Origin of the sequence: Methylosinus sp. H3A (assembly GCF_015709455.1) — a bacterium.
GTDB lineage: Bacteria > Pseudomonadota > Alphaproteobacteria > Rhizobiales > Beijerinckiaceae > Methylosinus.
In genome coordinates this window covers 55,971-145,529 of record NZ_JADNQW010000004.1, presented here as the reverse complement: position 1 = coordinate 145,529, position 89,559 = coordinate 55,971, and the positions used below count along the sequence as shown (strand labels likewise).

Below are 89,559 nucleotides of genomic sequence, written 5' to 3'. Positions count from 1 at the left end.
TCCCCGACATAGAGCACGGCATCGCGCTCCGCTTCAATGTCGACGCCGTAGCTCGTAGCTAGGACGCGACGTGTCATGGCGAGCTTGTCATAGCCGCCGAGCCACCCCAGCACCCACAGATTATTGTCCGTCACATCGGCTCCGGCGGCGCGTATCGCGGAAGAGATTGCGGCGCGCGCATCAGCGTCTTCTGGCCGCGCGAAGGCGATGCTCGTCAACCGGAAGGGCTGATCCTCGGCGAAAGTGGCGCCGGGAATGGCGGCAAGAACATATTGCGCGATCTCTGCGAGGCGGTCCGACACGGCGGGCCGTTCATCCGCACCGTGCCAGAAGGTGCGCACGACACCGCGGTCTTCAGCCCGCTCGAAAAAGAATCCGCCGTTCTCGCCGATGACGCCATCCACCGGCCACATGCGGGCCATCTGATCGCACCACCCGGCGGGCGCCGCGGTAACAGGGATCACCTTCACGCCCGCTCTCTGAAGGCGTTCGAGCGCATCATACGTGCGTGCGCCGAGTCGGCCCCGAAAGGTGAGGGTCTCATCCATGTCGGTCAGGACAAAGCGGACGCTGCGAAATGCCGAGATGTCGGCTTCGGCTAAAGGCCTCATAGCTTTCTCCAGTCTGGCCCAACAAAAAGGCCGGTTTCGCAGGCTCTTCGAGAGCCCCGCGGCTAAGACCTTCAGCTTCGGCACGGGAGCAATGATCTCAGAGCCGCCTCGGTCCCGTGAACCAATTCTACGCTCTAGCAGCATAAGTATCGAGAGCCCAGCTGTCGCGCGTCTCGTCCTCTCGCGAGATTTGCGACAGAACGCACAATTTCATATCGTTCGGCAGCAGGGCTATCATCACGTATTGCGTATAACCAAAGGAGTTCGAATGTCGAACGATAAGGAAATGGTGGGCGCGCTCGCGGAGCGAAAAACGTCGCTGCTCGAGGAACTGCACATCGTGCAGGAGGTCATCAGTAGGATCAAAGCCCGCTCCGACGCAGACGCAGCATGGGTTGCTAAGCTCGAAGAATGGCATGCAGATCTGCTCGCATTAATCGAGAGCATCCCGAAACCGGAATAGAGTCCTATTCATGACGGCGCTGTTCAAAGGCTGGCGAGCGTAGCATAGGTCGCTGAAATGACGTAGGATTCGGTTGTTAATGCCAACCCTTTCCGCTTCCACCGGCCAGCCGCGCTCGCCATGACGGACGATACGTTTTCCGTCTTCTCCTTTCCAGCCGTCACAGGGCAAGAAAGTCACAGCTGCTTTCAATGGCGGACGCATCTCCTCGGAGGGCGGCGTCACGCTGCTCGCTATCGTCGAGCGCCGGATCGGCATCGCCGAACGGCTGGCGCGCTGCTTTCCCGATCGCCGTCATCCCGCACGCAGCACCCACACGCTCGCCGATAGGATCCGCGCCCGCATCTTCGCGATCAGCTGCGCCTATGGGGACGCCAACGATCGACTTTCTGCGCTCCACCCCGGCGTTCAAGCTTGCCTGCGGACGCGCGCCATAGCCCGCGATCTTTGCTGGCAACCGACGCTGCCGGGGCTCGAGAACGCGCCCGCTCTGCGCAACGTGATCCGCGATGCAACGCCTTCGTGCGGATCACTCTATCGAAGAGCTGGAAGCAGGTTGGATCCTGGAAGATAATCTCGCCATGCGTAAGCCGATAGAAATGTTCGGTGGTAAGATGTACAAGACCCATCGCGTTTACGAAATGCGCCTTAATCTGCGGCGGAAAGCGGTGGCGCTTCTAGCTGATCGGGGGCTCGCTCATCCAATCCGTATCGCCCAGAATTGCCTACACAGAAGTTAACCTGACATCGCCCTCGCCACGTCTCCAGCGGCGTGGTCCCACTCTAAATATTATTCTCCGTTCAATGATGCTCGTGATGGTCTTGGCCGGAAGGCCTCGCCGCAGGAGTTTTCGTGCTCTTCATTCCTTCATGCCGCGACGCATCTGCCGGTCGACCGTCGACGTCGTGAGCCACGGTTCCTTCCGGAAACTTGTACGGACCCGGATCCTTATAGTCGTTGCGCGCCAGTCCCTCTCGGATTTTCATGAGCGTGAACATGCCGCCCATTTCGATAGGCCCGAATTGGCCCGTTCCGGTCATCATGGGAAGCGCATTATCCGGCCCAGGCATGTGCATCGACGCCATGTCGCCCATCCCTGACGAGCCCATGGGCATGTAATCCGGAACCAGTTTGGTAATCGCTTTGACAACTCTGGGGCTCTGTTTCGCTCCGATGAAAGTTCTCAAATCATGGCCCATCGCATTCATCGTGTGATGCGACTTGTGGCAATGCAGAGCCCAGTCGCCCGGGTTGTCTGCGACGAGTTCGAAGGCGCGAGTCGTTCCGACAGGGACGTCGACAGTCGCTTCGGGCCTTTGAGCAGACGGAGGAATCCAGCCCCCATCCGTGCCGGTGATGTAAAAATGGTGGCCATGCAGGTGAATCGGATGATTAGTCATGCTGAGATTGCCCATCCGCACGCGCACCCGATCGTTCAAGCGCACGACGAGCGGATCGATGCCGGGAAAGACCCGGTTGTTGAATGTCCACATATTGAAGTTCGTCATCTCCACGACCTTGGGCACATAGGTCCCCGGATCGACGTCATAGGCGCCGAGCATGAACACGAAATCGCGATCGACCCTATGCCGCTCGGGATCGCGCGGATGCACGACGATCATTCCCATCAAGCCCATCGCCATCTGCACCATTTCGTCCGAATGCGTGTGGTACATGAAGGTCCCGCTTGTCTTCAGCTCGAATTCATAGACGAAGGTCTTGCCCGGCGGAATGTGAGGCTGCGTGACGCCGGCCACGCCGTCCATGCCGTTCGGCAACAAGATTCCATGCCAATGGACCGAGGTCGGTTCCGGCAGCTTGTTCGTCACGAAAATGCGGATTTTATCGCCTTCGACAGCCTCTATGGTCGGACCCGGCGATTGGCCGTTATAGCCCCAAAGATGCACGTTCATCCCGGGCGCGAACTCGCGCACGACCGCTTCCGCGACGAGATGGAACTCTTTGACGTCCTCCTTCATGCGCCATGGCAAGCTCCACCCGTTCAATGTCACGACGGGTTGATATTGGGGGCCATTCGAAGGGTAGAGCGGAGGCTGTGTCTCCGCGCTCGTCGCATAATGGGCCTCCGGAATGCTCGCCGCCTGCGCGCGGCCGCTCAGGGCGGCGACGCTCACAAATCCAGCCGCGGCGCCGATGAAGTTCCTTCGAGACATCATTGTTTGTCTCCCCCTCATGCGTCACTGGCCGAACGCGTCCATCCGCGATACGGACGCCTCTTCGACTCGTGTTTCGACGCCGCCGATGACCGCGGCCCGAAGATCGGCATTGGCGAGCCAGAAATCGCGTTTGGCTTCGATCGCCGCGATATTCGCCATTATCCTCTGGCGCACCTCGGCGAGCAGCGGGAAGACGTCGATCAGCATCGCATTGTAGCGCCGCAGGCTCTCATCCGTGATGATTTTGCGCAGCGGCAAAATCTCGCGCTGATAATGATTCGCTACGTCCCATGCGGAGCGATAGGTTTGATACGCCAAGCGCGCTTCCGACCGAACGTCGACGGCCTTCGCCGCGAGGCGGTTGAACGCCTGCATAAAGTTCTGCTCCGCCTCGCGCGTGCGCGCCTCGCCAAAGTCGAAAATCGGAATTTCGATCGTGGCGCCGGGGCCAAAAACCCTGAATCGAACACGCTCGGTGTCGATCGTCCCGTCGCTCGAAACTCTGGTGACGATTTCCCGAGTATTCTTGTAGATGCCGGACAATTGGAAGACATTGACGAAGCGGGTCGCTTCGACGAGCCCGTACGACTTTGCGAGTGCGTCGAGGTCTACGCCTGCCATGAAGAGATCGGGGCGACGCGCCACCGCTTCCTGCTCGATCATGGGCACACTGTTTGGACGAGAGGGCGGTACCGGCAAGGAGCCGGGAAGTTTGAAATCGAGATCGGCGCCCCACAGGCCCAGCGACCGGATCAGCTGCTCGCGCTCCACGATCGCGCGCTGGCGAGCCTTTGCGAGTTGAGCAGTAAGATCGGCGTAGAATACTTGCTCGCGCGCCTGATCGAGCTTGTTCATCGCGCCGGTTTCGCCCATGGCTCTGGCGAGCTGCGCGGCCGATTCGGCCGTCGAATTCGCTCTGGCGAGAAAAGCGACGAGCTCCTGCGCCGCGACGGCGCGATAATAGTCTTTGCGCGCTCGGGTCGCGAGCCGGAGCGTTTCCTCGGCGGCGCGCAGCTGCGCCTGATGAAATCGATCTGCAGCGATCTCCGCCCGCGCCGGCAAAGTCGCCAATGCGAGAATATCGGCGGCGATAATCGCCTCGAGCTCCAATTTCAGCGGTCCGGCGATCCGCGAAATGGAAAAGCTCGGGTTTGGCGGAAGGATCGCTTTCACCATCGCCGCTTCCGCAGAACCCAATGCATTATACGCCGCTTGGAGGCCGCGATTCTCGAGCAGGGCGATCTGCACCGCCGAGTCGGCGGTCAGCGCTCGCGAGAGCAGAAGCTCGACACGAGCCCGAGCTGACGCGGCGTCGTCCGGCGTGCGGATCGCGAGCACATCTTTTTCGAGCGCGCTGCCAGCGACGCTCGCGACAATGCTCATGCCGCCGTCATCCGAAAAACCGACGCAAGCAGAGAGCGTTTACCCCGGCGCGCAGCCTCTGGCAGCTCCGCCACCGTCGTAGCGTCCGGGGAAAGCACGGGAGTTGCTTCAATGCTCATGCTCCGAACCGCCATGACGCGCTTGCTCCGATGATCGGGCCAGTTGCGCATTCTGCTCTTTCCAGGAGCCCGGCTGGACCGGTCGTTGGCTGACGTACGAACCGATGGTGGATCGATAATGTGTTGCGGGCGCAGGCGCTCCGACGTCGAACGGTTCAGGGGTAACAAACGGCGGCAGAATGGGCGAGCAGCCATGAACTGTTCCAACGATCAACGAAACAGCGCCGAGCTTCTCGAGGACGCAGATAAGGAATAAATTTCGTGGCCACGGCTTAGCGGCGGAAGTCTGTGCGCGCCACGACATTGAGAGGCCTCGGTCGCAAGGGATTCTTACGCTGGCCACCGAATCACTTCGAAAAACGTTAACTCGCTCATGCGGGGAAAAGCTATTAGTTGCTTCACGCTCCCTCGGACGGCGCGTCGGCAGGCGCGCTCTGAAGAACCGTGTCATGCAGGGTATAGCGATTGGCTCGTTCGTCGTGACCTTCTTTTTTGATACGCCGTTTCCTCGCATCGCTATCACGCCGGTGGCTCCGGATATTTCGTCCGCGGGTGGCAAGCATTCGTCAGTGGCGACGAGCATAGTCTGAAAAGCGCCCACCATGGCCCGAACGTGCCCGGCGATGCCATGATGGGTTGAAATGCCGAAGCTTCTGATCGGCGCCGGAATCGTTTCGATCGTGGTGGGGCTCGTGTGGCTCGTCGAGCAGTTCGGCCTCAGCCGCCTGCCCGGCGAGTCGAACACGGCGACTTCCGCCTCTATATTCCCATTACGACCTCGCTGATCGTCAGCCTCGCGCTGAGCGTCGCATTCTGGTTTGTCAATCGATCTGGTTTGTCAATCGATGGCCTGCCGTTCCGAATGCGGCGATCTCCGCCCCATTGTCTCTGAAGGGTTCTCCGATGGCCCATGAGCACGCACACCACCACTGGGATGAGGAGCGCGCGCCTGCGCCTGCGGGGGTTGCGGTGCAATTATTGCCGATAGCTACGCGATGGGTCCGGCAGTTCGTTAGGATCAAGCAGCGAGCACCGCACTCCAGATTTCGGGCGCAGTCGTCCCGGCGGCTCTAAATCTGCTCAGCGCGAATTGACCCTTCCTGATGCGATGCATGAGTTCGACGCCGGCGATCGTGATCGCCGCATGGCGGAATCGCTTGAACCCGAGCATCGGCCCCAAACGAAGCTTGATGGATCGGTGATCCTGTTCAATGAGGTTATTCAGGTATTTCGATGATCGAATTCGAGTCCGTACGCCGCCTCGATGCTGTGCGAGAAGTTCACGCGCCGCCCGATGTGACGCCTGATATCCGTCGAGAGTGATTTTGCGCGGCGGCCGTCCGTGGCGCGCGAACGCACGACGGAAAAACGCTTTGGCGGCGCCGACATCTCGCTTCGCGCGCAGCAAAAAATCCACTGTCTTTCCCGCCTTATCGACGGCGCGGTAGAGATAGACCTAGTGGCCCTTGATTTTGACGTAGGTCTCATCGACGCGCCACGATCCGCCGACTTGGCGCGCGAAACGATTCCATCGCTTTTCAAATTCCGGAACGTAGCGCTGAACCCAGCGCATGATGGTCGTATGGGCAACCGACAAGCCGCGCTCCGCCATCATTTCCACGAGGTCTCGGAAGCTGAGCTTGTATCGCAGATACCAGCGCACACAGAGAACGATGATTTCGCGGTCGAAATGGCGTCCTTTGAAAAGATCGTTCCACGCTCAGCATGCCCATAACCCCAGAGTCCGGTTCCGCCCTCCGACGGATTATGTCCCGCTCACGCCGTTCGCACCAGAACCATCAGGCCAACGACGGACCCCGCCACTGCACGAAATCACCCGGGCGGGATCATTCCGTTACAGGGGGGCGAGATCATCTCGTAATCGGGGGGCGCCATCATTCCGTTATGGGGGGCGCCTTCATCTCGTTTTAGGGGGGCGCCTTCAGTCGGAATCACCAATCAAGACCATCGCGGGGCAGGAGCAGACCAAATTCAGAGGCCGCGAGCGGGTCGGCTGGGCATTCACCTTCGCGGCCGCCGCCCACAATCTGGTGCGGCTGCGAAAACTGATGGCGGCGCCGACATGAGCACGCCCACCGGCTGCAAGCTCATCGATTGCTGGCGGATCTCCGACGAACGGCTGCGCAGGCAGCGCGCGCCGGCAGAGCAGACCGGATCGCCGCCGGCGAAATCGGATTGATCGACAGTGGTACTCGATCCAGCGTGCAACAAGACGTGATCCGTTTAAATTGACAAAATGCATCGACTTGATGTCAATGCTCCGAGCGTCGATCTCTCTTCGTTGATCGGCGGGTTCGGGGTCTTCGCGGCCCAAGACACGGCAGTGCGACGCAAAACGTGCTGCAACCGCGGCCGAGTACGCATCTTGTGGTTGAAACATCGAAGTGAGACATCTCGTGGCGACGCCCCGACAACTGCATATCAACGTCAATGTTCTTCGTTGCAGCAGTCATCAAGGATCCTGGCGCGCGCTCGACGTGCGACCGACCAGATATATCACCGAGGTAAGCAAGGGGCCGTTGCGAGCGCCCCGCTCGCCACATGGCGGACCGCTTCTTGTCCAGGCCGGTGGCACCGAAAGCGGGCACAATCTCGCAGCGCGCTATGCGGACGCTGTTTTCTCCGTCGCACAGGCGACGCGGCCACCCCGGACCAACTCGCAGGCTGGCTGCGGGTCGGCCCAGCCGACCTTGATCTCGACAAGCCGGCTCCGGAACACGTTCTCACCAAGGTTACGCAGTGGCACATGTCGGTCGGCTTCGCACAGGCCATGATTTCCCTATTCCTTGATTTCCCGATTGAAGGATCGATACGTCTCCGATCGCGACACACTGTGCAACTAGGCGTCGGACATCGTCACGTTGTCGGCATGCCCGAGCAGTTCGCAGATGCGATCGACCTTCGGTCCACAAAGGGCGCGGCGGACGGATCCAATATCATCTACGATGTTTATGCGTCGAGGTTTCAAAGCTTCGTCAATCACGTAATCCCAATACTGGAACAACGTAGAGTGTTCGGCAAAGAATACGGGGACAAGACCCTGCGAAGGCGCTGTGGCTTGATACGACGCCCCAGCATCCACGAGCAGAAGCAGAAACGCCGCTCGATCGCATGACACATTTTCACGCATTTTCCCGAACATCGTCGGTGGCGGCCGCCGAAGCTTCATCCTCACGAATAGACGACTATCGCGACATGTCCACTCCCTCTATATGGCAGTCCTTAAAAAGACTCGGGCCGTTTTTCTGGCCCTATCGACGTCGATGGGGCTTCGCGCTCGCGTCGCTCGTTTCCGCGCATGTCGTTGAAGCGAGCTTTCCTCTCTTGCTGAAAGAGGGCGTGAACAGAATCTCGAACGAGCGATTCGATCTGACAATCCCGCTGATCGGCATTCTCGGGGTAGCAACCCTGCGCTACGCGGCCATTAGCTTTGGGAGAAGACGGAACGCTCTCGTGAGCGTCGATCTTGCCCGCGATCTGCGTTCGGAAGCTTTTGGCCATCTGCAAAGGCAAGGAGCGGAATTTTTCGCGACCTTCTCTCTCGGCGATCTGATGGCGCGCGCCACCAACGACATCGAATCGATCCGGCTTTTTTTTCGCGTCGCTCTTCAGCAACTTCTCGCCGTGGTCGCCGTCGTGACGATCGCGCCATTGTTCATGTTCGTTCAATCTCCGTTGCTGACGTGCTTAGTCCTGGCGGCAATGTCGGTCGTCGGCGCGCTATCCTGGGCTCTCGCCATATCCATTCGCAAGACGACGTCGGCTGTTTCGGCCCAGTTCGGCTCCCTGACAGATGAAGCGAGTCGAAGCTTTTCCGGGATCCGAACCATTCAGGCGCACGCGCTCGAGGACTCGCAGATCGCCCACTTCTCCATAGGAGCGACCTCTTATGCGATCGCCAACGTCGAAACGATGCGTTTGCGGGCGCAATTCGATTCCCTCATGACGGCAAGCGCCGGCGTGACAACTTTGCTCGTCGTCGGCGTGGGCGGCTCGCAAGTTCAAAGCGGAGAATTAACGCTTGGAGCCCTGACGGCATTTCTTCTCTACTCAGGCCTCATGCTCGGAGTTCTAAAGAGCAGCGGCAATGCGTTTTTTGCGCTGATGAAAGCATCGGCGGCCTGCGTTAGACTGTTTGAAATTCTGGATCGACTGCCGGAAATTGTCGATTCCGGCGAGACCGACGAGAATTTCGAGATCAAAGGCGGCATCGTCCTCGAGAATTTGACATACCGCTATCCCAATGGTCACCTTGCGCTTCGAGATATTTCGGCGACGATCGCGCCGGGAGAGTTCATCGTGATCGTTGGCCGGGTTGGCGACGGTAAGACCACCCTTTTGCGTCTCCTCGCGCGTCAGCTCGAACCGACGGGGGGCTCGATCTCCCTCGACGGATTCGATCTTCGACAAATTTCGTTGAAGCGTCTGCGCCAGGAGCTGACGTTTGTCAGACAGGATCCGTTTTTGTTTTCGACTTCATTCGCAGAGAATATTTCCTACGACATCCCAAACCGCGCGGAGGAGTCCGTATGGACGGCGGCGCGCGCAGCCGCGCTTGAAGAGACGATACGTCGCGGAGCCAAGGGGCTACAAACATCCGTCGGCGAAAAGGGCCTGACCCTATCCGGGGGGCAGAAGCAGCGAACCAGCCTGGCGCGCGGCATCATTCGTGGAACATCAGTCTTGTTCCTTGACGACTGCTTCTCGGCGCTCGACACGCAAACCGAAACACGCATTCTATCTCGGATAAGAGCCCTCAGACAGGGTGCGACAACGATCATTGTCACGCATCGCATTTCGACCGCTCGTCTCGCGGATCGCATCTTTGTCTTGGAGCGCGGTCGCCTGGCGGAAGCCGGCACCCACGACGAACTAAGGTCCAGTGGCTGTCTTTACGCGGAACAGCTGCGGCAACAAGAAGCCCGACCCGCGCCGGCCAACGGAGACGTCGAATGAACCCCTCCGTCAATATCCTCGCCGACACGCGCTCGCGCGCCAACCACGCGTCCGGAGCCCGCAAGCGACAGTCGACCGTCGCGCGGCTATGGCCCTGGATAAGACCTTTCAAACCTATCCTTATGAAAGGAGCGGTTTGCGCGTTGGTTAGCGCTTCCGCGGCCATTCTCGCGCCGGTCGTTGTTGGGCAGGTCATCGTTGATCGCATTTTGCTGGCGCAGCGTGCCACCCAGTCACCCGATTTCGGCCAGCAGGCGGCGACCGATTGGCTCGCCGCGGCATCGAACGCTCCGCCATTGTTTGCCGCCTGCGCGCTCGCAACTTTCTGGACTATCCTTGCTGTCGTATGCGGAAACATTTCCCAGCGTCTATTCGCGGAAGCGACCTATATGAGTCTTGGCCGCCTGCGGATCGCGTTGTTCGAGCGTGTCGAGCAGTTCCCGGCGTCCTATTTCGATCGCACGTCGATCGGACATGTGCTGACCAGGGTGATGGGCGACGTCGAGAGTCTGAGCGATCTTCTGACGGGTCTCGCCACGCTTGCCGGCGTTTTCGCGCCGCTCGTTATCGCAACGACTGTCATGCTTGGAGTCGATGCTCGCATGACCGCGCAACTCACGCCCATTGTCCTTTTGGCGGGACTCGCGAACTTTACCTTCAGACGCTTGACTGGCCGCCTCTATCACGACATGCGCGATATGTTGTCCCAACTCAACGCATATTTGCACGAAAACATTTCTGGAATCGAGATTGTTCAGTCGTCCGGCCGAGAGGAAATCAACTACGGTCACTTCGTCGCCCTCGCGGACAAGTCGAACATTTTCGAAGGCAGGGCGGCTCGGATCGAAACGAGCTATTATCCCTTCGTAGACAGCCTCTCCTATCTCTCGATGGGTCTAATTTTGTGGATCGGCGCGGAGCATGTCGCGACGGGTTCGTCGACATTAGGGTCGATTATTCTGTTCGTTCAATTCGGAGACATGCTGTTTCGTCCAATCGTGGCTTTCGCGGATCAGGCGAATAATTTGTTCCGAGCGCGGGCGGCATGTGAAAGGATATTCCAGCTGCTGGACCACGATGAGTCGTTGCGGTGTCCAGAAGTGTTCTCGCCCTTGCCGAGTTCTGTTCGTGGAAAGATCGAATTCAGGAATCTCTCTTTCCGATACCCGAGTGGCGCGGAAGTTCTCTCGCAAATCGACCTCACTGTGAATCCAGGTGAGAACATCGCCATCGTCGGTCCGACGGGCTCGGGAAAAACGACTCTATCGCGGCTCGTCTGCCGTTTCTATGATGTGCCGGACGGCTCGCTGTTCATCGACGACGTCGACATCATGCTGGTTGCTCCGTCCGACATTCGCCGACGCGTCGGGATCGTCTTTCAGGACTTTCACATTTTTGCGGGGACTGTTTACGAGAACATAGCTCTCGGCGACGAAAGTATCACTCTAGAGAAAGCGATGGCCGCCGCAAAGGCGGCCTGCGCCTTGCCGTTCGTGCGGGCGCTACCCCTAGGTTTCGACACCGTTCTCGGCGATCGCGGACATGATCTCTCGCAGGGTCAGCGGCAACTTCTCGCGCTCGCGCGAGTGATCGCGCGCGATCCGGAGATCTTGATTCTCGACGAGGCCACGGCGAACATCGATTTGGAGACGGAGGCGATTGTGCAGCGGGCCCTAGCAAAACTCAAGGAGGATCGGACGACGATCGTTATCGCGCATCGCTTGAGAACGATCCGTGAAGCGGACCGTATCGTCGTCCTGGACCGCGGCCGCATCATCGAGACGGGAACGCACGAGCGACTGGTCGCTGCGGATGGTCTGTATAAGAAGCTCTATGATCTGCAGAGGTGAATGGATGCCGGCTCCTTGCGCCGGCCTCCCTCCAAATCAAGAGGCTCAACCTGATTTCGCCAGCGCCACGTCATATCTGCCCTGGGGCCGGGCGAGGCCATAGTGCCCGCGAAGCGTTTTGCTTGTGTACTCCGTGCGGAACAGCCCCCGCCGCTGCAGCACAGGCACGACGTGGTCGACAAAAGCGGAAAGACCGGTTGGATAGACGTCGCAGAAGATATTGAAACCATCAGCGGCGCCCTCGTTGAACCACTCCTCCAGCGAATCCGCGATCTGTTCGGGAGATCCGACGATGCGGCGGTGTCCGGCGCCCTTATCGAGCACCTGCCTCAGCGTCAGCGATCTATCTCTCAGCAGCGACAACGCAGCGTCGGCGAACCCGCGCGATTGATGTTGCGGGTTCTCGAGATTACCGATACGCTCAATAGGAACTGGGCTGTCGAGATCGAGGTCGTCGGGATCAATGCCGAATCGCTTTGCGAATTGCTGGAGCGCTCTGGAACTGTCTAAGCCGGCGATTTCGTCGAGCTCGTTCTTTCGCTGGATCGCCTCCGTCTCCGTTCCGCCGATGATCAACGAGACCCCGGGAAGGATCGCGATTGTGTCCGGATCGCGGCCAAATCGCCGCGCCCGCTCCTTGATGTCGGCGTAAAAGGCACGCCCCTCTCCAAGCACCTGCAAGGCGGCGAAAATAGCTTCCGCATAGCGCGCAGCGAAGTCGCGGCCTTGCTCTGAGCCTCCCGCCTGCACCAGCAACGGACGGCCCTGCGGCGAGCGAGGGATCTGAAGCGGTCCCGCGACGGAAAAATCCTTGCCGACATGATTGATCTTGTGAATGCGTGACGCGTCGGCGAAGACACCTTTCTTGCGATCGCCGATCAGCGCCCCGTCCTCCCAGCTGTCCCACAGGGCAGTCGCGACATCCACGAATTCAGCGGCGCGCCGATATCTGTCATCGTGGACTGGCAGCTTGTCCAGGCCAAAATTCTGCGCGGCGTTCTCGGCCATGGTCGTCACGAGATTGAGGCCGATGCGTCCACGGGTGACATGGTCAAGCGACGCGAATGTGCGGGCGACATTGTAGGGATGGCTGAAAGACGTCGACACCGTCGCGATAAATCCGATGTGTTCGGTGACGGCCGCCATGGACGCCACTGTCACCACGGGGTCGATGACGCCGAACCCCGGCCCCTCCCCGATATTCGGGCCGATCGACACCTGATCGGCCAGGAAGACCGCGTCGAGAAGGCCGCGCTCGGCGATCCGAGCGACTTCGTGATAATGCGCGACGTCTAGATGGCCGAAGGGGCGCCCCTCTGGCGATCGCCAGGCGCCAGGATGCGAACCTGGATTGATCACATTCGCAACGTTGATATGCAGTAGCCGCCGACCCATCACGCCTCTCCCCTTTAATTCAAGAAACCGGCCACGTCTCGGCGCGACCGCTTGCTCGCGTTATCCCTCTCACGCCTATATATTGAATATGATTTAGTTAGCCGAGACTGCAACAAAAGCTGCGATTTATGGCTTATATAATACTATAAGTGCTATAGCACCGATAGAAATTAGGTCAATGTTTTTGTTGCTCGACGCCTTGATTGCGCCAAACGGATTTCACGGATTCATCGATCGCGCCAAACCACGCGAACACGCCCAAATGCCGATAGAAGACGGTGTTTGCGAAGGGCGCTCTCCTGTCGTTTGGCACAGCCTTACGCGCTCTTCGCAAAACCTGGGCGTTTTTCAGTCTCGGCGGCTCCGACGAGACACACGCGGATTGCGCCCGCCAAACTTGGCTTGGATGCCGAAGTCAAATCCTCCGCCCAAATCACGGTTCACGATATTATGCGCGTCTCAGGTGGTGGAAAATCACTGAAGCTCGCACTCTTCCATGGCTTTGTTGCCAACACGATAGACGCGCGCTGCGCGCCCCTCCAACTCAGATGCCGTCGGTTCGTCAAGGGCCGCCCGCGCTGGCGCGTCATGCGTCGCGACGAGGGCCGGAATGGCATCGAGCAATGCGCGCGTATAGTCATGCCGAGGATGCCGGAATACACTGACCACGTCGCCAGATTCGACAACCCGCCCATCCTTCATCACCAAGACGTGGTCGCTCATGCGCTGGATGATACCGAGGTCGTGGGAAATAAACAGGTACGCGATGCCCAACCTGGCTTTCAAATCGGTGAGCAGATCGAGGATCTGCGCTTGCACGGACACATCGAGCGCGGACACGGGTTCATCGCAGATGATCACCTCCGGGTTTGGCGCAAGAGCGCGGGCTATCGCGACGCGCTGGCGCTGTCCGCCGGAGAGTTCGATGGGGCGCCGGGTTAGAAGACAGGCGTCCAGCCGCACCAGTTCGAGCAATTCCACCGCTCGGCTACGGCGCTCCTTGCCCGCGCTATAGCCGGCGACTGCCAAGGCCTCGCTTATCACCTTTTCGACGGTGTAACGGGGATCGAAGGAACTCAGCGGATCTTGAAACACGACCTGAACTCGTCGCCTCTCCGTCTGCTTTTCCCTGGTGGTGAAGTTACGCCAGTCTCGACCGCGCAGCAGCACTTCGCCGGCATCCTGCTGGTCCAGCCCTAAAATGATCCGTGTGAGGGTCGTTTTCCCCGATCCAGACTCGCCGACTACGCCCAGAGTTTCTCCAGACAGCAGGGAAAAAGACACGTCCGACACGACAGTGCGCTGCTTGTGATCCACCCCCACGAAGCTTTTCGTCAAGCCTCGCGCTTCAATCACAGGCTTTTCTCCGCCTGCCGACGCCGGTCGACTCGCCACGGGAGCCCTTGCATGCACGGATGACGAGGCGGCAAGCAGCTTCTTCGTGTAGGGATGACGGGGGTCGCCCAAAACCGCCTCGCTTGGGCCTTGCTCAACGATTTCGCCATTCCACATGACGGCGATCCGATCCGCCAGGCGAGCCGCGACAGCCAAATCGTGGCTAACGATCAACAGCCCTGTCTTTGGCGTGCGAAAGGCCTGTAATAGATCCAGTACCTGAGCCTGCACCAAGGCGTCGAGCGCCGTCGTCGGCTCGTCAGCGAGCAGCAATTCCGGGCCGCAGGCGATGGCGGAAGCGATCAGCGCGCGCTGACGCAGGCCGCCGGACAATTGGTGCGGGTATTGGCGCGCCCGCAGTTCCGGTTCGGGAACGCCGACGGATTGCAACAATTCGATGACCCGTTCATGTCGTCCCGCGCGAGACAGATCGCGGTGCAGCCGCAACGCTTCGTCGATTTCGCGCCCTACCGGACGCAGCGGATCGAGCGAACCAAGGGCGTCCTGCAGAATGAACCCGATCCGCCCTCCGCGAACCCGACGCCAGGTCGCGCCGCTAAAGGCGCGGATATCCTCGCCGCCAAATCGGAGCCGCTCCGCTGCGGATTCGGCGCCCGCCCCAACGAGTCCGACCAAGCTGCGGAGGGTGACGCTCTTGCCGGAGCCCGATTCCCCGATAAGCGCCAGGCTTTCTCCGCGATCGAGCGTGAAGGACACGTTCGTCACAGCCGGCTTCGAATGCCGGGCGAACCGAACCGTCAATTTCTCGACATCGACAAGATGGGTCATGCGCCCCGCCCCTCGGAGCGGCGGATCAGCGAGCGCCCCAAAATGGTGACGGAAAGAACCGTCAATGTGATGGTGACGGCCGGCGTGGCGGTCAGCCACCATGCCGTCATGATGTATTCACGGCCAACGGCCAGCATGGCTCCCCAATCTGGCGCAGGTGGCGGCGCCCCCAGACCCAGATAACTAAGAGCCGCCGCGGCGGATATCTTCCAGCCGACCTCTATGGGCAGGATCACAAGCACCGGGCCGATGGAATTGGGGAGCACATGGCGCAAGGACACCAACCAGGACGGAATGCCGAGTGTGCGGGCGGCCTCGACAAATGGGGCATTACGGATCACCAGCACTTGCGCGCGCACCTGTCTCGCTCCTCGAGGCACACCCGCGACGCCTAAAGCTAGTAGCAGATTGAGCACGCTGTTGCCCCAAAAGCTCACGATCAGCAGCACCAGCAAAATTTCGGGAAAGGATTGAAGGATATCGACGAATCGCATCACCGCATTGTCGATCACGCGATGACTGAGGCCCGCGAGCAGACCTAGGACGATGCCCAGTGACACGGTGAGGATAGCGGCGCTCAGCCCGAGAAACAGGGACGAGCGGGCGCCGTAGACAATGCGTGTCGCCACGTCGCGGCCGTTCTCGTCCGTTCCGAACAGATGCTCCGCGCCGGGTGGGGAGAATGCGTGACGTGGATTTGTCGCGAAAGGATCGCCTGTTGCCAGCCATTCAGGGAAGCCGGCAGCGACGACCAGAAAGAGAATGAACAGAACGGCGAGCGCCAAGGCGGGATCCGGGAGAGGGCGCTTCATTAACGTTCGACTCGCGGATCGATCAAGACATAGATGAAGTCGACGATGATATTGATGACGACATTGATCAGCGTCACCAGCAGTGCAAGGCCGAGGACAAGCGGGATATCCTTGTTGCTGGTTGCATCTACCATAAGACGGCCCAGCCCCTGACGGTTGAAAACCGTTTCCACCACGACGGCGCCGGAAAACAACCCGGCGAAGACCATGCTTGTCAGCGTAACCGTCGGGATCAATGCGTGACGCAGCGCATGCCCGGCGCGCACGCCGGTATCGGACAGTCCGCGAGCCAACGCGCTCAGGATAAACGGTTGCTCCAACGTGTGATCGAGCTCCCGTCGCAAGACCTGGCTGACGACCCCGAAAATGGGCAAGGCCAAGGTCACTGTGGGCAGCACCATCGCATTCCAGCCGTGAGCACTCGATACGGAAAACAAATGAAAGTGGAATGAAAACCCAAGCAACAGAAGTAGCCCGATGACGAATGACGGGATCAGAGAGAAGGCGAACTCTGGAAACGATGCCGCCAGCGTCAGCCAGTCGCCGCGCTTGGCCGTAGTCAACGAAACGATCAAGGACAGCGTCACCCCGACAATGGTTGCCAAAAGGGCGAGAGTCGCTGTCGCGCCTATCTGCTGGCCAATCAGCAATGTGACCGGAACGTGCAACCGGAACGATTCACCTAGGTCGCCGCGAACCAATCTCGAGATGTAGAGGTAGTATTGCTGGTATAAAGGCTTATCCAGCCCATACTCCGTTCGGACCTGCTGCAAGACAGCCGGTGTCGGCAGCGCATCGGGACCGCCTAGGATCATCGTAGCGGCGTCGCCAGGAGTGACGTTGATCGCGATAAAGATCAGAGTCGCCGTTCCCCACAGCACCACGAGGCCGGCAAGTAGTCTCGACGTCAGTCTCTTCAAGACTCTCATGGGGCGGGTTGCCGAAGCCAGATGGTTTCAAAGATCGGGGTCTCATGCGACGTATCAAAGATGACGCCTTGCACGCGTCGATGATACCCTACCATCGAGTAGAAGTCATAGACCGGCACGCCTGGCGCTAGATCGATCAACCTAGCCTGCGCCTGACTATAAAGCGATTTGAGGTTTTCGGGATCGCTGGCGTGCCTAGCGCTGGAGAGCAAATCGTCCAGCGCCGGATCGTCCAGACGCGCGGTATTCTGTCCGCCGCGGTTCTGGTTCGGAATTTGACTGCTGTGGTAATTTATATAAAGCGCGTCGGGCGTGTTGGTATGCCAAACGCCTGCCGTGATGGCCTGATAATTGCCGGTGGCGCGACGCTGCGTCATGACTGCCGCCGGAACTTGGACAAGCCTCAGGTTGAAGCCCACCTTTTTCAAGTCCGCCTGAATTTCAGTGACGAGCGGTGAGGAAGACGTACCCAAAGTTTGCGAGACAACGAGATCCGCTTGGAGCCGTTGTCCGTTTCGAGTGCGATAGCCCTCCGCGTCGCGTCCAGTCCAACCCGCTTCATCGAATAAGCGATTTGCCTCACCGGGATCATAGCGCAAGCCCTTCTCGAAGGACGGGTCGAAATATGGCGTGTTCTCCGCGAGGAAATTAGCGATCGGCTTGTATTCGCCGAAACCTGCGATGTGGACGATGCCTTCTCGGTCGATCGCGTGCGCTGTGGCCTTGCGAAGCCTGACATCGTCGAAGGGAAACTGCTTGGTGTTAAAAGCTATGGCCCTGGATGGGCACCCCATGCGCACGCGATTTTCCAATACTAGATTAGGGGCAGCGCGAACGGCGGTCGCGCTTTGAGGTGGAAGATCGATGGAGAAATCATACTCGCCAGAAGCCAGCGAATAATAGCGGATCGCCGCGTCCGACACGAATTCGATCTCGATCCGGTCCAGATAGGCGGGACCCTGATGTCCCATCAGCGGAGGAGACCATTGGTAATCGGGTCGCTTGACCAGCACCATGCCCCGCTGCTTCGCATAGCTTTCCAGCACGAACGGGCCCGACCCAACGGGCGCCTCCCCCAAGGTCTTTGGACGTTCCTTGATTGCCTTGGGCGATTCCATCGCCAGCCATGATTGCGCCAGGACGCTCAGAAACGGAGTGTAAGGCTCTCGCAGCTTTGCCTCGAAGACATACTCGCTCACGATGCGCCCGGTGTCATAGGGCGCGATATAGCCGCCAGCGAGCGGAGATTTCGTCGCCGGGTCGCGCATATGGTCAAGGTTAATCGCCACGGCTTCGGCGTTGAATTTCGCGCCGTCGCTGAAGGTGACATCGTCGCGCAGGTAAAAAGTATAGGTCTTGCCGTCGGGCGAAATAGTCCAAGACTTAGCTAGCCATGGCGTCGGCTGGCCCGTTTCGTTCAAGTAAACGAGATTGTCGTAAAGAATGCGGCCGAGCCATTGCGCATTGGCGGCCGAGATCGCATGAAGATCGAGGCTTCCTGTATCCGATGCCACGGAGATCCTCAGCGTTCCGCCGGATATTCCGACTTGCGACTCTCGATAGTCCGCGGAGGGGTAGGTCAGCGCCCGGCTGTTCGCGTCCGCAGCTTCTACCCTTGCGACGCCCCCTAGCACCAAAATGACTGCGGAAACGATCCTAGTTCCACGATCACAAATTGTCATTTGAGTTCCGCGAGGTTTAACTTGCCCCAACGACTATCGCAAAGCGCAAGCGCCTCCTGTCTAAAGGTCGGGCTGCCATGCCCAAAACCTCTCAGACAGGAGGTCAATCACGCGACGTCGCCGCTATCGCCGCGATAGCGGCTTCGTTCAATCATCGGTGTCGTCGTGGCTTCGACAGCGACGTGTTTCAGTGGCGCGTTCAGAAGGTAACTGCGAGAGCGACGCCTCCCATGATGGGATCGCCGACCGTGCCGCCGATAAGGCCGCCGCTGAGGAGATTGCCCTGAAGATTGGTGAAATAGCGCTTGTCCAGCGCGTTATGCACCCATCCGGTGAGCTTCCACTTTTCATCGTCGGTCTTCACGCCCAAGTTGAAGTTGAGCAGGCCATATGGATTGATTTGAGCATAAACGGAGTCCGTCGCATCGGAATAGTACCGGCTCTGCCAGTTGAAATCGACGCCAACGAATCCGATCGACGCGCGTTCGAGGTAGGGAATATCGAAGCCGAGCGGATGGCTGTATAGAGCGCCCGAGGACATCGTCCATCGGGACGTGATCGGAAGGCGCTTTCCGTTGAAATTGCAATTTCGCAGACCCGCGCTCGCCAGATTGGTCAATTCGAGAGGGCATGGAGAATTCTCGAATGACTGGAAGAATGCGTCGGTGAAGACAGCAGAGCCATAGACTTCGAGACCATCGATCGGCTTTGCGCGCACATCGACTTCGACGCCTCTCGAAATGACACGTTTCGCATTTGCGAGATAACTCACGGAAGCGCCGCCAGCGTTGATCTGCGTCACGTTGGTTATGTAGTTGAAGTTGATCTGATCGAAAACGGCCGCGTTTACGAGCAGCCGATTATCGAGGAACGTGCTCTTGAGTCCGACTTCGAAATTGTGGCTCTCTTCAGGCTTGATCGTCGTCGACGCTCCAGAGGGGAGATACGACGTCGAAACATTCGGACCGCCGGGCCGCGCTCCGTGGGAATAGGTTGCGTAGACGCCTATGTCCGGCGTGACCTTGTAGGTCGCGGAAAGGAAGCCAGACCAGAGTCCTTGATCGGTGTTCGCGGTGTAATAGTAATATGCGGGTCCGAGCAGGTTAGATCTTAGCGTCGCGGCTGTCGCCTGTTGTGCCACTGTCAGTCCACTGTAGGACGGTCCATAGGTTTGTCCGAGAGCTACGCCTGTTTTACCCGTATAGGAGAAGCGCACGCCGGCGTTGATGTCGATCTCGGGCGCCGCGTGCCACGTCCCTTGAACATAAGGAGCGATCTGCGTCGAGGTGACATGAACATATGTATCACGCCCAGCGCCGCTCAACGCCGCATTCGCCACAGCGAGTGGCTGCGTCGGCTGGAACCAAGCCCCAGCCTTCGTTCCATAGGAGGAAAGGCCCCAGCTCAGAAAGTCCTCCCAATAGAAGAACAATCCTCCGGCAACTTCGACCGGTTCGCCCGCCTGCGACGAGATTTTCGTGTCGTGCTGAACCGCCTTCACGGATGGGTGGCCGTGCGAAGCCGTGTTCGTGTCGACATTGATCGTCTGGTTGTTCAGCCAATAAGGGTGATAGTCGAATCCTCGCAACGACGTCAGCGACGATATGTTGAAGTCGTCACCGCTGTAATCCACCTGAGAGCTTATGCCGTAGCTCTCAGTGCGTTCCGTGGGCGTCGCCGTGACGAGATCTACATTATAGTTGTTGAATTGCTGTAACACGCCTAGGGTCTGAAGGGGCGAATAGCCTACCGCCGCCGCGCGCGTCAGGAAGTTCGGCGCGAACGCTGCGCCATTTGCATAATTTGTAAAAAGCCCGTTGCCGAGTTTCACGCAGCACTTCGTATCGATGTGCGACCAGTCGCCAATGAAACGAACAGACAGATCGTTGGTAGGCTGCAGCAGCAATTGCGCTCTCGCCCCTTTGGTATGAATATCCTGATAATCGACGCCTCCACTCGAGCCGCTGCTGGTGCCCTGGATATAACCGTCGCGATCTTTGCCGAACACGGCGATTCGAAAGGCCGCCCAATCGCTGTCGAAGAGCGGCCCCGTGGCGCTGGCCTTCAGCTGCACAGCGTTATAGGTTCCGTAGGAAATTTCGACCTTTTGTTGCGGCGTGAAGGACGGAGCCGCAGTCCGAATGTAGAGGCGTCCGGCAACATCATCATATCCGCCGAGCGTCGCAGAAGGGCCTTTGTACACCTGAACGCTATCGAGATCGGGAATGTCTGTCGTCCATGAGCCCGGGCGAGGGAGATATACCCCGTCCACATAAATTCCTACGCCATTAAAAACGGGCACTAATTGACTAGAAGAAGAATTGCCGAGCCCTCTTATATTGTAACTCAAATTCTGAACATTGTTCCATCTCAGCGACAGGCTCGGCACGAGCTTCCGAATGCCCTCGACATTGGTGATCTGCGCGTTCTCTATCTGACTGGAGGTGATGACGGCCGCCGAGCGCGGGGCTTCTTGGAGCGCAGTCGCTTGCTTCTCTGATTTCTCCGAGAGCGTCGGATTTTCCGAACCGACTCTGACGTCCTCGACTGTTGCGGAGGCGCGCGGGACTTCAGAGGTTTGACCGAACGCAGGACTCACGCTCAGCGCGACCAGCATTGCTTCCAACGACACCCAACCGCTTCGGAACTTCATTTCCACTGCTCCCGACAGATATTGCGTACATAGTCTATCAGGTATATATGCTTTCACAACGAAATTGTTACGATATTGCCGTCATTTGGCCGTTTAAATCGACATCCTGAATAGGCATTGACCGTTTTGGTGGCATGATCGAACGCCCTTTCGCGCACGACGACGAAGGTTGCGAATTTGCAACTTCGCAAAGGACGAGGAGGAGGATCTGACCGACAGCTCGACGAGTTCTCGAGGAATTCGTGATTTCTCGCTATTGCGGCAATCGCTGCCTCGATTGCCTATCTTCAACTCGCCGCTGCTTCGATGCGCTGGGAATAGCCTTCGAACGCGCTTTTCGGTCGAGCGGCGCCGAAGTGCTCCCGGAGAGTGCGGCCTTCATATTCATTCCGATAGAGACCGCGTCGCTGAAGAATCGGAACGACGTGATCGACGAACGCCGAAAGGCCGGTGGGCGCGATGTCGACCATAATATTGAAGCCGTCGGCCGCGCCAGAGACGAACCACTCCTCGAAATCGGCTGCAATTTGCTCAGGCGATCCGATGAGCGTGCGATGCCCGAGGCCTCCGCCCTGCTCCAATATCTGCCGAACGGTTCGCGTTCGATCGAGCGCGACGGAGCGAAGGGCATCGGCAAAGCCGACCGATTGGTGCGATCCACGAAATGAATAGTCGATCAGATCGACTGGCAGGGGTTTGTCGAGATCGAGATCACCGACTGAGACTCCAAGTCTCGCGGCCAGCCTCTCGAGCCCTCGATCACCATCGAGTTCATCGAGTTCCCTTTTACGTCTCCTCGCCTCTTCTTCCGTTCCTCCTATAAAGAGAACGACCCCGGGAAGGATGATCAGCGAATCGAGATCGCGCCCATATCCGGAAGCTCGGATCTTCAAGTCGCGGTAATAGGCTTGCGCCTCGCTCAGGTACTGAGTTGCGCTGAACACCGCTTCTGCGTATCTGGCCGCGAGATCCCGCCCCTGTTCCGATCCACCCGCCTGCACGAGCAGGGGCCGGCCTTGGGGTGACCTCGGAACCTGGAGTGGTCCAGACACCGAAAAATACTGTCCCGAATGATTGATTGCGTGGATACGGTTCTTGTCTGCGAACACGCCCGTCTCAACGTCGCCAATGAGAGCGTCATCCTCCCAACTATCCCAGAGCGCGATCAGAACTTCCGCGAATTCGGCTGCGCGGGCGTAACGTTCGCTCGGAGACGGCAGTGTCTTTTCGCCGAAGTTGCGCGCGGCGGCGTCAGCCATTGTCGTGACGAGATTGAGTCCGATGCGTCCTCGGGTCACATGATCGAGCGTAGCGAATGTCCGCGCGATATTGTAGGGATGCGTGTAGGAAGTGGTTTGGGTTGCGATGAATCCGATGTGCTCGGTCACGGCAGACAGATGCGCGACTGTCACGACCGGGTCCAGCAGCCCCCAACCTGGCCCGCTCGATGGATCCTGCGAAAGAGAGACCTGATCGGGAAGAAACACCGCATTCAACAGCCCGCGCTCCGCGACGAGCGCCACTTGCTTGAAATGCTCGATATCGAACGACCCAAAGCGATTGGCATCGGGAGACCGCCATGCTGCCGGATGCGATCCTGGGGTCGACGCATTGACGTTAACGTGAAGGTATCGTCGGCTCATGATCGTCTCCGATTTGATACGCGTGTACTGTCCGACGACTTTACGCGGGTGCGTATGGATTGAACCGGTCGGTATAAATGTCTTCCGCCTTAAATCGCCGCGGATTGGCAATGCCGATATTTTCCGCCATTTCGATCCAGAGGTTTACATCATCACGATCTTGCAATCCGTGATCAGGCCAGCGCAGCGCGCTATAGTCACCGCTCCCATTTGACGAGTATAGGTATGGTGCAAGTGCCGAATTCACCTTTCCATTCTTGATCGCATAGCGGACTATCTCATCCTGGCTGCGGTTTGCCCATTCGATCGTATTGCCAATTGCGGTCACATAGCGTCGAACGACATCTGGATTGCTTTTCATGAACTCTTCTTTGACAATCGTCGAACCGAGCGAAATCCGCCGCCCGACCAGATCAGACGTTGCGAAGAGCCTGCGAAACTCGCCCTTTTTCAGCAATGTAGCTTCGACCGCGCCGATCGTATAAACTGCGTCGACGTCACCGTTCGTTAGAACCTGTTGATGGTGAGGGCCGGGAATCGCCGTGAGATTCAGATCCTCTCTCTTAAGTCCAGCTCGCGCCGCGTAGGCCAAGGTAAACCAGGCGGACGCAAATTGCAGCACGGTGACGCCGATCGTCTTTCCGCGCAGATCGGAGGCCTCACGAATTCGACTGTCTTCACGGACGAAAAGCCCCCCGCTCGGAAGACGAGCATCGAGGTAAGGGGTCGTCGAGACCACCTGGCGCGCTTTCATCCCCTTGTCTCTAATATTGAGAAAATAGATATAATAGGCGTTGGGGATGAAATCGGTAATGCCGCCTTCTAGAGCGATCGTCAGCCTCTCCGGAGGAAGGATGATCAAATCGAGGCGTAAGCCCTCCTTGCGGAAAAATCCGAATTCCTCCGCGAGAACCACTATCTCCGACGCGCTCCATCCATTGCCGCTGCCCATGATTCGAAGAGGGATCAGATTGTCAGTTCGAGCGACTCCAGGAGCGAACACGCCTGCGGATGCAGCGGTCGAACCCAGGAGCTGATTGAACCGCCTGCGCGTCAATTCGATCGGTCTATCGGGGGTATTGAACTTCATCGCACTATCTCCGTCCGAGCTCGTCGCGATGTTCGGCGACGCCTCAAGTGGCGGCCAATTCGAGAGCGGCGGCCTGGTTGATTTCGTCTCGCAGCAGGCTCCACACCTCATGGCGCAGGCGAGCGAATTCCGGCGAACCACGAATGTCGTCGACTTGAGTGCGTCCAGCGAGAGGATTGATCAGGATCTGTTTTATCCTGCCGGGTCGCGAGGTCATGATCGCGATCTTCTGACCGAGATAGATCGCTTCATCGATTCCATGAGTGATAAAGACGATCGTCTTTCGGGATTGCTCCCAGATGCGAAGCAATTCGGCCTGCAACAACTCCCGAGTTTGAGCGTCCAATGCGGCGAAGGGCTCGTCCATCAGAAGAATGCTGGGATCGTGCGCGAGACTGCGGGCGAGCGCGACACGTTGCTTCATGCCGCCCGACAATTGATGAGGATAACGTTCTCCGAACTCCTGCAATCCCACTAGTGCGAGGTGTTTCCGCGCGACGTCGCGTCTTTCGTCCTTCGAGCTTATTTTTCCTTGGAGCGAGAAGGCGACATTTTCCAAGGCCGTCAGCCAAGGGAAAAGCGCATACTGCTGGAACACGACGCCGCGATCGAGCGACGTGCCTCTGATTGGTTCCCCGTCTAACAGTATTGCCCCCGCTGTCGGCGCGGACAGCCCGCCGAGCAAGTCGAGGAGCGTCGACTTCCCGCAGCCACTGGGCCCGACGACCGCGACAAACTCTCCTTCGGCGATGTCGAGACTCACGCCGTCGATCGCCGTGAAAGCACCTGTCACCCGTCCTTTCGCGTCCCGGGCAGGAAAGTCCTTTCGTAGGTCACGCACTCTGATTTTCGGCGCTCGGTTGGCAGTCATCGGGAACACCCTCTTCAAACGGGCCGGCCGCTGCTCTCAGATTTCCAGCGCGTCAACCGGCGCTCGAGCAAGACCAGAGATTGATTGGCTAGGAACCCGAACGCGACGAGCGTTAGCACCGCCACATAGAGCATGTGAATGCCGAGAATATATTGCGCATTCTCGACGAGATATCCGAGCCCACTGCTCGCTCCCACTTGCTCGGAGGCCACCAGGACGAGAAAAGAATATGTTGCCGCGAGACGCATGCCTGCGATGATCGACGGTATCGCCGACGGCGCTACGATCCTGACGAAGATCTGCCAATCGGAGAGAGCGAGCGAGCGCCCGTATTTTACGAGGATCGGATCTACGTATTTTACGCCGCTCGCCGTGCTGAGAAGAATCGGCCACGCCGCGACCCAGAAAATAATGACGACCTTGGTCAGATAACCCACGCCGAAGAAAAGGATAAACACGGGCAGAAGCGAGATGGAGTTGAACTGCCGGAGAAATTGGAGCAGGGGATTAACATACCGCTCGAAGCCGGAGTACCAGCCCAGCAGCACCCCGAGCGGAACCGCTATCACGACCCCCAGCGCGAAACCTCCTACTGCACGTCCGAGACTGACGGTGATGTGCGGGAGCAGCTTGCCGTCGGCGGCGAAGAGATAGCCTTGCCAGAGGACTTCCGAAAGCGGCGGAAGGAAGTCGCGATTGATGACGCCGAGCCGCGGCGCCAACTCCCAGATCGAGAGAAACAAGACGATGGCCAGCGACCTTTGAAAAAACTCCTTCACGAAAGCCCAGAGCGACGCGTTCGACGAATACGCTTCGCTGCGCGCCGCCAGCCCGGCTTTCCGAACAGCTGTGAGTGAAAAAACCATGCCCGCCGCACCCTCTCGGTTTATGGGCCACGCGGCCTCGAAGCAGCGTGGCCCCGTCGATCAACGAGTGAACAACGGCTGTGTGCCGCCCTGAGTGTATTTCCAGGTGACGCCGAATTTAACCTGGTTCTCGTCCCAATGGTGGCTCTGCTGATACAAGGGAGCCTTCGCGGGGCCATCGTAATATCGCCCGAAGTCGGCGAAGCGATATTCGCCGCGCACCGACCAATTATTGTTGAGCGCATATTCGACGCCGCCGCCGACCGTCCAGCTCTCTCTCGTTCGCGAGAAGCTGTCGCCGATCGGCAGCTCACGATAGCTGGTTAGAATGCCCGTCCATATGCCGCCGCCGGTCGCGTAGAGGAGAAGGTGATCGAACGCATAGCCGATGCGACCGCGGATCGAGCCTTGCACGGGCGAACGCGATGTCGACGAGAAATAGGTCGTGCCGGGTCGCGAGGCGACGGTCCCCTCTAGGCCAGTCGCATCCACGTCTCCTTCGAGGCCGAGGACCCAATTGCCGACCTGCCAGTTGTAACCCAGATGGAGCCCTCCGATTACCCCGGTGGCGTCGAAGCTGGAGGATGCGATACTCGGGTTTCCGTATAGGATATTAGCGCTCTCATCATGAGCCCAAGCGACGCCGGCGTGCGCCCCGATGTAGAAGCCTTTCCATGTGAAGACCGCCCTCGGCTCTTCCGGCAACGCCTTCGTAGAAGGCAAATCCGCGGCTCTGGCGGCATTTGCCGCGACAACGCTGACGACAGTTAGAACAAAGCGACGCATTCCATTCCTCCGACCCGTGTAAGCCAACACTATACATTGTGGATAGGGTTGCAATAGTGTGCATCCCGAAACGGTGCCGTTTCGGCAATTTTTCTTCGGCTCGATGACCAGTCGCGCTCGCCGGAAATCGGCACACGTCGATGCACGTTACCCGTTCTCGTCGAACGACGAGATGTTGCGCCGGTAGAGAGATGCATAGAGACCGCCCGTTCGAAGCAGCTCTCTATGCGGTCCTTGCTCCACGATCCTCCCGTCACGAAGCACGATGATCCTATGGGCGTCCCGAACCGTAGCTAGCCGATGAGCGATAATGATGCTCGTGCGGCCTGCGAGCAGAACTCGCAAAGCCCGTTGGATCTCCGCCTCGACGAGACTATCGATGCTGGCGGTCGCTTCGTCGAGGATCAGAATCTTCGGATCCGCGCAAAGTGCGCGCGCGAAGCTCAGGAGCTGTCGCTGACCGACCGAAAGATTTTGTCCCCGCTGTTCGAGTTGCGTGTCGTATCCATTCGGTAAAGCCTCGATAAATTCGTCTGCACGAACGGCCTTCGCCGCGGCGATTACCTCGTCGCGAGTGGCCCATGTGCTCGAATACCGAATGTTGTCGAGAATTGTCCCCGTGAATAGAAAAGGTTCCTGCAGGACAATCGCGATGCTCTCACCAAGAGACTGCTGTGTAAGCTCACGGACATCTACGCCACCGACCAGAACCCGTCCGTCCCACACGTCATAGAAGCGATGAACGAGTGAGGCGATGCTCGTCTTTCCAGATCCGGTGGGCCCGACGAGCGCCACGGTCTCATTCGCGTTCACGGCGAAGTCGATCCCGTGAAGCACTTCCTTCCCAGGGTGGTAACCGAAGCTGACATTCTCGAATACGATCGGCAGTCTATCACCGCGGAGCGGCTGGGCGTCAGGCCTATCGATCATCGAGACTGGTGCGTCGAGAACTTCGAAGATTCGCTGCCCGGCGGCAGTGGCGCGCTGCATCATCGTGTATTGCATTGAAACGGTTCGAATTGGATCGAAAAACCGCTGAACATAGAAGATGAAGGCAACCATCACACCGATGTCGATCCGGCCTGCGCCAATGAAATTGCCGCCAACGATAATGACAGTGGCGGTGGCTACGCCCATCAATATATCGACGGTCGGCACCATCATTTGGGACGCGATCGACGACTGCGCGTGCGCCTCGAAATTATGTTCCGCCTTAAGCACAAAGTCTGCGAGATTTATCTCTTCGCGACGGCAGCCCTGCACGACCCTCACACCCGAAATATTTTCGGCAAGCGCGCCATTGACGATCGACGATGTGTCACGTGCTCGGCTGAACACTGCCTTGGCGTAAGGCAACCATACCGCGCGAATGCAGGCTAGCGCCGGAATGACAGCGAATGTCATGAGGGCCAGCCGCCATTCCATCGCGAGCAACACACCGACGATTCCAAAAAGCAGGACGAGGTCACCCGTCGCGGCAATTGAAGTTTCGAAGAACTCTTGCAACGCATTCACGTCGCCCTGCAGTCTCGACATGATGCGTCCGACGTGTGTTCGATCCATAAAGGAGAGCGATACCCGCTGTAGATGGACGAACATCGCGCGACGCATGTCGAAGATCGCACGTTGGGCAAGTCGAGCAGCTGTGACCTCCTGCAAGAAGCTCGTGAATCCATTTGCCGCGATCAGGAGCGTGAATCCGAACAAGACGAGTTCGAGGCGCGAACTCCCTGGGGTCCCGATTATGCTTTCGACCGAGAGGCGGATGGCATAGGGGATGCAGACCTGGGTGCCAACGAAAGCGATGACAGCCAGAACCGCAGCCAAGAGATCGAGTCGGTAAGGTTCGACGAAAGTCCATATCCGACGAAATGTTCTCGGATCGACCGTGACGAATATCTCTTCGCCGACTTCGGCTTGTGTTCCCGGCGCGCCGTGAAAATTTCCGCCGCCGGCGGCGCGCCCTCCGAGATCCGCGAAGCTCATGCGTGGATCCACTCGTCGCTGTTCGTCGCTACTTCTTCGCGTGCTCCCCATTGCGCGAGAAATAGCGTCGAATACAAGCCTCCGGCTCGACTGAGCTCCTCATGTCGGCCGCGCTCGACGATATGGCCCCTGTCGAGGACGATTATCTCGTCGGCGTGCATCAGCGACGCGAGGCGATGTGAGATGATGATTGTCGTTGTCGAATGCCCGGCCTCCCGCAGCGTCCGACGAAGGTGGTGCTCCGTCGCAGCATCCACGGCTGAGCTAGCGTCGTCATAGATTACGATCGATGGTTCTTCGATAATCCCTCGTGCGATCGAGAGCCTCTGTCGCTGGCCTCCAGACAGCCCGACACCGCGCTCGCCGATCCGCGTCCGATATCCGCCCGCAAGTTCTGTGACATAATCATGAATCTGCGCGGTTGCCGCGGCGCGGACGAGATCATCCGCTCCTGCGTCGGGGTCCGGATAGGCGACATTGCTCGCGACGCTATCATCGAAGAGAAAGACGTCCTGCTGAACGACGCTTACGGCGCGACGGAGAGATTCCAGCGTCACATCACGAATGTCGTGGCCATCGATCGTGATTCTGCCCCCCGATACATCATAGAACCGAGGTATGAGATGAGCGATCGTCGACTTCCCTCCCCCCGAAGGTCCGACGATACCGAGCGTTTGGCCTCGCTTAACCTCGAAGGATATGCCCTCCAAGGAGTTCGGCGCGGCGACATCGTATGAAAAACTGACGTTCTCGAATCGTAGTTGTCCAACGGTCACGATGAGATCATGCGTTCCTTTCCGAGCCTCGAACGGCAGCTCCATGTCGAGGATTTCGTACAAGCGTTTGCCAGACGAAATGGCTCGCGCGGACGAGTTCATGATCATTCCTACCTGACGCACAGGCATTTGCAGAATCGTCATGAAGGTGAGGAACTCCGTCAACTCGCCGATTGAGATATAGCCGGCCGCCACACGCTGTGAGCCGAACCAAAGAACGGCCACCATCGCGAAGTAATATCCGGCATTTATCGTCGACATGCCGATAGCACGAGTGACGATTCGTTCGTTGGCCACCGCCAACGCGTCATTTCCAGCAGTATCGAACTTGGCGATTTCGAAGCGCTGCGAGGAAAAAGCGCGCACGACGCGTACGCCTTCGAGATTTTCTTCCATGACGCGCGTCAGGATGGCAAGACGCTCTTGAAGGCGCGTCCAGGCGCCACGAAGTGTCAGGCCCATTCTACCCGCGCGCCATCCGAGCAGCGGCACGAAGCTCAGCGTCACGAGCGCCATAGGGGTGTCACGACTGAACAGGAGCAGCGCGCCGATACTCGCGAGCAAAACAAGCGCGATAAAGCGCTGCATCGCGTTTTCGACGAACCCGCGCACGCCTTCCAGATCGAGCATTCCGCGGGTGATTAGGTCGCCCGAGTGAATGCGGTCGTGAAAGTCGAATCCCATCCTTTGCAACTTGTCGAAATAGGCGATACGCAGATCGCGACCGTAAGCATGCGCGATGAATTCGCTCAGGTATCCCGAAATCATCTGAAAGAGGCCTCGCAGAGTCGCGGCGGCGAGGAGGAGGCCGGCGAGGGCTGCTAGGAACTGGACGGTTTCTTCCGATTCGACGCTATTTCCGGTCGTCAGTGCGTGTGCGGCGTCGACGGACCGGCCTAGGAGACGCGGTATCGCTACGTTGAAGACCGAGGCCAGCAGACTCGTGATCGTCGCCAAGGCGAAGCGCCACCTGTAACGTAGGACATGTCGGATGATTCGGGAGATGACCGCCCAGCCGTTGTCGAATTCGTTCCGATGTGCAACTCGAGCAGATACGGGGTGAGGCAGTTCGCCGGCCGGTGTGGACGTGAGTTCCGTCATTACAGATTAGTCTTTGCGTTGTCTCGAACGACAGTGAGCGTTTGGTTCTCGGCGACCCGCCGCTGGTGAAAGGCGGCGTCGGCTGCGAGTTTGCGAATGACGTCCGTTGCGGGAGGATGATTGGGACCGAATTGGACGTCGCGGAAATGTCGCTCTAGTGGAAACTCCTTGCTGAGACCGGCATTTCCTATAGCGCTTACAGCGATCTCGACCGCTTCCTTCGCGTAGGCTCGCACGAAATGCTTCGTCATCGATGCGTCGAGATCCGGGTTCGACCCACTCTCGAAATCGTCGGCGATCGACAGGTTGAGACGCTCCGCTGCGCGGATCAGCAATTCAATGCGCCCGACGCTATCTCGAATATGGGTAGCTCGGCGAGCGGATGGCCCAGGCTGCCTGGCGCGCGTCGACTAACGTAGTCCACGAGGAAATTGCGCGCAGCTTTCGCGATGCCGAGGTAGATCGCGTTCCAGGTAACGACAGACCAGCTTCGTCCAGGGCCACGACGTTCCCCTGGGTCCTTGTCCATGAGACCGACTATATGATCTTTGGGCACGAAGACGTCGTCGAGAATGAGATCGTTACTCGCGGTCGAGCGTAGTCCGAGATGGTCCCAGTTTTCGATGATGGTAAGTCCGGGCGCGTCGGCCTCGATAAACCAATTGCCTCTCACATTCTGTTCCGTGCGCGCGGTGATGGTAAACCATCGCAGGCCGACAGAACCTGTCGCGTAGCGCTTTCGGCCGGATACACGCCAACCACCCGAAACTTCGCGCGCGACAGTCCCCAACACTCCGGTGCCGCGCACGGGCGAGCCGAGCTCGGGTTCGTAGTTCAATGCGTTTATCAGCGAGAGTTGTTCGATGGAGTCTCTCGCAATTCGGGAATAGAGAGCCGTAGGCCAAGATCTCGTGCGGGCCTGAGCGCCGTGGAGATTGAAGTACATGGAGAGGACAAGAGCGGTGGAAGCGTCGCCCTCCGCCACGGCCCCCAGGAACCGAAGGCAGTCTCTCAGACTGCCCCCGAGGCCGCCGAACTCACGCGCTATAGGAAGCGCGAGAAAGCCAAGTCGATGCAGCTGCTCATAATTGTCGAAGGCGAATGCCCCAGTTCGGTCATGTCCCGCAGCTTTCGCAGCAAAAGTCGCGACAATTTGCGGCAGTCCACCCCAGTCGGGCTCGGTTTTGGAGCCAAGTTGAGGGTCCACGCCATTTTTCACGGTAATCTCCAATTTTGGGAAGCCTGATCGAATACGGCGACATGGTCAGGACCGCAGGCCTGAGTCATCGCGCGGGACGCGGCGTCCAATCCTGATCAAACGACTTTGTCCGCCTCTGGCCGATATTCGGATCTTCTTGCCGTAGGTCTCGGCAATCCGTAATGGCTGCGCAAGATCGGCTCTTCATAGTCGCGTCGAAACAGGTCGCGCTTCTGCAGGATCGGCACGACTTCATCGACAAACGTTTCGAGGCCGGATGGGTAGACGTCCGCCATGAGGTTGAAGCCGTCGGCTGCGCCACCCTTGAACCAAGCTTCAATCGTATCGGCGATTTGCTCGGGGGTTCCCACGACACGGCGATGACCCGCGCCGCCTTTCTGGAGGACTTCCCGGACGGTGAGCGACCGATCGCGAAGAACGGCCAAGGCCGCCTCGGCAAATCCGATCGAGCCATTGGTCGTCTTGGCTTTTTCCAAGAGCTCAGGCGGCACTGGACTATCGAGATCGAGGGTCTCGGGCTCCACCCCTAGCCGCCGCGCGAGAAAATCAAGCGCGCGCACCTCACTGGACGCGCCCGAGATGGCGTCGAGCTCCTTTTTGCGAGCGAAGGCCTCTTCCTCGGTGCTTCCGATGATCGTGGTCAATCCAGGCAGAATAGCGATCGAATCGGGATTGCGTCCGGCGTCGCGCACGCGTCCTTTGAGATCGGCGTAATAAGCGCGGGCGTCCTCCAGGGTCTGCGATACGCTGAACACGGCGTCTGCGTAACGGGCCGCTAGGTCTCGACCTTGGGCCGATCCCCCGGCCTGAAAGAGCACAGGACGCCCTTGTGGCGATCGGGGCAATTGTAGCGGACCCTCGACAGAAAAATACGGCCCGTCATGATTAATCGCGTGAATACGGCCTCGATCTGCGAATGTTCCGGTTGTTATGTCGCCGATGAGCGCGCTGTCCTCCCAGCTGTCCCAAAGTGCGATGAGAACGTCGATGAATTCTGCGGCGCGGGCATAACGGATGTCGTGGTTCGGCAATTCGCTCGAACCGAAATTCGACGCGGCGTTCGGCGCCATGGTCGTGACGACATTCAATCCGGCGCGGCCCCGCGTTACATGATCGAGCGAAGAGAACGTTCGTGCGACGTTATAGGGATGGCTGAAGGTGGACGTAACGGTCGCGACGAAGCCGATGTGAGTCGTGACTGCCGCGAGAGCCGAAGCGAGAACCACCGGGTCCAAAACACCCCACCCGGGTCCTGAACTCGGGTCTGGAGAAATTGACACCTGATCGGCGAAAAACACCGCATCCAAGCGACCCCTCTCGGCGATCTGCGCCACTCGGCGATAGTGCTCGATGTCGAGAGACGAGAAGCGAGCCTTTTCGGCAGTTCGCCAAGCGGCTTGGTGTGACCCGGAGCCCAGAAGGTTTACGTTGATGTGTAGCTGACGATCGACCACTTGACGGTCACCCGCATGAAATTTTCAGAAAAGCGCTCACGCGCTGGGCGTGAGCGTTGATACAGTCGACACCGCGCCTCGCCGTTCGATCGCATCGGTCAGCTCACCGGCCAATGCGCCGATACGCTTGATTACATCTTCATCGACGATCTTTCCGTCGCGATAATTCGCGTCGCTGACAAATACGCCGGTCGGCAAGGAATGTGCGGAGAAGAATCCGAACAAAGGCCGCAATTGATGCTCGACTGCCAGAGCATGCCTAAACCCGCCACCCGTGGCGGCCAGCGCCACCGGCTTTCGCTCCAGAGCCGAAGGATCGACGAAGTCGAAAAGATGCTTGAAGAGGCCGGGATACGATGCCTTGTAAATCGGAACGGCTACGACGAGACCATCCGCGTGTTCGATGGCATCGACGATGCGTGCGGCCTCCCACGGCAAGTCATCTCGCCGCAACGAGCCGCCGAGACCCGGGCCAGCATCGACGATATCGTAGATTTCAGTCGAGACAGCGGGGCCGAGTTGCGCGGCTTCGACAATCGCCGCAGCCAGCGCCTGAGATTTGGAGGGTCGATGGGTGTTTCCGGTAACGACAACCAGGCGAAAGGTGGACACGGCGCATCCTCTAATTGACTTTATCGATAGAGCATATGTTTTGTGCGAGGCCAGTCAACCGAAAAGACGTGCCTTTTAAACATATTAATTGACATGCTCGAGCGGATAAATATGCTGTGTTGGCGCAAATTCGGATAGACCCAAGTTGCCTAGCCGTCCTCGACGATGCGACGGCGGCCTACCCGAGAACCAGCGCCTTCCTTTTCGAGCCAGTGAGACGCGCTTTGACGCATGAACGCCAACTCCATCTGAATGTGAATGTTCTTCGCTCGGGCAGTCATCAAGGATCCTGGCGCGCAAGCGACGGCAGGCCGATTGGATATATCGACCCGCAATTTTTCGCCGATGTGGCGCGCGTCGCAGAACGCGGACTACTAGATGCGGTCTTCTTTGCCGACGGATTGGCGATCGGCGCCAATGCAGAAACCGCCCCGGGATATTGTCTCGATCCGATTACGGTCGTGGCGCACATGGCCGCGTCGACGAGCAGGATCGGATTTATCGCGACTTGCTCCACGACATTCACCCATCCTTACACGGTCGCACGAGCCTTCGCGTCGCTCGATCATCTTACGCGAGGGCGGATCGGTCTGAATCTCGTCACCACTATGTATGAAGGGGTCGCTCAGAATTTCGGGTTGAAAGATCTACCGGAGCCGGAGGACCGATACGCGCGCGCTTTCGAATTCGCGGAGGTCGTCACTGCCCTGTGGGACAGCTGGGAAGACGCGGCGCTGATTGCAGACCGCTCCACGGGTCGGTTCGCCGACGCCACAAAAATCCATCCGATCGGCCACAGGGGTCGGTTCTTCGACGTCGTAGGGCCCTTGCAGGTGCCGCGCTCGCCTCAAGGACGGCCGCTTCTGGTTCAGGCGGGTGGGTCAGAGCTGGGGCGTGAACTGGCCGCTCGTCATGCAGACGCCGTCTTCAGCGTCGCTCAGCTCCTCGGCGAAGCGCAGGCATACTACGCCGATCTGAAAGAACGAACGAAGCGCGCCGGGCGTGACCCTGACAGCATAGCAATCCTGCCCGGCCTGTCTCCGATCATCGGCTCGACAGAGAGCGAAGCAAAAGCGAGAAAGCGGGAATTGGACGAACTCGCAGGCATAGAGGACGACGAAGCAGCGCGCGACCAGCTCGCAGCGAGGCTGGGCGTGGAACCTGGTGATCTGCGGCTGGACGAGCCGGTCCCGGAGATCGTTCTGGCCAAAGCAGAAGGTTGGCACAGATCTGTCGGCTTCGCTCAGGCGACGCTCTCCTTGCTCCGAGACCGAAGCCTCACGGTGAGAGATATCGTTCAAATGGGCGGCGGCCACAGACGTGTCGTCGGCACTCCCGAACAGGTGGCCGACGCAATCGAACATTGGTTCGTCGAAGGGGCCGCGGACGGATTCAACATCATGTCCGACGTCTATCCGAGCGGGCTGGAAACATTCGTAGATCATGTCGTGCCCGTCCTCCAGAAGAGGGGGCTATTTCGCCGTGAATATGAGTCGACGACGCTTCGTGGCCATTACGGCCTAAGTAGGCCCGAGAACATATTCGAGCATCGCGGGGTTTTGGACCTGTCTCTTTGATTGTCGTGAACTCGCCGCTGAAGCGCCAGTGGCGCCGCAGTGGTCCGCGCAAATGCGCCGCAATTGATTACCTAGCCGCGATTATGCAGCGCTTGACCGGCTTTCGCGGTGAAGTGGAACATTTTTTGGTTCCAGATGACGCGCGCGCAGCACCAGCGGCTCTGGCGGCGGGCCGGAGTTTCGAAAGGCGAAGGCTTGCGGGTGGACGGAAAAGGGTTCGGATTTCGGGGGCGCTCGCCCCGCCGATCATGTCGCGAGGCGCGGAATGTGCGCGAGCGCGATGCGAAGGAATCGCTGGTCGGGACAGCTCGTCGGCAGATGGATTTTGATGGCGGTCTTCATCTCGACGACACGCGCGGCGATTTTCACGAGACGTAGACGCAGAGTGTCGAACTGAGCCGTCCGCCAAGCCGAGCGCTTGGGTGCCGCCATGCGCAAGCCCCACATGATCCAATAGGCTCCGGCGTGCAGGAACAGGCGAAGCTGATTGGCTGTCGCCTTCATGCATGAGGTTCGGTCGGCGCAAAGATGCGTCTTCCAGGATTTGATATGGTTCTCGGCTTGGCCGCGTCGGCAATAGACATCTTCATAGAGACGGCGGGCATTGCGGGCTTCGAGATTGGTGACGACGAAGCGCGTGTCGACGCCGTCGGGCCTTGCTTCGGTTCGTGCGATGATGCGCTTCGTTTGAGCCCCATGCTCGGGTTCAAACGATTTCGGCGCGCGTCAGTCACGATCGCCGGGATCGAGCTCATGCATCGGATCAGGAAAGGTCAATTCGCACTGAGCAAACCCCGAACGACGGGCAAGATGGCGCCGGAGATCTGGACCTCGGTGCTTGCCGCCTGAACCAACGAGCGCCCGAACCCGACTTCATCGCCGTTCGTGAAATTTGCACCACAGCCCTACCAGGCGGGCGCTACCCCTTTCCTGGGCCGGACTTGCACCGGCTGGAACTCGCCAGCTTGGCCTGGCGCACCCCGTCCAGATTGCCGAGCCATCATCTTCTCACGCACAGGACATAAGCCGGCGGCCGCATTCACTCCCACGCAAACGGCCCGTCGGCCGAGCCGACGGCCCCAATTCTTCGCACGCGTCACGCCGTCAAAAATATCGGTTATGATGACGAGCGCGGCCCCGATAACGCCAGCCGCGGGGACGCGGCGCCGTGACTGCTCCGATTATAGCGCCGCCCGCCGCTCCCACCGCGGCGCCCGCCAAAGTCGGGCCCGCGAGACCTCCCGAGGCGAGCGCGCCGATTCCCGCGCCGCCGAGGCCGCCGATGATCGCGCCGCCCGCAGCGCGTTCGCCGGGCGTGTAGCAACCCGCGAGCGGCAGCGTGCCCGCCAGCGCGACTATGAGAACGAGCCGTTTCATGGAGAATCGCTCCGTTACGAGACCGATCATTCGAACTCCTTTCCGATCCGCGAGAGGCTCAGCGTATCGGGGTCTTCCTCAATTTGGGTGGAAGCTCCAACCTAAGGGACCGAGATGGCAGCCTGGGGCTTGACCGTCGTTCACATCGGTGGGCCGATGCTCCATGAAAGCAAAAACGGACTGGGTTCCGGGCCCGGGCATGCGGGTTGTCGAGACCAAACGGCACGAGGCTGGCTGGATCGTCTCCGGCGTCACGACAGCCGCATCGGGCTGCTGCCCAGGATGCGGCAGTATATCGACATCGTATCATGGCTCGAAGGTTCGGGTGTTACAGGACCTTCCAGTTCAAGGATCGCCGGTCTCACTCACGCTCAGGCAGGCGCAATGGCGATGCCGTAATCCGTGCTGCGCACGGAAAGCCTTCGTCACCCCTCTGCCGGAGAGCGCGCCACGTTTCGCACGGCGGACACGCCGCGTGACTGACCTGACGCTTCTGCTCGTCCACGCCGCCGGCGGGCGGCCGGCGGAGCGGTTGATGAGACGCCTCGGACTGTCGCAGAGCGACGACACCTTGCTGCGGTCGCTGAAGCGCCAGACGGCCAATAACGGCGACCCGACGCCAGTGCGAGTGGTCGGGATCGACGACTGGAGCTGGTTGAAGGGCGCCAGCTACGGCACGATCATGGTGGACCTGGAGCGCAGGGAAGTGCTCGACGTGTTGGCGGACCGCTCGGCAGACGGAACGGCTGCATGGCTCGCCTGTCGTCCAGAGGTCGAGATCATTAGCCGCGACCGATGCGGCCTCTACGCCGAGGGGGCGACGCGCGGCGCGCCGCAGGCGGGCCAGGTCGCCGACAGGTTTCATCTGATCCAGAACTTGCGCCAGTCGATTCAGCAACAGCTCAGCCGCGCTCCGCTTCAGCAAGAGCCGTTCGCGCCAGGGGAGATGGAGCCGGAACCCCAACAGCCTCAGCCGGGCCTCATCCATCGGTATGGTCAACCGGAGGTGACAGAACATCGGCGTCTCGCTAATGCGGGCCGCCGTGCCGCGCGGCGGAGCCGGTTCGATCAGCTCAAAATTTTGCAGGCCACGGGTAAGGGCCTGAGCGAGATCGTGCGGGAGACCGGCCTCAACTGGCGCACGGTTGCGAGATGGACTCGGCTGGATATCCTGCCCGAGCGCGGAATCATGGCGCCCAAGCCGACGACACCGAATCACTTTCGAAAATATCTGGCCCAACGTTGGGCGGAAGGATGCACATTCGGGCGACAGCTACTCGCGGAGATCAGACCGCTCGGCTACACTGGAAGCCTGACGCACTTGCAGCGGCTGCTTAGAACATGGCGCCAGGCGCACTTCGCGGCGATGGCCGCGGCTCCGTTGCCGTCGGTATCTGTGTTGCCGCAAACCATTTCCTGCGTGGTCGCGGCTGCACTGTGTATCAAACCCCGGGGATTGCTGACGGCGCCACAGGCGGAGAAAGTCGACTTGCTGAAGGCGACCTCTCCGGACTTCGCGACGATGCGCCAATTCGCCATGCGGTTCCGCGGTATTTTGCGCGGGCAGGACACGAAAAAGCTCGATGCGTGGCTGGATGACGCACGCGACTCGGGCATCCACTGCCTGCGCCAGTTCGCCATCAAGGCGCGGCAGGATCTCACCGCGGTCCAGAATGCTGTCACCGAGCGCTGGAGTAATGGACAGACCGAGGGCCAGATCAACCGGCTGAAAACCCTGAAGCGAGCCATGTACGGCCGCGCAGGTGTGGACCTGCTCCGGGCCCGAATGGTTCCCCTGAGGACAACTCATATCCACCCAAATTGAGGAAGACCCACCGAGAGTGAAGCAGAGCCCAATAGGATGTATCCCGACAATGGGATCTCAAGGCGGCGCAATGCGTCGAGATCGTCCTGCGTGTCGACATCGAGAAGGACGCCACCGAAAGAGGAATGACGCCCGACGTCGCTTTCGGCGTCGGGCGGCGAGCGTGTCAGACCGAATATTTGACGGAGCAGCCGTAAGGCCGCGTCACGGCGTTCTTCACCGGCCGGCCCTGGCTCACCGCGAGAAGCGCCTCCTTGAACAAGGGCTGGGCTTTCGGAACGTCGGCGACCTGTGTCGAGGGAATGCTGTCGATCCCACCGACGTAGCGCAGCACGCCCTTGGCGTCGATAATATACATGTGCGGCGTCGTTTGCGCGCCATAGGCGTGGCCGATCTTCCCGTCCGGATCGAGGATCACGCCTGTCGGCGCGGCGTCGCGGGCGACCGTCAGCGCATTGGCGGTCGAGGCCTCGACATAGCCCTCCTCCCCCGGCCCAGAGGAGATGATCGAGAGCCAGATCGCGCCGGCCGCCGTCGCTTCCTTCTGTAGCTTCTGCATATTGGCGGAATTATAGTGCTTGGCGACGAAGGGGCACTCCGCATTGGTCCACTCCAGAACGACGACCTTGCCGTTCAGGGACGCGAGACCACGCAGGACGCCCTTGGTGTCGGTCGCGGAGAAGGCGGGCGCGGGCTGGCCGACTTGCGGCGCCGCGAGAGCAGAGCCGCTGCGCAGCAGAGCGCCGCCGGCTGCGAGAATGCCGAGGCCCGCCGTCACGACGCCGACCAGCGCCTCGCGGCGATCGATCGCGGGAGCCTGCGGGCGGCCGTCGTCCGGCGAAATTCGAATTTTCGACATGCAAATCTCCTGTCTTGGTTCGAAGGATCAATTGACGATGGTTCGCCGCAGCTCTTCCACGACCGCCGCTTCCGTCAGGACCGGGGGAAGAAGCACGGCGTCTTTTCCGCCCGGGGGGTAGAAGACGTAGAAGGGCACACCGTCATGGGCGAAGCTGCGGAGAAAGGCCGTGATCTCGGGGTTTTGATTGGTCCAGTCGCCCTTGAGATAGGCGACGCCGCCGGTTTGGAAGGCGTCCTTCACGGCGGCGGTGGAAAGCGTCGTGCGCTCGTTCACGAGACAGGTGATGCACCAAGCCGCCGTCAGATTGATGAAGACGGGCTTGCCCTCCTGCCGAAGCGCGGCGAGGCGCGCGCTGCTGAACGGCTCGGAGCCGGCGGAGGACGCTGTCGCCGCGACGCTCGGCGTCGTGGCCGCGCCGAGCTGCGGAAGGAGGACGACGAGACCGACCGCCGAAGCCGCGGCGAGTCCGCGCGGAAGCAACGCACGCCCGCTTCCCTGCTGCGCGACGCCATAGGTCCAGGCTCCAAAGCCGACGAGGAGCGCGCCCGCGAGCGCGACCAGGACGCCGAGGTCGCCGGCCTGCTGTGCGAGGACCCAGACGAGCCATGCGGCCGACGCATACATAGGAAAGGCCATCCCCTGACGCAGGCGCAGCATCCAGACGCCCGGGCGTGGCAGGAGCCGGGCCAGCCGAGGGAAGAGGCTCAGAAGCGTATAGGGGGCAGCGAGGCCGAGCCCGAGGGCGACGAAAAGCGCGAGGCAGACGAAGGGCGGCGAGGCCAGCGCCGCGCCGACCGCGGCGCCCATGAATGGGGCCGTGCAAGGCGTCGCCGCGACCACAGCCAGCAGGCCGGTAAAGAAGCTGCCCGCGTGTCCCTGTTTCTGGGCGAGGCTCTGGCCGGCGCCGGTCGCCGTGAGCCCGATCTCGAAGACGCCGGATAAATTCAGGCCGATCGCGAGCAGCAGCCAGCTCATCGCGGCGACGAAAATCGGCGATTGGAATTGGAAACCCCAGCCGACCGCAGAGCCGCTGGCGCGCGCGGCGAGCAGAGCGCCGGCGAGCGCCACGAAAGCGACCAGCACGCCGAGCGTGTAGAAGAGCCCCGCCAGACGCACCTCGCGCAGCGCGCCGCCCGACAGTCTGGCGACGGCGGCGGCCTTGATGGCGAGAACGGGAAAGACGCAGGGCATCAGATTGAGGATGAGGCCGCCGAGAAAAGCGAAGAGCGCCGCCTGTCCGAGCGGCAGGCTCTTGGCGTCTTTGGCGGAGACGCCGAGCCTTGCCCCGCCCCCCGTCCCGCCAATGATCGGCGCAGCGTCGACGCTCGGCGCAATCTCGATCCAGTGTGTGCGTCCATCGTCGCCGGAGATCGCCAGCAGGCCGGAAGCGTCGCTCTGCAGAGTGAAAACCGGGCCTTTCTCGATGGCGAGACGAAGCCGGCCATCCTCGACGCTGAGCTGCTGCGCGGCCGCATGGACGATGACGCCCCATTCGGCCGGATAGAAGAAGGCCGATTTGACCGCCTTCGGAGAGATATCGCCGCCTTCGACGGTCAGCGCGAGCGCCGCGCCTTCGTCTGTCAGCTGTGCGGTCCAGCCGCGTCGTTCCGGCCGGCGGGCGTCCGTCGCCGCGAACGCGGCCGCGACATCGCCGCTCGCCGGGATCGAGACGGCGGAAACCGGCAGGTCCAGCCGGAAGCTCCCGGTCTCGGGAATGCATTGCTTCGCGCAGACCAGCCAATCGGCCTCCGCCACGATGGAGAAGGTCTGACCGGGCGCGATCGTCGCGGGCGCGGTCACCGTGACGGGGAGGACGATCTCATTCTCATAGCCGAAATTCCGCACGGGACCGACCGCGATGCTATCAGGACCGGGCCAGGCGATCTCGCTCGCCGTCGCGCCTTCGGGCAGCTTCAAGGACAAGTTCGGAGCGACGCCGGCGTCGCCCGGATTTTTCCAGTAAGTGTGCCAATGCGGCGCGAGCTTCTGGCACAATCCGACGCGGAAGCTCTGGCCGGGCGCGACGCTGTCCGCCTCGCTGATCAAGGTGACAGTGGCGCGTGGACTCGACTGCGCGTCGCTCTCCGCGGCCTTTGCGCCGAACAGAGCGCCCAAGAGCGTTGCAAGCGCCCCGAGAAGAACGAGTGATGATGAGCGACGTCGAGCGTCTTGGCGCATGCTCTGTCCCTTTTGCTTTGCGTGGATCCTCGCCGCGCATCGAGACTTCGGATAGATCCGCGATCGACGGCTTCGGCCCCGCGCCAATTGTCTTCGACCCGGGGCGGTACGGGGATTCCGGAGCATTTCAGCGCTAGAAACATACTAAAACTATCTGAATAACTGACTACGTCAATCCGCCTCGCGCACGTCCGCCAGCGGTCGACGCTCGTAAGACGTCGCCGCCTCGCCGGCCGAAGCCTTCGGTCGACCTCACGAACCGGCGACGAGATTTCCGTTTGGGCGAACAGCAGATTGGCGCGTTGGCGCCAGATGCTTCTCGAAGGGCAGAATTCGGAGCGCTTCCAGGTCCGCCGCCAGATCGAAGAGCGCGCGATACCCCGATGTGAGATAGAGATTGGCCGCCTCCGGCTGACGGCAGCCGGTGGTCAGGAATATGCGCGCATAGCCCTGGCGAAGAGCTTGGGCTTCGAGTTCCTGGACCAAGACGCGCGCCAGCCCTTGTCGGCGCAGGTCGCTCCGCGTCCAGATGCGCTTGAACTCCGCGGTCGTCTCGTCGTAGCGGCGGAAGGCTCCGCCGACGATCGTTTCCTCTCCGCGCAAGAGGAGCAGGAAATTGCCCTCGGGCGGCGCGAAGGCTTCGGGCGGATAGCGATTGACCTCGCCGGTTCCGCCTTCGGGGCCGAAGAAATCGCCGTAGCGCGCGTCATATTCCCGTACCAGATCGTCGAGCAGCGGCGCCGCGCGAGGATCGAGCGGAGAGGTGTAGAGAAAACGATCCGTCATGCGGGCCGCCTTTCAGGAGAGAAAGCTCTCCGCGAGCAGCGCCCAATAGACAGCCGCGGGCGCAAGGCTCTCATCGTTGAAATCATAGCCGGAATTGTGGAGGGAGCAGCTGTCCCCATTGCCGAGGAACAGGAACGAGCCCGGCCTCGCATCGAGAAAGAAGGCGAAATCCTCGCTCGCTGTGCGCGGCGGAAAGCTCTCTTCGACGCGTGTCTCGCCGAATGTCTCGAGCGCGGTGAGCCGCGCCAGCTCCGTCTCGGCGGCGTGATTGACGACCGGCGGAAAGCCGAGCCGATAGCGCACATCCGCGATGGCGCCGAAGCTCTCCGCCTGCGCGCGCACGAGCGCCGGAATGCGCTCCTCGAGCAGCTTGCGCGCCCGCGGACGGAAGGCGCGCGCCGTGAGCTTCAACTCGACGCTCTCGGGAATGACGTTGGATGCGGCGCCGCCGTGGATCGAGCCGACGGTCACGACCGCCATGTCGAGCGGATCGACATTGCGCGAGACGATCGTCTGGAGGGCCGTGACGATATGGGCGGCGACGACGATCGGATCGATGGTGTCCTGCGGCTCGGCCCCATGGCCGCCCTTGCCGCGCACAGTGACATGCGCTTGGTCGACGGACGCCATTGCGGGGCCGGGGACGAAAGCCAGCCGTCCCGCCGCGAGACCGGGCCAATTATGCAGCCCGAAGATCGCGTCGCAGGGAAAGCGCTCCAGCAGGCCGCCCTCCAGCATGCGCCGGGCGCCGGCGCCGATCTCCTCGGCCGGCTGGAAGATGACGTTGAGCGTGCCGCGAAAATCTCCGGCCTCGGCCAGCTGACGGGCGGCGGCGAGCAGGATCGCGGTATGTCCGTCATGTCCGCAGGCGTGCATCACGCCTTCGTGGATGCTGGCGTAGGGTAGTCCTGTCGTCTCGGCGATGGGCAGCGCGTCCATATCCGCGCGCAGGCCGAGGCTGCGCGGCCCCTCGCCGCGGTTCAACGTGCCGACGACGCCGGTTCCGCCGAGGCCACGCGTCACCTCAAAGCCCCAATCGGTGAGACGCTCCGCGACGAGCTCGCTCGTGCGACGCTCCTGGAAGGCGAGCTCGGGATGGCGATGGATGTCCCGGCGCAGCGCGACGAATTCATCGGCGTGGCGGGCGACCACCGCGGCGACGGCCCCGGCGCGCTCGGAAAGGGTTTCGATCGAAGCCGTCATCGGGACACGCTCCTCTGTTCGTCGGTCGCGACGAGAGCGTAGCGGCTCTTCTTGCGCGGCAGGCCGAGATGATCGCGCAGAGTCCGTCCCGGCAGATCGCGGGAGTAGCGTCCTCGCGCCTCCAGCGCCGGAACGACAAGGCGGACGAAATCATCTAGTCCTTCCGCCGTGACCGGGAAACCGAGAATGAAGCCGTCGGCAGCGCCCTCGTCGATCCAGCGCAGCATTTCGTCGGCGATTTTTTCGCCCGTACCGATGAAGGTCGGCTTCGGCGTCGCGACGGAGAAGGCGACCTCGCGCAGCGTCAGCCCCTCCCGCCGCGCCCGCGTCTTGATGGCGTCGGTCGTCGAACGAAAACCTTCCTTGCCGAGGTCTCCGAGATCCGGGAACGGCGCGTCCGGATCATATTGCGCAAAATCGTGATGGTCGAAGAAGCGGCCGAGATAGACGAGCGCCTCCTCTATGCTCAGAAGATCGCGAATGGCCTGGCATTTTGCGTCGGCTTCCGCTTCGCTCTCGCCGATGATCGGCCCGGTGCCGGGGAAAATCAGCACGTCGTCACGACGACGGCCGTGAGCGACGGCGCTCTCCCTCACCTTCTCGGAAAAAGCGCGGGCCTCTTCGAGCGACGCCGCCACAGTGAACACAGCGTCGGCATATTTGCCGGCGAGCGCTATTCCGGCGTCCGACGCGCCGGCCTGGAAAATCACCGGCTGGCCCTGCGCCGAGCGTCCCACATTCAGCGGACCGGCGACTTTGAAAAAGCGTCCCTCATGGTCGAGCCGATGAAGCTTTTGCGGATCGAAGAAGCGTCGCGTCACGCGGTCGCGCGCAAATGCGTCGTCGTCCCAGCTGTCCCAGAGACCTTGCGCGACGGCGAGATATTCGTCGGCGATCTCATAGCGCAGCGCATGTTCCGGATGGGATCTCCCATAATTCTTCGCGCTGCCCTCCAGCGGCGAGGTCACGACGTTCCAGCCGGCGCGCCCGCCGCTGATCAAATCGAGCGAGGCGAATTGTCGGGCGATGGTGAAAGGCTCGGAATAGGTCGTCGAGACGGTGCCGGCGAGGCCGATCTTGGACGTGCGCGCGGCGAGCGCGGAAAGGATCGTCAGCGGCTCGAAGCGGTTGAGGAAATGCGGAAGCGACTGTTCCGTGATGTAGAGGCCGTCCGCCACGAAAACGAAGGCGACCCCATTGTCTTCCGCCTTCTGGACGGTCTCGATGGTGAAATCGAGATCGACGCTGGCGTCCGCGGGCCCGCTCGGGTGACGCCAGGAATTCATATTGGCGCCGGCGCCATGCAGCATCAGGCCGAATCTGATGGACTTCTCGCTCATGCGGTCTCCGGGCTGGTAGAAAACGCGCCGGCGATCAGCTCGATCGAGACGAGGCGCTCGTCGAAATCCGCGATCGGCGTATCCAGGATGAATTCGTTCACGCCGTAGCGATCGGCAAGGGCGTCGAGCTCGCGCCGCACTCTGTCCGGCGCCCCGAAGACAAAGAGCGGGCGAATCTCCTCGGCGCGATAGTCCTGCTCGGAAAGCCCCGCTTGGCGAGCGAATTCGGCGGCGAGGTCGAGCGAGGGCAGATTGACGGATCGTCCATCGGCAAAACGAACCTTGTAGAGACTCTGGGCGCCGATGCGACGCTCCGCCTTTTCCTGCGTCTCGGCCGCGAACGCCTGGATGGCGAGCATGGCCGGCCGGCCGGCGATGCGGCCGTAGGCCTCGAGCGAGCGCGCGAGCGTCTCGGGATCGCCGTTGAAATGGCCGGCGTAGGCGAAGAGCCAGCCGCGCCGCTCGGCGAGCGCGGCGCTCGCGGGGCCGCCGCCGAGCAGGATGCGCTGCGGCGGCTCCGGCGGAACGGGCGTAGCGAGGAGGCCGGCGAGCGCGTGACCCTCCGGCAACGCGCCCTCGAGACATGCCTCCAACTCGATGAGCCTGGTTTCGAAATCGGCGTCGTCCGGGCGCTGCTGCAAGGCTCGGGTGGAATAAGGCAGGCCGCCGGGAGCCTTGCCGACGCCGAGATCGACGCGCCCCGGCGCCAGCGCCGCTAGCGTTTTGAAAACCTCCGCGACCTTATAGGGACTGTAGTGCTGGAGCATCACGCCGCCGCAGCCGACGCGGATGCGTTTGGTGTGGGCGAGGATATGGGCGGCGACGATCTCCGGCGCGGAGCTCGCGAGCATTTCGGCGCCATGATGCTCGGCGAGCCAGAACCGACGATAGCCGAGCTCATCCGCGCGCTTGGCCAGCGCGATCGTGTGGCGAAGCGCCTCCGCCGGCGTCGCCCCCTCGGCGACGGGGCTCTTGTCCAAAATGGAGAGCGAATAGGACATGGCGATGAAGAGCCAAAGCGGGCGGGGCGCGTCCCAATAAATCAATATTATCGACCAGATTAATATATTCAAGGTCCGGCACCGCCGTCGCGTTTCGCGGCGGAGGCGAGCGCCAGAGCCCCGAGATCAGGGGAACGCTTTCGCCGCGGCGGCGTCCAGCGCTCGGGCGAGATCGTCGAAAAGGTCGGAGACGGATTCGATGCCCGTCGAAAGGCGCAGCAGATCGTCGGGAACCGGCGTTCCCGGCCCTTCGACGCTCGCGCGATGCTCGATCAGGCTCTCGACGCCACCGAGCGACGTCGCGCGTTTCCAAATCTTCACCTGCGCGGCCGTCGCGATCGCGGCGGCGCCGCCGCCTTTCACGCGGATGGACAACATGCCGCCGAAGCCCCCCTGCATCTGTCGCCGGGCGACCTCATGACCCGGAAAACTGGGAAGGCCGGGATAAAGGACCTCCGATACGGCCTCGAGCCCCGCGAGCCGCTCGGCGAGCGTGAGCGCCGACTGAGACTGCGCGCGCACGCGCAAGAAAAGGGTGCGCAGGCCGCGTTGCAGAAGCCATGCCTCGAAAGGCCCGAGCACGGCGCCGTTGCGCGCCAGGATCGCGCGAATGCGATCCCAGAAGTCGTCGCGTCGCGCGGCGACGATGGCGCCGGCCACGACGTCGGAATGTCCGTTCAGATATTTCGTAGCGGAATGAACGACGAGATCGGCGCCGAGCGACAATGGCCGCGTGAGCACGGGCGAGGCCGTAGTGGAGTCGACCGCGAGCCGTGCGCCGGCGCGATGGGCGATCTCCGCCGCCGCGGCGATATCGGCGATGGTCCACAGAGGATTGGCGGGCGTTTCCACCCAGACGAGACGCGTCTCGCCGGGGCGGACCGCGGCTTCGAGAGCAGCCGCGTCCGCCTGATCGACGAAGTCGATGCGTAAGCCCCAGCGCGTCGCAAAATCGGCGAGCCAGCCACGCAGAGCCCAATACATGACCTTAGGCGCAATCACATGATCGCCTGGGTCTAGAGCGAGAAAAACAGACGTCGCAGCCGCCATTCCCGATGAGAAGAGAAGCGTTTCCGCCCCTCCTTCCAGCGCTTTCAATGTCTGAGCGGCGACCGCATATGTCGGATTGTCGGGACGCGAGTAAATGCGCCCCTCCGGGAAGCTGTTGTCGCGCCCGCGCTCATAGGTCGTCGACGGATGAATGGGCGGGATGAGCGCGCCGACGGAGGCGTCGACCTTTCCGCCGGCTTGTGCGGCTATGGTTTCAGGCTCGGTCATGCGTGCGGACCTCGATTTGACGGAAGAAGGCTGCGAGCCTTCGAATATGAGAAGCGCGACGTCGAACAGCGAACCGGCGCGCAGGGGCGGTCTTCACGATTTTGCATTCGCGCCCTTTCGCTTGTCGAACCTCGCCGAAGCCTTGTCGCCGACCCATTGCAGCGCGGACACGAGCGCGATGAGCAGGAGGACGACGACGATCATGACATTCGTCTCGAAGCGCTGATATCCGTAACGAATGGCGAGATCGCCGAGCCCGCCCGAGCCGACCGCCCCCGCCATGGCGGAAGCGCCGATCAGCGTCACGAGAGTCACTGTGAAGCCGCTCGTGAGGCCCGGCAGCGCTTCTGGAATCAGCACTTTCGAAACGATCGTCCAACGGCTGCCGCCCATCGCGCGCGCCGCCTCGATCAGGCCCGGATCGACCTCGCGAAAGGACAGCTCGGCGATTCGCGCATAATAGGGGATCGCCGCGAGCGACAAGGGCACGATGGCGGCCGCGACGCCGATCGACGTGCCGACGATCCATCGCGTGAGCGGAATCGCCGCGACGAGGAGAATGATGAACGGAACGGATCGGACCGCGTTCACGATCGCGCCGATCAGCCGGTTGAGCCAAACGCGCTCGACGATTCCGTTTCGATCGGTCATGACGAGCAGCAGTCCGAGCGGCAGCCCCAGCGCGAGCGAAACGAATCCAGCGGCAGCCGTCATGACCAGAGTTTCTAGGAACGCTCGCCACAGCAGCTCAATCATCGCCGGCGACATGGCCGAGAACCTCCGCCTTGCTCGCGCGCTGGCGCAAGAAGTCCAACGCAGCAGAGAATTGCGCCCGATCGCGCCCATCGGCTTCGAGAAACAGCGCGCCGATCTCCTCGCCATTCACACGGTCCACGCCGCCATGGACCAGGGTTGCGCGCAGGCCCGTCGCGAGGGCGAGATCCGCCAGCAGCGGCGCGCGCGCCTGAGCGCCGATGACGACGACTTTCAGCACCGTTCGCTCTCCCGGGCTGGGGACGAGGCGCGCCGCGAGCTCGTCCGGCAATGTCGGCCGATAGGCGCGCAGCAGGCTGCGGGTCGTCGCGGCGCCCGGCGAGGCGAATATTCGCCCGCTCGGTCCTTCTTCGACAATTCTCCCGCCGTCGAGCACCGCCACGCGGTCGGCGATGGCGCGAACGACGCTCATTTCATGCGTCACCAATAGGACGGTGAGATCGAGCTTGCGGTTGATATCCCGCAGCAGTTCCAGGATCGCGTCCGTCGTTTCGGGATCAAGGGCGGATGTCGCTTCATCCGACAGCAGCAGCGCCGGCCGCGCGGCCAGAGCGCGCGCGATGCCGACGCGCTGCTTTTGACCACCGGAGAGCTGCGCCGGATAGGCGCTCGCCTTGTCGGCGAGCCCGATCAGATCGAGCAGCTCGGCGACGCGCGCTTCGCGGGCCGCGCGCGGCTGGCCTTCGATCTCGAGCGGCAAAGCGATATTTCCCGCCACGGTCTTCGCCGACATCAGATTGAAGTGCTGGAAGACGATGCCGATTCTGCGACGGAACGGCTGCAGCTCGCGCTCGCTGAGTCCGATGATCGAACGCCCTTCGATCTCGACATCGCCGCTGTCGGGCCGCTCGAGACCATTGAGGCAGCGGATGAGCGTCGACTTGCCGGCGCCGCTGCGGCCGATAAGGCCGAGAACCTCGCCGCGGCGAATCGAGAGCGAGACCTGGTCCAAGGCTATCGTCTCGCCGAACCGCTTCGTCACCTCGTGCAGCCGCACGACAGGCGGCGGGCCGCTCTCGCTCGACGAGCCGAGCGTCGATGCGTTGAAGGAAAACGTCGGCGCGTTCAAGCGGGACCTTCGGGGCAATCGTCATTGTGGGCGCCGGCCATGAAATTCACCATGCGGGAAGGCCTGTCCCGTGGAAGATTTTCGTCAGCGCGTTCTTCACCACGTCGTTCTGATAGGCGCCGACGAGCGTCCTGACCCAGGGCTCGTTCTCACGGCCGGCTTTTACAGCGATGAAGTTCCGGTAAGGATTGTCGGCGAGAGGCTCCTGCGCAATGCGATCCTCGACTCGCAGCCCGGATTTGAGCGCCCAATCGGTGTTGACCACCGCGGCCGAAAGGTCGTCGATGACGCGACCGACGACGCCGGCGTCGAGCTCCTTGATCACGAGACCTTTCGGATTACCGACTATGTCCGCGGTCGTGGCGAGTATGCCCGCGCCGTCGCGCAGCTCGATCAGCCCGACCCGTTGCAGGAGGATCAAAGCGCGCCCCTCGTTCGATGGATCATTGGGAACGCCGATGATCGCGCCTTTCGGCAAATTGGCCGGGGAATGGACCTTGCGCGAATAGAGGCCGATCGGCCAGACCGCGGTGAAGCCGACAGGCGTGATGTGGTAGCCGCGCGTCCTGATCTGATTATCGAGATAGGGCTTGTGCTGAAACGCATTGGCGTCGACGTCGCCGCGCTCCAAGGCCTCGTTGGGCTGGGTGTAGTCGTTGAAGACGACGGTCTTTATGGTCAATCCATTGGCGGCGGCCTGCGCCGCCACCACTTTCCAAAGGTCTTCATCCTCGCCTCCGATAATGCCGATACGCACTGTGGCCGCGACGGCCGGCGCCGCGGGAAGCGCGAGAGCGGACAGGGCGAACGTCGTAGCCAGCGCGAGCCAGAAGATCGAACGGCGGACGCATTTCTCCATGGCCGCTTCGGTGGAAGCGGGTCCCGCTCTGTTCGGAGCCCTGGTCATTGCGTCGATCCTGTGGCCGCGTGATCTCAGCATAAAAAAGACTATACCAGTAGATAATGTCAATATAGCATCCGCTCAGGAACCGCGCCCAACTGCCGCGCTCGGGCTCAGTTGCCTGCGCCGAGCCCTTACGCCAACGGCATTGGCCGGTCTGGATGATCGCGCGAGGGCGCTAGATGCCGAAGCCCTTGCATTGACCCGTTCATATTTCTACCAATAAGATCGAAAAATCGAGGGGATTTGAGGACGCCGTGCCGCAAGATCTGACGCAGGTTTCAGCGAGCGAGCTGATCGCCGCCTATCGTTCGAAGGCCCTCTCGCCCGTCGAGGTCGCGGCGGCGACGTTGAAACGCATCGCCGAGCTGCAACCGCATTTCAACGCCTATCGCGCCGTCGACGCAGAGGCCGCGCTGGCGCAGGCCAAGGCCTCCGAGGCGCGTTGGGCGAAAGGCGCGCCGCTCGGGCTCCTCGACGGGGTTCCCGTCGGCTTCAAGGATCTGCTCAATGTGAAGGGCTTTCCGACGCGCAAGGGAAGCCTCGCGACGCCGGACACTGTGCAGCAGGCCGATTCCCCGCCTGCAGCGCGCCTCCGCGACTCGGGCGCCGTCATACTGGGCAAGACCCAGACGGCCGAGTTCGGCCTCAAAGGCCTCACGGAGACAAAGCTCGCGGGCGTGACGCCCAATGCCTGGGATCGGCAATATGTGAGCGGCGGCAGCAGCGGCGGCGCCGGCGTCGCGGCCGCTCTCGGCCTCGGGCCGTTGCAGGTGGCGACGGACGGCGGCGGCTCCATCCGCAATCCCGCGGCGATCAATGGCGTGTTCGGCTTCAAGCCGACCTTCGGCCGCGTCGCCGGCTATCCGCACAATGGTTCGCTGTTCCACATCGGCCCCATCACGCGCACGGTGACCGACGCCGCCCTGCTGTTGAATGTCATCGCCCAGCCGGATGCGCGCGATTGGACGAGCCTGCCCAGCGACGGCCGCGATTGGACCGCCGGCCTCGACGGCGGCGTGAAGGGACTGCGGGTCGCCTATAGCCGCACGCTCGGCTATATCCAGGTCGATCCGGGCGTCGCCGCCGTCGTCGACCGCGCGGTGGCGCGCCTCGCCGAGCTCGGCGTTATCGTCGAGGAGGCCGATCCTGGCTTCTCGGACCCGTCCGCGATCATCGACGCGATCAACGCCGAGCGGGCGATCCGCCTGCGCCGCGATATCGGCGACGCCGGACTGGACCTCATCGATCCGGGGATACGCAAGCGCGTCGAGCGGCTGGAGCGCCAAACGCTCGCAGAGGTCGTCGAGGCCAATGAGCGGCGCACCGAGCTCGGCATTCAGTTGCGCCGGTTCCACGAGAAATACGATCTGCTGGTGACGCCCGTGCAGTCCAAGCCGGTTCCGCGCGTCGGGACGGCGCCGGAGACGCCCTTCGCCTTCCCGTTCAACATCACGCAGCAGCCGGCCGCCTCCGCGCCCGCGGGCTTCGACAATAATGGCCTGCCGGTCGGGCTCCATATCGTCGGGCCGCAATTCGGCGACGCGACGGTGTTGCGTCTCGCAAGGGCGTTCGAAAAGCTCCAGCCTTTCCCGACGCCGCATCTCGAGTCGCTGGGCCGTCTCTGAGGCCAGTTGGCCTCAGCGTGCGGAGGAGTCGATGAGATGGATCGACCAGCGGGCGATCTTGCGCACGTCGGGGTCCGGGTCTTCGGCCAGGCGCCCGAGGATCGGCAGGGCGTCGGCGTGGCGGATTTCGCCGAGGGCGGCGGCGACTTCCTTGCGCAGATTGCTCACGGCGTGCGTCGTCAGCGCGCCGAGCGCCGCAATCGCTTCGACCGCCCCCGTGCATCCGAGAGAGCGAGCTGCCTGGAGGGCGACCTGCCAGCTCTCGTCCGACAGCGTATGAATCAGGCCCGCCTCGACTCCCGTCGCTCGCGCCTTTCCGGCGAGAGCGGCGGCGGCCTCTCGCACGCGCCAATGTGCGTCGGCGAGGCCGGCGCGTATCGCCTCGAGAATCGCCGGCGCTGGCGCGAAGGCGAGCGCCGCCAGGGCGGCCCGCCGCACCTCGAAATGATCGTCGCGGACGGCGTGGATCAACGCCGGCGTCGTCGTCTTGTCCTTCAAATAGGCCACCGCGCCGATCGCCTCCCGCCGCACCTGGGCGTCTTCATCCTCGAGCGCGCGTAGAGCGGGCGTCAGCGTCGCCGTGACGCGCAGGCCGCGCAACCCCCTCCAGGCTGCAGCGCGGACATCCGCCCGCTCGTGACCGACGAGCGCGAGAAGGGGCGGCGCCGCTTCCGGCGTACGGAACTGACGAAGGCTGGAATCGGCCGTGGCGGCGACTTCGGCGTCCGCGTCGAGAAGGGCGATCGCCAGAGCGCTCGCCGCCGCCGCCCCGTCGAATTGCTCGAGCCCGCCGGCCGCCGCGCGCCTCACGCCCGGATGCGGATCGCGCAACGCCTGGATGAGCAGCGCTTCGCCCGCCGGCTCGCCGCTCTCGGCGAGATCCATGATCGCGATGCGTCGCTCATCGGCATCCTCGCTTCCGAAGCGCTCGGCGATGTCGGCGAGATCGATTCCTTGTTCTTCGAAAATGCCGTCGCGCGCCATCGCCGTCACCGCAGGAGATAGGGAATCGACACGGTGATCGCCTTCGTCGGGCAATCGAGCTCGCAGGGCAGGCAATACCAGCATTCGTCATATTTCATATGCGCTTTTCCCGTCGCCGGATCGATGCGCAGAACGTCGAGCGGGCAGACGTCGACGCAGATGGTGCAGCCCTTGTCGGCGATGCACTTCTCGAGGTCGACCTTGACGGGAAATTCGGAAGGGTTCTCGGCGAAAGACATGGGACCCTCAGCTTCGCGCTTCTATGCGCAGACGGTCATAGGCGTCGCGCTCCGTCGCCTCCACCGGCACGATATAAGGATCGACGGCACGCTTACGACAAGCGATGGCGCCCTTCACATCCTTATAGAGTTGCACATGGCAGAACCAGTCCTCGTCGTTGCGATCCGGGTAGTCGAGACGATAATGGTACAGGCCCCAGCGGCTTTCCTTGCGATAGAGCGAGGCGGCCGCCGCCATCTCCGCGCAATCGAGGATCGAATGCGCCTCGAGCGCTCGCATGAGCTCATGCGCGTCGCGCGCGACGAGGCGTTGCAAGTCTGCGCGAATTTCGGCGAAGCGCTTCTGCGCGATCTCATATTTGCGCGGGGACTTAGGGGGCTGGAGATAATCGTTGACGAAGCGCCGTATCTTATATTCGACCTGATTGGCCGGCAGGCCCTTCTCATTGCGCAGCGGCGCCCGGGTGCGTGCGCGCTCGGCCTCGATCTGCGCCGGGTCGCAATCGGCGAGATCGACCTCGCGCGCATATGCCGCCGCATGTTCTCCCGCGATCGCGCCATTGACGAAGGCGCCGAGCATATAATTATGCGGCACGCTCGCCATGTCGCCCGCCGCATAAAGTCCCTCGACCGTCGTGCGCGCGAATTCGTCGACCCACACGCCCGAAGCGCTGTGGCCGGAGCAGAAGCCGATCTCCGATATGTGCATCTCGACCATGTCGCGGCGATAATCGGTGCCGCGCCCCGCATGAAATTGCCTGCGTGAGGGACGTTCGACCTCGTGCAGAATCCCTTCGACCTCAGCGATGGTCTCTGGCGCAAGATGGTCGAATTTGAGAAACACGGGGCCGCTCCCGCTCTGGAGCTCGCGATAGAATTCCAGCATCATCTGTCCCGACCAATAGTCGGATTCGATGAAGCGCTCGCCGCGGCTGTTCGCCGTGTAGGCGCCGAACGGCCCTCCGACATAGGCGCAGGCGGGGCCATTATAGTCCTTGATGAGCGGATTGATCTGGAAGCATTCGAGATTGGTCAATTCGGCGCCGGCGTGGAACGCCATCGCATAGCCGTCGCCGGAATTGGCGGGGTTCTCATAGGTTCCCCAGAGATAGCCGGAGGCCGGCAAGCCGAGGCGCCCCGCTGCGCCGGCCGCGAGAATCACCGCCTTGGCGCGTATGACCAGCAGTTCGGCGCTACGGCTGTTGACCGCGATCGCGCCCGCGACGCGACCGTCCTTCGCCGTGAGCAGGCGCGTCACCATGAAGCGGTTGGAGATCAGCACCTGCGCCTTGCGCAATTGCCTGTAGAGAATCTTCTTGACCGAGCCTCCTTCCGGCATCGGCAACACATAGGTCCCCAGATGATGGACCTTCTTCACATCGTAATCGCCATTCTCGTCCTTGAGGAATTTGACGCCCCATCGGTCGAGTTCGCAGATCATGTCGAAGGAGCGCTCGGCATAGGCGAGCAGCGCCTTCTGATAGACGATCCCGTCGTTCGCTATGGTGATCTCGCGGACATATTGCTCGGGGCTGGCGAAGCCCGGGATGACCGCATTGTTGAGTCCGTCCATGCCGATCGCGATGGCGCCGGAACGTTTCACATTGGCCTTCTCGAGCAGAACGACCTTCAGCGCCGGATTTGCCGCCTTCGCCTTATAAGCGGCGAGCGGGCCGGCGGTTCCGCCCCCTATGACGAGCACATCGGCCTCATAGACAGCGTCGGCGTCGTCGATATGGCTCACTCGACCCCCTTCTCGTTTTTTCCGCCCGCCCCGGGCGGTTTGCTTTTTCTCAGCCTTTTAGTCTATATTTTTTATATGCTTCAGACCAGCGGCAATCCGGGCTCGGGCGAAGAGGCCCGACTTTCATCGCCGCAGCCAGGGGCGGGAAGGGGGCGCGTCGAATTAAAAGGCGTCTCGGTTTCTTTTGGAGAGGGCGCCGGTCTCTTTGAGCTGAGCCTCACGATCGAGCCCGGCGAATTCCTCTGCCTCCTCGGCCCTTCGGGCTGCGGCAAATCGACGGCGCTCAATGCGATCGGCGGCTTCGTTGCTCCGTCCGCCGGCAATGTCGCGGTCGACGGCGCGCCCGTGCGCGGGCCAGGACCCGACCGAGGCATCGTGTTTCAGCACTATTCGCTCTTTCCGTGGAAGACGGCGCAAGACAATGTCGCCTTCGGCCTGCGCATGCAGGGCGCGTCACGCGCCGAAGCGCGCCGCGCCGCCCGCGACTATCTGGCCACGGTCGGGCTCGCGCGCTTCGCGCAGGACTATCCGGCGAAGCTCTCCGGCGGCATGCAGCAACGCGTCGCCATCGCCCGTGCGCTCGTCAATCGCCCAGCCGTGCTGCTGATGGACGAGCCCTTCGGCGCCCTCGACGCGCAAACGAGAGCGCTGATGCAGGAACATCTCCTCGAGCAATGGCGCGAGGTCGGCAACACGGTCGTTTTCGTCACGCATGATGTGGACGAGGCCTTATTTCTCGGCGATCGCGTCATCGTCCTGAGCGCGGCGCCGGGACGAGTCCGGCTCGATCTGCGGGTCGAGCTGCCGCGCCCCCGGCCACGGGAGATCTATGCGAGCGCGGACTTCATCGAGGCCAAGGCCCGCTGTCTCGAGTTGATCCGACAGGAAAGCCGCCGCGCCTTCGAGAAATCGGACGCGCTCCCATGACCGATGCGCGCACACTGTCGCACAGCGCGCCGAAGGATGGCGGCGAGGCCGGCGCAGCCGTGTCTTCTCGCGCGTCTCCTCCCTCGCGCCGATGGGCCCTGCGCGTCTTATCGATCGCCGCTCTCGTCCTGCTCTGGCAATTCGCGTCGGCCGCCAAGCTCAGGCTACCCTTCGTTTCCTTCGCGTTCCTCCCGGCGCCCACCGAGGTCGCGGAGGCTTTCCTCGAGCTTATTTTCTCGGGAAAGCTCATGTCACATATCGAGGCGAGCGTCGCCCGTGTGCTCGCCGGCTATCTGCTGGCGGCGGTCGTCGGAGTGGCGCTGGGCGTGGTGATCGCACGCAAACGCTTGCTCGAAGACCTCTTGCTGCCGGCGTTGGAGCTGGCGCGGCCCATTCCCGCCGTCGCCTGGATACCTCTTGCTATTCTGATGTTTCCGTCGTCGGAAGCCTCGATGATCTTCATCACCTTCACCGGCGCGTTGTTCCCGATCCTGCTCAATTCCATAGATGCGATCCGCGAGGTGGATGGCCGGCTGGTCGCTTCGGCGCGCTCGCTCGGCGCGCGCGAAGCGACCATCATCCGCGAGGTCATTCTACCAGGCGCTCTGCCCGGCGTCTTCACCGGGCTCTCGATCGGCATGGGAACATCCTGGTTCTGTCTGGTGACCGCGGAAATGATCTCGGGACAGCTCGGGGTCGGCTACTACACTTGGGAATCGTACACGCTTCAAAACTACCCGGACATCGTCGTCGGGATGCTGATTATCGGCGCTCTCGGTTGGGCGAGCAGCGCCGCCGTGCGAGTCCTCGGCGCGCTAGCCATGCCGTGGCGGCGCGAGCATTGAGAAACGCGAGGCGCGCAGGCGCACAAACGAAGGACGAGACCGACGTGCGGATATTGCGCCTCTGGCTGCTGCCGACTTTCCTCGTGGCGCTTTCGAATCCGTTGGCCGCGGAGACGATCCGCATCGCGATCGGCGTGCAGGATACGACGATCAATTGCGCGGCCGGCGGGCTGCTCATTCGTGAGCTCGGCCTTCTGGATCGCTATCTGCCGCGCGACGGAAAGTACAAGGGCGCGACCTATGACGTTCAGTGGAAGAACTTCACGAGCGGCGCGCCCATCACCAACGAGATGGTCGCGGGCAAGCTCGACTTCGGCGTGATGGCGGATTTCCCCGGAGCGCTCAACGGCGTCGCCTTCAAGAAGGCCGGCAAACGCAGCAAGTTCATCGTCGTCTTGTCGGGAAGCGTGCGCGGCAGCGGCAATGGCGTCGTGGTGCCGACCGGGTCCCACGCACAATCTCTCTCCGATCTGAAGGGAAAGACGATATCGGTTCCCTTCGCCTCGACCGCGCATGGCATGCTGTTGCGCGCGATCACCGATCTCGGCTGGAATCCGGACATGGACGTGAAGATCATCGCGCAGGCGCCCGAAGTGGCGGGCTCGGCGTTGCAGAGCGGGCAGATCGACGCCCACGCCGCTTTCGCGCCATTTGCCGAGCTGTTTCCCTATCGCGGCGTAGCGCGAAAAATCTTCGACGGCGCGCAAGCGGGCGTGCCGACGTTTCACGGCGCGCTCGTCGACGCCGAATACGCCGATCGATATCCCGAAGTCGTGGTCGCCTATCTCCGCGCCGTGATCGAAGCGACGCGGCTGCTCACGGCGGAGCCGGAAAAATACAGCGAATTGATCGCCAAGGTGACAGGCATGGACGCGCCGGTCGTCTATCTTTTCCATGGTCCCTTCGGATTGCAGACACGCGCCCTCGCATGGAAAACCGAATTTCGACAGGATGTCGCGACGTCGATCGACACGCTTCGGCTGCTCAAGCGCGCCGACACGGGGCTCGATCTCGACGCATTCATCGACGACATCTTTATCCAGCGAGCGTCGAAAGACGCGGGTCTCGACTATAAATCTCTGCTCGCGGCGGACGCCCCTCCGCCGGTCTTCACGGACGCGTCCACGGGACAGCAGATCGAAGACGTCTCGCAGTCCGCCGAGCTGTGGCTGAAAGACGAAGGCCGAGTGCGTAGATACGCCTCCCTCGCGAGCGCATTGCGCGCGCTCGCCGAGCTCGAGCGCCAAGGCCGGGCAGCGCGCGCGATCTACGCCTTCGATCGCGTAAGCGGCGTCGAGATATTTGCAGATCGCGCATGGTTCGTCTCGGACAGCAATGGACGTTTGAGCGCCTATCTTTCGAAAGACACAGCCTCTCGCTTCGGCGATGGCGCGAATGGCGGCGTGCTGGATTTCACGGAGGCGAAGTCGAAGGCCGTCGGTGTCCCGAACGCCCGTTGAAGGACGAGCCCGGGTTGTGTCGCAAATTTTGTCTACGGAGGGGACGCGGGCGTGTGAGCGTGAGGCTGCTCACACCGCGAGGGCATAGAACTGCAGCGCTGGACGCAATTTGCCCTCGGTCTGCAACTGGTCCTTTCGGATCATATGCATGAGCTCGATCCCCGAGAGTGTCGCGGCAGCCGATCGAAATGATTTGAAGCCCAACATCGGCCGCGTCACTCGCTTCACCGCTCGATGGTCCTGTTCGACAATATTATTGAGATATTTGATGCGGCGGATTTCGATGTCCCCTTCATGCTCCGCATTGTAGCTTTCGATCGCTGCCGTGTTGGCGCCGCTCTTGTCGATTGTGATCTCCTCCGGCTTGCCATGCTGGCCGATCGCCTTGCGCAAAAAGCGCAGAGCCGCTTTGCAATCCCGCTTTGCGGTCAGCAAGAAATCCACCGTCGCGCCTGCCTTGTCGACAGCCCGATACAGATATTTCCAGCAGCCTTTGACTTTCACGTAGGTCTCATCGAGACGCCAGCTGGATCCGATCGCGCGCTTGCGTACACGGAACTGTTTCTCCAGCAAAGGCGCATACTTGACGACCCAGCGGTTGAGCGTGGAATGGTCGACTTCGACGCCTCGCTCTTCCATCATTTCCTCGAGTTGCCGATAGCTCATCGGATACGCCACATACCACCGGACGCCCCACAGGATCATGTCGCGTTCAAAATGGCTGCCCTTGAAATCGATCATCGGACTATTCCGCCTGCCCCTCGCCCGGCGATCATAGCCATAACCGACCCGCGAGAAAAATTTGCGACAGAGCCCGAGCCCGAGGCAAATTCGGTTCTGAGCCAAACGGCAATTTTTAGAATCAGCCTCTCGCAGCCTTGCCTTGTGGAGCTTCGAGGCGAGCGGCGGCACGCCCGCGTTCCGCGAATTGGCGCGGCCTGGCGACGGAAAGGCGCTCTCGCGCTTTCTATGAAACCGGCTCATGAGAAGATAGATGACCGGCGTCGTATAGAGCCGTCAGGAGCTGGCTGAGCGCCAGCCCTCCGACGATCGTCACTATGAAACGCATGCCGAACACCGTCGCGCTTTGCGTGCCGATGCTGCGGAGCAGGACAAGCGCTTTGATCATTCGCTGCGCTTCCTCGGGCGCCTCCTCTTCGAGAACGGCGTCACGCTGAGTTTCGAGGGCCGAGATCTGCGAGAGAACCAATTCGAGCCGCTCGATGATGCAAACGATCTTCGCTTTGGCATGCTCCGGCAGCGGTTGATCCAGCGCCGTCCTCAACGCTTCCAGCCGCACCCGTCGATCGCGACGCAATGGATTGTAGTCCTCCACTCCCACCGTCGCCAGTATCGCGCCAATCCGATTGGTCAGCATGATGCGCTCGCGGACGAGCTCCTCGCGTTCTCTCGATGGTCGCCGTGCGTCCTCTTCGGCTTCCTCGGGAATCATCACCATCGAGCAAACGCGCGGCTCGCCTCGTAGCCAGGCCATTAGCGTTCGAAGCAGAAGATCGGCGTCGATCTTGTCCGACTTCGCTCGCCGCTTGCGCCGTTCCACGGGAACGCTCGACGGTTGGATGACATGGACCTCGACGCCACGCGCCATCAGCCAGCGCGCCAGCCAGAAGCCGCCATACCCAGCCTCATAAACCACGATCACGCGATCGATCTCTTTTCCGAACGCTGCGGCGCGGCGACGGTAGCCCTCGATCGACGTCGCCAGCGCTGCGGTCGCCGGCTCGATCGTCTGCTTGGCCTTGATATTCCCGAGCCCAGGCACATGCGCAGCCACCACCCAGCTCTTGTTGCTGGTTTCCACAGCCATGATGAGCGTCGCGTCATAATCCACGGCCACCGTCGGCAATGCCGATGAAATTGTCTTTCCCATGAGATGGCGTTCCCTGATGCTTTTGCGGCTATCAGGATACCCTCCCGGCCGCCGCTACGCCCTCATGGGATCTGGATTTGGGCCTGACATCCACACATGAGCGCGAGGCAAAAACCCATATTTCAATGAGCGCCGATTTCGGACGATGCGTGCTTGTTTTTCTAAGCTCTATAACTCCGCTAGACAAACTATGTTTTTACCCTTACAGGTACGATCGCGTATGCGCCGCGCCCGATGACCCGGGAAACGATCCTCAAACGCAGCGGACGAACGCGATGGGCGCGACGCCGGAGGGCAAGAAGGAGCTGGTCGGCTTTCAGACGGGCATTCGGGAGAGCGCGCAGAGCTGGAAGGAACTGCTCGTCGACTTGAAGAGGCGCGGCTTGGCGGTCGCGCCGGAGATCGCCGTTGGCGACGGCGCGCTCGGCTTCTGGAAGGCTCACGACGAGGCTTTCCCGAAGACCCGCCATCAGCGTTGCTGGGTGCACAAGACGTTGAACGTCCTGGACAAGCTGCCGAAGTCCGTTCAACCGAACGCCCACAGGGATCTGCGCGAGATCTGGCAGGCGCCGAGCCGCGCGGCGGCCGAGGCGGCGATGACGACCTTCGCCGAGAAATACGCGCCGAAATATCAGAAGGCGGTCGACTGCCTGCTGAAGGATCGCGACACGCTGCTGACCTTCTTCGACTTTCCCGCCGAGCATTTCGTGCATCTGCGGACGTCGAACCCGATCGAGAGCGTGTTTTCGACGGTGCGTCATCGCACGGTTCGCATGAAGGGCGCGCTTTCGCAGGACACGGCGCGCCTCATGGTTTTCAAGCTCGTGATGGCGGCGTCGAAAAATTGGCGGCGGCTGAAAGGACAAAATCAGTTGCCGAAACTCATCGAAGGCGTCACATTCCGCGACGGAATCGAGATCGCCCGCGAAACCAAAACCGCCGCTTGATCCGCCCCGTCACCTAAAATCCGGCATAGCTCGGCGAAAGCCCTGCGCCCTTCCCGCAGACAGGTGACCGGCTAGCCAGGGGCAGCATAGCATTGATCATGGCGGGTATGGTTCCCCTGAACTGGCGCGGATCGGCTTCGACAACAAAACCCTTCACCAAATCAATGTTTCGAGCCACATTCACCAGCAAGGCGGGTTGGCTTTGGAGCTATCGAAATGTCGCGTTACATGCGGTACACACCTTCCCCTTCGACACAGATCTCGGATCGCCTGTTCCGAGCTATCGACTTTCATCAAAATGGCCTTCTATCTCATGCGGAGAAAATATACCTTTTGATTCTTGCCGAAGATGCGGCGCAAGTCACCGCATTGCATTTGCTCGGCGTCATCATGATCCAGACAGATCGTCTGGAACGCGGCATGGAGCTCTTCGATAAGGCGCTGTCGATCAAGCCCGATGACCCCGACATGCTCTACATCCGCGGCAACGCGCTCCAAATGCTGAAGCGCTTCGAAGAGGCGGTGACATCCTACGACAAGGCCATCGCCATTGCTCCCGACTACGCCGACGCGCACTTCAATCGCGCCAACACGCTCCAGATGCTCAAGCGGCTCGACGAGGCAGTAATGTCTTACGACAGAGCACTGTCGATAAATCCCGACTATGTCGACGCGGTCATCAATCGCGGTAATGCTCTCCAGGAGCTCGGCCGGCTCGACGGGGCATTGGCGGCCTATGACAAAGCGCTGTCGATAAAGCCCAGCTATGCTGTCGCCCTCGTCAATCGCGGCGGCGCGCTCCAAGAGCTGAAACGGTTCGCCGAAGCGTTGGCGTCTTACGACCATGCGCTGTCAATCAAACCCGACTTCACGGAGGCTCATTATAATCGCGGTAACGCGCTCCTAGAGCTCAAGCGGCTCGATGAGGCGTCGGCCTCCTACGACAAGGCGCTGTCGATCCAGCCCGACTATGCCGACGCCCTCTACAATCGCGGATTGCTCGCGCTGCTCCGAGGCGACTTCATCGCAGGATGGTCTGGGTATGAAAGCCGATGGGATCGCAAAAAAGCGCCAAGGAGAGGCCTTTTGATTTCGTGTCCGACATGGGGCGGCGAGGACGTCGTGGGTAAGAGAATAATCGTGTACGATGAGCAAGGCCTAGGAGATGTAATTCAATTTTGTAGATATTTTCTATATCTCGCTGCATCTGGAGCGGACGTAACATTCTTTGTGCGCTATCGCTTGCTGGGTTTGATGCGTCACTCTATCGCGGGCGTCCGGTTCGTGCCCAGTCTTCCTGAAGGCGAGGCCTTCGACTATCAATGTGCTTTGCTGAGCCTTCCGTTCGCCTTTGGAAGCCGTCTAAAGCTTCCGCCTGGGGAAACGCCTTATCTGCGCGCGGAAGTGGAACGCGTACGGAAATGGAAAGCGAGGCTTGGAGGCCAAGGTTTTAAGATCGGGATCGCTTGGCAGGGTAGCAAGGCGGGGAAGATCGACAACGGGCGATCATTTGCGCTCGCGGAGTTTCTGGCGATATCGCGGCTGCCGAACGTGCGGCTGATTTCGTTGCAGAAGAACGAGGGAGTCGAACAGCTACGCGAATTGCTCGAAGGCATGACGGTCGAGACACTCGGTGACGACTATGACGCAGACGATGATGCGTTTGCTGATTCGGTGGCGGTCATGGAAAGCTTAGACCTCGTCATCAGCTGTGACACATCGATCGCGCATCTTGCGGGCGCATTGGCGCGGCCGGTCTGGTTAGCGGTCAAATACGTTCCGGACTGGCGCTGGATGTTGGACCGGACGGATAGTCCCTGGTATCCGACGATGCGTCTTTTCCGCCAACAGACGAGGGACGATTGGCGTAGCGTCTTCTCGGATATTGAAAGCGCATTGCGTGAGCTGATGGACAAAGAGCGTCAGCGAACGAAGAAACGCGAACTCGCCACGCCGCGGGCGCCGGTTTCATGGGGGCGAGTTGATCGACAAAATCACGATTCTCGAAATCAAGAGCGTCGAGATATTTGAGCCCGCGGCGCGCGCCAACGTGCAGAAAGAACTGCTTCTGTTGCAGGAAATCGTAGATATGCATGGAGGTTGCGAGGAGATTTTGAATCTTAAGGACAACCTGAAAACCGTCAACAGCACACTGTGGAAGATAGAAGACGCTCTCCGCGAAAAAGAGGGCCGACGAGAATTCGACGCGGAGTTCATCGAACTCGCTCGATCCGTCTACAAATTCAATGATGAACGCGCGCTTCTCAAACGACGAATCAATGACGTTCTCAAGTCGGAAATCGTCGAGGAGAAAAGATTCGTCGCAAGCATTACAGCGGAGGCACGTTAACATCACCATGCGAAAGGTCGCCGGCTAGCAGAGCCTCGCCGAGCGGTCCTCCGATCAGCCCATTGATCTTGCCGCTTGTCAGGAGCCACGGGCTTGAACGCGGGGTCGAATCCGAATATACCTCGATTAGGATATGCGTATATAAAATATGAGGTATCCTGTGGCCTATAGCATCAAAGACCCGGAGACCGACGAACTCATTCGCAAGCTCGCGAAAGCGAAGGGGAAGCCCATCGTCGACGCCATCCGAGATGGCTTGCGCCAATGAGCTCCAGCGCGAGCGGGAGAAAAAGGGCTCTGTCGCGAATTTTTCTCGCGGGCCGGTTGGGGCTATGATCGCCGGGCTGGGGCAGGCGGAATAGCGTGATGATCGATTTCAAGGGCAGCCATTTTGAACGCGACGTGATCCTGTGGGGCGTCCGCTGGTATGTGGCGTATCCGATGAGCTATCGTCAGCTCGAGGAAATGATGGAAGAGCGCGGCGTCGAGGTCGACCATTCCACGCTCAACCGCTGGGTCGCCAAATACGCGCCTTTGCTGGAAATGGAGTTTCGTGCTCGCAAGCGCGCTGTCGGGTCGAGCTGGCGTCTCGATGAGACCTATGTGAAAGTCAAAGGCTGCTGGAAATATCAGTATCGGGCGGTCGACAAAGCGGGTGCGACGGTCGATTTCCTTCTGACGGCCAAGAGGGATTGCAAAGCCGCGTTGCGTTTCTTGGGCAAGGCGATCGGCCAGCACGGCGAGCCGAAGAAGATCACGATCGACAAGAGCGGAGCCAACACAGCGGCGATCGAAAGCTACAATGAGGAGCGTGAAGCGGACATCGAAATCCGGCGCATCAAATATCTCAATAATATCGTCGAGCAAGACCATCGAGCGGTGAAGCAAGTGACGCGTCCGACGCTGGGTTTCAAATCATTTCGATCGGCTGCCGCGACGCTTTCTGGGATCGAGCTGATGCACATGATCCGAAAGGGGCAGATGCGAACGACGAACGAAATGCGTCCCGCGCAGCAATTCTATTCCCTTGCCGCCTGAGTCACGTCATTCTCGGTCACCCGTCGCGCCTATAGACAAATTTCGCGACAGAACCAAAATTCGCGACAGAGCCATCAGACCCGCCTCGCCATGCCAGCCGGCGTTGTCGAGGACGAGCACAGGATCCTTGCCAAGCCCTTGGACTGGGGCTATGCACACCATCCTACTAGATTTTGGGTTCGGCTCAGCGACCCGCTGGAGAAGCACGAGCGGCGAAAGGCCATACGGCTTCACAGTCTGCCGCCGCGTCTCGGTTTTCGACAATGGATTTTCTTCAAAAAGCGATCACCCGGCCCGTGGCGACGACGCTCCTGACCCTCGGCTGCATGCTGCTGGGTCTGAGCGCATTCTTCTATTTGCCGATCGCACCCTTCCCGCAGGTCGACTATCCGACGATCTATGTCACAGCGACCATGCCGGGCGCAGGGCCGGAGACGATGGCGTCCTCCGTGGCGACGCCGCTCGAACGTCACTTGGGCAGGATCGCCGACGTTCGGGAAATTTCATCGTCCAGCATCTCCGGCATGTCGTCGGTCTTCCTCGAATTCGGGCTCGCCCGCAGCGTGGATGGCGCGGCGCGCGACGTTCAGGCCGCGATCAATTCGGCGCGAGTCGATTTGCCGGCGACGTTGCGCGCCAATCCGACTTACACCAAGGCCAATCCGGGCGAGAATCCGATCTTTATCCTGGCCTTGACCTCGTCCAAGCTGTCCCAGAGCGCGATCTATGACGCCGCGACTGTCGTTCTGCAGCAGAAGCTCGCGCAGGTGGACGGCGTCGGGCGCGTCCTGATCGTCGGCTCCTCTCTTCCCGGCGTTCGCATCGAGCTCAACCCCGGTCTCACTGCGAAATATGGAGTAGCGCTCGAAGATGTCCGAGTGGCGATCGCCGCCACGAATGTCAGCCATCCGAAGGGGGCGTTGGAGTCCAACGAGAGCCGGCTGCAGATCTACGCGAACGACCAGATTTTCAAGGCCGCCGATTACCGAGACATCATCGTCGCGACCCGCAATGGCGGACCGGTTCGTCTCGCGGACATCGCCGACGTCGCCGATTCGGTCGAGGATCTGCGCACCATGGGCCTTTGCAATGGCGCGCCCGCGGTCCAGGTCATTCTCTATCGCCAGCCGGGCGCAAATATGGTCGAGACCGTCGATCGCGTGCGCGCGCTGCTGCCCGCCCTCTCCCATGCCCTGCCCGGCGATCTGCAGATCGACGTCGTTCAAGACAGGACGCTCACGATCCGCAATTCGCTGCGCGAACTCGAGCTCGCTCTGCTGATCGCCATCGTCCTCGTCGTCGTCGTCGTCTTCCTGTTTCTACGCGATGCGAAGGTGACGCTGATCTCCACCATCACGATCCCGGCGACATTGTCGACGACCTTCGCGCTCATGTACGCTTTCGGCTATTCGATCAACAATTTGTCGCTGATGGCGCTCACCATCGCGACAGGCGTGATCGTCGATGACGCGATCGTCGTCGTCGAATGCGCGATGCGCCGCATCGAGGCCGGGGCGCATCCTTTCAACGCCGCGATGGAGAGCGTGCGAGAGGCGGCCTTCACGATCATTGCGATGAGCCTCTCGCTCGTCGCGGTCTTTCTGCCAGTGTCGTTTCTCGACGGCGTCATCGGACGCATGCTGCGTGAATTCGCAATCGTGCTGACGGTTGCGATCGTCGTCTCGATGGTTCTGTCCCTCACGACGACCCCCATGTTATGCGGCCATGTTCTCCGCATGCGCGCGCAGGACGCCAGACCCAGCGAGCGTCTGTGGGGTTGCTTGACGAAGGCCTATTCATATTCGCTTTCCGCGATGATCGCGCGTCCGGTGTCGACAATGGCGGCGTTGAGCAGCGTCATCGTCCTCAATCTCTATCTCTTTGCGGCAATCCCGAAGAGCCTGTTTCCCTTCCAGGACACGGGACGCGTGCGCGGCACGATCATCGCCGATCAGAGCGCCTCCTACACAGTGATGACGCGCAAGCTCGAGCAGACGATCGGAGTCTTGCAGAAAGATCCGGACGTCTTCGCTGCGACTGGAACGATCGGCGGAAATCTCAATGGGCCGACGTCCAACAATCGCGCCGACCTTCTGGTCTGGCTGAAGCCACGCGGGACGCGACGCGTGTCGGCCGATGAGGTGATCGCACGATTGCGCGCTCCCTTGCGGCAAATAAGCGGAGCGACCATCGCGCTTCGATCCGTTCAGGATCTCGCTTTCACCGTCGCGTCGGGAACGGCGAATTACACCTATATTTTGAAGTCCGACGATCTCGGCGCGCTACGCTTTTGGGCGCCACGGCTGACGGAGGCTCTCGCGGCCAGCGGTCGGCTGCTCGATGTCGTCTCCGATCAGCAAGACAAGAGCCTTCAGACGCGGCTCGAGATCGACCGCGTCGCCGCCGCGCGCCTCAATCTCACTGCCGCCGATATCGACAATGAGCTCTACGACGCCTTCGGCCAGCGTCATGTGTCGACACTCTATGCGGCGCACAATCAATATCATGTGGTCATGGAGCTCGCTCCCCAATTCGTCGGTCGGCCGCGATCGCTCGAGAATTTCTTTTTCGTTCCTCCCGGCTCGGGGTCGGGCGTCGAGAGCCGTGGCGCGACGCCGGTGGCCCGAGCGCCCGCCCGCGCGGCCCCGCTCGCGCAACTCGGACGGCTCACACCGGTCCTCGCGCCGATCGCCGTCAATCACTGGGCAGGATCGGCGTCGGTCGGGATCTCATTCAGCCTTCCTCCGACCGAATCTGTCGCCGGCGCGGCGTCCTTCATTCGGGAGACTTTGGCGCGCATCGGGGCTCCGCCATCGATTCATGGCGAGCTGTTCACGCCGACAGGCCCGTTCGAAGGGATATTTGGAAGCTACGGATTTCTGATCTTCGGAGCGATCGCGGTGGTGTACATCATCCTCGGCGTGCTCTACGAGAGCTACGTCCATCCGATAACGATCTTGTCGACGCTTCCGTCCGCGGGCGTCGGCGCCGCGCTCGCGCTCTTGTCGACGAAGACCGAGCTGTCGCTATTCGCCATGATCGGGCTGCTCATGTTGACCGGCGTGGCGATGAAGAACGCGATCATGATGATCGACGTCGCGCTCGCGGCGCAGCGCTCTACCGGCCTCGACGCGGCGCGAGCGATAGAGCTCGCCTGCGTCGAACGGCTTCGGCCGATCATGATGACGACGGCAATCGCCTTTTTCAGCGCTCTGCCCCTGGCGCTCGGCAATGGGGAGGGCGCCGAAATTCGCCAGCCCCTCGGAATATCGATCGCTGGGGGCATTCTTTCGAGCTTGCTGCTCACTTTATACACCACCCCGGTCGTCTATGTGCTCATCGACCGGCTGTCGCGAAGCCGTGCTGGCAAATCCTGAATGTCGCATGTCCACGCATAGGGACGTGGCCGAGTCTTTGCGGCCGTCATGCGCCGAGTCGGAGAACTGTCGCGTTTCGACGAGACCTACTTTGTCGTGCTGATCGTTGCGTTATCGTGTTCTTCGAATACGGTGGACGCACTCATCAAATGAGCTATTTTAGCTCTGTCGCGAATTTTTCGATCGTGTCCCAGAGCGTGGTGTAGCTGGATCGAGGCGGCCACCGGGATTTCCGGCTTTGGCCGGAATGGTCAGGCGGTCACGGCGGACAGCCTGACGATGGGATCATCGCTCAAAGACGCGATGGTTTCCAGCGTCATATAGCGACCGCGCTGCACGGCCCATTCATCGTTCGTCTCGAGCAGGATCGCGCCTGACGTGCCCCCGAAGTTTCATCCAGCGGCGATTTGAGTCCCGGCGGTTGATACGCCCGCGGGCGTGGGGTGAGCAACAGGCGATCGGCGGAGCTGGTCCGGATTGCGCAGCCGATCGCCTGTTGCGGTGAGCGCGGCCGCATAGTCCGCCGGCGTCGCATAGCCGAGGGAAGAGTGCGGGCGCCGGTGGTTATAATCGTGAACCCAAGAGCGGACTTTCTCTCTCGCATGGTCGAGGCCGAAGAACAGCGTCTCGTTGAGCAGCTCGTCCCGCATGCGGCCGTTGAAGCTCTCGCAGAAGCCGTTCTGCATCGGCTTGCCGGGCATGATGAAATGCCACTCCACCTCGTTCTCCTCTGACCAGGACAGGACGGCGTTCGAGGTGAACTCCGTCCCATTGTCGGAAACGATCATGCCGGGCTTGCCGCGCCTTTCGATCAGCGCCGACAGCTCGCGCGCCACCCGCTTTCCGGAGATCGACGTGTCCGGGGTCGCAGCCAGGCATTCTCGCGTCGCGTCGTCGACGATGTTGAGGATGCGGAATCGTCGGCCGCTGGCGAGCTGGTCGTGCACGAAGTCGAGAGACCATCGGGCATTCGGCTTCGCCTCGACGAGAATCGGCGCCCGGCCGCCGCCGCGGGCGTGCCGTCGCGCCGTCCGCGCGTCGCGTCCTGTCGTCCGGCATAGGCGTGCATCGAAAGGCACGATGCACGCTCCGCTACGCTCTCGTATCGGCTGCAACGCGCGGTCAATGGTCGCTGACTCTCACCTTATTTGGCGCGCGGCAGGCCGAGGCCGAACACGACAAAGCCGGCTCCGGGGCACAAGATCTTTCCGTATCTTCTACGCAATCTGAAGATCGAGCGGCCGAATCACGTCTGGGCGAGCGATATCACCTACATTCCGATTGGTCGCGGCTTCCTCTATCTCGTCGCGATCATCGACTGGGCTAGCCGGGCAGTTTTGTCGTGGCGGCTCTCCAATACGATGGACGTTTCGTTTTGCATCGGGGCGCTCGAAGACGCTCTGGCCAAACACGGCCGGCCCGAGATTTTCAACACCGATCAGGGCTCGCAGTTCACCTCGGCCGCCTTCACCGGCGCGCTGACCGCGGCTGAGATCAAGATCTCCATGGATGGCCGAGGCCGCTGGATGGACAATGTTTTCATCGAACGTCTATGGCGCTCGCTCAAACATGAGGACGTCTATCTCAAAGGCTACGCCGACGGCGTCGAGGCGAAAATCGGGCTCGCCTCGTGGATGGAGTTCTACAATGAGCGGCGCCTTCATCAGGCGCTCGGATATCGGACGCCGATGGCGTTTTGGCGCGACGGCATGGCGGATACGACGGCTGTGGACATGATGGACAACGCTGACGCGTTGACCACATTCCCACAGCAACAGCAGCAGACGAAGCCTTTGGCAGCGTGATAAAGGGATCGGAAGCGGTCCGGATTCCCAACTAACAAGCTGGCTCCAGCGGTCCCGCTACGCGGGTCCATTTCAGATCAGTATTCGCCGGACAATCGGCGGTGCCTAGCGTCCCGAAGGGTTTTATCGAAGCCCCTTGTGCGCGTCGGCAGCCTGTTCCTTTGCGCCGCCTGAGAGTAGGGGGTCATTTTCTGGCGATCACGAACGCATAGTCGGGTATTCGCTCACGGGGCAGATGCTCCCGCCAAAACGCCCCGCTTTCAAGGTCTCGTCGAAGAAGGTTCAAACCTGCATCAAGTTCAGCGGGTCGGCAGAGGTTTCTGAATTGGGACATGTTGTCTCGAATTTTTTTCTTGAAATATATCTCTGGAGCATATTTGCCGGAATATATAAACAAATCAACCGGCCCTTCCGCGACGAAATAAATTTGGGTTTCCTCAATCTTGAATCCCGCGTCCAAGAGCCGAGAGTGGATATCGGCTTCTGACAACAATGAACGGGCGATGGAGTCGATCATGTCCGGAAAATAGCGGCCTAACCACCAAGTTCGCACCAGATCGGGCATTGGCGCAAAAATGATCAACCGTCCGGCGGAAAGCGCCCTGTAGGCTTCATGAAATACACGCGAAGCATCAAGAAAATGCAACGCGTTCACAATGATGGCGCCGGAGAGAGCGTTGTCCTGGATCGGAAGCTCCTCCGCCCGCCCCAGCGCCCAACTGACGCTTGACTTGTGTCCCCTGGCCTGTCGGAGCATCGTCTCCGAAATGTCGACCCCGGTCCAGCAGCCTCCCCTTTGCGCTAAAGCCGCAGCATAATTTCCCGAGCCGCAGGCGATATCGAGAAATGTCCCACCTCGATCGACTTCCAGAACAATCGCCAATACGCCGACTATGCCAGGCTCCGCCCGTCGCGTTTCTGAATAGCTCTGTCCGACGACATCATAATGCTCCACGTGGACCGGCAACATAATTCCCTCCTGAAACAAATAGCCAATATTGCAATTCGCGGCAGCATTCGTTTGCGTTCAAGATCGTTTCTGCGTGAACGCGTCGGAGGTTTCATCACGGGATCCCGCCGACAAACCCAAATTAATCTATAGGAAATATATGTCAATGAAGGCAGCGACGTCACAAGGCTCGGCCTGCGCAGCCAGGGCGAGGAAGGTGGGCACGGCGCCCCCGCCGTCTGGCGCAGCGACGTGACATGGGAGTCGCAGGGGCTCTCCAATGCGCCAGTGGGGGTTCTGTCGCAAATTTTTACCCAGGGGGACTGGCCTGGGTTATGAACCGCCGGATATAGAGCCTGACCCATTCGCATCCGCGTGCTTCTCCAGCGCTTTTAGATGCCGTAACACTGACGGGGCGATTGGCGAACGAAGCCGGCACGCTGTAGCGGTTACGTTCCAAATGGATCAGGCATGTCGGCGAGACCCGCTTGGAGTGTTCGACGAAGCCGTCGAATGGCCGCGATGGCTGTATCAGTTGCGGAACCTCCTCGCGCCAAGCCTCGCCGATCCTCGAGTCCTCCGGTTGATCCGGATGTGGCTCGAAGCCGGCATCTTGGAGAGCGGCAAGTGGCATGAGACGGACAGGGGCACGCCGCAAGGAGAGCCGGCCTCCGAAATTCGGACGGTAGCGTGAGTGGATTTTCTGCCTGACAGCGGCGAGGATTCTCGCTGCGAATCAGGAGCATTCGATGACGAAGAAGAGCCGCCGGACGCATTCTCCGGCGTTTAAAGCGAAGGTGGCTTTGGCCGCGATCAAGGGCGAGAAGACCCTGTCCGAGCTGGCGCAGCAGTTCGACGTTCATCCGAACCAGATCACGACCTGGAAGGGCCAGCTTCTCGAAGGCGCGGCGGGCGTTTTCGGTCAGGAGCTCGCGGCGCATGTGCTCGCGCTCATCCGCGAGGGCGAACGGATCTTCGCCGACGAAACGACGCTGCCCACGCTGAGCCCTGGCGCCGGGAAGACCAAGACGTCATGGTTGTGGGCCTATGCGCGGGATGATCGGCCGTTCGGAGGCGCGGGACCGCCGATGGTCGCCTATCGGTTCGAGGGGAGCCGATCCGGCGATTGCGCGGCGCGCCACCTGGGCGACTATCGCGGCATCCTGCAATGCGACGGCTATGCGGGATATCGCAAGCTCGCGGGCGCTCCTCAATCCAACGGGCTGCGTCTGGCCGGATGTTGGGCCCATCTGCGCCGCCGGTTCTTCGAACTCCACGCGAACGGCGAGTCGATCGTCGCGACGGCGATGGTGGAGCAGATGAAGCTGCTGTGGGCCGTCGAGGAGGAGGTGCGTGGTCAGCCGCCGCAGGCGCGCCTGGCGGCGCGAAGGGCGACGTCGGTCGATATCGTGCAGGCGTTGTTCGATCTCTGGGAGCGCGAGCTGCCGGGGACTGTCAGGAATCTTGTGTGCGGGGCCGGGTTTCCATCACGCCGCGACGAAGCGATCGTCGAACATGATGGCGAATTGATTTTTCGCCTCGCACCATTCGCGCGGCGCCATTTTCCACTCCCCGGCGACTTGGCGCAAGACGAGATAGAGGAGCTTCATCGCCGCATCGTCAGTCGGAAAATGCCCTCTCGTCCGCACGGCGCGCCGCAGCTTCGCGTTCAAGGATTCTATGGCGTTCGTCGTGTAGATGATCCGCCGTACCGCGATCGGAAAGGCGAAAAACGGGATGACCTGCTCCCAATTGCGCCGCCAGCCCTGCGCGATCGACGGATATTTCTTGCCCCAATGGCCGCCGTCGAAGGCCTCCAACGCCTCTTTGGCCGCCTCGGCGGTCGGGGCGCGATAGATCGTCTTCAGCGCGGCGGCGATCGCCTTGCGGTCCTTGTATGAGGCGAATTCCATCGGGTTTCGAATGAGATGCACGATGCAGGTCTGCACGGTCGTCTGCGGAAACACCGCATTGATCGCCTCCGGAAAGCCCTTCAGGCCGTCGACCACGGCGATCAGTATGTCGCCGACGCCGCGGTTCTTCAGCTCGTTCATCACCCGAAGCCAGAATTTGGCGCCCTCCGAGGTCTCGATCCAAAGCCCCAGAATGTCCTTCGTTCCGTCCGGCGTGACGCCGAGCGCCACATAGACGGCCTTGTTGCGGACCAGGCCTTCGTCGCGGATTTTGACGCGCAGCGCGTCGAAGAAAACCAAGGGATACATCGCCTCGAGCGGCCGGTTCTGCCATTCGGCGACGGTCTCCAGCACGGCGTCGGTGACTGTCGAGATCAGATCGGGCGAGACTTCCAGGCCGTAGAGCTCGAGCAAATGGCCCTGGATCTCGCGCACCGTCATGCCGCGCGCATACATCGACACGATTTTCTCGTCGAAGCCGGGAAAGCGGCGCTGATAGCGCGCGATCAGCTTGGGATCGAAGCTCCCCTCCCGGTCCCGCGGGACCCTGATGTCGATCTTCGACGTCTCGGTCAGCACGGTCTTCTTCGAATAGCCGTTGCGGTGGTTCGCCTTGCCCGCCGCCGCTTCGCTCTCGAGATGGTCGTCCATCTCCGCGTTCAGAACCCGTTCCGCCAGCGCCTTCTTCAGCTCATCGAACAAGCCATCCTTGGAAAAAACCTCCTTCGGATCGCGTCCCGACAGCAATTGGTCCAATGTGCCCTTCTTGATCGCCATAGCCCGCCTCCTGCGGTTCTACTATGGCCCCACACACAAGATTCCTGACAGTCCCCAGGTTGACCCCCAATCGGCGCGGAGGCCATAAAAATATACTGGAGCAATCAACGGCTTGGTTTCGTGACCCCTTGCCGATTGGGGGTCAAGGCGTCGAGCCGATTCACAGCCTCGAAAAGCCGCATTGACGGGAAGGCGCCTCCAGAAATGACATCGCCATCGCAACCCAGTTAATTTATCGGTCCCCTCCGAACCGAGGTCAACTGCCGCGCCCGCCGTCCACAGCCGATCGATGTGCTGCGGCTGCACCGGATTACGCTCGATCTCTCGCGTGGCAGCAGCACGCTCTCATCGGAGGACAAGGCAGCCGTTGAATTTGGCGACGAGGGTCTTGCCCGGAGGTAGGTGACAGGGCGGAAAGCGGCAGGGTAGGATCGTTCATGGTGGGACGTGGCGGCTTCGAAACAGCGCGAGTTGGATTCGAAACCGAACTCGAAGCTAGTTTAAGGCTCTGCAACACTCCCGCCAACCGACGCTGAATTTTCCGGGTTAGGACCCATGCGCGCTTTTCTCGAAGGAGGCCTTGAACATGGAGAGACTCCCGAATGAGCTATGGACCAAAATTTTTACCTACCTGCAAGACCCAAACGACTTAAAGGCCGCTATCCTAACCTGCAAGACGTGGAGAGGACTCGCCGAGGGTGCCGTGTATTCATATCCGCATGAATTTCCGCAGATTACGAGAGTAAAGCTACTCGCGGATATCACAAATGCCTCAAGGGTTGTAAATACGTTGGATGCAAAAATTAACACACATGGCCAACAGGCAAAGAATATGAAAGGATTAAAGGACGCAGTTCTTTGTATAAAGGCGGATCTTGTTGGCGTAATTGAAGCGCGGAATAGACTTCCTCCTCTGTTAGCGGGATGGTCAGAAATCATCGATGAATTAGTAAAGAGCTGCAAAGAGCTAATGAAGCGGCTGGCGATGTTTAGAGGCGCTATTAGCGCCTACTTGGTGCGGGGTCCCGACGACGCTGCCATGCAAAGCACGCAGCTAAGGTTGGACTGTCTAATTGACAAGGCCAGTCTGCAATTTCAGAACGTGGATAGATTCGTGATCGAACCCTTCAACGAAATCGTAAAAGTGTGCCAAATCATTGGACTGCTGCTACAGCAAAAATGTAAGGAGAAGAAACCTCTAATGGATCGGCGGGCCTTCATGAGGCTGAAAATACGCGACGGTGATAATTGGAGGGAGGTCTATTCTTTTTATTCCAAGGAATAGATTGCGTCGAAAGCCGATGGAAGTGTCGTTGTTCGCCGGAAAGAGGAATGCGCGACGCAGGTTGCAACATATCTTCTCGGAGACCATCCGGTCGGCGCTCATCTCGCCGATCAGTTGCTTCTGCCCTGGCGCTCGGCGCGGTCGGCGCTTTTGTCACCTGCGCGCCGTCGCCGCATATGCTGACGAATGTCGCGATCATCGAGGCATTTCTCGGCGAGAAAATTACCGCGACGGACCTTGGAAGCGGCAATTGGCGCGTTCTGATTCGATAGGAGGTGGCGGTGCATGCGGTTGCGAATTCCGACGCAATCCGGCCGAGGATTCCGATTTCGGCCGGCGTTCCGATTTGAAGTCGGCTACCATTCCGAACTGAAGCCGGCCACCGGGAGGCCTTCCGGTCCTCTTTTGGGGCTCTGTCGCGAATTTTTCTCGCGGGCCGGTTGGGGCTATGATCGCCGGGCTGGGGCTGGCAGAATAGCGTGATGATCGATTTCAAGGGTAGCCATTTTGAACGCGACGTGATCCTGTGGGGCGTCCGCTGATATGTGGCGTATCCGATGAGCTATCGTCAGCTCGAGGAAATGATGGAAGAGCGCGGCGTCGAGGTCGACCATTCCACGCTCAACCGCTGGGTCGCCAAATATGCGCCTTTGCTGGAAATGGAGTTTCGTGCTCGCAAGCGCGCTGTCGGGTCGAGCTGGCGTCTCGATGAGACCTATGTGAAAGTCAAAGGCTGCTGGAGATATCTGTATCGGGCGGTCGACAAAGCGTGTGCGACGGTCGATTTCCTTCTGACGGCCAAGGGGACTGTCAGGAATCTTGTGTGCGGGGCCAGGTTTCCATCACGCTGTGACGAGCGATCGTCGAACATGATGGCGAATTGATTTTTCGCCTCGCACCACTCGCGTGACGCCATTTTCCACTCCCCGGCGACTTGGCGCAAGACGAGATAGAGGAGCTTCATCGCCGCATCGTCGGTCGGAAAATGCCCTCGGGTCCGCACGGCGCGCCGCAGCTTCGCGTTCAAGGATTCTATGGCGTTCGTCGTGTATATGATCCGCCGCACCGCGATCGGAAAGGCGAAAAACGGGATGACCTGCTCCCAATTGCGCCGCCAGCCCTGCGCGATCGACGGATATTTCTTGCCCCAATGGCCGCCGTCGAAGGCCTCCAACGCCTCTTTGGCCACCTCCGCGGTCGAGGCGCGATAGATCGTCTTCAGCGCGCCGGCGATCGCCTTGCGGTCCTTGTATGAGGCAAATTCCATCGAGTTTCTAATGAGATGCACGATGCAGGTTTGAACGGTCGTCTGCGGAAACACCGCATTGATCGCCTCCAGAAAGCCCTTCAGGCCGTCGACAACGGCGATCAGAATGTCGCCGACGCCGCGGTTTTTCAGCTCGTTCATCACTCGAAGCCAGAATTTGGCGCCCTCCGAGGTTTCGATCCAAAGCCCCAAAATGTCCTTCGTTCCGTCCGGCGTGACGCCGAGCGCGACATAGACCGCCTTGTTGCGGACCAGGCCCTCATCGCGGATTTTGACACGCAGCGCATCGAAGAAAACCAAGGGATACATCGCCTCGAGATGCGGCGTTCGGCCGCCTGCCGCAACACTGCGGTCGGGCGCGCCCAAATTGGCGGCGGTCACGCCTGAACCGGCGCCGGGGCGTCGAGAATCACGGAGGCCTCAGCGCCTCACGAAATCATTGATGTCGGTCTGTGAAAAATCATTGCCCTTGAACAATAGCGGCGCCCGATAGGCGCGCGCGCAGGCGTAGGCGAAGCAATCGCCGAAATTGAGGTCGGCGGGATGGCGGCTACGGCCATATTTTTCGAACGCCTTGAGCGCTACGGCAACCATGCTCTCGGTAACGGGAACGATCCGCACGGCCGCTTCGTCGAGCAGGTCACGAAGCGTGTCTTGGGCCTGGTCGGCCGTCATCTGACGCGCGTTCATAAGCCGCGTGCAGGTCTCGTAGACGGCGAGCGGCGAGGTATAGGGCGACTTGGACGCCGCGATGCGCTCGGCCATTGCCGGGCCTTCCGGCTCTTGCAGAAGGATCGCGAGAAATGCAGACGCGTCGATCATCATTTCTCGTCCCGCCACATTTCATCGAAAAAATCTTTGTGGCTGGCGTGTCGATCCGCCCGTTCGGGGAAAGCGGCGACGCGAGCGACGAGCGGCTGGACGCGCTCCCACAGGCTCTTTTTCTCCCGCTCGCGCTGAAGCTCATTGGCGCAAGCCTCTCGGATGGCGTCGACGATGGGCTTCCCCTTCGCTTTCGCGAGCTTGCGAATAAGCTCGTCGGTCTCCGGGTCTTTGATGCTATAGGCCACAGGATACCTCATATTTGATATACGCATATCCTAATCGAGGTGTATTCGGATTCGGCCCCGCGTTCAAGCCCGTGGCTCGGGGCTCGAAGCGAGCCCCGGTTCTCGGTAGGCGAAACTTGGCGCGCCGCTGGGGGCGAAGCCGAGCGCTCGTTCACGGCTTGCCTCGAGGCGATGGCCGTCCCCCAACCATTTGGAGCGCCGATCGGCATCGAGACCAACCGATTCAGACAGAAGTGCGGATCGAACCGAACCGGTCCGGAATTTCGGCGCGTCACATCGTATCAGCGCGCCAACCACTCCCGGAGCTTCGTCCATCTCTTTCTGCCGGCGCCGCTTCTGACCGCGATCGCCAGCGCCCGGCGCTGACCGACGATGACGACGAGACGCTTGCCGCGCGTGACCGCCGTGTAGAGGAGATTGCGCGCCAGCATGGTGTAATGCTGGGTGGCCAGCGTGATGACGACGGCGGGATATTCCGAGCCCTGCGACTTGTGGATCGTCATCGCATAGGCCGGGACCAAGGCGTCGAGCTCGCCGAACGGATATTCCACCGCCGTGTGAAGGCCGCGCAGGAAGATGCAGGGCTCGCCGCCGATCGTGTCGCCGGCGACTTCCGCGCCGGCGAGCTCGTGATCGAGCGCCGTCCGCACGATCTGCTTGTCGACGTCGAGCAGCTTGACCGCCAGCGTGAGCAGACTCTCGACCGGAAGCCCGCAGTGACCGTCGTCGGTCGCCTCCTGCAGCGCGAAGGACACGCCGGCGCGCCGCGCTGCGGCGCTTCTTTGCCGACGCCCATCTTCATCGCCATGGCGTCGGCGGTCCGAAAGCCGATCCCGCGAATATCGCGGGCGAGCCGATACGGGTCCTCGGTCATGACCCGAATGGCGTCGAACCCATAGGTCTTGAAGATGCGTACCGCTCGTGACGTCCCGACACCATGCGAATGCAGGAACACCATAATGTCGCGCACGGCCTTCTGCTCGGCCCAGCCAGAGGCGATCTTATTGGCCCGGAACTCCCCGATTCCGGACACCTCTTTCAACTTTTCCGGGGTCGCTTCGATGGTTTCGAAGGTCGCCACGCCGAATGCGGCGACAATTCTCGCGGCGAGCTTGGGACCGATGCCCCGGACCATGCCGGAGCCCAGATATTTTTCGATGCCTTCCGCCGTCGTCGGAGGCGTGGTCTTCAGAAAATCAGCTTTGAATTGAAGCCCATGAGCTCGGTCGTTGATCCAGACGCCGACGGCATGAATATATTCGCCCGCCGAAATCGACGCGGCGTGGCCGACGACCGGCACGAGGTCGCGCTTGCCGCGCGTTTTCACCTTCAGAACCGCGAAGCCATTCTCCTCATTGTGGAACGTCACGCGCTCGACCGAGCCGACGAGCGTTTCCCGCGAAACCGCGCTTTGCGATGGCTGTTCAGGTTTCAAGGCGAGGCTCGGGCGCTTCGAAAGGCTTCGCGCCGTTCGATAATCTTACCGTCGTCAAGAGCGGCTGCGCCGCCGGCGATGCGTCGACGACGCGATACTCGACGCCACAGCGCCGAACGGCGCCTTTCCGACGGCGCAGCCCGTCGCGCACATAGGCGCGAGCCTCGTCCTCCGATCCGAATTCGCGCGCGAATGTTCGCCCCCGACAGCCGATCCGGCCGAACGAGATGCGCACGATCCACGCTCCGAACAGATCGCGCCCGGCCTCGACCCGCCACGAACGGTGGCGGTTCGCATCCGGATTTCGGCCCTGCAACGCAATCGCGATCTCGTCCATCGCCGCCATGCCGGCCCTCCACGCCGCCGCTTCGCATTCGCGCACGAGTGAATCACGAATGGGAATCCGGAGCAAAGGGAGAGGAAGCATGGCTACCGCTAGCGCCGGCCGCGCCGACAAGGGTGCGTCGCTTTGCTCCCGCGCGTTCCGCGCGCCCTTGCAGCCCGGCCGTCTCGCGGTCGGCCGACGGCGTTTTGGGAAAGGAGAAGGGGAAATCGAGCTCTCCGCTCCGCCCGACCCGAGAAAGGGACGGAACGCCATGAGCCATGACCCGGAAATCGAACAGCTGCGGGCCGAGACCAATTGCGCCGCGCTGCTGGAGCGCTCGACGCCGCCATGGCGGCTCGATCGCCGAGAGAGCACGAAGAATTGCCTCAAATATCGACGCGGACAGGGAGAAATCCTGATCGTCAATCACGAGGGCCGCGGCTGGTGGGAGCGGCGACGCCAATGCACGCGATCCTCTGAAGATCATTTGCAATCGCATCGCGAAGTTCAAAGACAATCTGATCACGCCGGCCGGCGCCGCCGCCTGGGTCGAAGCCAAGATCGCCAAAAGCGATCGCTCCCGCGAGCCGGTCGATCCCCATACACTGCGCGCCGCCGCGCGCGTCTACGCCGATTATCAGCGCGCCCTGCGCGAGGCGAACGCCGCGGATTTCGGCGACTTGCTATTGTGGCCGACCCTCGCAATGCGCAAGGACGACGCCTATCGCGCGCGCTGGGCGTCGCGCTTCGATTGGCTCGCCGCCGACGAATATCAGGACGTTAATTTCGCTCAATACAGTTGGCTGAAGTCATTCGCCGCTGAACATGGTCGCGTCTTCTGCGTCGGCGACGATGATCAGGCCATTTACGGCTGGCGAGGCTCAGACATCGAGTATATTCGGCGCTTTCACCAAGACTTTCCGAGCGCTGAGCAGGTCAGGCTCGAAGAGAATTTCCGCTCGACCGGCCACATACTCGCCGCCGCCAATGCGGTCATCGCTCGCGACAAGAAGCGTCTCGGCAAGACGCTCTACACGCGAAAAGAGGCGGCGACAGAATAGAGATCGTCGCCTACCGCGACGCCCAGGCCGAGGCCGCCGGCGTCGTCGAGGAGATGCTCGCCCGTCATGCCGAGGGAACGGGGTGGCAGGAGATCGCCATTCTCTATCGCAGCTCCTTCCTGTCGCGCGGCTTCGAAGAGGCCTTGATGCGCGCCCGCATTCCGCATGTGATCGTCGGCGACGTCGGCTTCTATCAGCGCGCCGAGGTCAAGGACGCGCTCGCGCTTCTGCGTCTCGCGGCGACGCCCGACGATCGTCAGTCGGACGAGGCCTTCCGCCGCGTGATCAACGAGCCGCGCCGCGGCTTCGGCGCCAAGGCCATGCAAGCGGTCGAGACGGAGGCCTCCTTTCGGAACGTCTCGCTGTTGCGTGCGATCGACACTGCCGAACTGCCGACGAAATGCCGCGCCGCCGGATTGCAGTTCGCCGACCAGCTCGATCGCCTCATACGGTTTTCGGCTGATTACTTCGGCTTGGCGATTTTTGGCCACCAATGGAAGCCGGCGCGGCTTTTGATGATGTCGCGCTCGCTCGCGAGCGCGGCGCATCTTTCGCCGATGATCGCGTCGAGTTCCTCTATCGTTCCGATGTGCTTGTTGACGATCGGCTCGTCGACGAGAGCCCATAAGGTCTCGGCGGGTTGCAGCTCCGGCGTATAGGGCGGCAGAAAAACCAGTCGCACGCCATCCGGCACGCTCAGACCAGCCTCGCCGTGCCAGCCGGCGTTGTCGATGACGAGCACGATCGTGCGATCGACGCCGGCCTTGGCTTCGCGCGCGAAGGTCTCGAGCAGCGCCGCGAAAAACGGCTTCGAGACGCCGTCGTGCACGTACCAGAAGGTCTCGCCGCTCGCCGGCGAGACGAAGGCGGTCACATAGAGCCAGTCGAAGCGATGATGGCCATGCGCGATCGGCCGCTCGCCGACGGGCGCCCAGACGCGCCGCGTGACCGGTTTCAGGCCGAGCCTGTGCTCGTCGCTGGCGAAGACCTCGACCGATCGCTCTGGATGCTTCGCGGCTTCCTCCGCGACGGCGTCTTCGAGGTTTTTTTGAACGCCGCCGCCTCCTCGGGCGAAGCCACCTTCGGATTTTTGGGGCGTGGAGCCTGGATCGACATGCCGCAGGCTTTCAGCGCTTCCCAGCCGCGCTGAACCGCAACTTTCTCCAGCCCCAATTCGCGCGCGAGAAAAGCCGCGACTTTCGCGCTCGTCCACAAGCCTCCGTCGTCGGGGGGCTCGTTCAGCCGAACGCGCAGCTCGGCGAGCAGATCGGGCTTCAACACCGTCGCCGTCGAGCCGTTGCGCCGGCGCAAGTCGCCGAGAGACTCCGGTCCTTCTGCGTTGTAGCGCGCCGCGAGTTGCTCGATCCAGCGCTGGGCAAAGGATGTCATCTCGGCGACTTCGCCGAGCGTGTGGCCCTTGGCGAGCAGCCAGATCGCATGGAAATGCCGCGCCTCGCGCGCGTTCGAACTCGAAACATACCGTTCACGCAACGCATCGACGCTCAAATGCGCAGCTATCGTCGCCATGACCCGCCTCCAGCGATTCATGGCGATACAGCTTAGCTACTTCGATTCGCCCCGGGAATCCCCGTCGCCGAGTCAATCAGCCGGAACCCGTATCACTCACCGCTGCCATATCCTCGAAACTGGAAACGACAGCTTCCGGTTCAAGGACAGCTCGGCGAAGGCGGACAAACCTGCAAAGGAGAAGACCAAAACTTGACGACCGACTGACCCGCAAGCCATCTTCAACCCGGGTCACTTCTCAACGGAAATCCTGGGTCAAATCTCGACGGAAATCGACAGAAGTGGACGCCGGTTCGACGCTGGAAACGCGTCAAAGCAAAAGACTTTAGTCGCCGCCTCCGCTGTTCCGAGATCGTGTCCGACCGCTCGGACGAAAATCCGATCGTCGAAATATTCGAACAATCTCATTGAACAGGATCATCGAGCGATCGAGCTTCGTTTGGGCCCATGCTCGGGCTCGAGCGCTTTCGGCGCGCGCCGGTCACGATCGCCGGGATAGAGCTCATGCATCGGATCCGGAAAGGTCAATTCGCACTGAGCAAACTCCGAACGACGGGCAAGACAGCGCCGAAGATCTGGACCTCGGCGCGCGCCGCCTGAACCAAAGAACGTCCGAACACAATATCCATCGCCGTATGCGAAATTTGTACCCCAGCCGGGGAAATCTTTCCAAGCCTTCGGCCTCGCAAGCCTTCGAGTGCTACCCCTTGGGTCTTGCGCCCGGAGCGACGATTAGTCGCTCCGGGGTCGTCGGCCTTTTTTGGGCTCAGGCGAGCAGCTCCTTCACGACCTTGCCATAAACGACCGTCGGACGTTCGGCGCGGCCACTTCTCAAGAAGGTCGTCCTGAGGTGATCGAGGCCGAGGAGCTGTAGGACAGTCGCATGGAGGTCATAGGTGTCGACGGGATTTTCGACGGCCTTCAGGCCGATTTCATCCGTCGCGCCATGCGTATATCCGGCTTTCGCCCCACCGCCAGCGAGCCACTGGGTATAGCCCCACGGATTATGATCGCGCCCGTCTCCGCTCTGGCCGTAGGATGTACGCCCGAACTCGGATGTCCAGACCACCAGAGTTTCGTCCAATAGTCCGCGCGACTTCAAATCCGCCAATAGACCGGCGATCGGCTTATCGACCGCGCGTGACAGTGCGCCGTGATTTTCCTCGAGCTTGCTGTGAGCGTCCCAATTGCTGAAATCCACGCCGGCGTTGTCGAAAGGCCAGGACACGACTTGAATGAAGCGCACGCCCCGTTCGACGAGCCGCCTCGCTCTCAACAGAATCGTTCCATATTCGCGTGTCGCCTCTGAATTCAGGCCGTAGAGCTCCCTGGTCGCCGCGGTCTCGCGCGTGATATCCACCGCTTCCGGCGCCGAGGCCTCCATTCGATAAGCGAGCTCATACGAACGCGCCCGCGCCGCCAGCTCGCTGTCGTTGGGATGGCGCGCGGCGTCCTTCTCGTTGAGGTTCGAAAGGAGGTCGAGATTGGATCTCTGCTCGATGGAAGAAACCAATTCCGGCCGCTCGAGGTGAAGTATCGGCGATGGTCCCGACCGAAACGCTGTGCCCTGATAGACGGCGGGAAGGAAGCCCGAGCTCCAATTGATAGATCCGCCCCGTGGCTCCTTATCCCCCGCATAGAGCACGACGAAGGGAGGCAAATCCGGATTGGCCGAGCCGAGTGCATAGGAAACCCAGGATCCGAGCGAAGGACGACCAGGAACGAGATCGCCGGTGTTGAGCTTCAAGATCGAGATATCATGTGTGGCGCCGACGGTGACGCTGGACTTCACGAAAGCGATCTCGTCCGCATGCTGCGCGAGTTCCGGCAGAAAATCAGAGAACCATGCGCCACTCTCGCCATATTGCTTCCAGGTGCGATTTGAGGCGAATAGCTTTCCCGTCTTGCCTTGACCGGCCGTGCGAATGCCCGTCAAGAACGATTCCGGCGTGTCCTGCCCGGCCAGTCGCTCCAAAGTCGGCTTATAGTCGAAAAGATCGAGCGTGCTCGGCGCGCCGTCCATGTGCAGCCAGATGATCGATTTCGCCTTGGGCGCGAAATGCGGCTCCCGTCGCGCCAACGGATCGAGCTTCGGCGCGGCTGCCGCGAAAGGAACCGAAAGCATGCCGCCGCCGGGCATCGAAGCGTTCAGCGCGAAGCCGCCGAGCCCATAGGCCGAACCAACCAACCAGTCACGTCTCGAATGTCCGCTCATGCTATGTTCCTTCGCGAAGCCTTGGGGGATACGTCAAAATCGATAGATGAACTCATTGGAGTTCGCGACAGTGTGAACGAGGTCGACGAGGGCCGAGGCGCGCAACGGATCCTGCGTCGGCGCAACGCCGCCGGTCGGCAAAGCAATCGACAATCTCCCGTCGTTGGCTTTGCTCGCGATCAATTGTCTCTGCTGTTCGAGGAATGCGGCGAGCAGCGCTTTCTCCGATGCGTCCGGCTTTCTCGCGAAGAGTATTTCGTAGAGACGTTCGAATTGCGCCGACTCGTCGCCGCCGACCTCCGCCAGAAGCCGTCCAGCCAGCGCCTGAGACCATTCGAACACGATGTCGCTGTTGATGAGCGTGAGCGCTTGCAACGGCGTCGTCGTCACATCACGCTTGCTATGCACTTGCTGGGTGTTCGCCGAATCGAAAGGCTCGAGCAGAGGATAAGGCACACTGCGTCGAGCAAAGATATAGAGGCTGCGGCGGTTGTGATCTTTCGGATCCTTCGAGACCTCCCAAGCCGAGCCGGCATTCAGATTGCTCGGAACCGCTGGAAACACGCTCGACCCTCCGATCCGCTCGTCCAGCCTACCGGAGGCGGCGAGCAGCGAATCACGAATTTGTTCAGCGTCGAGCCGCTTGCGCGGGAACACGGCGAGCAGCTTGTTCTCCGGATCGACCGCAGCCACGTCTTCCCGATAATCCGATGACTGGCGATAGACGCGCGACAGCAGAATCTGCCGATGCAATGTCTTGACGCTCCATCCTTCCTTCACGAAGTCGGAGGCGAGACGATCCAATAGCTCCGGATGCGTCGGCTTGTCGCCCGCCTTGCCGAAGTCACTGACCGTTCCGACGATTCCCTTGCCGAAATATTCGTTCCAAACGCGATTCACATAGACGCGCGGCGTCAGCTGATTGCTGGAGTCGACGAGCCAATTCGCCAGCGCCAGCCTTCGTCCCGAAGACGTTGCTGTCGGCGTGATGACGGGCTTTTCGCTCGTAAGAGCTTCTGGAAAAGCAGGCCGCGCTTCGTCGAGCGGCCGCTCGTGATTGCCACCGAACAATATATAAGTAGGCGGTGCGTCGGAATGTCCGAGCTCCGTCACCGCCGTTATCGTGTTCGATCCCTTTTTGGGTCGGAGCTCGTCGAACTTTTTCAAATCCTCGAGGAGAGACTTGTATTCTGCGGCCAGCTTCAGAAACGCGTCGCGCGAGACGGTGATGCGGGGGCCCCCGGCGACGACGCCTTCGCCTCCCTCCGAGAAGCGCGCGTAGAGGTCCGCAGGAAGATTGCGCAGAAACTGTCCGAGGCGATCGTCGGTCGAGTTGAGCGCGACACGATGGTTGAGCCATCGGTCGAAGGCGTCCCATTCCTCTTTCGGCTTGAGTATATGCGCTTGGCTGCTCGCCTCGTAACGCTCTTTGTTGAAAGCCGACAACACGTCGCGAAATTGCTCGACGATCTCTTTTCGACGATTCTTGTTCGCTCGAATCGCCTCGTCATATTTCGCCTGCGCGGCTTTGAATTCGTTTTCGACCTCTCCCGGTGCGGCCACCGGCGTCCTTTCGTCGACGCTCGTGTTTGCGAAGAACGCCTGCAAGGAGAAATAGTCCTTCTGGGTAAATTTGTCCGACTTGTGATTATGGCATCGCGCGCAGCCGATCGTTGTGCCGAGCACGACCGAGCCGACAGTGTCGGTTATCTCCGTAGCGACCTGATATTTCCTGAGCACCAGATCCCGAGCGTTGACGTTTTCGGGAAAAGCGGCGAGAAATCCCGTCGCGGTCAGCGCTTCCTGGTCGCCAGGCGCCAGCTCGTCGCCCGCGATCTGCTCTCGAATGAAGCGCGAATACGGCTTGTCAGTGTTGAACGCGTTGATGACATAGTCGCGATAACGATAGAAGTTTCCACGCGTCTCGTCGCCTTGGAAACCGGCGCTATCGGCATAACGCGCCAGATCGAGCCACCGCCGCGCCTGCCGCTCGCCATAATGCGGCGACGCCAGCAGACGATCCACGAGCTTTTCGTAAGCGTCCGGCGCGTCATCCTTCACGAAGCGCGCGACGTCCTCGGGCGTCGGAATGACTCCCCAGACATCCAAGGTCGCGCGGCGAATGAAAGTGGCGCGATCGGCATCCGGCGAGGGAGCTAGATTGGCCTGCTCCAGTTTCGCGAGGATGAATGTGTCGATCGGCGTCCGCCGCCACTCCGTGCGCTCTACGGTCGGCGTCGCCGGAGCCCGCAACGGCTGATATGCCCAATGCGTCCGACCGCCGGCAGAGGCCGACTTTCCATCGTCGGCGGCCAGAGCGACCGAGATCGCAGAGGCCGCCACCAGGGACATAAAAAATGTCTTTTTCGTCATGCGCATAATGGGGCTCCCTCGACATAACGCTTTGTCGCCGCGTGAAAGGGGGATGTTCCCGGGCGCGACTAAATCATACTTAAATAGTATATAATATGCCGATTCTGTCAATCCCGTTCAGAGCGGGTTCTGTTCGGAGGCGGCGATTTGAGCAACTCGCTCGCCGGGCCACTCGCATCGGGCTCCGGCCCGCTCGACATCCGCGCAGAACGGCGTACAATATATTAAATAGCGCCATTTTATCGGCACAGGCGGTGGGTGAACGTCGACAGCCATCGCGCAGCTGTGGACGCTTCTGAGGCCCTCGTCGCGCATTCTCTTCATCGGTCGGGCTCGACGAAAGAAGCGCGTTATAATACATATTATCGATCGATAAAATGTATTGTTGGAGGCGTCATGCCCGTTGCCGATCGAATCCTTCCTCGCGGGCCGTCATGCGAGCTATTGGACGCGCCGAAGCGCCGGCATGCGTCAGGGCGCCGCCGTTTCGACGCCGATCGCCTCGGTAGTCGGCTGTTATCGTCGGTCTGCTTGGCCTCTTGCGTTTTCGGCATGGCGAACGCGATCACGATCCGCCGGGCGCAAGGTCAGGAGGCGACCATCGCCGACGTGACCGTGGGCGCTCAACGGGGTGAATTGACAAAGCAAGAGCAGAAGGTGCTGCTGGAGACGCCCCGCTCCGCCGCGATCATCAATGGAGAAAAGGCCGAGGAACAGCGTCTGGATCGACTCGACGACTTTGCGCTACGCGTTCCGAACTATAGGCCCAACACCGGCAATCCGGAAACATCGCTTCCAGCGATCCGCGGCATGGGATCGGGACGCGTATTGCAAATCGGCGGCGAGTCAGACACGGGCTTCGTGCAAGACAACGTTTTCTGGAAATATGTCGGTTTTCAATGGGGAGACTATGTCGATCTCGATTCCTTCGAGATAGGTCTCGGCCCTCAGGGAACGACGGGCGGCAAGAACACGACCGTGGGCACGATCGGCGTGCGCACGCAATTGCCCGCTTTCGACCGCAAGGCGACATTCGAGACCTCCTACGCCAATTACAGCCGCATCATCGAGAAGCTGAACGTCACCGGACCGATCATCGATGAGAAGCTCGCCTATCGCGTCGCCTTCTATCTCGATCAGGGCGACGGCTGGATTCACGATCAGGCGACAGGGGCCGGCTATCTGAACAATCATCGCTGGGGCGTGCGCGGGCAATTGCTCTATGTCGGCGACGAATTCACCGACCGCCTGATCTTCAATCGCGCGAGCTCCTACGAATATAACAATTACGGGAAGTCGGGACGCGGGCCCTTCTCGGACTCGGCCGTGCTCTATGCGAATGGAACCTTCGGGACGAGCTTTTCGCAGACATTGTGGAACCGACTCGGCCGGCCAGTCCTCACCTTCGATCCCTACAAGCCCTATGTCGTCGGCTTCGGGACGCACGAGGCCCAGACATTGAGCGTGTCGAATCAGATCGATCGCCAGATCGGCGAGAATACGCTCACGTCGATCTCGGCATGGAGGCAATATTACACCCATCCCAATTCTCCCGAGACGCCGGCCGGCGGCGCGCAAGGGACCGAAACGAACAATGGCTACGGCAATATCTGGGTCGATCAATATTCGCAAGAGATCCGGCTCGCTTCGCCCAAGGATCGGCAATTGGAATGGCAGACGGGAATCTATTCGCTCTACGAAAAGCTCTGGGATTTTTCTGGAAACAATTTTGGAACAGACGCCGCGAAATGGTACAATAATTCCGCATTGCAGCGCGGTTTCCAACAGCGCCAGACCGGAAAGTCGAACACTTTTCAGCTCGCCGCTTTCGGCCAGGCGTCATACCATCTCGACGATCGATGGACTCTGACCCTCGGCCTGCGCGACAGCTACGAGGTGAAGGAGGGCTCCAATTTCGCCTGGATCAACGCCTGGAGCACGACCTATTCGGCGCAGCAGGTCTACACGGCGGTTCGCGGCGCGACGGGCGCCGGCATTTTCGACACCGGCGGCCAGATGAAGAAACGCAATATGTTCACGGGAATATTCAACCCGAAATACAAGGTCGACGACAACATCACACTCTACGGCCTGATCGGGCGCGGCGAGAAGGCCGGGGCGATCAATATTTCCGCACTGCCGATCATGGACGGCCTGACATTCAAAGGCTTTCAATCGGTCGTCACAAAGCCGGAGACCTCGTGGGATTACGAGATCGGCGCCAAGACGAGCTGGCTCGACGGACGTTTGATCGCCAATATGAATCTCTATTGGTCCGACATTTTCAATCTTCAGGACCAATTGACCGATACGAGCTATCTGGACAGCACTGGTCAGCCTCTGCGCTTGACCTATCTCGGCAATATACCTCACATACGACTTCGCGGCGTCGAGTTCGATGGGCGCTGGAGTCCGATCGAACGCCTGCAGTTGAACCTGTCTGGCGCCTACACCGAGGTCCGCTACATCGACTTCGCCAATGCGGCTCCCCCCTCGGACTGGATATGGCCGACTCCCAATGCCGCCCCGGCAGGATTCATCAAAGCGCCTTTGACTCTTTCGCGCTCCAACACCCGATGGGAGAATCTGCCGAAATGGGCGTTCAATGTCGGCGCCGACTATGAACATCCTCTGGGTCCGGTCTTCAGCGATCTCGGGCCGAACTGGGCGGTCCCAGTCAATGGTTTCGCCTATGTGAACGTCGCCTGGAAGGACAGAACCCAGCTCACCGACCCGCATTCTGTGTTTCAATATTGGCAGGCGGCCTATTCGCTCGTCGACTTCGGCTTCGGCCTGCGCACGGAAGACAAGCGTTACAGCCTCTCCGTCTGGAGCAAGAATCTCTTCGACAACCGCTATTTCACCTCGTGGACGGCGGGGACGACGACGGCGCCGGCGACCGTCGGCCTCCAAGATATGCCGCGCACTTTCGGCGGCACGCTGAGGGTCACCCTCGATTGATCCCAAGCTGGGTCGGCGATCAGCGTCGGCTTCGGAAATTCGGACAATTGCAGGAGCGCATTTCTGCCTGATCGGGCGCGACTCGGGGCAGGACGCTGAAGAAAGGGCCTCTGAAGCGTGTTCTTCTCCTCCGGGCGGCGCTTGGTGACCGCCGACGAAGTCTGGGGCGGAATGCTGCGACGGCGGCCGTTGCTCATCGGGCCCCAAGGATGACCTGCCTCTGACGCCCCCTGCGGCACGGCCTCGACTGCCTCCTCTGAAGCTGACGGCCGGGTTTTCGGCTTTTCCTTTTGGGCGAACACCACGCTGGACGAGTCGCAGATTTATACTATATAAAAATAGTATGATTATATATTTATTGGAGGCCAGAAGATGCGCTCGCCCCTTTCGATTCACCGCCGCCGAATGTCCTCCGGCAGCGCTGTCCTCGTCTATGCGCTCACGGCCGTCGCCGCGTTCCCGACTTCCCATGCGCAGGAGGCGCAGATCGAAGACGTTCGGGTCGGAGCCGAGGGCGCGACCCGACGGGAGGAAAATTCGCTGCGCAGCGCCCCCCGTTCGGTGGGCTTCGTCAATGGGAAAAAGGCAGAAGAGCAGCACCTCGAGCGCCTGTCCGATTTCTCTCAGCTCGTTCCGAATTATCGGCCCAACGAATCCAATCCCATCGCGTCCCGTCCCGCCATCCGCGGCGTCAGCAGCACGGTGGGCCAGCTCAGCCGTGGCAACATCAATCCGGTCGGAGCCGAATTCGACACCGGCTACATCCTCGATAATGTTTTTTGGAAATATGCCGGCTTTCAGGCCGGCGACCTTGTCGACATCTCGTCTTTCGAGCTCGCGCTCGGACCGCAGGGAACCGCCGGCGGCAAGAATACGACGGTCGGCAATGTGGTCGTCGCGACACAATTGCCGTCCTTCGAGCGGAAGGCGACGATCGAGACGACATTCGCCAATTACAGCCACATCATCGAAAAGCTGAACGTCACCGGACCGCTCATCGACGATCGACTCGCCTACCGGGTGACCGCCTATTTCGACAAGGGCGACGGCTGGATCAGGGATCAGGTCACCGGCGCGAGCTATCTGAACAATGACCGCTGGGGTGTGCGCGGACAGCTTCTCTATGTCGGCGACGAGGTGACCGACCGCCTCATCTTCACCTATGGCGCGCAGCACGAATATACCGCGATCGGCGCCTATACGACAGGTCCCGTGGGTGATTCCATTCTCGTCTATGCGAATGGAACATTGCCTTCGCGCACTTATGCGCAGAATGTCGCGCTGCGGCTCGGCAAGCCCATCCTGACCTATGATCCGTATCGGCCCTATGACACCAACGCCGGAGGCTTCGGCGA

The 89,559-nt window shown here is 60.9% G+C and carries 66 protein-coding genes and 18 pseudogenes (1 of these 84 cut by a window edge); 29 read left to right on the top strand and 55 right to left on the bottom strand.

The window, feature by feature from the left end; genetic code table 11:
- Positions 1–611, bottom strand: a 611-nt coding sequence (locus IY145_RS02770) for an HAD family hydrolase (RefSeq protein ID WP_196406804.1), incomplete at its 3' end; no start/stop codon positions are given.
- 268 nt (positions 612–879) lie between these two features.
- Between IY145_RS02770 and IY145_RS02765 the strand changes: the two genes are divergently transcribed.
- Both IY145_RS02765 and IY145_RS02760 read left to right on the top strand, forming a co-directional pair.
- Positions 880–1,074: a hypothetical protein gene (locus tag IY145_RS02765; RefSeq protein WP_196406803.1), complete on the top strand. Its 195-nt coding sequence runs from the start codon at positions 880–882 to the stop codon at positions 1,072–1,074.
- 130 nt (positions 1,075–1,204) lie between these two features.
- The gene (locus IY145_RS02760) at positions 1,205–1,648 is read left to right on the top strand and encodes a transposase (RefSeq protein WP_196406817.1); all 444 of its coding nucleotides are present in this window, start codon (positions 1,205–1,207) and stop codon (positions 1,646–1,648) included.
- Positions 1,649–1,875: 227 nt separating this feature from the next.
- Here the strand turns inward: IY145_RS02760 and IY145_RS02755 are convergent, their stop codons facing one another.
- Both IY145_RS02755 and IY145_RS02750 read right to left on the bottom strand, forming a co-directional pair.
- Positions 1,876–3,252 carry a multicopper oxidase family protein gene (locus IY145_RS02755; RefSeq protein WP_196406802.1) on the bottom strand — a complete coding sequence of 459 codons (1,377 nt, stop codon included), beginning with the start codon at positions 3,250–3,252 and terminating at the stop codon, positions 1,876–1,878.
- Between the two features lie 21 nt (positions 3,253–3,273).
- Positions 3,274–4,635: a TolC family protein gene (locus IY145_RS02750; protein ID WP_196406801.1), complete on the bottom strand. Its 1,362-nt coding sequence runs from the start codon at positions 4,633–4,635 to the stop codon at positions 3,274–3,276.
- Positions 4,636–5,395: 760 nt separating this feature from the next.
- Here IY145_RS02750 and IY145_RS02745 point away from each other — a divergent pair.
- Positions 5,396–5,646: pseudogene (locus IY145_RS02745) on the top strand (DUF2905 family protein).
- A 126-nt stretch (positions 5,647–5,772) separates the two neighbouring features.
- Here IY145_RS02745 and IY145_RS02740 read toward each other — a convergent pair.
- Positions 5,773–6,432: pseudogene (locus IY145_RS02740) on the bottom strand (IS6 family transposase).
- 280 nt (positions 6,433–6,712) lie between these two features.
- Here IY145_RS02740 and IY145_RS02735 point away from each other — a divergent pair.
- Positions 6,713–6,841, top strand: a pseudogene (locus tag IY145_RS02735) (IS5/IS1182 family transposase); the annotation flags it as partial.
- A gap of 773 nt (positions 6,842–7,614) precedes the next feature.
- On the opposite strand, the gene IY145_RS02730 reads toward IY145_RS02735, so the two are convergent.
- A complete protein-coding gene (locus IY145_RS02730) occupies positions 7,615–7,905 on the bottom strand; it encodes a hypothetical protein (protein WP_196406800.1) in 291 nt (96 codons plus the stop codon).
- Positions 7,906–7,922: 17 nt separating this feature from the next.
- Between IY145_RS02730 and IY145_RS02725 the strand changes: the two genes are divergently transcribed.
- Together IY145_RS02725 and IY145_RS02720 are read left to right on the top strand one after the other, a co-directional pair.
- On the top strand, positions 7,923–9,731 hold the full coding sequence (locus tag IY145_RS02725; protein ID WP_196406799.1) for an ABC transporter ATP-binding protein: 1,809 nt from the start codon (positions 7,923–7,925) through the stop codon (positions 9,729–9,731).
- On the top strand, positions 9,728–11,581 hold the full coding sequence (locus IY145_RS02720) for an ABC transporter ATP-binding protein (RefSeq protein ID WP_196406798.1): 1,854 nt from the start codon (positions 9,728–9,730) through the stop codon (positions 11,579–11,581). The genes IY145_RS02725 and IY145_RS02720 overlap by 4 nt, the downstream gene beginning before the upstream one ends.
- Positions 11,582–11,626: 45 nt before the next feature.
- Here the strand turns inward: IY145_RS02720 and IY145_RS02715 are convergent, their stop codons facing one another.
- The 17 genes from IY145_RS02715 to IY145_RS02635 all read right to left on the bottom strand — a co-directional run bounded on the left by IY145_RS02715 (position 11,627) and on the right by IY145_RS02635 (position 33,640).
- A complete protein-coding gene (locus tag IY145_RS02715) occupies positions 11,627–12,976 on the bottom strand; it encodes an LLM class flavin-dependent oxidoreductase (protein ID WP_196406797.1) in 1,350 nt (449 codons plus the stop codon).
- Positions 12,977–13,450: 474 nt separating this feature from the next.
- Positions 13,451–15,160 carry an ABC transporter ATP-binding protein gene (locus tag IY145_RS02710; protein WP_196406796.1) on the bottom strand — a complete coding sequence of 570 codons (1,710 nt, stop codon included), beginning with the start codon at positions 15,158–15,160 and terminating at the stop codon, positions 13,451–13,453.
- Positions 15,157–15,945, bottom strand: coding sequence for an ABC transporter permease (locus tag IY145_RS02705; protein ID WP_196406795.1), 789 nt, complete (start codon positions 15,943–15,945; stop codon positions 15,157–15,159). Before IY145_RS02705 ends, IY145_RS02710 begins: the two co-directional genes overlap by 4 nt.
- A 26-nt stretch (positions 15,946–15,971) precedes the next feature.
- The gene (locus IY145_RS02700; protein WP_196406794.1) at positions 15,972–16,901 is read right to left on the bottom strand and encodes an ABC transporter permease; all 930 of its coding nucleotides are present in this window, start codon (positions 16,899–16,901) and stop codon (positions 15,972–15,974) included.
- Positions 16,898–18,415 (bottom strand): ABC transporter substrate-binding protein, encoded by a 1,518-nt coding sequence (locus IY145_RS02695; protein ID WP_210332601.1) that lies wholly within the window; start codon positions 18,413–18,415, stop codon positions 16,898–16,900. Before IY145_RS02695 ends, IY145_RS02700 begins: the two co-directional genes overlap by 4 nt.
- Positions 18,416–18,782: 367 nt before the next feature.
- The gene (locus IY145_RS02690; protein ID WP_196406792.1) at positions 18,783–21,236 is read right to left on the bottom strand and encodes a TonB-dependent receptor; all 2,454 of its coding nucleotides are present in this window, start codon (positions 21,234–21,236) and stop codon (positions 18,783–18,785) included.
- 287 nt (positions 21,237–21,523) lie between these two features.
- Positions 21,524–22,879, bottom strand: coding sequence for an NtaA/DmoA family FMN-dependent monooxygenase (locus IY145_RS02685; RefSeq protein ID WP_196406791.1), 1,356 nt, complete (start codon positions 22,877–22,879; stop codon positions 21,524–21,526).
- 40 nt (positions 22,880–22,919) lie between these two features.
- Positions 22,920–23,969 (bottom strand): ABC transporter substrate-binding protein, encoded by a 1,050-nt coding sequence (locus tag IY145_RS02680; protein ID WP_246721728.1) that lies wholly within the window; start codon positions 23,967–23,969, stop codon positions 22,920–22,922.
- Between the two features lie 43 nt (positions 23,970–24,012).
- Positions 24,013–24,840, bottom strand: coding sequence for an ABC transporter ATP-binding protein (locus IY145_RS02675; RefSeq protein WP_196406790.1), 828 nt, complete (start codon positions 24,838–24,840; stop codon positions 24,013–24,015).
- Between the two features lie 14 nt (positions 24,841–24,854).
- Positions 24,855–25,583, bottom strand: coding sequence for an ABC transporter permease (locus IY145_RS02670; RefSeq protein WP_246721726.1), 729 nt, complete (start codon positions 25,581–25,583; stop codon positions 24,855–24,857).
- 183 nt (positions 25,584–25,766) lie between these two features.
- Positions 25,767–26,492, bottom strand: coding sequence for an outer membrane protein (locus IY145_RS02665; RefSeq protein WP_196406788.1), 726 nt, complete (start codon positions 26,490–26,492; stop codon positions 25,767–25,769).
- Between the two features lie 147 nt (positions 26,493–26,639).
- Positions 26,640–28,478 (bottom strand): ABC transporter ATP-binding protein, encoded by a 1,839-nt coding sequence (locus IY145_RS02660; protein WP_196406787.1) that lies wholly within the window; start codon positions 28,476–28,478, stop codon positions 26,640–26,642.
- Complete coding sequence (locus tag IY145_RS02655; protein ID WP_246721724.1) at positions 28,475–30,211, bottom strand: ABC transporter ATP-binding protein; 1,737 nt, start codon at positions 30,209–30,211, stop codon at positions 28,475–28,477. The genes IY145_RS02660 and IY145_RS02655 overlap by 4 nt, the downstream gene beginning before the upstream one ends.
- Positions 30,212–30,354: 143 nt before the next feature.
- Positions 30,355–30,690, bottom strand: coding sequence for an acyl-CoA dehydrogenase family protein (locus tag IY145_RS02650; protein ID WP_210332607.1), 336 nt, complete (start codon positions 30,688–30,690; stop codon positions 30,355–30,357).
- The gene (locus IY145_RS02645; RefSeq protein WP_196406785.1) at positions 30,684–31,574 is read right to left on the bottom strand and encodes an acyl-CoA dehydrogenase family protein; all 891 of its coding nucleotides are present in this window, start codon (positions 31,572–31,574) and stop codon (positions 30,684–30,686) included. The genes IY145_RS02650 and IY145_RS02645 overlap by 7 nt, the downstream gene beginning before the upstream one ends.
- 95 nt (positions 31,575–31,669) lie before the next feature.
- Positions 31,670–33,028, bottom strand: a complete 1,359-nt coding sequence (locus tag IY145_RS02640; RefSeq protein WP_196406784.1) for an LLM class flavin-dependent oxidoreductase — start codon at positions 33,026–33,028, stop codon at positions 31,670–31,672.
- A 36-nt stretch (positions 33,029–33,064) separates the two neighbouring features.
- Entirely contained in the window at positions 33,065–33,640 is a 576-nt protein-coding gene (locus IY145_RS02635) for an NAD(P)H-dependent oxidoreductase (RefSeq protein WP_312030544.1), read from the bottom strand.
- 224 nt (positions 33,641–33,864) lie between these two features.
- Between IY145_RS02635 and IY145_RS02630 the strand changes: the two genes are divergently transcribed.
- The gene (locus IY145_RS02630) at positions 33,865–35,217 is read left to right on the top strand and encodes an LLM class flavin-dependent oxidoreductase (RefSeq protein WP_196406783.1); all 1,353 of its coding nucleotides are present in this window, start codon (positions 33,865–33,867) and stop codon (positions 35,215–35,217) included.
- Between the two features lie 246 nt (positions 35,218–35,463).
- On the opposite strand, the pseudogene IY145_RS02625 reads toward IY145_RS02630, so the two are convergent.
- A pseudogene (locus tag IY145_RS02625) lies at positions 35,464–35,910 on the bottom strand (transposase); the annotation flags it as partial.
- On the opposite strand from IY145_RS02625, the pseudogene IY145_RS25555 reads away from it, so the two are divergent.
- A pseudogene (locus IY145_RS25555) lies at positions 35,902–36,066 on the top strand (IS6 family transposase); the annotation flags it as partial. The pseudogenes IY145_RS02625 and IY145_RS25555 sit on opposite strands and share 9 nt — an antisense overlap.
- Before the next feature lie 255 nt (positions 36,067–36,321).
- Here the strand turns inward: IY145_RS25555 and IY145_RS02615 are convergent.
- Positions 36,322–36,594, bottom strand: coding sequence for a hypothetical protein (locus tag IY145_RS02615; RefSeq protein ID WP_196406782.1), 273 nt, complete (start codon positions 36,592–36,594; stop codon positions 36,322–36,324).
- Between the two features lie 199 nt (positions 36,595–36,793).
- Between IY145_RS02615 and IY145_RS02610 the strand changes: the two genes are divergently transcribed.
- A complete protein-coding gene (locus IY145_RS02610; RefSeq protein WP_409455288.1) occupies positions 36,794–38,419 on the top strand; it encodes an ISL3 family transposase in 1,626 nt (541 codons plus the stop codon).
- Positions 38,420–38,585: 166 nt separating this feature from the next.
- Here the strand turns inward: IY145_RS02610 and IY145_RS02605 are convergent, their stop codons facing one another.
- The 10 genes from IY145_RS02605 to IY145_RS02560 form a co-directional block, all read right to left on the bottom strand.
- Positions 38,586–39,278 (bottom strand): redoxin domain-containing protein, encoded by a 693-nt coding sequence (locus IY145_RS02605; RefSeq protein WP_196406781.1) that lies wholly within the window; start codon positions 39,276–39,278, stop codon positions 38,586–38,588.
- Positions 39,279–39,305: 27 nt separating this feature from the next.
- Positions 39,306–41,396, bottom strand: a complete 2,091-nt coding sequence (locus IY145_RS02600) for a protein-disulfide reductase DsbD (RefSeq protein ID WP_246721720.1) — start codon at positions 41,394–41,396, stop codon at positions 39,306–39,308.
- A 315-nt stretch (positions 41,397–41,711) separates the two neighbouring features.
- Positions 41,712–42,245 carry a GNAT family N-acetyltransferase gene (locus IY145_RS02595; protein ID WP_196406779.1) on the bottom strand — a complete coding sequence of 178 codons (534 nt, stop codon included), beginning with the start codon at positions 42,243–42,245 and terminating at the stop codon, positions 41,712–41,714.
- A gap of 12 nt (positions 42,246–42,257) precedes the next feature.
- Complete coding sequence (locus tag IY145_RS02590; RefSeq protein WP_196406778.1) at positions 42,258–43,448, bottom strand: M20 aminoacylase family protein; 1,191 nt, start codon at positions 43,446–43,448, stop codon at positions 42,258–42,260.
- A complete protein-coding gene (locus IY145_RS02585; protein WP_196406777.1) occupies positions 43,445–44,788 on the bottom strand; it encodes an LLM class flavin-dependent oxidoreductase in 1,344 nt (447 codons plus the stop codon). The genes IY145_RS02590 and IY145_RS02585 overlap by 4 nt, the downstream gene beginning before the upstream one ends.
- Entirely contained in the window at positions 44,785–45,789 is a 1,005-nt protein-coding gene (locus tag IY145_RS02580; RefSeq protein WP_196406812.1) for an LLM class flavin-dependent oxidoreductase, read from the bottom strand. Before IY145_RS02580 ends, IY145_RS02585 begins: the two co-directional genes overlap by 4 nt.
- Positions 45,790–45,915: 126 nt before the next feature.
- Positions 45,916–47,067, bottom strand: a complete 1,152-nt coding sequence (locus IY145_RS02575) for a trans-sulfuration enzyme family protein (protein ID WP_196406776.1) — start codon at positions 47,065–47,067, stop codon at positions 45,916–45,918.
- A gap of 93 nt (positions 47,068–47,160) precedes the next feature.
- Entirely contained in the window at positions 47,161–47,835 is a 675-nt protein-coding gene (locus IY145_RS02570; RefSeq protein ID WP_196406775.1) for a methionine ABC transporter permease, read from the bottom strand.
- Positions 47,816–48,910 carry a methionine ABC transporter ATP-binding protein gene (locus IY145_RS02565; protein WP_196406774.1) on the bottom strand — a complete coding sequence of 365 codons (1,095 nt, stop codon included), beginning with the start codon at positions 48,908–48,910 and terminating at the stop codon, positions 47,816–47,818. The genes IY145_RS02570 and IY145_RS02565 overlap by 20 nt, the downstream gene beginning before the upstream one ends.
- A gap of 46 nt (positions 48,911–48,956) precedes the next feature.
- Entirely contained in the window at positions 48,957–49,817 is an 861-nt protein-coding gene (locus IY145_RS02560; protein WP_409455283.1) for a MetQ/NlpA family ABC transporter substrate-binding protein, read from the bottom strand.
- A gap of 251 nt (positions 49,818–50,068) precedes the next feature.
- On the opposite strand from IY145_RS02560, the gene IY145_RS02555 reads away from it, so the two are divergent.
- The gene (locus IY145_RS02555) at positions 50,069–51,439 is read left to right on the top strand and encodes an amidase (RefSeq protein ID WP_196406773.1); all 1,371 of its coding nucleotides are present in this window, start codon (positions 50,069–50,071) and stop codon (positions 51,437–51,439) included.
- 12 nt (positions 51,440–51,451) lie between these two features.
- Here IY145_RS02555 and IY145_RS02550 read toward each other — a convergent pair whose 3' ends face one another.
- From IY145_RS02550 to IY145_RS02540, 3 genes are read right to left on the bottom strand one after another with little or no spacing between them, the layout of a single operon-like run.
- Entirely contained in the window at positions 51,452–52,477 is a 1,026-nt protein-coding gene (locus IY145_RS02550; protein WP_196406772.1) for a HEAT repeat domain-containing protein, read from the bottom strand.
- The gene (locus IY145_RS02545) at positions 52,429–52,662 is read right to left on the bottom strand and encodes a ferredoxin family protein (protein ID WP_036287980.1); all 234 of its coding nucleotides are present in this window, start codon (positions 52,660–52,662) and stop codon (positions 52,429–52,431) included. Before IY145_RS02545 ends, IY145_RS02550 begins: the two co-directional genes overlap by 49 nt.
- Before the next feature lie 7 nt (positions 52,663–52,669).
- The gene (locus IY145_RS02540) at positions 52,670–54,406 is read right to left on the bottom strand and encodes a fumarate reductase/succinate dehydrogenase flavoprotein subunit (RefSeq protein ID WP_196406771.1); all 1,737 of its coding nucleotides are present in this window, start codon (positions 54,404–54,406) and stop codon (positions 52,670–52,672) included.
- 75 nt (positions 54,407–54,481) lie between these two features.
- On the opposite strand from IY145_RS02540, the gene IY145_RS02535 reads away from it, so the two are divergent.
- The 3 genes from IY145_RS02535 to IY145_RS02525 are packed head-to-tail and all read left to right on the top strand — an operon-like array spanning position 54,482 to position 57,638.
- Positions 54,482–55,333: an ABC transporter ATP-binding protein gene (locus IY145_RS02535; RefSeq protein WP_246721718.1), complete on the top strand. Its 852-nt coding sequence runs from the start codon at positions 54,482–54,484 to the stop codon at positions 55,331–55,333.
- On the top strand, positions 55,330–56,178 hold the full coding sequence (locus tag IY145_RS02530) for an ABC transporter permease (RefSeq protein ID WP_210332599.1): 849 nt from the start codon (positions 55,330–55,332) through the stop codon (positions 56,176–56,178). The genes IY145_RS02535 and IY145_RS02530 overlap by 4 nt, the downstream gene beginning before the upstream one ends.
- A gap of 44 nt (positions 56,179–56,222) precedes the next feature.
- Positions 56,223–57,638: an ABC transporter substrate-binding protein gene (locus IY145_RS02525; RefSeq protein ID WP_196406770.1), complete on the top strand. Its 1,416-nt coding sequence runs from the start codon at positions 56,223–56,225 to the stop codon at positions 57,636–57,638.
- 69 nt (positions 57,639–57,707) lie between these two features.
- Here the strand turns inward: IY145_RS02525 and IY145_RS02520 are convergent, their stop codons facing one another.
- Both IY145_RS02520 and IY145_RS02515 read right to left on the bottom strand, forming a co-directional pair.
- On the bottom strand, positions 57,708–58,379 hold the full coding sequence (locus tag IY145_RS02520) for an IS6 family transposase (protein WP_196406769.1): 672 nt from the start codon (positions 58,377–58,379) through the stop codon (positions 57,708–57,710).
- Between the two features lie 334 nt (positions 58,380–58,713).
- Positions 58,714–59,529 (bottom strand): annotated as a pseudogene (locus IY145_RS02515) (transposase); the annotation flags it as partial.
- Positions 59,530–59,804: 275 nt separating this feature from the next.
- On the opposite strand from IY145_RS02515, the pseudogene IY145_RS02510 reads away from it, so the two are divergent.
- The 6 genes and pseudogenes from IY145_RS02510 to IY145_RS02485 all read left to right on the top strand — a co-directional run.
- Positions 59,805–60,476 (top strand): annotated as a pseudogene (locus IY145_RS02510) (IS256 family transposase); the annotation flags it as partial.
- A 216-nt stretch (positions 60,477–60,692) separates the two neighbouring features.
- Positions 60,693–62,507 (top strand): tetratricopeptide repeat protein, encoded by a 1,815-nt coding sequence (locus IY145_RS25275; protein ID WP_210332598.1) that lies wholly within the window; start codon positions 60,693–60,695, stop codon positions 62,505–62,507.
- Entirely contained in the window at positions 62,458–62,826 is a 369-nt protein-coding gene (locus IY145_RS02500; protein WP_210332597.1) for a DUF6165 family protein, read from the top strand. The genes IY145_RS25275 and IY145_RS02500 overlap by 50 nt, the downstream gene beginning before the upstream one ends.
- 148 nt (positions 62,827–62,974) lie before the next feature.
- Positions 62,975–63,094, top strand: a complete 120-nt coding sequence (locus IY145_RS26535) for a type II toxin-antitoxin system VapB family antitoxin (protein ID WP_409455282.1) — start codon at positions 62,975–62,977, stop codon at positions 63,092–63,094.
- A gap of 98 nt (positions 63,095–63,192) precedes the next feature.
- Positions 63,193–63,864, top strand: a complete 672-nt coding sequence (locus IY145_RS02490; RefSeq protein ID WP_196406767.1) for an IS6 family transposase — start codon at positions 63,193–63,195, stop codon at positions 63,862–63,864.
- Positions 63,865–64,127: 263 nt separating this feature from the next.
- Positions 64,128–67,241, top strand: coding sequence for an efflux RND transporter permease subunit (locus IY145_RS02485; RefSeq protein WP_196406766.1), 3,114 nt, complete (start codon positions 64,128–64,130; stop codon positions 67,239–67,241).
- A 251-nt stretch (positions 67,242–67,492) separates the two neighbouring features.
- On the opposite strand, the pseudogene IY145_RS02480 reads toward IY145_RS02485, so the two are convergent.
- Both IY145_RS02480 and IY145_RS02475 read right to left on the bottom strand, forming a co-directional pair.
- Positions 67,493–67,615 (bottom strand): annotated as a pseudogene (locus tag IY145_RS02480) (IS256 family transposase); the annotation flags it as partial.
- An 18-nt stretch (positions 67,616–67,633) separates the two neighbouring features.
- A pseudogene (locus tag IY145_RS02475) lies at positions 67,634–68,305 on the bottom strand (IS3 family transposase); the annotation flags it as partial.
- Between the two features lie 102 nt (positions 68,306–68,407).
- On the opposite strand from IY145_RS02475, the pseudogene IY145_RS02470 reads away from it, so the two are divergent.
- Positions 68,408–69,046: pseudogene (locus IY145_RS02470) on the top strand (IS3 family transposase); the annotation flags it as partial.
- A gap of 184 nt (positions 69,047–69,230) precedes the next feature.
- Here IY145_RS02470 and IY145_RS02465 read toward each other — a convergent pair.
- Positions 69,231–70,016, bottom strand: coding sequence for a class I SAM-dependent methyltransferase (locus IY145_RS02465; protein WP_196406764.1), 786 nt, complete (start codon positions 70,014–70,016; stop codon positions 69,231–69,233).
- Between the two features lie 382 nt (positions 70,017–70,398).
- Positions 70,399–70,515, bottom strand: a pseudogene (locus IY145_RS26530) (Mu transposase domain-containing protein); the annotation flags it as partial.
- A 229-nt stretch (positions 70,516–70,744) separates the two neighbouring features.
- On the opposite strand from IY145_RS26530, the pseudogene IY145_RS02455 reads away from it, so the two are divergent.
- Positions 70,745–71,443 (top strand): annotated as a pseudogene (locus IY145_RS02455) (transposase); the annotation flags it as partial.
- 39 nt (positions 71,444–71,482) lie between these two features.
- Here IY145_RS02455 and IY145_RS02450 read toward each other — a convergent pair.
- Positions 71,483–72,685, bottom strand: coding sequence for an IS256 family transposase (locus IY145_RS02450; protein WP_196406422.1), 1,203 nt, complete (start codon positions 72,683–72,685; stop codon positions 71,483–71,485).
- 586 nt (positions 72,686–73,271) lie between these two features.
- On the opposite strand from IY145_RS02450, the gene IY145_RS02445 reads away from it, so the two are divergent.
- Positions 73,272–73,970, top strand: coding sequence for an F-box protein (locus IY145_RS02445; protein WP_196406763.1), 699 nt, complete (start codon positions 73,272–73,274; stop codon positions 73,968–73,970).
- A gap of 482 nt (positions 73,971–74,452) precedes the next feature.
- Positions 74,453–74,809 (top strand): annotated as a pseudogene (locus tag IY145_RS02440) (IS6 family transposase); the annotation flags it as partial.
- Between the two features lie 17 nt (positions 74,810–74,826).
- Here IY145_RS02440 and IY145_RS02435 read toward each other — a convergent pair.
- The 7 genes and pseudogenes from IY145_RS02435 to IY145_RS02410 form a co-directional block, all read right to left on the bottom strand.
- Positions 74,827–75,555: pseudogene (locus IY145_RS02435) on the bottom strand (IS256 family transposase); the annotation flags it as partial.
- 102 nt (positions 75,556–75,657) lie between these two features.
- Entirely contained in the window at positions 75,658–76,059 is a 402-nt protein-coding gene (locus tag IY145_RS02430) for a type II toxin-antitoxin system VapC family toxin (protein ID WP_246721717.1), read from the bottom strand.
- Positions 76,059–76,307 carry a type II toxin-antitoxin system VapB family antitoxin gene (locus IY145_RS02425; RefSeq protein WP_196406761.1) on the bottom strand — a complete coding sequence of 83 codons (249 nt, stop codon included), beginning with the start codon at positions 76,305–76,307 and terminating at the stop codon, positions 76,059–76,061. The genes IY145_RS02430 and IY145_RS02425 overlap by 1 nt, the downstream gene beginning before the upstream one ends.
- Before the next feature lie 281 nt (positions 76,308–76,588).
- Positions 76,589–76,810, bottom strand: coding sequence for an ATP-binding domain-containing protein (locus IY145_RS26525; RefSeq protein ID WP_409455286.1), 222 nt, complete (start codon positions 76,808–76,810; stop codon positions 76,589–76,591).
- Between the two features lie 48 nt (positions 76,811–76,858).
- Positions 76,859–77,742: pseudogene (locus IY145_RS02420) on the bottom strand (helix-hairpin-helix domain-containing protein); the annotation flags it as partial.
- The gene (locus IY145_RS02415; RefSeq protein WP_246721716.1) at positions 77,732–78,088 is read right to left on the bottom strand and encodes a WGR domain-containing protein; all 357 of its coding nucleotides are present in this window, start codon (positions 78,086–78,088) and stop codon (positions 77,732–77,734) included. The gene IY145_RS02415 and the pseudogene IY145_RS02420, both read right to left, overlap by 11 nt.
- A 43-nt stretch (positions 78,089–78,131) precedes the next feature.
- Positions 78,132–78,635, bottom strand: a complete 504-nt coding sequence (locus tag IY145_RS02410; protein WP_196406760.1) for a hypothetical protein — start codon at positions 78,633–78,635, stop codon at positions 78,132–78,134.
- Between IY145_RS02410 and IY145_RS25550 the strand changes: the two genes are divergently transcribed.
- Entirely contained in the window at positions 78,544–79,128 is a 585-nt protein-coding gene (locus IY145_RS25550) for an ATP-dependent helicase (RefSeq protein WP_312030547.1), read from the top strand. The two genes, IY145_RS02410 and IY145_RS25550, sit on opposite strands and share 92 nt — an antisense overlap.
- The gene (locus IY145_RS26300; RefSeq protein ID WP_312030546.1) at positions 79,125–79,787 is read left to right on the top strand and encodes a 3'-5' exonuclease; all 663 of its coding nucleotides are present in this window, start codon (positions 79,125–79,127) and stop codon (positions 79,785–79,787) included. The genes IY145_RS25550 and IY145_RS26300 overlap by 4 nt, the downstream gene beginning before the upstream one ends.
- Here IY145_RS26300 and IY145_RS26295 read toward each other — a convergent pair.
- Both IY145_RS26295 and IY145_RS02395 read right to left on the bottom strand, forming a co-directional pair.
- Positions 79,730–80,119 (bottom strand): annotated as a pseudogene (locus IY145_RS26295) (IS630 family transposase); the annotation flags it as partial. The gene IY145_RS26300 and the pseudogene IY145_RS26295 sit on opposite strands and share 58 nt — an antisense overlap.
- Positions 80,083–80,517 carry a winged helix-turn-helix domain-containing protein gene (locus IY145_RS02395; protein WP_409455285.1) on the bottom strand — a complete coding sequence of 145 codons (435 nt, stop codon included), beginning with the start codon at positions 80,515–80,517 and terminating at the stop codon, positions 80,083–80,085. The gene IY145_RS02395 and the pseudogene IY145_RS26295, both read right to left, overlap by 37 nt.
- Positions 80,518–80,743: 226 nt before the next feature.
- Here IY145_RS02395 and IY145_RS25270 point away from each other — a divergent pair.
- Together IY145_RS25270 and IY145_RS25535 are read left to right on the top strand one after the other, a co-directional pair.
- Positions 80,744–80,851, top strand: a pseudogene (locus IY145_RS25270) (ATP-binding protein); the annotation flags it as partial.
- Between the two features lie 180 nt (positions 80,852–81,031).
- Positions 81,032–81,255: pseudogene (locus tag IY145_RS25535) on the top strand (DDE-type integrase/transposase/recombinase); the annotation flags it as partial.
- 166 nt (positions 81,256–81,421) lie between these two features.
- On the opposite strand, the gene IY145_RS02390 reads toward IY145_RS25535, so the two are convergent.
- Both IY145_RS02390 and IY145_RS02385 read right to left on the bottom strand, forming a co-directional pair.
- Complete coding sequence (locus tag IY145_RS02390; protein ID WP_196406758.1) at positions 81,422–82,870, bottom strand: DUF1501 domain-containing protein; 1,449 nt, start codon at positions 82,868–82,870, stop codon at positions 81,422–81,424.
- Between the two features lie 33 nt (positions 82,871–82,903).
- Positions 82,904–85,243, bottom strand: coding sequence for a DUF1549 and DUF1553 domain-containing protein (locus IY145_RS02385; RefSeq protein ID WP_409455284.1), 2,340 nt, complete (start codon positions 85,241–85,243; stop codon positions 82,904–82,906).
- Between the two features lie 552 nt (positions 85,244–85,795).
- Here IY145_RS02385 and IY145_RS02380 point away from each other — a divergent pair.
- Both IY145_RS02380 and IY145_RS02375 read left to right on the top strand, forming a co-directional pair.
- Positions 85,796–88,204: a TonB-dependent receptor gene (locus IY145_RS02380; protein ID WP_246721713.1), complete on the top strand. Its 2,409-nt coding sequence runs from the start codon at positions 85,796–85,798 to the stop codon at positions 88,202–88,204.
- Positions 88,205–88,576: 372 nt separating this feature from the next.
- On the top strand, positions 88,577–89,559 hold the beginning of the coding sequence (locus IY145_RS02375; RefSeq protein WP_196406756.1) for a TonB-dependent receptor. It continues 1,489 nt past the right edge of the window; only the first 983 of its 2,472 coding nucleotides appear in the window; the start codon lies at positions 88,577–88,579; its stop codon lies beyond the right edge, outside the window.

Coding starts and splice junctions, on each gene's coding strand:
- IY145_RS02595 (WP_196406779.1), bottom strand. CDS start 42,245: ATGACGGATCGTTTTCTCTACACCTCTCCGCTCGATCCTCGCGCGGCG.
- IY145_RS02560 (WP_409455283.1), bottom strand. CDS start 49,817: ATGACCAGGGCTCCGAACAGAGCGGGACCCGCTTCCACCGAAGCGGCC.
- IY145_RS02715 (WP_196406797.1), bottom strand. CDS start 12,976: ATGGGTCGGCGGCTACTGCATATCAACGTTGCGAATGTGATCAATCCA.
- IY145_RS02445 (WP_196406763.1), top strand. CDS start 73,272: ATGGAGAGACTCCCGAATGAGCTATGGACCAAAATTTTTACCTACCTG.
- IY145_RS02710 (WP_196406796.1), bottom strand. CDS start 15,160: ATGACCCATCTTGTCGATGTCGAGAAATTGACGGTTCGGTTCGCCCGG.
- IY145_RS02520 (WP_196406769.1), bottom strand. CDS start 58,379: ATGATCGATTTCAAGGGCAGCCATTTTGAACGCGACATGATCCTGTGG.
- IY145_RS02660 (WP_196406787.1), bottom strand. CDS start 28,478: ATGAGCTTCGCGGATCTCGGAGGGCGCGCCGCCGGCGGCGGAAATTTT.
- IY145_RS02395 (WP_409455285.1), bottom strand. CDS start 80,517: ATGACATCCTTTGCCCAGCGCTGGATCGAGCAACTCGCGGCGCGCTAC.
- IY145_RS02720 (WP_196406798.1), top strand. CDS start 9,728: ATGAACCCCTCCGTCAATATCCTCGCCGACACGCGCTCGCGCGCCAAC.
- IY145_RS02415 (WP_246721716.1), bottom strand. CDS start 78,088: ATGGCGGCGATGGACGAGATCGCGATTGCGTTGCAGGGCCGAAATCCG.
- IY145_RS02690 (WP_196406792.1), bottom strand. CDS start 21,236: ATGAAGTTCCGAAGCGGTTGGGTGTCGTTGGAAGCAATGCTGGTCGCG.
- IY145_RS02485 (WP_196406766.1), top strand. CDS start 64,128: ATGGATTTTCTTCAAAAAGCGATCACCCGGCCCGTGGCGACGACGCTC.
- IY145_RS02530 (WP_210332599.1), top strand. CDS start 55,330: ATGACCGATGCGCGCACACTGTCGCACAGCGCGCCGAAGGATGGCGGC.
- IY145_RS02685 (WP_196406791.1), bottom strand. CDS start 22,879: ATGAGCCGACGATACCTTCACGTTAACGTCAATGCGTCGACCCCAGGA.
- IY145_RS02450 (WP_196406422.1), bottom strand. CDS start 72,685: ATGGCGATCAAGAAGGGCACATTGGACCAATTGCTGTCGGGACGCGAT.
- IY145_RS02610 (WP_409455288.1), top strand. CDS start 36,794: ATGCGGGTTGTCGAGACCAAACGGCACGAGGCTGGCTGGATCGTCTCC.
- IY145_RS02465 (WP_196406764.1), bottom strand. CDS start 70,016: ATGTTGCCGGTCCACGTGGAGCATTATGATGTCGTCGGACAGAGCTAT.
- IY145_RS02765 (WP_196406803.1), top strand. CDS start 880: ATGTCGAACGATAAGGAAATGGTGGGCGCGCTCGCGGAGCGAAAAACG.
- IY145_RS02585 (WP_196406777.1), bottom strand. CDS start 44,788: ATGAGCGAGAAGTCCATCAGATTCGGCCTGATGCTGCATGGCGCCGGC.
- IY145_RS25275 (WP_210332598.1), top strand. CDS start 60,693: ATGTCGCGTTACATGCGGTACACACCTTCCCCTTCGACACAGATCTCG.
- IY145_RS02580 (WP_196406812.1), bottom strand. CDS start 45,789: ATGTCCTATTCGCTCTCCATTTTGGACAAGAGCCCCGTCGCCGAGGGG.
- IY145_RS02575 (WP_196406776.1), bottom strand. CDS start 47,067: ATGACCGAGCCTGAAACCATAGCCGCACAAGCCGGCGGAAAGGTCGAC.
- IY145_RS02605 (WP_196406781.1), bottom strand. CDS start 39,278: ATGTCGAAAATTCGAATTTCGCCGGACGACGGCCGCCCGCAGGCTCCC.
- IY145_RS02730 (WP_196406800.1), bottom strand. CDS start 7,905: ATGCGTGAAAATGTGTCATGCGATCGAGCGGCGTTTCTGCTTCTGCTC.
- IY145_RS26525 (WP_409455286.1), bottom strand. CDS start 76,810: ATGACGATCCACAAGTCGCAGGGCTCGGAATATCCCGCCGTCGTCATC.
- IY145_RS02675 (WP_196406790.1), bottom strand. CDS start 24,840: ATGACTGCCAACCGAGCGCCGAAAATCAGAGTGCGTGACCTACGAAAG.
- IY145_RS02570 (WP_196406775.1), bottom strand. CDS start 47,835: ATGTCGCCGGCGATGATTGAGCTGCTGTGGCGAGCGTTCCTAGAAACT.
- IY145_RS26535 (WP_409455282.1), top strand. CDS start 62,975: ATGAGGTATCCTGTGGCCTATAGCATCAAAGACCCGGAGACCGACGAA.
- IY145_RS02590 (WP_196406778.1), bottom strand. CDS start 43,448: ATGACGGCTTCGATCGAAACCCTTTCCGAGCGCGCCGGGGCCGTCGCC.
- IY145_RS02700 (WP_196406794.1), bottom strand. CDS start 16,901: ATGAGAGTCTTGAAGAGACTGACGTCGAGACTACTTGCCGGCCTCGTG.
- IY145_RS02390 (WP_196406758.1), bottom strand. CDS start 82,870: ATGAGCGGACATTCGAGACGTGACTGGTTGGTTGGTTCGGCCTATGGG.
- IY145_RS02750 (WP_196406801.1), bottom strand. CDS start 4,635: ATGAGCATTGTCGCGAGCGTCGCTGGCAGCGCGCTCGAAAAAGATGTG.
- IY145_RS02380 (WP_246721713.1), top strand. CDS start 85,796: ATGGCGAACGCGATCACGATCCGCCGGGCGCAAGGTCAGGAGGCGACC.
- IY145_RS02430 (WP_246721717.1), bottom strand. CDS start 76,059: ATGATCGACGCGTCTGCATTTCTCGCGATCCTTCTGCAAGAGCCGGAA.
- IY145_RS02535 (WP_246721718.1), top strand. CDS start 54,482: ATGCTTCAGACCAGCGGCAATCCGGGCTCGGGCGAAGAGGCCCGACTT.
- IY145_RS02755 (WP_196406802.1), bottom strand. CDS start 3,252: ATGATGTCTCGAAGGAACTTCATCGGCGCCGCGGCTGGATTTGTGAGC.
- IY145_RS02490 (WP_196406767.1), top strand. CDS start 63,193: ATGATCGATTTCAAGGGCAGCCATTTTGAACGCGACGTGATCCTGTGG.
- IY145_RS02615 (WP_196406782.1), bottom strand. CDS start 36,594: ATGAAACGGCTCGTTCTCATAGTCGCGCTGGCGGGCACGCTGCCGCTC.
- IY145_RS02545 (WP_036287980.1), bottom strand. CDS start 52,662: ATGTCTTTCGCCGAGAACCCTTCCGAATTTCCCGTCAAGGTCGACCTC.
- IY145_RS02680 (WP_246721728.1), bottom strand. CDS start 23,969: ATGAAGTTCAATACCCCCGATAGACCGATCGAATTGACGCGCAGGCGG.
- IY145_RS02385 (WP_409455284.1), bottom strand. CDS start 85,243: ATGACGAAAAAGACATTTTTTATGTCCCTGGTGGCGGCCTCTGCGATC.
- IY145_RS02665 (WP_196406788.1), bottom strand. CDS start 26,492: ATGCGTCGCTTTGTTCTAACTGTCGTCAGCGTTGTCGCGGCAAATGCC.